The organism is Brevibacillus sp. FSL K6-2834 (assembly GCF_038592925.1).
GTDB classification, from domain to species: Bacteria; Bacillota; Bacilli; order Brevibacillales; family Brevibacillaceae; genus Brevibacillus; species Brevibacillus borstelensis.
Map to the genome: position 1 here is coordinate 848015 of NZ_CP151945.1, position 115343 is coordinate 963357.

The 115343-nt window shown below is 52.9% G+C and carries 98 protein-coding genes and 2 pseudogenes (2 of these 100 running past the window's edge); 71 read left to right on the forward strand and 29 right to left on the reverse strand.

The window, feature by feature from the left end; genetic code table 11:
• Positions 1-103, forward strand: the end of a protein-coding gene (locus NST96_RS04410) for an ABC transporter ATP-binding protein (protein ID WP_342405645.1). It extends 590 nt beyond the left edge of the window; the window shows 103 of its 693 coding nt (coding positions 591-693); the start codon falls outside the window, past its left edge; it ends in the stop codon at positions 101-103.
• Positions 100-4302: an FtsX-like permease family protein gene (locus NST96_RS04415; protein ID WP_342405646.1), complete on the forward strand. Its 4203-nt coding sequence runs from the start codon at positions 100-102 to the stop codon at positions 4300-4302. Before NST96_RS04410 ends, NST96_RS04415 begins: the two co-directional genes overlap by 4 nt.
• A gap of 205 nt (positions 4303-4507) precedes the next feature.
• Here NST96_RS04415 and NST96_RS04420 read toward each other — a convergent pair whose 3' ends face one another.
• Both NST96_RS04420 and NST96_RS04425 read right to left on the reverse strand, forming a co-directional pair.
• Positions 4508-5014: a hypothetical protein gene (locus NST96_RS04420; protein ID WP_024984810.1), complete on the reverse strand. Its 507-nt coding sequence runs from the start codon at positions 5012-5014 to the stop codon at positions 4508-4510.
• Positions 5015-5077: 63 nt separating this feature from the next.
• Positions 5078-6262 (reverse strand): hypothetical protein, encoded by a 1185-nt coding sequence (locus NST96_RS04425; protein ID WP_227278014.1) that lies wholly within the window; start codon positions 6260-6262, stop codon positions 5078-5080.
• 337 nt (positions 6263-6599) lie between these two features.
• Here NST96_RS04425 and NST96_RS04430 point away from each other — a divergent pair, with 337 nt between their 5' ends.
• The 9 genes from NST96_RS04430 to NST96_RS04470 all read left to right on the forward strand — a co-directional run bounded on the left by NST96_RS04430 (position 6600) and on the right by NST96_RS04470 (position 15147).
• Complete coding sequence (locus tag NST96_RS04430; RefSeq protein ID WP_003389478.1) at positions 6600-7112, forward strand: sigma-70 family RNA polymerase sigma factor; 513 nt, start codon at positions 6600-6602, stop codon at positions 7110-7112.
• 103 nt (positions 7113-7215) lie between these two features.
• Entirely contained in the window at positions 7216-7914 is a 699-nt protein-coding gene (locus tag NST96_RS04435; protein ID WP_024984812.1) for a response regulator transcription factor, read from the forward strand.
• On the forward strand, positions 7911-8927 hold the full coding sequence (locus NST96_RS04440; protein WP_342405647.1) for a sensor histidine kinase: 1017 nt from the start codon (positions 7911-7913) through the stop codon (positions 8925-8927). Before NST96_RS04435 ends, NST96_RS04440 begins: the two co-directional genes overlap by 4 nt.
• A gap of 97 nt (positions 8928-9024) precedes the next feature.
• Positions 9025-9795, forward strand: coding sequence for an ABC transporter ATP-binding protein (locus NST96_RS04445; protein WP_003389475.1), 771 nt, complete (start codon positions 9025-9027; stop codon positions 9793-9795).
• Positions 9770-11665 (forward strand): ABC transporter permease, encoded by a 1896-nt coding sequence (locus tag NST96_RS04450; RefSeq protein ID WP_342405648.1) that lies wholly within the window; start codon positions 9770-9772, stop codon positions 11663-11665. Before NST96_RS04445 ends, NST96_RS04450 begins: the two co-directional genes overlap by 26 nt.
• Before the next feature lie 230 nt (positions 11666-11895).
• On the forward strand, positions 11896-12372 hold the full coding sequence (locus NST96_RS04455) for an AsnC family transcriptional regulator (protein WP_122957563.1): 477 nt from the start codon (positions 11896-11898) through the stop codon (positions 12370-12372).
• Positions 12373-12405: 33 nt separating this feature from the next.
• Entirely contained in the window at positions 12406-12987 is a 582-nt protein-coding gene (locus NST96_RS04460; RefSeq protein ID WP_039070062.1) for a chromate transporter, read from the forward strand.
• On the forward strand, positions 12984-13514 hold the full coding sequence (locus NST96_RS04465) for a chromate transporter (RefSeq protein ID WP_024984816.1): 531 nt from the start codon (positions 12984-12986) through the stop codon (positions 13512-13514). Before NST96_RS04460 ends, NST96_RS04465 begins: the two co-directional genes overlap by 4 nt.
• A gap of 22 nt (positions 13515-13536) precedes the next feature.
• Positions 13537-15147 (forward strand): gamma-glutamyltransferase family protein, encoded by a 1611-nt coding sequence (locus tag NST96_RS04470; RefSeq protein WP_039070061.1) that lies wholly within the window; start codon positions 13537-13539, stop codon positions 15145-15147.
• 171 nt (positions 15148-15318) lie between these two features.
• Here the strand turns inward: NST96_RS04470 and NST96_RS04475 are convergent, their stop codons facing one another.
• Positions 15319-15903, reverse strand: a complete 585-nt coding sequence (locus NST96_RS04475; protein WP_031932021.1) for a hypothetical protein — start codon at positions 15901-15903, stop codon at positions 15319-15321.
• 210 nt (positions 15904-16113) lie between these two features.
• Here NST96_RS04475 and NST96_RS04480 point away from each other — a divergent pair, with 210 nt between their 5' ends.
• A complete protein-coding gene (locus NST96_RS04480; protein WP_243014221.1) occupies positions 16114-16959 on the forward strand; it encodes a DUF169 domain-containing protein in 846 nt (281 codons plus the stop codon).
• A 241-nt stretch (positions 16960-17200) separates the two neighbouring features.
• Here the strand turns inward: NST96_RS04480 and NST96_RS04485 are convergent, their stop codons facing one another.
• Positions 17201-18316: an aminopeptidase gene (locus NST96_RS04485; protein WP_171506113.1), complete on the reverse strand. Its 1116-nt coding sequence runs from the start codon at positions 18314-18316 to the stop codon at positions 17201-17203.
• A 171-nt stretch (positions 18317-18487) separates the two neighbouring features.
• Entirely contained in the window at positions 18488-19687 is a 1200-nt protein-coding gene (locus tag NST96_RS04490) for an iron-containing alcohol dehydrogenase (protein ID WP_003389466.1), read from the reverse strand.
• 373 nt (positions 19688-20060) lie between these two features.
• Here NST96_RS04490 and NST96_RS04495 point away from each other — a divergent pair, with 373 nt between their 5' ends.
• Positions 20061-20603, forward strand: a complete 543-nt coding sequence (locus NST96_RS04495; protein WP_311067808.1) for a hypothetical protein — start codon at positions 20061-20063, stop codon at positions 20601-20603.
• Between the two features lie 78 nt (positions 20604-20681).
• On the opposite strand, the gene NST96_RS04500 is transcribed toward NST96_RS04495, so the two are convergent.
• Complete coding sequence (locus NST96_RS04500) at positions 20682-21554, reverse strand: MBL fold metallo-hydrolase (RefSeq protein ID WP_227277838.1); 873 nt, start codon at positions 21552-21554, stop codon at positions 20682-20684.
• A gap of 61 nt (positions 21555-21615) precedes the next feature.
• Positions 21616-23334: a methyl-accepting chemotaxis protein gene (locus NST96_RS04505; protein ID WP_003389463.1), complete on the reverse strand. Its 1719-nt coding sequence runs from the start codon at positions 23332-23334 to the stop codon at positions 21616-21618.
• 258 nt (positions 23335-23592) lie between these two features.
• On the opposite strand from NST96_RS04505, the gene purC reads away from it, so the two are divergent.
• The 11 genes from purC (at position 23593) to purD (ending at position 34821) form a co-directional block, all read left to right on the forward strand.
• Positions 23593-24312: a phosphoribosylaminoimidazolesuccinocarboxamide synthase gene (gene purC, locus NST96_RS04510; RefSeq protein ID WP_031932028.1), complete on the forward strand. Its 720-nt coding sequence runs from the start codon at positions 23593-23595 to the stop codon at positions 24310-24312.
• Complete coding sequence (gene purS / locus NST96_RS04515) at positions 24305-24553, forward strand: phosphoribosylformylglycinamidine synthase subunit PurS (protein WP_003389459.1); 249 nt, start codon at positions 24305-24307, stop codon at positions 24551-24553. Before purC ends, purS begins: the two co-directional genes overlap by 8 nt.
• A 3-nt stretch (positions 24554-24556) precedes the next feature.
• Positions 24557-25249, forward strand: a complete 693-nt coding sequence (purQ, locus tag NST96_RS04520) for a phosphoribosylformylglycinamidine synthase subunit PurQ (protein WP_003389458.1) — start codon at positions 24557-24559, stop codon at positions 25247-25249.
• Positions 25230-27473, forward strand: coding sequence for a phosphoribosylformylglycinamidine synthase subunit PurL (gene purL / locus NST96_RS04525; RefSeq protein WP_003389457.1), 2244 nt, complete (start codon positions 25230-25232; stop codon positions 27471-27473). Before purQ ends, purL begins: the two co-directional genes overlap by 20 nt.
• Positions 27458-28876 carry an amidophosphoribosyltransferase gene (gene purF, locus NST96_RS04530; RefSeq protein WP_024983536.1) on the forward strand — a complete coding sequence of 473 codons (1419 nt, stop codon included), beginning with the start codon at positions 27458-27460 and terminating at the stop codon, positions 28874-28876. The genes purL and purF overlap by 16 nt, the downstream gene beginning before the upstream one ends.
• A 60-nt stretch (positions 28877-28936) precedes the next feature.
• Positions 28937-29977 carry a phosphoribosylformylglycinamidine cyclo-ligase gene (gene purM, locus NST96_RS04535; protein ID WP_024983537.1) on the forward strand — a complete coding sequence of 347 codons (1041 nt, stop codon included), beginning with the start codon at positions 28937-28939 and terminating at the stop codon, positions 29975-29977.
• A complete protein-coding gene (gene purN, locus NST96_RS04540; RefSeq protein WP_172921205.1) occupies positions 29974-30585 on the forward strand; it encodes a phosphoribosylglycinamide formyltransferase in 612 nt (203 codons plus the stop codon). Before purM ends, purN begins: the two co-directional genes overlap by 4 nt.
• Before the next feature lie 227 nt (positions 30586-30812).
• Positions 30813-31280, forward strand: coding sequence for an SRPBCC domain-containing protein (locus NST96_RS04545; protein WP_171505851.1), 468 nt, complete (start codon positions 30813-30815; stop codon positions 31278-31280).
• 137 nt (positions 31281-31417) lie between these two features.
• Positions 31418-31792, forward strand: a complete 375-nt coding sequence (locus tag NST96_RS04550; protein ID WP_024983539.1) for a hypothetical protein — start codon at positions 31418-31420, stop codon at positions 31790-31792.
• Positions 31793-31974: 182 nt separating this feature from the next.
• On the forward strand, positions 31975-33525 hold the full coding sequence (gene purH, locus NST96_RS04555; RefSeq protein WP_327956015.1) for a bifunctional phosphoribosylaminoimidazolecarboxamide formyltransferase/IMP cyclohydrolase: 1551 nt from the start codon (positions 31975-31977) through the stop codon (positions 33523-33525).
• A 27-nt stretch (positions 33526-33552) separates the two neighbouring features.
• Positions 33553-34821 (forward strand): phosphoribosylamine--glycine ligase, encoded by a 1269-nt coding sequence (gene purD, locus NST96_RS04560; protein ID WP_003389445.1) that lies wholly within the window; start codon positions 33553-33555, stop codon positions 34819-34821.
• 248 nt (positions 34822-35069) lie between these two features.
• Here the strand turns inward: purD and NST96_RS04565 are convergent, their stop codons facing one another.
• The 4 genes from NST96_RS04565 to NST96_RS04580 all read right to left on the reverse strand — a co-directional run bounded on the left by NST96_RS04565 (position 35070) and on the right by NST96_RS04580 (position 37600).
• The gene (locus tag NST96_RS04565; RefSeq protein WP_031932032.1) at positions 35070-36356 is read right to left on the reverse strand and encodes an MFS transporter; all 1287 of its coding nucleotides are present in this window, start codon (positions 36354-36356) and stop codon (positions 35070-35072) included.
• An 11-nt stretch (positions 36357-36367) separates the two neighbouring features.
• Entirely contained in the window at positions 36368-36811 is a 444-nt protein-coding gene (locus NST96_RS04570; protein ID WP_003389443.1) for a MarR family transcriptional regulator, read from the reverse strand.
• A gap of 93 nt (positions 36812-36904) precedes the next feature.
• On the reverse strand, positions 36905-37042 hold the full coding sequence (locus NST96_RS04575; protein ID WP_003389442.1) for an EYxxD motif small membrane protein: 138 nt from the start codon (positions 37040-37042) through the stop codon (positions 36905-36907).
• Positions 37043-37057: 15 nt separating this feature from the next.
• On the reverse strand, positions 37058-37600 hold the full coding sequence (locus tag NST96_RS04580; protein ID WP_081924285.1) for a DUF2892 domain-containing protein: 543 nt from the start codon (positions 37598-37600) through the stop codon (positions 37058-37060).
• Positions 37601-37762: 162 nt separating this feature from the next.
• Here NST96_RS04580 and NST96_RS04585 point away from each other — a divergent pair, with 162 nt between their 5' ends.
• The 14 genes from NST96_RS04585 to NST96_RS04650 all read left to right on the forward strand — a co-directional run bounded on the left by NST96_RS04585 (position 37763) and on the right by NST96_RS04650 (position 53767).
• Positions 37763-39526, forward strand: coding sequence for an adenine deaminase C-terminal domain-containing protein (locus NST96_RS04585; protein ID WP_122957570.1), 1764 nt, complete (start codon positions 37763-37765; stop codon positions 39524-39526).
• A gap of 611 nt (positions 39527-40137) precedes the next feature.
• Positions 40138-41088 (forward strand): branched-chain amino acid ABC transporter permease, encoded by a 951-nt coding sequence (locus NST96_RS04590; RefSeq protein WP_024983545.1) that lies wholly within the window; start codon positions 40138-40140, stop codon positions 41086-41088.
• Between the two features lie 9 nt (positions 41089-41097).
• Complete coding sequence (locus tag NST96_RS04595; RefSeq protein ID WP_024983546.1) at positions 41098-42372, forward strand: branched-chain amino acid ABC transporter permease; 1275 nt, start codon at positions 41098-41100, stop codon at positions 42370-42372.
• 19 nt (positions 42373-42391) lie between these two features.
• Complete coding sequence (locus NST96_RS04600) at positions 42392-43168, forward strand: ABC transporter ATP-binding protein (RefSeq protein WP_003389436.1); 777 nt, start codon at positions 42392-42394, stop codon at positions 43166-43168.
• Positions 43169-43185: 17 nt separating this feature from the next.
• The gene (locus NST96_RS04605) at positions 43186-43893 is read left to right on the forward strand and encodes an ABC transporter ATP-binding protein (protein ID WP_024983547.1); all 708 of its coding nucleotides are present in this window, start codon (positions 43186-43188) and stop codon (positions 43891-43893) included.
• 232 nt (positions 43894-44125) lie between these two features.
• Positions 44126-45781: a PLP-dependent aminotransferase family protein gene (locus NST96_RS04610; protein ID WP_339186273.1), complete on the forward strand. Its 1656-nt coding sequence runs from the start codon at positions 44126-44128 to the stop codon at positions 45779-45781.
• A gap of 229 nt (positions 45782-46010) precedes the next feature.
• Positions 46011-46694: an AzlC family ABC transporter permease gene (locus NST96_RS04615; protein ID WP_342405649.1), complete on the forward strand. Its 684-nt coding sequence runs from the start codon at positions 46011-46013 to the stop codon at positions 46692-46694.
• Complete coding sequence (locus tag NST96_RS04620; protein WP_342405650.1) at positions 46687-47004, forward strand: AzlD domain-containing protein; 318 nt, start codon at positions 46687-46689, stop codon at positions 47002-47004. The genes NST96_RS04615 and NST96_RS04620 overlap by 8 nt, the downstream gene beginning before the upstream one ends.
• A 195-nt stretch (positions 47005-47199) precedes the next feature.
• Positions 47200-47973, forward strand: a complete 774-nt coding sequence (locus NST96_RS04625; RefSeq protein ID WP_253725605.1) for an IclR family transcriptional regulator — start codon at positions 47200-47202, stop codon at positions 47971-47973.
• A gap of 66 nt (positions 47974-48039) precedes the next feature.
• On the forward strand, positions 48040-49638 hold the full coding sequence (locus tag NST96_RS04630; RefSeq protein WP_251237511.1) for an OPT/YSL family transporter: 1599 nt from the start codon (positions 48040-48042) through the stop codon (positions 49636-49638).
• Positions 49639-49685: 47 nt separating this feature from the next.
• A complete protein-coding gene (locus tag NST96_RS04635; RefSeq protein ID WP_003389428.1) occupies positions 49686-50774 on the forward strand; it encodes a Xaa-Pro peptidase family protein in 1089 nt (362 codons plus the stop codon).
• A gap of 26 nt (positions 50775-50800) precedes the next feature.
• Positions 50801-52000, forward strand: a complete 1200-nt coding sequence (locus NST96_RS04640) for an aminotransferase class V-fold PLP-dependent enzyme (RefSeq protein WP_171505846.1) — start codon at positions 50801-50803, stop codon at positions 51998-52000.
• Positions 51997-52959, forward strand: coding sequence for a hypothetical protein (locus NST96_RS04645; protein ID WP_172921197.1), 963 nt, complete (start codon positions 51997-51999; stop codon positions 52957-52959). The genes NST96_RS04640 and NST96_RS04645 overlap by 4 nt, the downstream gene beginning before the upstream one ends.
• A 586-nt stretch (positions 52960-53545) precedes the next feature.
• Positions 53546-53767 (forward strand): hypothetical protein, encoded by a 222-nt coding sequence (locus NST96_RS04650; RefSeq protein ID WP_339186279.1) that lies wholly within the window; start codon positions 53546-53548, stop codon positions 53765-53767.
• A 611-nt stretch (positions 53768-54378) separates the two neighbouring features.
• Here NST96_RS04650 and NST96_RS04655 read toward each other — a convergent pair.
• The 3 genes and pseudogenes from NST96_RS04655 to NST96_RS04665 form a co-directional block, all read right to left on the reverse strand.
• Positions 54379-55555 (reverse strand): annotated as a pseudogene (locus tag NST96_RS04655) (MFS transporter).
• Positions 55556-55561: 6 nt separating this feature from the next.
• A complete protein-coding gene (locus NST96_RS04660) occupies positions 55562-56008 on the reverse strand; it encodes a MerR family transcriptional regulator (RefSeq protein ID WP_122957580.1) in 447 nt (148 codons plus the stop codon).
• Between the two features lie 135 nt (positions 56009-56143).
• Positions 56144-56920: an IclR family transcriptional regulator gene (locus tag NST96_RS04665; protein ID WP_003389421.1), complete on the reverse strand. Its 777-nt coding sequence runs from the start codon at positions 56918-56920 to the stop codon at positions 56144-56146.
• A gap of 200 nt (positions 56921-57120) precedes the next feature.
• On the opposite strand from NST96_RS04665, the gene NST96_RS04670 reads away from it, so the two are divergent.
• From NST96_RS04670 to NST96_RS04690, 5 genes are read left to right on the forward strand one after another with little or no spacing between them, the layout of a single operon-like run.
• Entirely contained in the window at positions 57121-58248 is a 1128-nt protein-coding gene (locus tag NST96_RS04670; protein WP_340701572.1) for an ABC transporter substrate-binding protein, read from the forward strand.
• Positions 58249-58256: 8 nt separating this feature from the next.
• Positions 58257-59351 (forward strand): ABC transporter ATP-binding protein, encoded by a 1095-nt coding sequence (locus NST96_RS04675; RefSeq protein WP_024983554.1) that lies wholly within the window; start codon positions 58257-58259, stop codon positions 59349-59351.
• Positions 59352-59353: 2 nt separating this feature from the next.
• Positions 59354-60196 carry an ABC transporter permease gene (locus NST96_RS04680; protein WP_024983555.1) on the forward strand — a complete coding sequence of 281 codons (843 nt, stop codon included), beginning with the start codon at positions 59354-59356 and terminating at the stop codon, positions 60194-60196.
• Positions 60193-60993, forward strand: a complete 801-nt coding sequence (locus NST96_RS04685; RefSeq protein WP_342405651.1) for an ABC transporter permease — start codon at positions 60193-60195, stop codon at positions 60991-60993. Before NST96_RS04680 ends, NST96_RS04685 begins: the two co-directional genes overlap by 4 nt.
• A gap of 12 nt (positions 60994-61005) precedes the next feature.
• Complete coding sequence (locus NST96_RS04690; protein WP_024983556.1) at positions 61006-62142, forward strand: M20 family metallopeptidase; 1137 nt, start codon at positions 61006-61008, stop codon at positions 62140-62142.
• Positions 62143-62320: 178 nt separating this feature from the next.
• On the opposite strand, the gene NST96_RS04695 is transcribed toward NST96_RS04690, so the two are convergent.
• The 3 genes from NST96_RS04695 to NST96_RS04705 form a co-directional block, all read right to left on the reverse strand.
• A complete protein-coding gene (locus tag NST96_RS04695; protein ID WP_243014207.1) occupies positions 62321-63562 on the reverse strand; it encodes a branched-chain amino acid ABC transporter substrate-binding protein in 1242 nt (413 codons plus the stop codon).
• A 234-nt stretch (positions 63563-63796) separates the two neighbouring features.
• On the reverse strand, positions 63797-65197 hold the full coding sequence (locus NST96_RS04700; RefSeq protein ID WP_003389412.1) for a HAMP domain-containing sensor histidine kinase: 1401 nt from the start codon (positions 65195-65197) through the stop codon (positions 63797-63799).
• Complete coding sequence (locus tag NST96_RS04705) at positions 65194-65901, reverse strand: response regulator transcription factor (RefSeq protein ID WP_003389411.1); 708 nt, start codon at positions 65899-65901, stop codon at positions 65194-65196. Before NST96_RS04705 ends, NST96_RS04700 begins: the two co-directional genes overlap by 4 nt.
• Before the next feature lie 169 nt (positions 65902-66070).
• Here NST96_RS04705 and NST96_RS04710 point away from each other — a divergent pair, with 169 nt between their 5' ends.
• From NST96_RS04710 to NST96_RS04720, 3 genes are all read left to right on the forward strand, one after another.
• Positions 66071-67117: a DUF3048 domain-containing protein gene (locus NST96_RS04710; RefSeq protein ID WP_031932046.1), complete on the forward strand. Its 1047-nt coding sequence runs from the start codon at positions 66071-66073 to the stop codon at positions 67115-67117.
• A gap of 114 nt (positions 67118-67231) precedes the next feature.
• Entirely contained in the window at positions 67232-67522 is a 291-nt protein-coding gene (locus NST96_RS04715) for a YerC/YecD family TrpR-related protein (protein ID WP_003389409.1), read from the forward strand.
• A 16-nt stretch (positions 67523-67538) separates the two neighbouring features.
• Positions 67539-68225, forward strand: coding sequence for a heptaprenylglyceryl phosphate synthase (locus NST96_RS04720; protein ID WP_003389408.1), 687 nt, complete (start codon positions 67539-67541; stop codon positions 68223-68225).
• 256 nt (positions 68226-68481) lie between these two features.
• Here the strand turns inward: NST96_RS04720 and NST96_RS04725 are convergent, their stop codons facing one another.
• Positions 68482-69312 carry a glycerophosphodiester phosphodiesterase gene (locus tag NST96_RS04725; RefSeq protein ID WP_003389407.1) on the reverse strand — a complete coding sequence of 277 codons (831 nt, stop codon included), beginning with the start codon at positions 69310-69312 and terminating at the stop codon, positions 68482-68484.
• Positions 69313-69659: 347 nt separating this feature from the next.
• On the opposite strand from NST96_RS04725, the gene NST96_RS04730 reads away from it, so the two are divergent.
• The 7 genes from NST96_RS04730 to NST96_RS04760 all read left to right on the forward strand — a co-directional run bounded on the left by NST96_RS04730 (position 69660) and on the right by NST96_RS04760 (position 80018).
• A complete protein-coding gene (locus tag NST96_RS04730) occupies positions 69660-70472 on the forward strand; it encodes a VanW family protein (protein ID WP_171505826.1) in 813 nt (270 codons plus the stop codon).
• A gap of 138 nt (positions 70473-70610) precedes the next feature.
• Positions 70611-72941 carry a DNA helicase PcrA gene (gene pcrA, locus NST96_RS04735; RefSeq protein ID WP_003389405.1) on the forward strand — a complete coding sequence of 777 codons (2331 nt, stop codon included), beginning with the start codon at positions 70611-70613 and terminating at the stop codon, positions 72939-72941.
• A 102-nt stretch (positions 72942-73043) separates the two neighbouring features.
• Entirely contained in the window at positions 73044-75059 is a 2016-nt protein-coding gene (gene ligA, locus NST96_RS04740) for an NAD-dependent DNA ligase LigA (protein WP_122957583.1), read from the forward strand.
• A gap of 41 nt (positions 75060-75100) precedes the next feature.
• A complete protein-coding gene (locus NST96_RS04745; protein ID WP_003389401.1) occupies positions 75101-75982 on the forward strand; it encodes a hypothetical protein in 882 nt (293 codons plus the stop codon).
• Positions 75983-76033: 51 nt separating this feature from the next.
• Positions 76034-77101 carry a CamS family sex pheromone protein gene (locus NST96_RS04750; protein WP_003389400.1) on the forward strand — a complete coding sequence of 356 codons (1068 nt, stop codon included), beginning with the start codon at positions 76034-76036 and terminating at the stop codon, positions 77099-77101.
• Positions 77102-77365: 264 nt separating this feature from the next.
• A complete protein-coding gene (pruA, locus tag NST96_RS04755) occupies positions 77366-78913 on the forward strand; it encodes an L-glutamate gamma-semialdehyde dehydrogenase (RefSeq protein WP_003389399.1) in 1548 nt (515 codons plus the stop codon).
• Between the two features lie 139 nt (positions 78914-79052).
• Entirely contained in the window at positions 79053-80018 is a 966-nt protein-coding gene (locus NST96_RS04760) for an MraY family glycosyltransferase (protein ID WP_003389398.1), read from the forward strand.
• Here NST96_RS04760 and NST96_RS04765 read toward each other — a convergent pair.
• Positions 80008-80919, reverse strand: a complete 912-nt coding sequence (locus NST96_RS04765) for a sensor domain-containing diguanylate cyclase (RefSeq protein ID WP_003389397.1) — start codon at positions 80917-80919, stop codon at positions 80008-80010. The two genes, NST96_RS04760 and NST96_RS04765, sit on opposite strands and share 11 nt — an antisense overlap.
• A 157-nt stretch (positions 80920-81076) precedes the next feature.
• Here NST96_RS04765 and asd point away from each other — a divergent pair, with 157 nt between their 5' ends.
• Positions 81077-81925, forward strand: coding sequence for an archaetidylserine decarboxylase (asd, locus tag NST96_RS04770; protein WP_340701568.1), 849 nt, complete (start codon positions 81077-81079; stop codon positions 81923-81925).
• A 142-nt stretch (positions 81926-82067) separates the two neighbouring features.
• Here the strand turns inward: asd and NST96_RS04775 are convergent, their stop codons facing one another.
• Complete coding sequence (locus NST96_RS04775) at positions 82068-82499, reverse strand: SRPBCC family protein (protein WP_171505829.1); 432 nt, start codon at positions 82497-82499, stop codon at positions 82068-82070.
• 862 nt (positions 82500-83361) lie between these two features.
• On the opposite strand from NST96_RS04775, the gene gatC reads away from it, so the two are divergent.
• The 3 genes from gatC to gatB are packed head-to-tail and all read left to right on the forward strand — an operon-like array spanning position 83362 to position 86602.
• The gene (gene gatC / locus NST96_RS04780; RefSeq protein ID WP_003389393.1) at positions 83362-83652 is read left to right on the forward strand and encodes an Asp-tRNA(Asn)/Glu-tRNA(Gln) amidotransferase subunit GatC; all 291 of its coding nucleotides are present in this window, start codon (positions 83362-83364) and stop codon (positions 83650-83652) included.
• Positions 83653-83687: 35 nt separating this feature from the next.
• A complete protein-coding gene (gene gatA / locus NST96_RS04785) occupies positions 83688-85160 on the forward strand; it encodes an Asp-tRNA(Asn)/Glu-tRNA(Gln) amidotransferase subunit GatA (protein WP_024983566.1) in 1473 nt (490 codons plus the stop codon).
• 5 nt (positions 85161-85165) lie between these two features.
• Positions 85166-86602 (forward strand): Asp-tRNA(Asn)/Glu-tRNA(Gln) amidotransferase subunit GatB, encoded by a 1437-nt coding sequence (gatB, locus tag NST96_RS04790; protein WP_039070039.1) that lies wholly within the window; start codon positions 85166-85168, stop codon positions 86600-86602.
• A gap of 243 nt (positions 86603-86845) precedes the next feature.
• Here the strand turns inward: gatB and NST96_RS04795 are convergent, their stop codons facing one another.
• A complete protein-coding gene (locus tag NST96_RS04795) occupies positions 86846-88564 on the reverse strand; it encodes an RNA polymerase sigma factor (RefSeq protein WP_342406532.1) in 1719 nt (572 codons plus the stop codon).
• 215 nt (positions 88565-88779) lie between these two features.
• On the opposite strand from NST96_RS04795, the gene NST96_RS04800 reads away from it, so the two are divergent.
• The 5 genes from NST96_RS04800 to NST96_RS04820 all read left to right on the forward strand — a co-directional run bounded on the left by NST96_RS04800 (position 88780) and on the right by NST96_RS04820 (position 92989).
• Positions 88780-89463: an MOSC domain-containing protein gene (locus NST96_RS04800; protein ID WP_003389388.1), complete on the forward strand. Its 684-nt coding sequence runs from the start codon at positions 88780-88782 to the stop codon at positions 89461-89463.
• A 74-nt stretch (positions 89464-89537) separates the two neighbouring features.
• Complete coding sequence (locus NST96_RS04805) at positions 89538-89888, forward strand: hypothetical protein (protein ID WP_003389386.1); 351 nt, start codon at positions 89538-89540, stop codon at positions 89886-89888.
• A 133-nt stretch (positions 89889-90021) separates the two neighbouring features.
• The gene (locus NST96_RS04810) at positions 90022-90750 is read left to right on the forward strand and encodes an ATP-binding cassette domain-containing protein (RefSeq protein ID WP_003389384.1); all 729 of its coding nucleotides are present in this window, start codon (positions 90022-90024) and stop codon (positions 90748-90750) included.
• Entirely contained in the window at positions 90750-91931 is a 1182-nt protein-coding gene (locus NST96_RS04815; RefSeq protein WP_003389382.1) for an ABC transporter permease, read from the forward strand. The genes NST96_RS04810 and NST96_RS04815 overlap by 1 nt, the downstream gene beginning before the upstream one ends.
• A 143-nt stretch (positions 91932-92074) precedes the next feature.
• Positions 92075-92989 carry a DMT family transporter gene (locus NST96_RS04820; protein WP_024983569.1) on the forward strand — a complete coding sequence of 305 codons (915 nt, stop codon included), beginning with the start codon at positions 92075-92077 and terminating at the stop codon, positions 92987-92989.
• 268 nt (positions 92990-93257) lie between these two features.
• On the opposite strand, the gene NST96_RS04825 is transcribed toward NST96_RS04820, so the two are convergent.
• Both NST96_RS04825 and NST96_RS04830 read right to left on the reverse strand, forming a co-directional pair.
• Positions 93258-93725, reverse strand: a complete 468-nt coding sequence (locus NST96_RS04825; protein ID WP_122957587.1) for a helix-hairpin-helix domain-containing protein — start codon at positions 93723-93725, stop codon at positions 93258-93260.
• A gap of 195 nt (positions 93726-93920) precedes the next feature.
• Entirely contained in the window at positions 93921-94886 is a 966-nt protein-coding gene (locus NST96_RS04830; RefSeq protein ID WP_024983571.1) for an ROK family glucokinase, read from the reverse strand.
• A 142-nt stretch (positions 94887-95028) separates the two neighbouring features.
• On the opposite strand from NST96_RS04830, the gene NST96_RS04835 reads away from it, so the two are divergent.
• From NST96_RS04835 to NST96_RS04855, 5 genes are all read left to right on the forward strand, one after another.
• Positions 95029-95919 (forward strand): diacylglycerol kinase, encoded by an 891-nt coding sequence (locus NST96_RS04835; RefSeq protein WP_003389377.1) that lies wholly within the window; start codon positions 95029-95031, stop codon positions 95917-95919.
• Between the two features lie 403 nt (positions 95920-96322).
• Positions 96323-97714 carry a 23S rRNA (uracil(1939)-C(5))-methyltransferase RlmD gene (rlmD, locus tag NST96_RS04840; protein WP_342406533.1) on the forward strand — a complete coding sequence of 464 codons (1392 nt, stop codon included), beginning with the start codon at positions 96323-96325 and terminating at the stop codon, positions 97712-97714.
• 532 nt (positions 97715-98246) lie between these two features.
• On the forward strand, positions 98247-98756 hold the full coding sequence (locus NST96_RS04845) for a tetratricopeptide repeat protein (protein ID WP_003389375.1): 510 nt from the start codon (positions 98247-98249) through the stop codon (positions 98754-98756).
• A 303-nt stretch (positions 98757-99059) separates the two neighbouring features.
• Entirely contained in the window at positions 99060-99488 is a 429-nt protein-coding gene (locus NST96_RS04850) for a VOC family protein (RefSeq protein WP_003389374.1), read from the forward strand.
• A gap of 593 nt (positions 99489-100081) precedes the next feature.
• Entirely contained in the window at positions 100082-100693 is a 612-nt protein-coding gene (locus NST96_RS04855; protein ID WP_003389369.1) for a TetR/AcrR family transcriptional regulator, read from the forward strand.
• 105 nt (positions 100694-100798) lie between these two features.
• Here NST96_RS04855 and istB read toward each other — a convergent pair whose 3' ends face one another.
• Both istB and istA read right to left on the reverse strand, forming a co-directional pair.
• The gene (gene istB, locus NST96_RS04860) at positions 100799-101527 is read right to left on the reverse strand and encodes an IS21-like element helper ATPase IstB (protein ID WP_023555238.1); all 729 of its coding nucleotides are present in this window, start codon (positions 101525-101527) and stop codon (positions 100799-100801) included.
• On the reverse strand, positions 101524-103029 hold the full coding sequence (gene istA / locus NST96_RS04865) for an IS21 family transposase (RefSeq protein ID WP_023555239.1): 1506 nt from the start codon (positions 103027-103029) through the stop codon (positions 101524-101526). Before istA ends, istB begins: the two co-directional genes overlap by 4 nt.
• A gap of 497 nt (positions 103030-103526) precedes the next feature.
• Here istA and NST96_RS04870 point away from each other — a divergent pair, with 497 nt between their 5' ends.
• On the forward strand, positions 103527-104522 hold the full coding sequence (locus NST96_RS04870; RefSeq protein WP_039070029.1) for a hypothetical protein: 996 nt from the start codon (positions 103527-103529) through the stop codon (positions 104520-104522).
• Positions 104523-104707: 185 nt separating this feature from the next.
• Here NST96_RS04870 and NST96_RS04875 read toward each other — a convergent pair whose 3' ends face one another.
• Positions 104708-105589 carry a GNAT family N-acetyltransferase gene (locus tag NST96_RS04875; RefSeq protein WP_327925936.1) on the reverse strand — a complete coding sequence of 294 codons (882 nt, stop codon included), beginning with the start codon at positions 105587-105589 and terminating at the stop codon, positions 104708-104710.
• 295 nt (positions 105590-105884) lie between these two features.
• On the opposite strand from NST96_RS04875, the gene NST96_RS04880 reads away from it, so the two are divergent.
• On the forward strand, positions 105885-106457 hold the full coding sequence (locus NST96_RS04880; protein ID WP_003389366.1) for a GNAT family protein: 573 nt from the start codon (positions 105885-105887) through the stop codon (positions 106455-106457).
• Positions 106458-106513: 56 nt separating this feature from the next.
• Here NST96_RS04880 and NST96_RS04885 read toward each other — a convergent pair.
• The 3 genes and pseudogenes from NST96_RS04885 to NST96_RS04895 all read right to left on the reverse strand — a co-directional run.
• Positions 106514-106773 (reverse strand): annotated as a pseudogene (locus NST96_RS04885) (GNAT family N-acetyltransferase); the annotation flags it as partial.
• A 182-nt stretch (positions 106774-106955) separates the two neighbouring features.
• Positions 106956-108395, reverse strand: a complete 1440-nt coding sequence (locus NST96_RS04890; RefSeq protein WP_051925392.1) for a serine hydrolase — start codon at positions 108393-108395, stop codon at positions 106956-106958.
• A 272-nt stretch (positions 108396-108667) separates the two neighbouring features.
• Positions 108668-109318, reverse strand: a complete 651-nt coding sequence (locus NST96_RS04895; RefSeq protein WP_003389363.1) for a hypothetical protein — start codon at positions 109316-109318, stop codon at positions 108668-108670.
• Positions 109319-109756: 438 nt separating this feature from the next.
• Here NST96_RS04895 and fabF point away from each other — a divergent pair, with 438 nt between their 5' ends.
• Positions 109757-110998 (forward strand): beta-ketoacyl-ACP synthase II, encoded by a 1242-nt coding sequence (gene fabF / locus NST96_RS04900; RefSeq protein WP_024984235.1) that lies wholly within the window; start codon positions 109757-109759, stop codon positions 110996-110998.
• A gap of 18 nt (positions 110999-111016) precedes the next feature.
• Positions 111017-115343, forward strand: partial view of an amino acid adenylation domain-containing protein gene (locus tag NST96_RS04905; RefSeq protein ID WP_342405652.1) — the 5' portion only. It continues 3851 nt past the right edge of the window; the window shows 4327 of its 8178 coding nt (coding positions 1-4327); its start codon is at positions 111017-111019; the stop codon falls past the right edge of the window.

The following is a 115343-nucleotide window of genomic DNA, read 5'->3' on the forward strand; positions in this document are numbered from 1 at the left end:
TGTCTTTGTCACCCATGACGAGCATTTGGCTGGCCGGACCGACCGGAGGATCGAAATGCGGGATGGCAGCATGATAGCCGACACGATGAGGGTGAGCTCATGATTCGTTATATATGGAAAAACTGGTGGCGCCACCCGGAGCGCTTTCTTTTGCTGCTCGTCGGCATGCTCATCATCAGCTCGACGCTCAGCTATTTTGTGGGTGTCACCGAGAGCAGCAACGGGACAACCCAGGAAATTTTGCAAAAGCGCTGGAAGGCCGCGTACCATATCGTGGTTCGGCCGGAAGGAACACGCAGCGTGACGGAACAGGACCAGCTGCTGGAGCCGAATTATTTGAACGGGTTGTACGGGGGGATCAGTCTCGACGACTACGCCTGGATCAAGAGTTTGCCGGATGTGGAGGTTGCCGCTCCGCTTGCGCCGATTGGCTATTCGGGGACCACATTTACGTATGGAAAAGTAATTGAAAAGCCAAAAGAGCCGGGGATTTATCGCCACGTTATGGTAACCTACAGTAACGACGGAGTGCATGTCATTCCTTCAGTTGAACGTACCCGATATTATACAAATGGACTTTGGAGTATGCCCGGTGACGAAGAAGAAACACGCCGACTTTATGGTGTAGAGTCATGGATCCTCGATCTCTGGGGATTTTTCAATCAACTTCTGGTGGGCATTGATCCCGTGGAAGAAGCGCGTTTGGTCGGATTAGACCAGGCTGTCATGCCAATCGGGGAAAGCCGCTATTTCACAGAGAAAGACAAAGCGGAGACGGACGATGCCGGGGAAGGGCAGAAGGTGACCAAGCTCCCTATTTTGATGAGCAACCGGATAGACGCCGATTTCAGTTTTGTGAGCAGATATGAACGATTGAAGCTGCCGTTTTCCACCAGGGAAGAGGCCGACCAGACCATGAAGGAGGTCGCGAGCAAGGGCGGCGCGTCGTATCTGGATCAGTTAGAGACGGAAGGAGAGCCGATCGAATACGCCTTCGGTTCCAAAGAAGCCCATGCACTGCTGTTCGCAAGTCTTTCGGGAGTTGACAGCCAAACGGGAAAACCGTTTCTCCGCTATCAAAATAACAATCGCTGGGCCTACATGAGCAACACGCTAAATGATAAGCCGGGCCCGCTTGCATTTGAAAAGACAGCCAGTCCCTATCCGGAGCGCTGGAACTACGCTTATGGCGTAAAAGCTGTCAAGCCGGAGATTCCCAAGGACATACAAGAGTTTTACGGGTACATGCCGGACGATTTCCGCTATTCCTTTCGCCCTTTCCGGTTCGTGGACAATTGGAACTGGAGCCACCTGATCGAGCCGTATTGGGTAGGCTTTTACGACCCGGAGAAGCTGGCCATTTCCAAAGATCCGATTGACGAGCTGCCGATGGAAACGTATCGGCCTGCGGAGGCTCGCCTGGTCCTGGACAAAGACGGAAGGCCGGTGAATCCGCCTGTTTCCGTTCGTCCTTCGCTCAACCCGTTTGGTTTGCTCACCAATCCGCCCCTGATGCTCACGACCATTGATGCAGCGGCACAGCTGATGGGAGACAAGCCGATCGCATCGATTCGGATCAAGGTAAAGGGAGTGGAGGGTGTCAGCGAAGCCAGCCAGCAAAAGCTGGAGGAAGTGGCCAGGGAGATTGAGCAGCGAACCGGGCTGATCGCCGACATTACGCTTGGTTCCTCGCCGCAGCCTGTCCTTGTGCATGTTCCCGCCAACGGCAGCTATCCGGCAATGGGCTGGATCGAGCAATTTTTTGTGAAGCTGGGCAGCGTGTTTACGCTCTTTCGCGAGGTTTCGCTTGGCTTCTCCGGCATCATGGGCATTGTCATGCTGATGGCTGTCACCTACGTTTTCGCGACCAACCTGGTGACGCTGTACGCCCGTACCAACGAATTCGGACTGTGGCTGGCAGTCGGGTGGCGTCCCGGGCACGTGGCAGGAATCCTGTTTCTGGAGGCTTGCCTCTTGGGAGGCATTGTGACTCTCATCAGTTGGGCCATTGTCGGGACGATTGTTCTGCAGCAGGGAGCAAACGTTCCATTAGAGCGTGTGATCGGCATCGGTTTGTGCGGGATCGTTATTTACGTACTGGCTGCGATTCCGGCTGCTTTTTTCGTTAGCAGGGTATCCCCGTTGGTGCTCATGCGGACGGGAGAGCTAAAGCCGGGTTCACGCCGCCTGATTCGGGTGCAAAGCAGCTTCTCGCTGGCGCTTGGCCAATTGCTGCTTCGCTTTCGCCGCAGCCTCCTTTCCGTGTTTGCCATCGCGGTGCCGACCGGTCTTTTGGTGTTTTTCGGCTTCGTCACTTTCCGCCTGCAAGGGATGATGTATACGTCATGGCTCGGGCAATATGTGGCAGTGGAGATCGGGCAGGAGCATTACGTGGCGATGGTGCTCGCGCTGGTGATCGCCGTGTTGACGACAGCGGAAATCATTTGGCAGAACGTCATGGATCGAAAAGCGGAGCTGCTGCTGCTCAAAGCGATGGGCTGGCGCAATGGAGCAATATTCCGCCTGATTCTATCGGAAGGGCTGCTCTGCGGGCTATTGGCTGCTATCGGCGGGATCGGGCTGGGAGTGCTCGTGATTGCCGTACTGTACCGGCAGTTTCCGGCGGAAGACATGTGGCTCTTGCTCAGTGCCGGGCTGATTCCCGTCCTGGTAGGGGTGCTTGGAGCTATATTCCCAGCCGTCATGGCCGTGCGGTTCCGTCCGGCAGAAGGGCTGCGCGGTTCCCAGAAAAACCGCAGGCGGACAGAGCGTGTGCTGCGCGTCATGATGGCAGTGCTCCTCATCGGCAGTGTGGCCGGGGCGACGGTCAGCGCGGTTCGGCTGTGGCAAGCATCCTCGACTGAGCAAGGGGCCGCACCCGGGCAAGCACCCGGTGAACAGCCAGTGCCATCTGCAAATCCAGACCCGGCACAGGGAGGGTCCAATCAGGGGAAAGAGGGAACGGGGACGCCTCCTAAGCAGGAGAAAGCAGCTGGCGACCTGACCGGCTTTGCTCCCGAGCCCGTACCGGAGGGCAGCAAGGCCAGCTATCAACTGTCTTTCCGCATGGACAAATCAGGAAGGTTTGCGGCGAAAGCGGACATACGGGTGGAGAACCTCTCCAAAGATAACTGGGATCAGCTGGTGTTTTACTTTATCCCCAACGTTTTTACGAAACAAAACAAGCCTGAAGCGGTGAAGGGCACTACCGATGTGAGCATTGACAAGGTCGAGCTGGATCAAAAGCAGGCGGCATACCAGCTTTCCTCCGATACACTGGCGATTCCGCTGGATAAGAAAATGGCTCCGGGCGAAGTCAGGACGGTGCACGTATCGTACTCGTTTACTGTGCCGGAAGAAGGACTGCGCTTCGACAAAATGGGGCAGCGCTATTTTCTGGCCCAGGCTTATCCGATGCTCGCCACGTACCGCAATGGCTGGAACAAGCAAGAGTACCGGATCAACGGGGAGTCTTATCATACAGGCTACTCCGACTTCACCGTTTCCTACGAACTGCCGCCCGGCTATCAGTTCGTCAGCTCCTCGGACGAAGACCCGGCGGAAGCGCGGCAAAGCGGCGAGGTTGCCATTTCACGCGTCCGGGAAGCATTTGCTGCCGTGGTCAAAGATGTCACGTCCATTTCGGAAACGGTGGATGGCGTACAGATACGCGTCATCGGCGAGGAGGCAAATCGGCAGAAAATGGAGGAAGCCCTGCGGACAGCGGCGGAAGCGGTTCCGTTTTTCTCAGAGAAAATCGGCAAGTACCCGCACAAGCAGCTGGACATTCTGCTCGATGGCAGGGTGGATATGGAGTATCCCGGAGTGGTCGCGGTAGCCGCGAACAAGACCGGCTCGTCGCTGGAGCATACAGTCGTCCACGAGATCGGGCACCAGTGGTTCTACGGCATGATCGCCAATGACGCCTATCATGACAGATGGCTGGATGAAGGCTTGACCGAGCTGGCTTCCGCGATGTTTTTCCTCGACTACCGGAAGCAATCGGAGGACGAAGTGTTTGCCGCCATGAAACAGGCCGCCCGAGCTGCCGTTGATAAACCGTCAAACCTGCCGCTGGACCAATACGAGGGCGAAACCTATGCTTATTTCTACTCCGTGCCGCCCCTGCGTCTATGGGAGCTGATCTCCACCTATGGCACTGCAGAGGACGGCTGGCGTTTTCTGAAGGCCTACTGCGAGCGGTATTCCTACCAAGAGGTGGATACAAAGGAGTTTGTCCGGTTCGCCACAGCGTATTTTCCGGTGACGGAGACGTATTTTGCGGAGTGGCTCAAGCTTTGAGAAGGTTGTCTTAAGGCAATGTGAAGGAATAAAAGAAAAATATAAACACCCCCGGCAAATGTCGGGGGTAATGTTGACGTTAATACCAGTATGCTTTGCAATTGTTGGAGGTGTCTTTGGTACCAAGGGACACCTCCTTTGCTTTACATTCTGGCGTTGCTATGACAGCTCAAAAAATTGGTTGCAGGCACTAATCTGTATTGTTCTAAAAGGGTGCCTCTTCTACAACAAACCAGTTATCTTTGCCTAGTATCTGTAAAATCGGCTCAATAGACTCTTCTGTAAATTCCTCCAGATTCAACTCCTTCACTACTTCAAAGGGCTTGACATAGAATCGGCCATTCTCATCTTGAACGTATGCTAGGTATTTTCTATCTACTACCTGTTTGCCAATTTGATATTCGAAGTCATACCATCCAATCTTCTTAATCTTTTGAGTAAGAGTAGTAATTTCTGTGGCTGTTTCCAACCATTGGAGCATACTTTTTTTCTCATTTTCTTCAAACCATATCGCGGCTAATTCCGGCTGGGCTTTTATAGAGTCTGAATTGTAAATATGCTCCTGTATGGCGTGTAAGTTTGTCCCCGGAAATTGACTTGCCAAGGATTGGGCGGGTGTCTCTTGTGGGGCATTATTTGGTGTAGTTTCTTGGGAAGTGCAGCCCGATAGGAACAGTACGAATATGAAAATTAGCAAGAGCTTACTTTTCACAGATATTACCTCCCTCATATTGAAAACACCCCTCGCTTATAGCGAAGGGCATGCCTTATTAACTCAATCCCAGTCTGCTCCCCAATATGATTTGAAGAGACTCTGGAACAAATAGTTTCCTCCTTTAATATTTGGAAGTTGCTTAATATCCAGGGTATGAGGCGTGTATTTATAGAGAGCCCATGTTCCATAATTTTTAACCCAGATGTAGTTTTTATAAGTGACACCATTGGAGGTTTTGGTGCTTCCGTAATTGATGTTTTCAAACAGAACGGGGTAACTACCGCCTGGAGATTGATACCACAAATCCTTAAACAGTTTTGTTCCTTTATCGATCTGAATATCAAAACCGCTGGTTCCCTTCAAATCTCCACCATCCGTGGCACCGTACCCCATCGCGTAGTAAAAACGGCGAGACGAGTATGGTTCGCTTCCGGGCTTTGCGGAAACAAGGCTTTGCTCTTTTTGGAGGGTGACAATAACCACTTTCGGATTCATTCTGTGTGTTTGCGCAGCGTCGTAGATAGCTTTGGATGGAAGGATGGTTTTGTTGGTATTATAAACTTTTCCGTTGGAATCTTTCCTCCAAATTTGCACAGGATCCTTCAAAATGGAACCCTTCTCTTCAAAAAACGACTGAATCTCCCTTTCTGTCATAGAGTTATGGTTGATAAATTTGTCTGATGCACCTGATGAGCAGGGGCAAGAACCAGGAACTAGGTTGTTCATAAGGACTCCATTCACAAAATAATCTTCGTAGGTGGTTTTACTTTCGATATGTAAGGAGTCTTCATCGTTTGGTTTGTTTTCCAGATTGATCTGGTTGTCCAATTTTTCTTTCTCACGGTCTTCGTGATCGAGGGTTGTAAATTCCGGAAAATTATAATCGCTCTGAGAAAGACTATGAGTAAAAAGTTCCTTTCCGTTTTCATACTCGGTTATTTCGACGAAGTTGTCCCGCTTTTTGTATCTTTGTGTTCTCCCTTTGTTATCCACGGATTCAGTCATGATCCCGTTTTGATAATGATAAGTCACTTCAAGCCCATCGGCATGAAACTCTTTTTCGATTTTTCCGTCTTCATCGTAAAGCATAATATTTACGCTTTGTTTCGTTGCGAATTGTGGGAGATCCTCAAATGTTGAGGGGGTATCTTTGGCTAGAATCGGTGTACTGCTAAACAAGGAGCTTGCGGAAAGGCCCACTGCTAGTAAAGAGAGTAACGATGCTTTCAAAAAGTTATTTCTCATTAGTACCATCCTTTCAAATATTTTACAAAAATAAATTAACATATTTGCATCATAAAAGAATGTCGCTTTTTGTCATTCACACAGATTTCACGTTTGCGTTTTTAAGCTTCCTCAGCTTAACAGTGATTTCTTTAAGCCCCATGCAAGCGAGTGTCCAAGGAGAATCCCAGTTTGTGAAGTGGAATAACTCTCCGGCCTTCAACGCAGCTCCCACCTTACAAAACTGTAAGGAAGATGAAATGTAACTCGATGGTTCCAATCTCCCGGGCCTTTTACAATAAAGACAATTCATACGAACCTTCATACAGGAAAAAACGAACATACGGGAGCAAGGACCATGAATACTGTGAGAAAACTTGAGTCAACCGACCACGGGCACATATATGAAGAATATTCGGCGAAAATTTACCGCTATTTCCGCTACCGCGTCCGCAATGTTTGGGACGTGGAGGACTTGACGACGACTGTGTTTGTCAAGGTGTACTCCAAGCTCGACCAGTACGACGGACGCCATCCTTTCGGGGCATGGATTTTCCGGATCGCCCACAATACATTGATCGACTACCTTCGCAAAAAACGGGAATATCCGGCGGACCAAGAGGTGTTCTCCAGCCTGGTCACAAGCGAAAAGCTGCCGGAGGAACGGGTATTGAACCAAGAGTCTCATGAAGACCTGTGGAAAAACGTTAAGACGCTGACAGCCGACCAGCGAAATGTAATTTCACTTCGGTACCTGGCCGATTTGAGGATGAACGAAATTGCCGAGATTCTCGGAAAGACGGAAGCGTCAGTAAAAATTCTGCATTTCCGCGGGATCAAAAAGCTGCAAAAAATGATGTCTCGTGTATGAGAGAACGGGAGGCAGCATAGAAAAAACGGGATGGATCACAGGATCTGTCCCGTTTTTTTGGTATAGTAAAAAATAGAGATGACGGAAGTGAGGCGGATGATCAATGTCGACAATCATGATCGTGGAAGACGATCCGAAGATTAACCAGCTGCTTCAAGGGCAGTTGGAAAAATACGGGTACCAAACGATAAACGTGGACCATTTTGACCGGGTGATGGATGTATTTGCCCAGGGCCAGCCTGATTTGGTCCTGCTGGATGTCAATTTGCCCAAGTTTGACGGGTTTTACTGGTGCCGCCAGATTCGCCAGGTGTCGAACTGTCCGATCCTGTTCATTTCCGCGCGGGAAAGCAAGATGGATCAGGTGATGGCATTGGAGAATGGAGCGGACGACTACATTACCAAGCCGTTTGATTACGATGTCGTACTGGCGAAGATTCGCAGTCAGCTGCGGCGCGCTTACGGGATGTACGCTCCCCAGGAAACGGAGCGAACCGTTGAGGTAGCAGGCTTGCGGCTGTTTTTGGAGCGGATGGAATTGATGATGGGGGACGAAAAAGTAGAGCTGAGCAAAAAGGAAGCACTGCTTCTGGAGGCGCTGCTCAATCAATATCCCCGGGTGGTCAGCCGCGAGCGCCTGTTGGAAAAGCTGTGGGATGAGCAGTTCGTCGATGAAAATACGCTCAACGTCTACATCACGCGTGTGCGCGGCAAGCTGAAGGAGCTGGGGCTGGACGGGGCGATTGAAACTGTCCGCGGCTCCGGGTACCGCCTGAAGGTCACGTGGGAGGATGCGGAATGAAGCTGTTCTTGCGCGACCAATGGGCATTTCTGGCGATGTTTTTCATTCAGCTCTTCCTCTTGATCCTGATTTTCGGCCTGGACGGCTACTGGAATCCTTCTTTGATCAGCTATGCGATTTTCCTGTGCGTTTTTTTCGCCGGGTGCTTTTTAGTGATCCGCTATCTGGCCAACCGGTACGTATACAAGCGGCTGAGCACGCCAATTCGAAACCTCGAGGAACTGACGCTGACGCATGGCAATGCTCCGCTCGGACAGGCGATGGATCAAACGTTCCAAAACCAGTACCGGCTCTTCAAAGAGCAGCTCCATACGTATGAGACCAAGCAGCGGGACCATACGACCTTTATCCAGCAGTGGGTCCATCAGATGAAAACCCCGATTTCTGTCATTCACCTCCTGCTGCAGGACGATGACGATTCGCGGATTGAAAGCGTGCGTGAAGAAGTGGACAGGATCAAAAGGGGGCTGGAGACGGTTCTGTACAGCGCCAGGTTGGACCGTTTTGAGCAGGATTACCTGATCGAGCCGGTGTCTCTCAGAAAGCTGGCGCAAAGCGTTGTGTCGGAGAACAAGCGGCTGTTTATACGCAATCAGGTGTATCCCGAGCTGGCTGTAGCTGAACACTTGGTGGTAGAGTCGGATGAAAAATGGCTCTCCTTTGTGCTAAACCAGCTGTTGACGAATGCAGTGCGCTACTCGGACAAAAAGGGCAGCAAGGTGACGATCCGCTCGTATACCAGGGGACAGCTTGCAGTCCTGGAGGTAGAGGACAGCGGTATCGGCATTCCGCCGGAGGATATCCAGCGCGTGTATCAACCGTACTTCACCGGAGAAAACGGCCGCAAGTACGCGGAGTCGACCGGTATGGGGCTTTACTTGGTGAAGGAGATCTGCGGACGCCTTCATCATTCCGTAGAGCTGGAGTCGGAGGTTGGTGTGGGAACAAAAGTCCGCATCGTCTTTTCGGCTGTTGTGCCAACCTTACAAGAACGTAAGCTGGATGAAAGCTAATTCGATGGATGAACATGCGCGCTTTCCGTATAGTGGTAAGCAGTAAAGGATGCTACCTATCTATAAGATCAGGCATGAAATGAAAGGAGAAGCGCACATGGATATGCTGCATGTAAAGCGCCTCAGCAAAATATACGGCGGCAGGGTCACGTATCGGGCGTTGACCGACATCGACTTTACAATTAAAAAAGGGGAGTTCGTCGGCATCATGGGTCCGTCCGGAAGCGGGAAAACCACGCTTCTGAACATGATTTCGACGATTGACTCCCCGACGTCGGGCGAGGTGCTGCTCAATGGCACCAATCCGCATGAATTGAAACGGAACCAGCTCGCCTTGTTCCGCAGAAGAGAGCTGGGATTTGTCTTTCAGGACTTCAATCTGCTCGATACGCTGACAGTTGGCGAAAACATCGTGCTGCCGCTGACCCTCGACGGCAAAAGCGTCGCTGAAATGGACGAAAAGCTTCAGACCGTCGCGGAAAAGCTCGGGATCGTGGACATTCTGGAAAAGCGGACGTACGAAATATCGGGAGGCCAGCGTCAGCGGACAGCCATCGCCCGGGCGATTATTCATACGCCCTCCCTCCTGCTGGCTGACGAGCCGACCGGCAACCTAGACTCCAAAGCATCCCGCAACGTGATGGAAACATTGGAGACGATCAACAAAAACGACGGCACGACGATGATGATGGTCACGCATGACCCGCTTGCGGCCAGCTATTGCCACCGCGTCATCTTTATCAAGGACGGCCAGCTACACAACGAGATGTATCGCGGAGAAAGCAGACAGGCATTCTTCCAGAAAATCATCGATGCGCTGTCGCTTCTGGGAGGGAATACGCATGACCTTTCGTCAATTCGCGTTTAACAACGTTTCCCGGAACAAGCGAACCTATGCCGCATTTTTTCTGAGCAGTGTGTTTTCGGTGATGATTTTTTTCATCTACGCGATGTTCATCTACCATCCTGGCGTTGAAAACGGCGAGATTCACCGCTTTGTCGCCCAGGGGATGGTGGCGGCGGAGTACATCATTTTTCTGTTTGCCTTCTTCTTTCTCTTCTATTGTGTCGGAGCGTTTTTGAAAAAAAGGGAAAAAGAGTTCGGCATTTTAATGATGCACGGCATGACGCAAGGCCAGAGGAACAAGCTGATCTTCATGGAAAACATGATGATCGGATCGCTGTCCATTGTATTTGGGATCGGGCTCGGGATGGTTCTGGGGAAACTGTTTTTCCAATTTGCCGGGTTCCTGCTTGATGTAGAACCGCTGCCCTTTTATCTTCCGTTGGACGCCATGCTGCTGACCATTGTTTGCTTCTTGTGCCTGTTTGTGGCGATCTCCGTCTTTACGGTGCTGTTTTTGAAACGAAGCAACCTGCTGGAGCTTTTGCAAGGAAGCCAGCGTCCGAAGCAGGAACCAAAAGCATCGGTTTTCTTGTCTCTGCTCGCAGCTGCTCTCCTCGTGATGGCGTATGCGCTGGCGATCTGGGCCAAAGGCGCGTTTGTGATGGTCCTGATGTTTCCAGTCATCGCGCTGACGATCGCCGGGACCTATCTGCTGTTCACGCAGCTCAGTGTATTTTTGATCAGACTGATGAAGCGCAACCGACATTTTTACTGGAACAAGACCAACCTGGTCACCTTGTCTGACCTGGCTTATCGGATGAAAGACAACGCCCGCATGTTTTTCCTCGTCTGCATCGTCTCTACCGTGGCGTTTTGCGCGATCGGGACACTGGCTGCACTGGCGTCCTCGATCACGGAGACAACCGTGAGGACGAATCCGTATGCGTTTGAATATGTGACGAGCGCAGACGCGAACCAGCGGGAAGCGACGGCGGCCAGGATTGAGAACGCGCTCAAGGACGGCGGCTTCCCGTTTGAAAAATGGGAGGTAACAACGAAGTATCTGTCCTTTAACAAAGAAGAGCATCAAGGGATATCCATTGTCGGGGTCACCGAGTACAATCGCGCGGCCCGTGCCGCGGACGCGGATGAGGTGCAGGTAGGCGACGGAGAAGCTGTCTACTATCAACGCTGGCCGGGCGAGGATGTAAGCGGTGCAGAAGACGGCTCGTTGACAGTCGCCGGTCAACAATTGAAGCCCAGAGGTATCGAAGGGTTTTCGGTAATAAGATCCTTGAGCGGCAATCAGTTGGTGATTGTGGCAGACAGCGTTTATGCCCAAGCAAAAGAGAGCAATTTTGAACACAACTATTTCTACCAAGTGGACAGATGGAAAGAGACGAAAGAACTGAGTGAAAAGCTGGAAGCAGAAATTTCCGAGGAGCATGACGGGGCGTATTCCTTCGGAGCCCGCGCTCCGATCTATCAAGAGTTGAAGCAAATGGCCAACACGAGCTTGTTCATCGGATTGTTTGTCGGCGTTCTGTTTTTCGTAGCGGCAGGAAGCTTCTTGTACTTCCGTTTGTACACTGATCTGGAGAGCGACCGCAGACAATACGGCGCGATAACAAAGATTGGCCTTTCCGAGAAGGAGCTTTCCCGCATCGTGACGACGCAGATCGGGCTGCTGTTCTTCGTTCCGATCATCGTGGCCATCGTACACAGTGCCGTCGCGTTTGTCTCGCTAAACAGCCTTCTGAAGCTGATGATGATCGCGTCCGTGGTAAAGCCGACGGCGATCGTGCTGGCGAGCTTTGTTCTCGTACAATTTGTCTATTTCTGGATTATTCGCAACCGCTACTTGTTCAACCTGAAGCGGTCCATGCAGTAACGTCCAAGAGCTACGATATGCAGGCGTCGCAGCGGAGAGAGGCTCCGCATGCGGCGCCTGCTTTCGTCTGTTCAGGCAGGCGGGCTTATCAGAATTTTAGGGAAAATATTGCGCTTGGGCAGGTTCCATATTATGCTAACTAAAAATCTGATTATCGTCCTTGTCCGGCGCATATCTTCGTGTGATAGGCGCTGATCAAGCGAAAACGAGTAGAAAAAGGCAGGGGGAGCATGTCAACGAGTTTGGAAGGTTCACGATATTTTGAGTTGGACGATTTGGATTACGGTATCGCCAAAGCTTTGCAGGGGAATGCGCGGCTGCCGTTTACCCAGATCGCCAAGGAACTGGGGGTGACAGAGAAGACAGTTCGGATGCGGGTACAGCAGATGCAGGAGGAAGAAGTGCTCAGTCTGATCGGCGTACTGAATCCGGCCAAGGCGGGACTGATGCTGTCATCGTTGATCCAGTTGGCAGTCGAGGCAGGCAGGCTCGATGAAGCGGCAGCCGAGCTGCAGGCTATTGACGAGGTCCGGCAGATCGTCCTGACCTCGGGAGAATATCAGATCATGATCCAGGTATTGCACAGGGATTACGAGGAGCTGTCCGGCTTTTTACTGGGCAGGCTGAACAAGATTTCCGGTATTGTCCGCATGAATGTCATTCATGAATTGAAATTATTGAAATCATCTCATACATATCTTCGTTGAAATGGAAGGCAGAAAACAGAAAGGGAGGACAGCATGATTTATTGGAAGTTGTTTCTTGCCTTTTTTCGAATCGGGATTTTTGGCTATGGAGGAGGACCGACGATGGTCCCCTTGTTTTATACCGAATGCGTGAAGAAATACAAATGGGTAAGCGAAGAGGATTTTACCGACAACCTGGCGATGGCAAACGCGCTTCCAGGCCCGATCGCAACCAAGCTGGCCGCATATATCGGCTACCGCGTAAAAGGCTGGATGGGCGCGCTGGTCGCCAACTGTGCGGTGGTGCTGCCCACTGTGCTGGCGATGATTGCGCTGCTGCAGGTGATCTATCAGTGGAAGGATTCCCCGGGCATATACGGCATGATTCAGGCGATCCAGCCAGTCATTGCTGTGATGACGGCCGTACTGACCTGGGAGTTTCTGCAAAAGGGCTGGCAGGGGAGCAAGAACAAGAGCGGAGCCGCTGCCGCTTTGCTTTTATCGGTAGTGGCTTTGCTGTTTCTTGATCTGCATCCAGGGATCGTGGTGGGCATCGCCCTGATCTTTTCCTTCGGCTACGCCACCTGGGCGGTCCGCAAGCAGCGGAGCGGAGGGGAAGGAGAGGGAGAAGCATGATCTACCTGCAGCTGTTTTGGGCGTTCTTCATCTCCAACATCCTCGGGTACGGAGGCGGGCCGCCAAGCATCCCGCTGATTCAGAATGAAGTCGTCGACCACTACGGCTGGATGACGATGCAGGAGTTCGGCGAGGTGCTGGCCGTCGCCAATGCGCTTCCAAGCCCGATCGCGACCAAGCTGGCGGGCTATGTCGGCTACCAGGTGGCAGGCGTCCCCGGAGCGGCGGTCGCCCTTCTCGCTACCGTAGCTCCGACAGCTATCGCCATGATTGCGCTGCTCGGCGCTCTCAACCTGTTTCGCGATGCCCCCCAGGTAAAGGCGATGACGCAATCGGTTCGTCCGATCGTGACGGTGCTGCTGGGGATCATGACCTACGAGTTCCTGCTCGGAGCCGTCGAAGGGATCGGGTGGATGCAGACCGCTATCCTTTCGGTCGCCGCTTTTCTCCTCTTGGAAAAGTGGAAGCTGCATCCCGCCCTGGTTATTCTGCTCGCGATGGCGTACGGGTTTTTCTTTATCAACTGACCAGTTGAAAGGAGCACGTCTTATGACATTCTTTGACCCGATGGAATACCCGTATGCGTCCCGCCGGATGACAGCCTATGCCAGAAACGGGATGGTGGCAACCTCGCAGCCGCTGGCGGCCCAGGCGGGACTTGATATGCTGAAGCGAGGCGGAAATGCCATCGATGCCGCGATTGCCACCGCCGCCTGTCTGACTGTCGTAGAGCCCACCTCCAACGGGATTGGCGGCGACGCGTACGCGCTTGTCTGGACGAAAGGCACGCTTCACGGCTTAAACGCAAGCGGCCCGGCGCCAAACGGCATTTCCATCGAGGCCGTAAAAGCGGAGGGGCATGAGAAAATGCCGACGTACGGATGGCTTCCGGTAACAGTACCAGGTGCGCCGGCAGCATGGGTCGAGCTTTCCAGAAGATTCGGCAGGCTTCCGCTTGCAGTCGTGCTAAAGCCGGCAATCGACTATGCGGAACAAGGCTATCCGCTGTCGCCGACACTCGCTCATTTTTGGGAAGTGGCCTATCACAAATTCAAGCAGCTCTGTACGGGCCCGGAATTCGCCCATTGGTTTTCCACGTTTGCTCCCGCAGGAGGTCCTCCGAAAGCAGGGGAAATCTGGCGCTCGCCCGGACACGCAAAGACGCTTCGGAAGATTGCCGAGACCGAGGGAGAAAGCTTCTACAGCGGGGAATTGGCTGAGCGGATCGACGCCTTTTCCCGCGAATCTGGCGGGTATCTTCGTCTGGCCGACTTGGCTGCGTACCGGCCCGAGTGGGTCAAGCCGATCAGCGTCAACTACAGAGGCTACGATGTGTGGGAAATACCGCCGAACGGTCAGGGGCTGGTCGCGCTTTTGGCGCTGAATATGCTGAAGGGCTTCGATTTTGACGCCAGGGATTCGGCCGAAACCTGCCACAAGCAAATTGAGGCGATCAAGCTGGCTTTTGCCGATGGACTGCGCTACATCACGCAGGAGGACAGGATGAGCGTCAGGGTGGAGGACCTGTTGGCCGAGGAGTATGCAGTGTACCGCCGCAGCCTGATCGGGGAGCATGCCGGAATACCCGAACCCGGCAAACCGGTTGCCAGCGGTACGGTTTACCTGGCGACAGCGGATGGCGAGGGAAATATGGTTTCGTTTATCCAGAGCAACTACATGGGATTCGGATCAGGGATTGTCGTTCCGGGTACGGGAATTGCTCTGCAAAACCGGGGGAACAACTTCTCGCTTGATCCCGCGCACGACAATCGGCTGGAGCCGGGGAAAAAATCGTTCAATACGATCATTCCCGGCTTTTTGACCAAAGACGGGAAACCGGTTGGACCATTCGGGGTCATGGGCGGATACATGCAGCCGCAGGGTCACGTGCAGGTGGTGATGAGCACTGTCGACTTTCATTTGAATCCGCAGGCCGCCCTGGATGCTCCGCGATGGCGCTGGGTGGAAGGAAGAACGGTGGAGGTCGAGCAGCATTTTCCCGAACAGATCGCACAGGAGCTGAAGAAAAAGGGCCATGACATCAAGCGGGTGACGGGCTTCGGCGGATTTGGCCGAGGCCAGATCATCTGGCGGGATGAAAACGGCGTCTTGATCGGCGGGACCGACATGCGGACGGACAGCTGCATCGCGTCGTGGTAAACAAAGTAAAAGGGAGGGGGCGCGAGCAGTCGCGTCCTTTTTTCTGTACAGGATGCGTAGTGCAGAGGAGAGGTGATGAGACTTTGTGGTAAATGCGCTTATCGAGCCGTGGATTTCAAAAAAATAGGATCGCTATTGGAAAGTGAACGACTGACGGCCCTCCGGGAGCCGTCAGTCAAACGTAAAGGTTACGATCTGCCGCGATTCTGTATCAACCCCGACAGCCACGGTATACTGATCGTCTGTAAAATAAAAGTACTGCTTCCGGTCGCCCGTGCTGACGGGAGAAGACTTCACCAATTTCACGGCTTGCGGGCTCAAAAGCGCCCGAGAGCGGACGTAATCAGCCGCGATCCGCTCCAGCTCTTCGGTCGACAGCGATGTTGTCTGTGTTGTCTGTTTGTTCATTCGATCTATGGAAAGGGAAAGGATTTGCTTCGTCTTTGGGTCTATAACCGCATGGAAGGCCGCGATTTCTCCGTCCTGCGGCTTTCGCTTGAGAACGGCATGGACGGGCACTCCTCGGTAGATAGGCTGGTGCGTATCGCTGTCAATCAAGGAGTCGGGATCTTCCAAAGTCACTTCCCGGTCCTCTATATCTACTTCGGCTTGAAAGAATTTCTTCACCGCCGCTTGGGCGATGGCGGCAGCCTCAGCCTTTCCAAGGCCCTGGACCTGCTCAGGGGAGGACTGGCGCCCGCAGCCGGTCAGCAGCAACAATACGATACTTATTACGACAATCCCCAACTTCTTCATTTCTTTCGTTTCCTCCACCAAGTGTCAAACTTTCTCTACTAACAAAGGTACTATACAAACAGCCGACAATAAATCGATTTACCTTTCCCTCACCTTACATTTCTGTAATGTGCATATGTTTTGGCATCATCCCGTAATTTGTGGGGAAGAAACAGGTTTTTTGACTAACATTGCAGAAATATTCAAAAAAAGCGACCGGAGGGAAAAGTTATGAGCATACAGCAATTGCGTGAAGCCATCCAATCGTTTATTCGTCCTGACACTTTTCCGGTGGGGATTAAAATTGTCAAAAGCCAGAGCGAGCTGCCTGCAAAAGCAAAGCGCCCGTCACAGGATCTGGGCTATCTCATCACCATCTGCCAGGCGGTCAGCTTTTCCCGACGCTACGGCTGGACGATTGCCATGAACGGCGACGATCTCTCCTGTCCGATCGCCCAGGTGGCATTCGGCTATGAGGAGCAGCTTCCGTTTTATTCCGAAGGTCATCTCGCCTGTGGCATGTACACGGATTCTCTGGAGGCTGGCGCCAAAAGCGAGCAGGATGTACCCAAGCTTTCGCGGGAAGAGAGCGGGTATTACGTCTCGTTTCCGCTGGAGCGGGCTCCTTTTGACCCGGACGTGGTCGTCATTTACGGAAACTCCGCCCAAGTCATGCGTCTGGTGGCGGGAATGCTGTACAAACGGGGCGGATCGATCCCGTCGACGTTTTCCAGCCGGGCCGACTGCGCCGATATTGCGATCAAGCCGCTGCAGACCGGAGAGCCGCAGGTGATCGTTCCTTGCTATGGCGACAGGCTGTTTGCGCAAACACAGGATCACGAGATGGCTTTCAGCTTTCATTTCCGCGACGCGGCGGAGCTGGTCGAGGGCTTGGAGGGTACGAACCGGGGCGGCATTCGCTACCCGATTCCCACCTACCTTCGCTACCAGGCAGAGTTTCCGCCGACCTATCAGAAGCTGGCAAGCATGTTTCCCGGTGCGGTGTCAGAGGCAAGCGCGGGGGAGGAGCAGGTAAGTCAAGGGAGCAAGCTGGTTCAGACGGAAGGGAAGGAATAAAGCAAAAGTGGCCTTAGCGGGCCTCAAGGGCCAAAAGAGTCAAAAGAGCCAATAAAGCTAAAAGAGCTAAAGAAGCTAAAAAAAGGCAAAGGACCCCCCGAAAAGGAAAAAGACCCCAAAAAAGAAAAAGGCCTCAAAAAAGCAAAAGGCCCGAAAAAAGCCAAAAGAAACGGAGAAGAAAGAGAATAAGAAAGACTGCACGCCACCTCAAGCGAGCAGTCTTCTGCTGTGTAAAAAAGTTTTACACCAAATTCTCCGGATTCAGACCTTCCAGCTCCGGCAAGACAAACCGTCCGTCTTTGCGGATCAGTACATCGTCAAACCAGATTTCACCGCCGCCGTACTCTGGGCGCTGGATTTGCACCAAATCCCAGTGAATCGAGGAGCGGTTGCCGTTGTCTGCCACGGTGTAGGCATTGCCGGGGGTGAAGTGGAAGCTGCCGGCAATCTTCTCGTCGAACAGGATGTCGAGCATCGGGTGCAGAATGTGCGGGTTAAAGCCAATCGCGAATTCGCCGATATAGCGGGCACCGTCATCCGTATCCAGGATTTCGTTCAGGGCCTTCGTGTTGGAGCTGGTGGCCTCGACGATTTTTCCTTTGGAGAACGTAAACTGGACATCGGTAAACGAGATGCCGTGGTAGTTGGAGGCGGCATTGTAGAAGATGGTTCCTTCCACAGAATCGCGGATCGGTGCGGTATATACCTCGCCGTCCGGAATATTGCGCTTTCCGTCGCACTTGATCGCGGGGATGCCTTTGATCGAGAAGGACAGGTCCGTTTTCGGTCCGGCGATCCGGACGCGGTCTGTGCGCTCCATCAGCGCTTTGAGCGGGTCCATCGCCTTGGACATTTTGGAGTAGTCCAGGTTGCACACATCAAAGTAGAAGTCCTCGAAGCCTTCGAGACTCATGTTGGACAGCTGGGCCATCGACTTGTTCGGGTAGCGGAGCACGACCCAGCGCTTGTTCGGTACACGCTCGTTCGTGTGAACCGGCTGATACCAGTGACGGGAATACAGGCCCATCTTTTCTTCGGACACGTCTGCGTATTCATTGATATTGTCGTAAGCGCGAACGGCGATGTAGGCATCGACGTCCTTCATACGGGCGAGCTCATGCTTGGCGATCAGCTCCATGTGCTCTTTGCTTGTCCCTTGCTTCAAGGCACGCAAAATCTCCTGATCCTTCAGCGTTACCAAAGGGAGTGCGCCTACAGCGAACGCTTCCCGCACCAGTGCGCGCACCAGCGGCACCTGGATGCCGGTATTTTCAATGAGGACTTTTTCCCCTTTTTGCAGGTTGAGCGAGTAACGGATGAGGCGACTGGCTAGCTCGTTAATGCGCGGATCTGCCATTGTGTGTAACCTCCATAGTAAAAAAATTTTTATCCATCATATTATCGCATAGCCGAAACAGCCGTGCCAGTCGTTAGGACGAGCATATTTACGATTTACCGGGCCGCTAAAAAACCGATCGTGAGGTATGCATAGCGAAGCGGCCCTGGTCCGAACGCCAGCGTCAGGCGTTTACAAGCATGCTTCGTAGATGGAGATTACATCCTGCTCGGACAGAGGGCGGGAGCTTGGGAGATAGCCGGCTCCTCTGCCGCCAATGACGATCGACTCGCGGGCGAGCTCCTCCAGAGCATGTTTGTCGACGCCGAAATCGGACAGACGCTGTGTGATGCCCATCGCCTCATACCAACGTTGTACGGCCTTGATCGCTGCCCGCGCTGCTGCCAGCTCATCCGTTTCGGATACGCCGAAGCATTCCCGTCCCATTCGCGCCAGCCGTTCCGGACGGTCTTGCAGAATGATCTGCTCAAAATAAGGCAGCGACAGGATCGCCAGCCCGCGTCCATGAGCCATGTCGTAATGGCCGCTCAGGGGATGCTCGATCTGGTGGAGCGGCATGCCTGCCCCGCGTCCGCCGATGGCAAAGGGGCTGATCCCAAGGGTGCTGGCCCATAGCAGCGTCGCACGGGCCTCTTCGTGATCCGGCTGGCGAATCGCTGTCAGCGAGTGCTCGACGACGAGACGGATGAGCGACTCGGTGATCCCATCCTGCACATGTGTGCCCGGAGCGCTAATCAAATACGATTCAAACATGTGCGAAAAAATATCGGCGCACGCTTCAGCCGTCACATGCGCGGGTACGGTGTACGTCAAGGCGGGGTCCAGGATCGCTACCCGCGGGTACAGGGCAGGCCCGTTGATCGACGATTTTTCATGTGTGTCCCAGTGCGTCAGTACGCTGATGTTGTTGGCTTCGGAGCCGGTCGCCGCGACTGTCGGGATCGCCATGAGCGGCAAGGCCTCCTGTACAGGGACCAGATCCTTTGCGGTTCCGCTCGGATTTCCGCGCATGTAATCGTAAATCGGGCGGCCGGATAAAGCGGCAGCCGCGATCGCCTTCGACGCGTCCATCACCGAACCTCCGCCGAGGGCAATGATAAAATCACAACCGTGCTCGCGGGCAAGGGAAGCTCCTTGATCGACGGTCGAAGTACGGGGATTCGGTTCGATTTTGTCAAAGAGCACATGGGAAACGTGCTGTTCGTTCAAGAAGGCCTGCACTCTGTCCAGCAAGCCCGTTCGCTTTGCGGAGCTTCCGCCGGTGACGAGCAGCGCCTTTTGCCCGAGACTCTTTGCTTCCTGTCCAACCTTTGCGATTTCCCCGGTTCCAAACAATATGCGAGTCGGAAACGACAATTCAAACGGCAACATGACAAATCCCATCCTTTCACGCATTCTTTCTATTAGATAGTGTATCACAAAAAGGGAGCGGGCTTGGAGAACGATGGCACTCAATCATTATGAGGGCGATTATGAGTCGGCTCTTTCTCACACGTGAAAGGCAGCAGAGTTGTCGCCGGACGATCCGGAGCTTCTGGAATATCTCCTGCTGTTTCACGAGCTGCCGGGACAATACATCAGTGGCGAGGAAGCCATAGAAATTCGGAAAAAATTCTGGAGCATGATTCTGGTAACGGTACAGCTTTGGATATCGTGGGACGCAATCGAAACAGATAGGTCGCCAGACTTATCGCAGGGGCTCATTTCAATTCGGAATAAATTAATAGAAGGGGAGATGAAAAAAATGAACAGCTTCAAAGGCTTCCTGCTAGTGGCTTTGATCCTGGCAGGAATCAGCGGATGCGGGGATGCCTCTGAGACGAAGGAAGAAAACAGTGCAGTCGTTGAGAATCCAGTCGGGAAAGAGGCAAAAAATATAATGATCGGAGAGGATACTTTTCCCTTGCATGATTTGAAAGGTGTACAAAATTTCAAAGACCAATTCACATTTGCGTTTGATCCAACGGTTCATCCAGAGATTGCATACTACAAAAGCGGCGAGACAGTTACCATTGATTTTGGCGGTACAGAATTCGATCATATAGCGATTTTGGACGTTCTCCTCGATTCAGAGGGGAAACAATTATATACGGATAAAGAGATCAAGGAGGTGCCCTATACCCATGAAGACAATCACTATCAATTCAAATTAGAGAAGCACTTCGCTTCTGCGCTGGATTCGAATCCTAAGAAGAGTAAAACAGTTTACAGAGGTTTTCGAATCAATGCCTATAAGGATGATCAAGAACACCCATTTGGATTTGTAATCAAAACAGATTCATACTAAACCATTGAAAAGCCCCGTTTCATCCGAAAGGGGCTTTTTGAATCTGACGCGGGAAATTCCCCGCGTTTTTTCTGTTTGCTAAAAAAGCGCATGATCCCCCTGGCCCGCAGAGTCGGTCTGAACGGAGCGCTCAGGCACATACCGCCCGTAATCGGGAAGCGCTATGCTGTCAAAGTCGCGCACCAACCGCGCCAGTCCTTCTGCCAGCTCTTCACCCGAGACGGGCAGACCGTGACCCGTGATGGCTATCGACGGACGCAGCGCTTCCAGCTTTGCCACTGACTCCCGGGCGGCCTCCCAGTCAGTCGTAAAGTACCGGGGCGGGCCGGTAATCTCGGTCATTTGCGTCAGCACTTTATAGAGAGAATCCTGTCTCACTGTGACAAAAGCATCCCCGGCGATCAGCACCCGGTCCTGCTCCCGAAACAAAGAGACATGGCCGGGGGAGTGGCCGGGCGTATGAATCCAGCGCCACCCCGGCATAAACGGAACGGTTCCGTCTGCCGGCAAGGTCTGCAACCGGCTGCCCAGATCGATGCCTCCGTTCGGGAACAGCGGCGACAGCTTCGCGACCAGACCTCCTTCTACGCCCGGATCCGGTTCGGGATAATCGGAGGTGCCATCTAGATAAGGCTTTTCCAGCTCGTGGGCATATACAGGGACATCCCACCGATCGGCCAGATCGATCACCGCGCCGACGTGGTCAAAATGGCCGTGGGTCAGGACGATTGCCTTTGGTCGCGCTCCCGAGCCAAAGCGTTTTTCAGCCGCAGCCGCAATGTCGGGAGCCGACTTGGGCATCCCGGCATCGACGAGCACCCACTGCCCGGACTGAGGTTCTCCGACAAAGCAGAGGTTTACGACCTGTATGCAAAGGGCAAACACGTCAGAGGCGATCTTCTGGCCGATGCCGCTTGCCGCCGAAGTAACCGGAATATAGGTATCCCGCAATGATATTCCCTCCCGATCTGTCCATTTTCCCTCTTACTGTTTGCAGTTGGAAGCGAAATTATCATGACGCAACCCGAAACTTGTCGCTCAGCTCATGCAGGCGGCCAGACAGGGCCAACAGTTCGCTTGCCAGTCTGCGCGACTTTTCGATCGAGGCCAGCTGCTCCCTGGACGTGTGCAGCATCTCTTCCGTACTTGTCCTGGTCTCCTGGGAGACAGCGACGAACGTTTCGAGTGTAGCATCGACTTCATCCAAATCATCTGAGATACCGGACAAGCCTTTGCTTGCAGCCTCCAGTTGTACGGCGGTCCGGTCGATCGTCTGCCTGAGCAGAAGAAAGGCTTTCTCCGCTTCGTGCAGCTTTTCCATGCTTTGCTGCAATTGTCCGGCAGCCTCTGTCGTTTCCGCAGAAACGGAGTGCGCTTCACCCCGGATGCTTTGCATCATGTGGGAGATTTCGACCGCTGCTGTTTCCGACTCCCCGGCCAGCTTGGCTACTTCGTCCGCGACGACGGCGAAGCCCCGGCCGTATTGACCTGCCCTTGCCGCTTCGATCGTGGCGTTCAGCGCCAGCAGCTTTGTCTGCTTGGAAATGTTTTGGATCAGCCCGACGACGGCTCCAATCGATTCAGACTGCTCCCGAAGGGCGGACATCCGGTTGTAAAGCTGCTCGTATCTCCCGGAAAAGCGGCGGATCATGGAGGTTAGATCGTCGATCCTTTCCTGGCCGTTGAGCGCCACTTGCTCCATCTCTTTTCCTGATGCAAGGACAGAGGCGATCTCCTTAAACAGTTCATCCATGTCCGTCTTCATCCGTTGAAAAGAGGCGGTGGCAGATTCTGTGGAGCTGGCCGTTTCCTCGACGCCCTTGTTCACCGTATCGAGGCGCAGGGCCAACAGCGAAGAGCGCTCTCCGGCCTCCTCGGCAGCGAGCCGAATTTCATGACCGTCTCTGTTTAATTCGACAATCATCCGCTTGATCTCGGTCACGATATCCGCCATCTGTTCGACCATGTGATTGAAGCTGTCTGCGATGGAGCGGATTTCCGGCCCTTCATGGCTGAGGTCGGTCCGTTGGGTCAGATCTCCGGAGCTAACCCGGCGCATGTTGGCAATCAGAGTCTGAAAGGGTGCCGTGATGCCGCGAACAATGAACCAGCAAAGAATCAAGGAAAGGATCAGGCAAACTGCGATGGTAAACAAGATAAATTTCCCTGTTTGGTCCAGGGGAGCGAGGTACTGCTTTTGCGGAACGGCAATGATGTAGATGAAATTTTCTTCGGGCGAGTGACTGAAAGCCAGTGTATGTACGGCCCCGCCTGCATTTATATGGGTAACGCCAAAGCGCTGGGCCTGTATTTGCGCGGCGAGCTCCCCGGGAAAGTCAATCGCCCTTTTCGTAATGTTTTCAATCGGTTCGAAAAGGCCGTCACGGACCACAAACTGCTGGATGTCCAATCCTTTTTGGGCCAGACCGGCCTGCTGCTGTCGCAGCTCGTACTGCAGCCGTTTTTTGTATGTTTTGTCGTCGGAGGCAAACGTGAACTTCATCAGCGCGATTTTTTCCGTAATCTTTTCGGTTTCAGAGTCCAGTCTTGCTTCCATCTGGGAGATAATCATCTGTTTGGCTTGGGAATAAAACGCGCCGCCGATGATAATGGAGGAAAAAAGCAGCAGGCACAGCAGCGGAACGGTGATCTTTGTCTGTAGCCGTATGTTCCTGTGCAGGCGGGCGAATGGAGCTGCGAGAGGCGTAAAAACGGATTGTCTCTTGATCATGTTTGTCCCCCTGAAAAATTGCGTAGTCAGATAGTCCCGTTTCCATTGTAGTGAAGGAATGTAAAGCTGGTGTGGATGTAATGTAAACGAATATTAAGAGAGAAAATGATGTTTTTATACAATAATTCCCGAACGTTTGTCGAAGGTATATTTGTTAATTTCCGTTGATAATGGCGTATAATTATGTTTAAATGAAATTGAATCGTTCGTGAATTGGTTTGATCAAACCCATATCATCGGGGGAAGGTGGCTCCGGAAGTGGAAAAACGAGAACAACTTTACGAAGGCAAGGCAAAGCGTATCTATCGTACGTCTTTGGACAATCAGTATTGGGTGGAGTACAAGGATGACGCCACTGCTTTTAACGGAGAAAAGAAAGCGACCATCACCGGCAAGGGAGAACTGAACAACCGGATTACCGCAATCTTTTTCACGATGTTGAAACAGCGCGGCATCGACAATCACTTCATACGCCTGTTGTCGCCCACGGAGCAGCTGGTACGGCAGGTGGAGATCATTCCGCTGGAAGTTGTCGTGCGCAACATCGCCGCCGGTTCTCTGGCCAAGCGCCTGGGCATGAAGGAAGGCACTGTGCTTCCTCAGCCGGTCGTCGAGTTTTACTACAAGGACGACGCGCTCGGAGATCCGCTCGTCAATCCTTCTCACATCAAGGTGATGGGTATCGCCAGCGAAGAAGATTTGGCTGCACTGGAGCGTTTGGGATTGATGGTCAACGACGTATTGCAGCCGTATTTGCGGGAGAGGGGCATCCTTCTCGTCGATTTTAAATTGGAGTTTGGTCGTACACCGGAAGGAGAGATTCTCCTCGCCGATGAAATATCGCCGGACACGTGCCGGTTCTGGGATGCCGAGACGGGAGAAAAGCTGGACAAGGACCGTTTTCGCCGCGATCTCGGCAAAGTAGAGGAAGCGTATCAGGAAATGCTCAAACGATTGGGAGGAGAGGCACATGTATAAAGCTGTCGTCTACGTTACATTGCGTCAAAGCGTATTGGACCCGCAAGGCCACGCAGTAAAAGGAGCGCTGCATTCGCTTGGATTCGACGAGGTAAAGGACGTGCGCATCGGAAGGTATCTGGAAGTGGAGCTGGATACTTCCGACCTGAGCAAAGCGGAGGAACGGGTTTCCGAAATGTGCGAGAAGCTGCTTGCCAACACTGTCATCGAAGACTATCGCTTCGAGATTGTGGAGGGCTGAGCGATGCGTGTAGCCGTTATCGTATTTCCCGGTTCCAATGCTGACGTGGATTTGTACAATGCAGTGGAAGACGTGATGGGAGTGCCGGTCGACTACGTATGGCACGCAGAAAACGACTTGTCCCGCTACGATGTCATTTTGCTGCCGGGCGGCTTTTCCTACGGCGATTATCTGCGCTGCGGCGCCGTCGCCCGTTTTTCCCCGGTGATGGAGCAGGTCATCAAGGCGGCCGAGCAAGGCAAGCTGGTCATGGGCATCTGCAACGGCTTCCAGATTCTCACCGAAGCAGGGCTTCTGCCGGGAGCGCTGCTGAGAAACCGTTCGCTCAAATTCCGCTGCAAGCTGTCCGCGCTCCGCGTCGAGAACAATGACACCGCCTTTACCCGCGATTACGCGGCGGGCGAAGTCATCCAGATCCCGATCGCACACGGCGAGGGCAACTACTACTGTGACGAAGAAACACTGGAAAAACTGAAAGCCAACAATCAGATCGTGTTCCGCTATCACGGGGAAAACCCGAATGGCTCACTGGAGGATATCGCTGGCATCTGCAACGAAAAAGGCAACGTGCTGGGCATGATGCCCCATCCGGAGCGCGCTGTTCACGAATGGATGAGTTCTGCTGACGGACGGCGCATGTTTACCTCGATTCTACAGACATGGAGGGAACGAAACAGTGTCCAAGCTCACTCATAAAGAACCGACTGCCGAGCAAATTGCCGAAGAAAAGCTTTATCGCGAAATCGGTCTCACAGACGAAGAATACAAGAGCGTCGTCAACATTCTGGGACGCCAGCCCAACTGGACGGAAACAGGGCTCTACAGCGTGATGTGGTCGGAGCACTGCTCGTATAAAAACTCCCGCCCTGTCCTGCGCCGCTTCCCGACGACCGGCCCGCGCGTCCTGCAAGGACCGGGTGAAGGCGCCGGCATCGTCGACATCGGCGACAATCAGGCTGTCGTTTTCAAGATCGAAAGCCACAACCACCCTTCTGCCATCGAACCGTACCAGGGAGCGGCAACAGGAGTAGGCGGCATCATCCGCGATGTGTTCTCGATGGGAGCGCGTCCGGTCGCTTTGCTCAATTCGCTGCGCTTCGGGGAACTGACAACCCCGCGCGTCAAATACTTGTTTGAAAACGTAGTCGCCGGGATTGCCGGCTACGGCAACTGCATCGGGATTCCGACTGTAGGCGGCGAAGTCAACTTCGACCCTACGTATGAAGGAAACCCGCTCGTCAACGCAATGTGCGTCGGTCTGATCGACCACGACAAGATTCAAAAAGGGGTGGCCAGCGGCATCGGCAACCCGGTCATTTACGTGGGAGCGAGCACCGGCCGTGACGGCATTCACGGGGCTACCTTCGCTTCCGAGGAATTGAATGAAGAATCGGAGAAAAAGCGCCCCGCTGTGCAGGTAGGCGATCCGTTCATGGAAAAGCTGCTGCTCGAGGCATGCCTGGAGCTGATCGACACCGGAATCGTCGTCGGCATTCAGGATATGGGGGCGGCCGGCCTGACCTGCTCCAGCGCGGAGATGGCTTCCAAGGCGGGCAATGGAATCGAGATGAACCTCGATCTGGTGCCGCAGCGGGAGGCGGGCATGTCCGCGTATGAAATGATGCTGTCCGAATCCCAGGAGCGCATGCTCGTCGTCGTGGAAAAGGGCAAAGAAGCAGAGGCAATCGCTCTCTTTGACAAATGGGGATTGGCTTCTGCCGTCGTAGGAAAAGTGACGGATGACGGCCTGCTCAGACTGCTCCATCACGGCGAGGTGGTCGCAGAGGTGCCGGTGAAAACGCTGGCGGATGACGCTCCTGTGTACCATCGCCCTTCCAGGGTTCCCGCCTATTACGAGGCGAATGCCAAGGTGGACCCGGTGGCGGCGATCAGCGAGCCGAAGGATTTGAATGAAACGCTCAAGGCTTTGCTGGCCCAGCCGACGGTCGCGAGCAAAGCATGGGTTTATGAACAATACGATCACATCGTCCGGGCAGGCACAGCCGTCAAGCCAGGCTCCGACGCCGCTGTCGTGATGGTGCGCGGTACCCGCAAGGCGCTGGCGATGAGCACGGATTGCAACGGACGCTACGTGTATCTGGACCCGCAGGTGGGCGGTGCCATCGCCGTGGCGGAAGCGGCGCGCAACGTCGTTTGCTCTGGTGCCGAGCCGCTCGCGGTCACAGACTGCCTGAACTTCGGCAGCCCGGAAAAGCCGGAAGTGTTCTGGCAATTTGAAAAAGCCGTTGACGGCATGAGCGAAGCGTGCCTGGCGCTGAATTCGCCTGTCATCGGAGGAAACGTCTCCTTCTACAACGAGCGGAGCGGCGATGCGATCTACCCGACCCCGACGATCGGGATGGTCGGTCTGATCACGGATGTGGATCATATCACCACGCAGCATTTCAAGGCTGAGGGAGATGTCGTCATCCTGCTCGGCGAAACCTTTGCCGAGCTGGGCGGAAGCGAGTATCAAAAATATGCGACTGGCGCGATTTCCGGCCGTCCGCCTCAGCTGGACTTGAAAAAAGAGGCGGCTGTGCAGAAGCTGGTGCTGGACGCCATCCGCAACGGGCTGGTCAAATCGGCACACGACTTGTCGGAAGGCGGCCTCGGCGTGGCTCTTGCGGAAGCGTGCTTTGGCGAAAACATCGGCGCGACAGTTTCCCTGTCCTCTGATCTGAGAGCGGATGTGCTGTTGTTCAGCGAATCGCAGTCCCGCATCCTGATCAGTGTCGCCACGGAAAAGGCCGATGAGGTGCTGGCTCTGGCCGGCGAAATGGGCGTGCCTGCGCAGGCAATCGGACAGACTGGCGGAGAGCAACTGGTGGTGAACATCAACGGGGTCGAAGCTGTACACGCACCGCTGACAGCTTTGAAGGCCGCATGGAAGGATGCGATTCCATGTTTGATCGGGTAATCTGGGACAAACTGAACGAAGAATGCGGCGTTTTTGGCATCTACAACCACAAGGAAGCGTCCCCGCTGACGTATCTGGGGCTGCACGCCCTGCAGCATCGCGGTCAGGAGAGCGCAGGCATCTGCGCCTCCGACGGCGAGCGCTGGTACAAACACCGGGGGATGGGGCTGGTGGCGGAAGCGTTTGCCGGTGTGGATCTGCAAACCTTTCGCGGCAACATTGCCATCGGTCATACACGCTACACCACTGCGGGTTCGAGCAAGATCGAGAACGCGCAGCCGCTCTTTTTCCGCTACGCTCACGGCAGCATGGCTGTGGCTCACAACGGCAACCTGGTCAACGCTTCGGTTCTCAGAAAGGAGCTGGAGGCAAAAGGCTCGATCTTTCAGACGACCAGCGACACTGAGGTGATCGCGCACTTGATCGCCCGTTCCAAAAGCAGCGATTTGACCGAGGCTGTCCGCGAGGCGCTGCAGCATATCAAGGGAGCCTACGCACTTCTCGTCATGAATGAAAAACAGCTAATCATCGCGCTCGATCCCAACGGCCTGCGTCCGCTTTCGCTGGGGCGTCTCGGCGATGCGATTTGCGTGGCGTCGGAGACGTGCGCGTTTGACATCATCGGCGCAGAGTACTGGCGGGACGTTCAGCCGGGCGAATTGATCGTGGTCGACGAGGACGGCGTCCGCGAGTCCACATTTGCCGAAAACACCAAACGCTCGATCTGCACATTTGAATATATTTACTTTGCCCGTCCGGACAGCGACATCGACAGCATCAACGTCCACATGGCCCGCAAGCGTCTGGGGAAACAGCTCGCTCTCGAAGCGCCTGTGGAAGCCGACGTCGTGACCGGCGTTCCCGATTCGAGCATTTCTGCCGCAATCGGTTTCGCGGAGGCGACGGGAATTCCTTACGAGCTGGGCTTGATCAAAAACCGCTATGTGGGACGCACCTTTATCCAGCCGACCCAGGAGCTGCGCGAGCGCGGCGTGTACATGAAGCTGTCAGCCGTTCGCAAGGTGGTCGAAGGCAAGCGGGTGGTCATGATTGACGATTCGATTGTCCGCGGGACGACGAGCAGCAGGATCGTGCAAATGCTCCGCGACGCGGGGGCAAAGGAAGTCCACGTCCGCATCAGTTCGCCGCCGGTCATGAACTCCTGCTTTTACGGCATCGACACCTCGACGCGCGACGAGCTGATCGCTTCGTCCAAATCGGTGGAAGAAATCCGCCAATTCATTGGCGCCGATTCGCTCAGCTTTTTGACAATCGAAGGCATGATCGACGCGATCGGCCGCGAGGATGGCTCTCCCAACCGCGGTCACTGTCTGGCATGTTTCAACGGAGACTACCCGACAGAAGTGGAATACGAAGCGGCGCTGCCTGCAGATAAGTGCTGACAGGCAAGCTGCGTGTTTTTGCAAAGCGAACAACCAACCTCTACCGATGGAGGAGAAACCATGAGTGATGCATACAAGCAAGCGGGAGTAGATATAGAGGCGGGCAATCAGGCGGTCGAGCGCATGAAAAAGCACGTCAAACGGACATTCCGGCCGGAGGTGCTCACTGATCTGGGCGGGTTCGGCGCTCTGTTTCGTCTCGATACGACCAAATACAAAAAGCCGGTGCTCGTCTCGGGAACGGATGGAGTCGGCACCAAGCTGAAGCTGGCTTTTGCCATGGACAAACACGACACGATCGGGATCGACGCGGTGGCCATGTGCGTCAACGACGTAGTGGTGCAAGGAGCGGAACCGCTCTTTTTCCTCGACTATCTGGCGTGCGACAAGGTCGTTCCGGAGAAAATCGAAGCCATCGTCAAGGGGATTGCCGACGGCTGCGCCCAGGCAGGCTGCTCCCTGATCGGCGGCGAAACGGCGGAAATGCCAGGCATGTACGCGGAAGGCGAGTACGACATCGCCGGGTTTACGGTAGGCGTGGCTGACGAAGACAAGCTGATTACCGGCGCTTCGGTGAAGCCGGGCGACGTGCTGATCGGGCTGGCCGCAAGCGGAGTCCACAGCAACGGCTTTTCGCTTGTCCGCAAGGTTCTGCTGGCTGACCGCGGCCTTTCTCTGAGCGACCATATGGACGTCCTCGGCAAAACATTGGGCGAGGAGCTCTTGACTCCTACACGCATCTACGTAAAACAGATGTTGTCGCTGCTGGATGCGGTCGAGGTGAAAGCGATGGCCCACATCACCGGCGGCGGCTTTACGGAAAACATTCCGCGCGTATTGCCGGAAGGGACGCAGGCGGTCATCGACGTCGGGACGTGGCCGGTGCTGCCGATCTTTTCCCTGGTGCAGGAATCCGGGAATATTTCCTGGAGCGACATGTACCGCACTTTCAATATGGGGATCGGCATGATCGCGGTCGTCAAGCCGGAGGATGCCGAGCGGGCGATGGAGACGCTGAAGCAGTCGGGCGAGCAGCCGTACCGGATCGGCCATATCGCTGCCGGGGAACGAAAGGTCGTATACAACGGGGTGGCGTGGTGAAGCGGATAGCCGTCTTTGCATCTGGCAGCGGCTCCAATTTTGAAGCGGTCGTGCAAGCGGCAAAAAGCGGCCGTCTGGCGGGAGCCGAGATTGCCCTGCTCGTATGCGACAAACCGGGCGCCGGCGTTTTGGAACGGGCTGCTCGGCTTGGCGTAGATGCGTTTGTGTTCGATCCGAAAGCATATCCGGACAAGGCCGCTTTCGAGCGGGAAATCGTCGCCGAGCTGCAGAAGAGAGAAGTAGAGCTTGTCGTATTGGCCGGATATATGAGGCTGGTCGGAGATACGCTGCTTCAGGCATACGAGGGGCGCATGATCAACCTTCACCCGTCGCTGCTCCCCGCGTTTCCGGGCAAGGATGCCGTCGGCCAGGCACTCTCCTACGGGGTAAAGATAACGGGGGTAACGGTGCATATGGTCGATGCCGGACTGGATACCGGTCCGATCATCGCGCAGACACCTGTAGAGGTGCTGGAGGATGACACAGCCGAGAGCCTGAGCGCCCGGATTCATCAGGTGGAGCATGGATTGCTCGTTGACGTCATCGACAAATTGCTCACAGGCCGGGTAAAAGTGGAAGGGCGTCATGTACGACAAGGAACGAAATAGTGTTTCACTGTACAGTACAATCTGAATAAAATGGGTGTCCCACAAGTCAGATCTGACAATGGGCACCCATTTTTGCGTTGCAGAAGGGGGAAGATGAAAGGGCAGGCTCTTATTCTATCACCATTTGCCACGGGCCCTTCAAGAGGTAAAAAGAGCAAACAAGAAGAAGCGGAATGTTCAGTCTTTCCGGTATAATCAAACAAAGTACCTGGAAGGAGAGGAATAACATGGATAAGGTCATACATAAAAGCGTAAAGCTATCTTGCGGCCCTGCGCAAGCCTTTCAATTCTTTACCGGGAGCGAGCATCTGGCCAGCTGGCTGACCAATGCGGCGGAGGTGGAGCCTGTGGCGGGAGGCAAATACGAGCTGTTCTGGGCACCGGACGATCGCGAAAACGACAGCACTATCGGCTGCAAGGTGCTGGCCATCGAGGAGAACAAACTGCTGGTCTTTGAATGGAAGGGGAAAAGGCAGTTTGCCTCACTGATGAACGAAGCGCGTCCGCTCACCCATGTCGTCGTATCCTTCATTCCGGACGGAGAAGGAACCAACGTGCAGCTTGTGCATAACGGATGGGGCAGCACAGAAGAATGGGACGCTGCACGCGGCTGGTTTGAGCAGGCATGGAACATGGCGTTGGCCGGGCTTGAAAAGTACGCGAGTGCGCAGCCGGTCGCAAAGTGCTGTGAATAAAAAACGGCGATCCTCTCAGAACGGTTGGACCTATAAGCTGTCCCCCAAAAAAACCGAGCGTATAGACGCTCGTCAACAAAAACTTTTCGCATGCCCCGACATACAGTAAAGGGAAGGTGGAAATAAGGAGGGGCCAAATGAACGGGGACTTCGTAGCCGATCTGTTGGGGAAGCTGAGTAAACGAACGGGTCGGGAGTGGACGCTGACCGACATTATGAAGCTTGCGGAGAAACTCCCTAAAAACGGGAACGGAAATATTGAATCCGTCTTGAGTGAGCTGTCGGATATGGGACTTGATCTTTCGGACGAAACGAAAGACAAAGTCAGGCAGCAGGTAAAAGACGGCAAATCCCTTTCCGCGGATACAATCGGGGAGCTCATGACGACCAGTCAGAAGAAGGAATCGGGAGAAAAGAAAAAATCGTCCCCGAAGGGCAGCGGAAAAGTGAAAAACCTCTCTTTGGCGGAACGGATCAAAAAGATGCAAAGCCGCAAAAAGAAGCGGACATGACAGGATAAACGCTGTATCGATAACGAGAACAAAAAAGATACGCAGCCGACTGTGCCCCGGCACCGAAGGCTGCGTTTTGTTTTGTCCGAACAATCTTGATAAAAACGTACAATTATGTTTTAATGTATATGTAATGTTCGTGTTTTTACAACCTTTTTGAAAAAAGTCAGGAGGTTCTATTCGTGAGTGTGAAAAAAGCACTGATCAGCGTTTCGGACAAAACTGGGTTGGTACCTTTTGCGCGCCGCTTGGCTGCCGCTGGGGTCGAGATCATTTCTACCGGCGGGACAGCTTCTCTGCTCAAGGAAGCAGGCATCCCCGTCATTGGCATTTCAGATGTGACCGGTTTTCCAGAAATCATGGACGGACGCGTCAAGACGCTGCACCCGAATATTCATGGAGGTCTCTTGGCTGTTCGCGACAACGAGTCGCATCTTCAGCAGATGAAAGAACTGAACATCGACACGATTGATCTGGTCGTAGTCAATTTGTATCCATTTAAAGAAACGATTGCGAAACCCGGCGTTACTTATGCCGACGCAATTGAAAATATTGATATCGGCGGTCCGACGATGCTTCGCTCTGCCGCCAAAAACCACCAATTCGTCACAGTGGTTGTGGACGCAGCGGATTACGAGAAAGTGGCCGGAGAAATTGAAGCAGCCGGCGATACTACATTGGAAACACGCCGTCTATTGGCTGCCAAGGTATTCGGGCATACGGCCGCGTATGATGCCCTGATCGCGCGCTACCTAAACAATCAGGTGGGAGAAGCATTTCCGGAAAGCCTGACCGTGACGTATGAAAAGGTACAGGATTTGCGCTACGGCGAAAATCCGCATCAGCGTGCAGCTTTCTATCAGGAACCGCTTGCGGGGCTGACTTCTGTCGCTGGCGCTGAGCAATTACATGGAAAAGAGCTTTCCTACAATAATATTAATGATGCGGATGCGGCTCTCGCTATCGTCCGTGAATTTACAGAGCCGGCAGTCGTCGCGATCAAGCACTCCAATCCGTGCGGTGTCGGCATTGGCGGCGATGTCCGCGAGGCGTATCAAAAAGCGTTTGAAGCCGACCCGGTTTCGATTTTCGGCGGGATCGTCGCTGCCAATCGGCCGATCGATAAAGAGACGGCCCTGTTGATGAAAGAAACCTTTTTGGAAATTATCCTCGCTCCCGATTTTACCGAGGAGGCATTGAATGTCCTGACTGAAAAGAAAAACCTGCGCCTCTTGCGCCTGCCGGATCTGGCGCCTGTCCAAAAAGATGCCGCAGCTGTTCTCCGGGTAGCGCCGGTAGCGGGCGGAGCGCTGGTTCAGGATTACGATCTCAAGCAGCTCGCCGATGAGGAGATTCGCGTCGCTACCGACAGAGAGCCTACAGCCGAGGAGCTGGCGCAGTTGAAATTCGCCTGGAAGGTGGTCAAGCACGTCAAATCCAACGCGATCGTACTGGCCGCAGATAACATGACCATCGGGGTAGGAGCCGGTCAAATGAATCGTGTCGGTTCTGCCAAGATTGCCATCGAGCAGGCTGGTGAAAAAGCCCGCGGTTCCGTAATGGCTTCCGATGCTTTTTTCCCGATGCCCGATACCGTCGAGGCAGCGGCAAAAGCGGGAATTACGGCGATTATCCAACCAGGCGGCTCTGTACGGGACCAAGAATCGATTGATGCCTGCAACCGTTTTGGGATTGCCATGGTCTTTACTGGTGTGCGACACTTTAAGCATTAGAAGAGAGAGAATACAGGAGGGAATACGATGAACGTACTGGTAATCGGCAGCGGCGGCCGTGAACACGCCATTGTCTGGAAGCTGGCGCAAAGCTCCAAGGTGAAAAAGATTTTCTGTGCCCCCGGCAATGGAGGAACAGCCCTGCTGGCGAAGAACGTGCCGATTCCCGTTCATGATTTTGCCGCACTGGCACAGTTTGCCAAGGACGAAGGCATCGATTTGACGATTGTAGGCCCGGAGGACCCGCTGCTGGGAGGCATTGTCGACTTTTTCCTGGAGCGCAGCCTGCCGATCTACGGACCGACTGCCCAAGCTGCGAAAATCGAGGGAAGCAAATCGTTTGCCAAATATCTGATGAAGCGTTACAACATACCGACAGCGAAGTATGAATCCTTTATCGACTATGAGTCTGCACTTGCTTATGTGCGTGAGCAGGGAGCGCCGATTGTGGTAAAAGCGGATGGACTTGCCGCAGGCAAAGGGGTCGTGGTGGCGGAGACGCTGGAAGAAGCGGAGCGGGCGTTGTACAGCATCATGGAAGAGAACGCATTCGGCCAGGCAGGAGCCCGTGTGGTCATCGAAGAGTGCATGCGCGGAGAAGAACTGTCCCTCCTCTCCTTTGTCGATGGAGAGACGGTCAAGCCGATGATCACCTCCCAGGACCACAAGCGGGTGTTTGACAACGATCAAGGACCGAATACCGGGGGAATGGGCACCTATGCGCCGGTACCGCACATGTCAGCCAAGCTGGTAGATGAAATCGTGGCAAAAATCGTCCAGCCGATGGCATCCGGCATGGTGCGGGACGGCATTCCGTTTCGCGGCGTGCTGTACACCGGTTTGATGATCACTTCGGAGGGGCCGAAGGTTGTGGAATTCAACGCCCGCTTCGGCGATCCGGAGACGCAGGTCATTCTGCCGCTCCTCAAGACCGATCTGGTGGATATTTGCACGGCGACGGTCAACGGCGAACTGGCTTCCCTGGATGTTGAGTGGAAGCAGGAGAGTGCGGTTTGCGTCGTCATGGCTGCTCCCGGCTACCCCGGTGAGTACCCGAAGGGCTCGCTCATCACCGGACTGGAGCAGCAAGCAGAAGGCGTAGCCGTCTTTCATGCCGGCACCAAGCAAACGCCAGAGGGCACAGTCACGAGCGGCGGCCGCGTACTCGGCGTGACCAGCATCGGCAAAGACCTGGAGGAAGCGAGAGCGTCTGCCTACGAGGCGGTACGTTCCATCTCCTTCGAAGGCGCCCACTACCGCACCGACATCGCTGCCAAGGCGCTGGGAAACCGGTAAGGTAAGGGGGTACGAGAAGCGAGAACGGGTCTGTTCGAATGGGCTTGACCTGCTTCCAAAAAGCTGCTGCAAAAGCAAACAAGCCTCCAATCCCGAGAAGCGGATTGAAGGCTTGTCTTGTTTTGTGATAGTCCGGCAAAAGCCAAAAGCCGTAGAGATGAAAATGGAGAAAACGCGAAAGGTCTTTGGGACACAACCCAGGCGGAATGGAAAAAGGGGAACACGCTTTCCCGACCCAACCAACGCTATTAAACGCCAATCTCCTCCCGGGAAGCCGCTGCCTTTGCCCGTCTCTCCAAAAGCTGAGACAGTAAATAAACGACGAGAAACAGCACCATGCACCCTGCAGACAGGCGGTACATCACTCCATAGCTGGATGCCGAAGCGACGGCTCCCAGCAGCATGGCCCCCAGCGCAATTCCCAAATCAATCGAATTGAGAAAAAGCCCGTTGGCCATCCCGCGCTTTGCCGGAGAGACCTGCTTGATCATCCAGGCCTGAATCGACGGCTGAATAATTCCGTAGCCGAGACCGTAAAATAAGGCGGCTGTCAGCAGCGTCGGGACAGAGGATGCTTGGGAGACCAGTACAAGCCCGATCACGGCCAGCAGGGCTCCGGGAGGAAGAACGGCCCAGTGCCCCTTTTTGTCAAATATTTTCCCTGAGACAGGCCGGATCAATACCATGGCAAAGGCGTTGCAAAGAAAAAACCAGCCGACGTTGTCGATATGAACCTCTTTTCCGAACAGCGCCAAAAAGCTGATCAGGCCTCCGTACGTGATGGAGAGCAAAAGATTTAAAAAGGCTGGAAGCCAAATGCCCCGGCCGGAAGCTCCACTGGTACCGCTGCCGGTTGGAAATGGCTGCTTGCTGATCTGTTGCTTGCTACTCGGAATCTGTGGCGTGCCGGTTTGATTCGCCTGCCCCTCTTTGTTTTCACGCATGGCATGGACCGGTGCCGCCGGCTGTATGATCCGCAGCATAGGGATGATGGCGATTACGAGCACAACAGCCGAAGCGGAAAGGGCGACAAACCCGAATTGTCCCAATATCCAAAGTCCGATCACGGGCGCAATCGACATCGCCAGACTGGACGAGAGGCCAAAGTACCCCATGCCTTCCCCCATCCGTTTGGGCGGGATGACATTGGACGCAAGAGTAGGAAAGGTCGTGCTCGTCATCCCGAATCCGACGCCGAATACAATACGCATGACAAGCAGAAAGGCGATTGTCCCTGCCCAAACGTAACCGGCTGTCGCAAGAATAACGATAGACAGTCCGAGCAGCAAAATCGTTTTGCTGTTTTTCGGTTGCAAAACCTTGCCAGTAAAAATCCGGGCGACCACAGCCGCAAAGGCAAACAGGCTAATCACCAGGCTCACCGTGAAATCACTTGCGCCGAATTGTTCCTTTACATACGCCGGGAATGATGGCGTCATCATTTGCAAATTCAAAAACAACAGCAGGTTGCAAAGTGTCAGGAGGACAAACTTGCCCGTCCATAGCTTTTCATTTGTCTCTGGTTTCTCTTCCACCTATTCCACTCCTACTCCATGATGACTTGGTTGACATTGTTTTGAATGGTCAAAAGAGTGTCCTTCAACAGCTCAAGCCGTTCCGGGTCTATGCCTGCAAGCATTTCATCAATCGCTTGTTTCTCCAGAGGTATGGCCTGCTCGACAAACGATTTTCCTTTTTCGGTCAGATAGATTAAAAAAGCGCGCCGATCAGCAGGACTCACCTTTTTCTCGATCAATTCCTTCCGCAAAAGAACATCGAGTATCCGGGCAGTCGTCGGTTGATCCTTGGCTGTGCGGATGGCGATCTCCTTCTGGTTGATGCCGTCCTGCTCGCACAGCCTGAGCAACACAGCCAGCTGTTCCGGTGTAATATCCAGCTCCTTGAGGCGGATGGTGACAAGATGGCTCACCCGCCGATAAGTGATACCGAGAAGAAATCCGATTGATTGATAGTGAGGCGTAGAAACCATGAGGGACAGCTCCTATCCAAAATGATTGTCATAACAATTATATGTATAACATATTTTCTTGTAAACCAAAATTAACAAAAGGAGATACGCCTGTTATTGGCGGTATCTCCCTTTGTTTTTGCGCGTGTTGTAAAAAAAGTATCCCATCGCCGCCACGCAGGCTATGATGATGGCGATGACAAACACATTGTGGGAAAACCATTCGTACAGGGGAGGGCCGACAATCGTCATAAAGCAGTCCTCCTCTTATGAATAGGTAGGGTACAGATGCTCGTCCCGACTGTACCGTTCCGAAGGTTTTTTCTCCAGATCGCTGTCTTCGTCTTCCATGAACTGATCGGCTGTCGGATAGGTGACGTGTTCTCGCAGGGCTGCTTCCAGTTGTTTATCCTCCTGGGACAGCTCCCTTGTGGCAGTGGCTGCCCCTTTCTCAGGCGACATCCCGGCTGCCATCGCTTGAGACATCTCGGAAGTCATGGCCGCATTCTCGCCTTGCTTGCCGCCTCCCTTTGACCCCGTCATTTGCCGCATGGCTGCGCGGACGCCGGCTTCGGTCATTTTTCCGACAATCTTGTTCATTCCCTTTTTGGTAACTGTATCGGTATTCATCGCATACAGCATCGGACAAAATCGGGTCGCACCCTCCGCTACCTTCATGGCCGACATGGTCATGAGCAGCCAGGGGGTACGATAGGGGCGACGGCTCATTTTGCCGACCCCGTATGCAAGTCCAACAAGTCCGGCAGTGATGCGAATCATGGCATCTACAGTTCCGACGTTCCTTCGCATGTGGATTCCTCCTGTCCAACTTGTATCTACCGGTTAGTGTGTGCGGGTCTTGGGAAAACAGCCAAGGAAAATGTTTCTAAGATGGCGAAGCTTTAAGGTAACAAGAAGGGCATCAGAAGAAATGACTGAAATCGTTTTTAAAGGGAAACAGGAGGGATATTCATGCGAGTTCGTTCGATAGATGAGGCTGCTCATCGAAAGCTTCTGCGGGTGGCAAGAAGGGAAGAGCCGGCAGATATGTGGATCAGGGGAGCAAAAGTATTGCATGTCTATACAAAGGAATGGCGGGAGGTCCACATAGCCGTTTCCGGCGAGAGGATTGCGTATGTCGGGGAAAAAGAGCCGGTGACTTGCGAGGGGACGACGATTGTGGAGGCCGATGGCAAGTGCGCTGTTCCCGGATACATTGAACCTCATGCGCATCCCTTTCAATGGTACAATCCGTTCACGATGGCGGATTTTGCTTTGGCGCGCGGGACGACGACGTTGATATCGGACTCTTTGATGCTTATGACGCTGCCTTTTGCGCAAGTGGCTGACATCATGGAAAAACTGGCGGAGCATCCCGTAAAGCAATTTTTCTGGGCAAGGCTTGATCCCCAGATGAGACGCACAATGGCATCGCCGCCGTTCGACAGAGAAGGCATCGACCGGATGCTGGAGCACCCCCGTGTCATTCAGGGCGGAGAGTTGACCGACTGGCAAGGCGTATTGGCCGAGGATGAAACCTTGCTGTACGGCATCAAGCGAGCACTGGATGTGGGCAAGCGAATGGAGGGGCATCACCCCGGCGCCTCTGTGCAAACGCTGAATGCGGCAGCGGCTCTGGGCATCACTGCCTGCCATGAAAGCATTACGGCCGAGGATGTGCTGGAGCGGCTGCGAGTGGGGATGTACGCGACCCTCCGCCATTCATCGATTCGCCCCGACCTGCCGACTTTGGTGCAAGGGTTGCTGGAAGCAGGGATTCCCTGGTCATCCCGGATGATGCTGACCTCAGACGGCAGCACGCCGCCGATGTACCGCCATGGCCTGATGGATTATACGATCCGCGTGGCGATTGAAGCAGGCATGCCGCCAGTCGAAGCGTATGCGATGGCCTCGCTCAATCCGGCCGTCTACTACGGGATCGACAGCGAAGTGGGCGGCATAGCTCCCGGACGGCTGGCCGATATTCTGCTTCTGACGCAACCCGGGGAGCCGACGCCGGAAGCGGTCATCGCAAACGGACAGCTCTCGGGGAAAGATGGAAAGCTGCTCGTCCCGACGGTCCAGCCAGTATGGACAGACTACGATTTTCCGTCCGTCTCCCGGGAAATGAAGGAAATGCAGGTGAAAACAGAATGGTTCCGCATGAAGGACAAAGGAGTGCCGGTCCCTGTCATTTGCATGCTGAACGCAGTCATCACCAAAATGGAGCAAGCGAGCTTACCCGTGGATACGCAGGGATATGTTTCGCTGGAAAACGACCCGGAGCTCGCGCTGCTCTGTCTGATTAACCCTGTGCAAAAACGTTTGACCCGGGCAGTCGTCAGGGGATATGGCAGGGATCTAAAGGGGCTGGCCAGCACCTATACGGCATCGAGCGATTGGCTGGTGATAGGACGTTGTGCCCAGTCTATGGCGCAGGCGCTGCAGAGGGTCATGGAAATGGACGGCGGGGTAGCCATGTACGAAAAAGGAAAGGCAGTCTTGGAATGCCCGCTTCCGCTGGGAGGCAAGTTCTCCCCCGCACCGATGGAGGAAGTGATTGACATGGCTGAGAGGTTTACGGGATTGATCCGGGAAAAAGGCCACGAGCATCTGGACCCGCTCTATTCCCTGCTGTTCTTTACGGCTACTCATCTGCCGTATGTGCGGATAACAGCAGAAGGAATCGTGGAGGTAAAGTCGGGGAAGATCCTCGTTCCTTCTGAGTTCTTGTAATGGAAAATACTTACATTCTTTAATGTGACATAGCATTGATATATTCTTTCCTCGCTTGCTTTTTACGATTATGTATTGGAATTATATGTAGCGTAAAAAAATAATTTTTTCTCTTGTAAATTTTCTAATTTCTTTTAAAATGAAAAAGAATCAAGCTGCGTCAATGATATAGGCTGATTGATCCGGTGTTTACATAGGTTCAAACTGGCAGATCAGACAGCTTGATTGATGATGAAGAAAACATAAAGAGAAATAAAAGGGGGATTCAATTGGCATGAAGGGAGATACCGGTAATTCCAGGTAGCGAGCTTACTGAATCTTTTGATATGATAGTGGTAGCTGATTTTTCAGTCAAATCACACTATTTTGCGGATAGAAGCAGGCCATTCGTAATAGGCGAAAAGAAAGGCGACTGTTGCGCAAATGGACAAGATTCGCTTTCGGACTGTATTGGTTCATAGGGCGCGAGGAAACAGCATCATAGACGCATCTGACGAGCCTCATTCAGCAAAAGGGGCGGCACATTCCGTGCGGTCCCTCTTTATTGGCGTTGTCGCATGCAAAAAATTGAAATTCACCACAAGTTTACGAAGGAATGAGGGATGGGAAGCATGCTGCTCAACATTTTGCCTCAGGTGTTGGTTGACGGGTTGACACTGGGATTCATGTACGCCGTCGTCGCTCTCGGCTACACCATGGTTTACGGTATTCTGGAATTTATCAACTTTGCCCACGGGGAAATTTTCATGGTGGGTGCCTTCGTAGGGACAGAGGTTTTGTTGATCTCCGACTCCTTGGGCGCTCTTGAAGGAATGAACCCGTACGTGGCTTTCTTCCTGACGCTCGTCATCGCGATGGCGCTGACAGGGGGACTCGGTGTGCTCATAGAACGGGTCGCTTACAGGCCGCTTCGGGGTGCGCCGCGTCTGGTTCCTCTGATTTCGGCGATTGGCGTTTCCTTTTTGCTGCAAGACCTGGTTCGCTTTACCGAGGCGATTGCCCGCAACGAATTTTATCTGAATACTCCCGCACTTTTCTCGGGCAGCATTTCTCTCGGGATCGCTTCGATTCCGACAAAAGGCTTTATCGTTATCGTTCTTGCCATTGTTATGATGATTGCTTTGACGCTGTTCATCAACAAGACGAAGTGGGGCATCGCAATGCGGGCGGTCGCTCAGGATCAGTCGACGGCATCGCTGATGACAATCAACGTGGACAAAGTCATCATGCTTACCTTCCTGATCGGTTCGAGCCTTGGCGGAGCAACGGGTGTTCTGTTTTCGCAAAACTACGGTACGATTGACCCATACATCGGCTTTATCCTCGGCCTGAAAGCCTTTACCGCTGCGGTTCTCGGGGGTATCGGAAACCTCCGCGGAGCGATGGTGGGCGGCGTGCTGCTGGGCCTTCTGGAATCACTGTCCGGCGCGTATATGGGACCGTTGACCAACGGAGCCTTCGGTGCCGAATACAAGGATGTATTTGCGTTCAGCATTTTAATTCTCGTGCTTCTGTTCAAGCCGGAAGGTCTGTTTGGCGAAGCAGTGAAAGAGAAAGTGTAGGTGAGAATCATGGCAAACATCGGATGGAAGTCGATGAAAGGAATCCCGCTGGTCGTTACACTGATCTGGATCGCTGTCTCTGCAGCAGCCCTGCACTTCATGGAAAAGTCCGTCATCGCGTTTCTGGGAATTTTGTTCTCGATTATTCTGATCTACTATACAAACACGGACAAGCGGGTTCGCCTGATCCTGGGTGCCGCCGTTTTGCTTCTGATCATTCCGCTGGTGGCGGGGGACAACCGCTACTATATGGAAGTGGCTTCGCAGGTGGGCATCTATGTGGCGATGGCGCTCGGCCTCAACATCGTAGTCGGTTTTGCCGGTCTGCTTGACCTGGGGTATGTCGCCTTTTTTGCAGCGGGTGCTTACGCGTATGCAATTTTCTCCACCTCTCAGGCAAACGAGTTTATTCCTGGCGGATTGTTTCCGTTGTCAGGAGACTGGTTCTGGCCATTTCTCATCGTCGGCCTGATCGTGGCGGCTATATTCGGGATTTTGCTCGGTTTGCCGGTACTGCGGGTAAAAGGCGATTACCTCGCCATCGTTACACTGGGCTTTGGTGAAATTATTCGGATTATTTTTAACAACCTGGATAAGCCGATCAATATTACGAACGGTCCCCAAGGGATTACGCCGATTCCGTCTCCGGAGCTGTTCGGGGTCAAGATGGGGACGCCGTTTTACTTCTACTTTATCGTCCTGTTCGTGATCATTTTCATCGTTATCGCCAACATCCGCTTTGAGCACTCCCGTCTGGGCCGCGCGTGGGTGGCGGTGCGGGAGGACGAGCTGGCCGCGCAGTCGATGGGTATTTCCCTGTTGAACACCAAGCTGGCTGCGTTTGCGACAGGCGCCTCTTTTGCCGGTGTCGTGGGAGTCATCTTTGCTGCCAAACAGACGTTTATCGATCCGACGTCCTTTACCCTGATGGAGTCGATCGGGATTCTCGTGATGGTCATTCTCGGGGGCAGCGGCAGCATCCCTGGGGTTATTCTCGGGGCCGCCTTTGTCACAGTGCTTCAGGTACAGCTCTTGAAAGAGTTCTCCAACTTCCTGCATTCGCTGCAGCAATCGGGAGTCATCAATCTGCCCAACCAGCTTGACCCGTCCAAATTCCAGCGTTTGATTTTCGGGATTATGCTGATCCTGGTGGCGCTTTACAGGCCAAACGGGTTGATCCCGGCCAGGCGCAAGAAGAACGATCTGGAGGCCATCAAAGGAAGCAAATACGCTGGAGGCAAGCTTGGCATCTTGAGCAAGCTTACCCAGGGGAAACAGTCGTAGCGAAGAAGGAGGGAGCACGATGGCATTATTGGAAGCCAATGGGTTGACCAAGCGTTTCGGCGGTCTGGTTGCCAATCAGGATGTGACCGTAAAAATCGAACAAGGAACGATTACCGCCGTCATTGGCCCTAACGGTGCGGGCAAGACGACCTTCTTCAATATGGTGACGGGTTTTTACGAGCCGGACGAGGGAGATGTTTTGCTGAACGGAAAAAGCATCAAGGGGCTGCGCCCCGATCAAATCGCGGAGCGCGGGATTACGCGGACCTTTCAAAATATTCGCCTGTTCAAGGAGATGACAGCCCTGGAGAACGTCATGGTGGGCACGCACAGCCGCCTGTCGGCAGGGATCCTGGGCATTATGTTCAATACAAAACGCGTTCGCGAGGAAGAAGAGCGGGCCAAGGTTGAAGCCTACCAGCTGATGGAATACGTCGGCATTGCCCATGTGGCGAACGAAGCGGCAGGCAGCCTGCCGTACGGACTGCAGCGCCGTCTGGAGATCGCCCGGGCGCTTGCGACCAATCCGCAAATCATTTTGCTCGACGAGCCGGCAGCCGGGATGAACCCGCGCGAGACGGTAGAAATGACTGAATTTATCCGCAAGCTGAAGCATGAGCTGGGCCTGACGATTATTTTGATCGAGCACGATATGAAGCTCGTCATGGGATTGAGCGAGTATATTCACGTCCTGGACTACGGACGCAAGATTGCCGAGGGTACGCCGGAACAGATTCGAAACAATCCGAACGTCATCGAGGCTTACCTGGGCAAAAGCGCGACGGAAGTGTCGTAAGAGGGGGAGGAGAAACAATGCCGTTGCTTGAATTGCAAAACGTTCACACCTATTACGGCGGTATCCACGCGTTGAAAGGATTAAGTATTGAAGTAAACGAGGGGGAGGTCGTGACGCTGATCGGCTCCAATGGCGCCGGGAAGTCGACCACCCTGAAAACGATCTGCGGACAGACCCGTGCCCGGGAAGGCCGGATCGTGTTTGACGGCAAGGACATTACGCAGATGAGGACGCACGATGTCGCAGCGATGGGGATCGCCCATGTGCCGGAGGGACGGCGGATTTTTCCCAAGCTGACGGTTCGGGAAAACCTGGAGATGGGTGCATTTTCCGTAAAGGACAAACAGATCATTGAAGAAGGCATCGAGCGTGCATTTCGCTATTTTCCCCGTTTGAAGGAACGGATCGATCAAAAGGGCGGAACGATGTCCGGCGGTGAGCAGCAGATGCTCGCGATTGCTCGCGGTCTGATGATGAAGCCGAAAATCCTGATGCTGGATGAACCGTCTATGGGTCTTGCCCCGATTCTGGTGGAACAAATTTTTGACATCGTGACAGAGCTGAACCGCGAAGGCATGACGATCCTGTTGGTTGAGCAAAACGCCAACCAGGCCCTTTCTGTAGCGAATCGCGGCTACGTCATTCAGACAGGCGAAATCATTCTGCAGGATGAAGCGCAAAATCTGCTGACCAATCCTCAGGTGCGGGAAGCGTATCTTGCTTGATGGAAACGAAGAAAACCCGATGGAGTGTATGGACTTCCGTCGGGTCTTGTTTTTTCTAAAGGGAGTCGCTTCCGGCATACTGACCGACGGCTTTTGGAGGAAAACGAATGTGCAACAAGAATGCGCTCTCCCCATATCTTTATGTTTTTGCTACTATCATCATAAGAAGTAGCTGACCTTCTACGAATGGTCAGATTCCAAAATAGAAAGCGGGTCAGCCTGGAGGTTATTGATGGAGATTCACCCGAATTGGACGAAGGCCGGATCAGGAAAGCTCTACCTGCAGCTCTACGCATACTTTCGCGAGGAAATCCAGACTAGACGGATATTGCCGGGAACCCGGCTGCCCTCGGTTCGATCGATCAGCCGCAATCTTCAACTGAGCAAAACAACGGTAGAAACGGCCTACCATCAGTTGCTGGCGGAAGGATACATCGAGAGCAGGGAAAGAAGCGGTTTTTACGTGGTGGAGTGGGAAGAGGACGAGGTAGCCGTTCCATCCGGGAAGCACGGAGGAAAAGCGGCCGCGAACGGCGCTATGAACGAGATTGGGAATACGGCCGGACAAGCAGCCGAAGCGGAGCCAGCAGGAGTCGGATATAGAGTTGGGGCTGAGGATACAGCCGGAGCCGGATATACGGCTGGAGTCGGGCATACAGCCGGGGCCAAGCATGCGGCTGCACATACGTTACCTGGTACAGGCACGACTCCACTTCCCGAAAAAGCGATCGCCAAAAGTGATACGGCCGGTCTGCCAGCGGGGAAGAACCCGAATATTCTCTACGACTTTCATCAGGCCCGGGTCGATGCCGAGCATTTTCCGTACGGATTGTGGCGCAAGTACAGCAATCAGTGCATGCGGCCGGAAAACAGGAATATTCTCAATTACGGGAACCGCCAAGGGGAGCGCGCCTTGCGGGAGGAGATTGCCCGTTATTTGCAGCGGGCCCGCGGGGTTGCTTGCACGCCAGATCAGATTGTCATCGGGGCAGGAACGCAGGTGCTGGTCCAGGTGCTTTGCTTTTTGCTCACCCTGGAGGAACGCGTGGTCGCAATGGAGGAGCCGGGATACGACGGGGTGCGGACTGTTTTCCAGCATCTCGGATATAAAATAGCCCCGATTCCATTGGACGAAGACGGCATCGATGTAGAGGTGCTGGAGGCAAGCGGAGCGACGCTGATTTACATCACGCCCTCCCATCAGGAGCCTACCGGAGCCGTTATGCCTTACGCAAGGCGAATCAGACTGCTGCAGTGGGCGGCCAGATCGGGCGCGTACATCATTGAGGACGATTACGACGGAGAATTTCGCTATCAGACGAAACCGATTCCCTCGCTTCAGGGACTGGACACGCATGAACGAGTCATTTATCTCGGCACGTTTTCCAAATCACTGTTGCCGTCGATTCGCATGAGCTATATGGTTTTGCCCCCGGCGCTGCTGCAGATCTACGGAAGTCAGCTGTATGAATACGATCAAACCGCATCCCGCATCCATCAGGAGACGCTGGCTCTCTTCATGAAAAGCGGGGAATGGGAGCGGCATATACGCAAAATGCGGACTTTATACAGCAAAAAACATGAGGCCATGCTCAAAAGCTTGCATACGTATTTCGGGGAGCGGATTCATGTGACCGGACAGAATGCCGGATTATCCGTGACGGTGGAAGCAGTATCAGACCTCTCGGCAGAGGAGCTGGCGCAGCACGCGTTATCAGTGGGAATCCGCGTCTATCCTACGACCCGAAAATGGCTGCATCAGCCAAAGGACAGCTTGCCTGCCTTTCAATTTGGCTTTGGCGGCATGTCCGCCGAAGCTATCGAGCAGGGGATATGCCTGCTTGAAGAAGTGTGGAAGCCGTATTTGACCAGCCATGAAAGAGATTGACGCACTTACGCTGATTGAGTCTGCCCGGTATCCCGGACGAAGGTGACAAATGAGCTACTCGTACTCATGGACGATTCCGTACTTGTGGACGATTCGGTACGAAGCCGAGATCCATCCGACCCGAACCCGATCGGCATACAGGTACAGGAACAAGCAGAAGCGCCTTTGCACAGTAATTGACAGAATGTACAGACAATAATAGAGTGGGTGTGTCAGGAGGGTGGACTGCTTGCATTCATCGAAAAATTTGTTCGTACAAGGGATGAAACAAATCCTGCCCGTTGCGTCTGCAGGTATCATTGACGGGTTGGTATTCGGGATCTTGGCCAGACAAGCAGGGCTGGGAATTACAGAGGCCATGCTTTTTTCGTTGCTCGTGAATGCGGGCTCGTCCCAGTTTGCGGCAGTAGGCCTGATCTCTCAGGGAATCGTAGGGTGGCCGATTTTGGTTTCAACCGCACTATTAAATGCAAGGCATCTGTTATACGGTTTGTCTCTCGGTCCCTATTTTCGCGAAACCCCTCCGTGGAAGCTTTCCTTGATGGCAAGTACATTAAATGACGAGACCTATGCCTTGAAAATTACGTACCTGACAGCGGGAAACAAGCCGAGCCTTCCGTATTTTGCCGGAGCGAGCATCGCGGATTACGTCATCTGGAATGCCAGTACCCTTGCTGGTGCCTGGTTCGGGACAGTATTTACAGAGACCGAGGCGTTTGGTCTCGACTTTGCCTTTATCGCGACGTTTTTAGGGTTTCTTGCCGTAAACCTGATCTCATCCTTTCACGTGAAGGTAGCCGTATCCGCTTCATTGGTTGCTTGTCTGGCCTACTGGCTGGGAGGAGGGGTGGCCGCGGTGATCGGGGGTACGCTGACGGCTGTAGCTATAGGGGCGGTGAAGCGGGATGGATAATGTCGTTCTTTACATTTTGCTGATGGCTCTCGTTACGTATTTGACGCGTTTCCCGATGCTGCTGATCAGTACCCGCTGGTCTGTGCCCGATTGGTTGAAAAGAGGGCTCGCGATGGTGCCGGTCGGGGTGTTCAGCTCGCTGACGGTACCGCCGATCCTGTTTCATTTGAGAGACGGGCAGTGGAGTCCCGAGTATCTGGCAGCCGGAGTCATTGCCTTGGCGGTGGGATTGTGGAGGAAACACATCGTCTGGGCGCTGCTCGCGGGAGTAGCGGCGCTGATTGGCTGGCGGCTTTTTTTGGGATTGTAGAGGGAAAGTAGCATAAGCAGGTGTTGCAGAGGAAAAACCTTTGCGATTCCTGCTTTTTTCGTTGCCTTTTGCAAAAGGGGATCGTTTCCAGCCTGAATGTTGAGAATAATGATTGAAATCGGCAAAGTCATTCAATATAATAAATTTATAAAAAGGTACAATGGTTCGATTATCGGTACAGTGTGCGAAGGGGGTATGAAGTCGTTGTCTCTGAAAACGTTGGAAAAATCTTTGGAACTGCTCAGATGCTTTTCTGAGGAAAAACCAGCCTGGGGAGTCAGGGAAATCGCAAAAGAGCTCGACATGAGCCATACGATTGTCCACCGCATTTTGGCGACCTTTGAACAGTTTGGCTACCTGAGGCAAAATCCGGAGAACAAGAAGTACGAGCTGGGACTGGAGTTTTTGCAGATCGCCCAGAAAGTCAAGGCACGCATTCAGCCCGGGGATGTTTTGGTTCCGGTTATGAAAGGGCTTTCAGAACAGACGGGGGAATCCGTCTTCCTGAGCTGGCTGGATGGCCTCGAAGGGGTCTATGTAGAAATCGTGGAAAGCTCTCATGTTTTGAAGTATTCCGTAACCGTGGGCAGAAGATTTCCGCTGTACGCCGGTTCGATTGGCCGGGTTATGATGGCGCATCTGCCCGAAGACAAGCGGGAAGAGATTATCTCCAGAGGATTAAATCCGCTTACATCCAGGACGATCGTAAATCCCGAAGTCTTGCGGCAACAGTTGCAGATGATTCGCAAAAACGGCTGGGCCTATTCGGCAGGGGAGTACAACGAAGGGGTTGCGGGGCTGCATATGCCTCTGTTTGACAAAAATGGCAAAATCCTCGGCTCCCTGGGAATCGCCGGCCCGGATCACCGGCTGGCTGAAGAAAAAGTGCCCGAGTTATTGGACCATCTGATGAAAGCACGAGACGAGATTCAACAACTGCTGAATGATTACTCTTTCCGTTACTTGTAAGCAGCTGCATCAACCCAGATAAAAATGGTTCCGTACAACACTTAATCAATTTTGGGGGTAAAAAATATGGAAAAGCAGCCGGAAAACAAAAAGCATCCAAGAGCTCTGGAACCGTTTACGCTTCTCCTTACCATCGGTTTGTCCGTAATCGGGGCCATTATCGGCATGCAGCTGATCGTGACACTCGGCATATCAGCGAACACGGCCATTATCGGGGCACTGATCGCCATGGTCATCTCTCGCATCCCGGTAACTCTCTTTCGCAAATACCGCTCTGTCCATCGACAAAACCTGATCCAGACGGCGATCTCCTCGGCGACTTTCGGGGCCGGGAACAGCCTGATGATTCCGATCGGCATCCCGTTTATGATGGGCCATCACGAGCTGATCATCCCGATGCTGATCGGCGCGGTCCTGGCGATGTTTGCAGACGCCGCCATTTTGTATCGCCTCTTTGACTCCAAAGTATTTCCCGCCAGCGGAGCATGGCCTCCGGGCATTGCCACGGCTGAATCGATCAAAGCAGGCGATCAGGGAGGCAAGCGCGCTGGCTGGCTCGGGCTGGGCGCCCTCGGGGGAATCGCCGGTTCGGCAATGGGCATCCCGATGTCAGCGTTTGGCGTAGCCTTCATCGGAAACATCTGGGCTCTGCTCATGTTTGGGGTCGGTCTTCTGCTTCGCGGCTACTCCGTTCCGCTGTTCGGCGTAGACGTAAACAAACTCTACATTCCCCACGGCTTTATGATTGGTGCCGGTGTTGTTGCACTGATTCAAGTAACGACGATCATTTTAAAGAAAAAGAAAACAGACGCAGCTTCTGCAGTGGAAAAAGAAGAGCCGTATACGCGTACAGAGAAAGATACCTCGCGAGCGCTCGGATTTGGATTTATCGCTTATCTGGTGATCGCCCTCATCATCGCGATCATCGGCGGCGTGATTACAAAAATGTCCTTTGGCATGCTTCTTTTGTTTCTCTTGTTTGCCGCCTTTGCCGCATTTGTCCATGAAGTCATCGTCGGCATTGCCGCCATGCACTCCGGCTGGTTTCCGGCTTTCGCAGTCGCGCTGATCACCTTGATCATCGGGATTTTGATCGGCTTCCCGCCGCTTGCTTTGGGCCTTCTGGTCGGCTTTAGCGCCGCTACGGGTCCGGCATTTGCCGACATGGGCTACGACCTGAAGACAGGCTACATTCTTCGCGGCAACGGAGAGGATATGGCGTATGAGCTGGATGGACGCAAACAGCAATTTATCGCCGGGATGATCGCATTTGGCGTAGCGGCGATCGCTGTACTGATCGCATACAAAGGCTACTTTGCCCAAAACCTTGTGCCGCCGGTCGACAAGGTATATGCGGCGACGATTGAGGCAGGCGTCTCCGGCGACATTGCCCGTCAATTGTTCCTGTGGGCGATTCCTGGCGCGATCCTGCAAATCGTCGGCGGTTCCAAGCGTCAGATGGGCGTCCTGTTCGCGACCGGATTGCTGCTGCTCAACGTGCCGGCAGGCTGGGCCGTGCTGGCGGGCATCGTCATCCGCGCTGTCGTGCTGAAGGTGAGAGGCAAGCAGGCTGAGACGACCATGAGCATTCTCGCGGCAGGGTTTATCGCCGGAGATGCGCTGTACAGCTTCTTTAGCTCCGTATTTAAACTGAAAAAACTGTAGGCGGGGGCGGCAAGTCCCTGCAACAACGAACAGGAGGATGAGGAAAGATGTTCGATAAAAGACAGCAAGCTCTGGCAGGAAAGATTCGGGAAGCAGGGGTGGACGCAGCCGTACTGGTTCCCGGTCCCAACCTCTACTACTTTACCGGCCTGCAGCTGAAGCAGAGCGAGCGGCTTACACTCGCCATTGTGACGGCGGAGGGAAAATGGCTGTTCGTGACTCCGCAGGTGGAGCTGAGCAAGGTCCAGTCCACGGTAAAAGGAGATATTTTCTGGTACACCGATGAACAAGGCTCCGCCAAGGCGCTGCAGGAGCTGGTCGATGCCAAGGGCAAGCTGGGCAAGGTCGGCGTCGAGTTCGGTACGATGCGGGTTGCCGAGCTGAAAGCGGTAGAGCAACTGGGCAGCACGGACACTCAGGATGTCAGCAAGCTGTTCGATTCCTTCCGCATGTGCAAGGACGAAGCGGAAATCGAGTATTTGCGAAAAGCGGTAGCAATCGTGGAAGAAAGTCTGGAAGCGACACTGCCGTACATCAAGCCTGGGGCAATCGAGCTGGAGATCGCTGCGCGGCTGGAATACGAAATGCGCAAACGCGGCTCCGAGGGCACGCCGTTCGGAACGATTGTCGCCTCCGGCTATCGCGGAGCACTGCCGCACGGACGCGCTGCCTCCAAGAAAATCGAAGCAGGCGAGCTGGTCGTTCTTGATTTCGGCGCCATCTACGGAGGATATGTGGCGGATATTACACGCACGGTCGCCGTAGGAGAGATCTCGGACGAACTGAAGCTGATCTACGAGACGGTCCGGGAAGCACAGCAGGCTGCCATTGACATTATCAAGCCGGGCATTACCGCTCACGAGGTAGACGACAAGGCGCGGAGCATCATCAAGAGCAAGGGCTTCGGCACCTACTTTACTCATCGTACCGGCCACGGAATCGGACTGGGAGCGCATGAGGCGCCGTACATGATGCAGAACAACCAGCTCGTGCTTGAGCCGGGCATGGCGTTTACGGTCGAACCGGGAATCTATTTGCCTGACAAAGGCGGCGTACGGATCGAAGACAACATCATCGTCACCAAGGATGGTTATCTCAATCTCATGACCTCCTCCAAGGAACTGATCACACTGTAAACGCCCAATAAAGAGGGAGTGGAATCATGAATATCCAACAGATCAGACAGGATACGCCTCTGCATGAACGCTATGCATACCTGGACACTGCGGCAGCATCTGCACCTCCACGCCAAGTGATTGAAGCCATGACCGACTATTTGCGCAAAACAACAGAGCTGGGCCCCTATCTGCCCTCTTTTCGCAAGGAGACCTATGACCGGGTGGATGCCATCCGCGAGGAGGCGGCCCGCTACATCGGAGCGGGGGCCAATGAAATTGCCTTTGTCAAAAACGGAACGGAAGCGATCAATTTCGTCGCCAGCGGCCTGACTTGGTCGGAAGGAGATGAAGTGATCATCGCCGATCTGGAATTCCACAGCAATTTTGTACCGTGGCTGCGGCTGGAGCGCGAGGGCAAGATCAAGCTGAAGGTTCTCAAGACGGACAGAAGCGGGGTTATCTCCCCAGCCGCCCTGGAAGAGCTGATCACTCCCCGGACGAAATTGATTTCTGTTTCTCACCTGCCCAATGCTTCAGGCGCCCTCCAGCCGATCGAAGCGATCTGCGAAATGGCCAAGAGGCACGGCGTGCTGACGCTCGTAAACGCCTCGCAAAGCCTGGGGATGGTCCCCATCGATGTGAAAAAGGTGAAATGCGATTTCCTCGCCGCATGTGGCCGCAAAGGACTGCGCGGCCCGGAAGGCTCAGGGATTCTCTTTATCAGAAGCGAATGGATCGAGTCCATCACGCCCGCCTTGATCGGATGGGGCGGAACGAGCTGGGATTTTGACACCAACGAGTACAGCTTCCTGCCCATCGCCAAGCGGGTCGAAGCCGGCTGCCCGATCGTTCCTTCCATTCTCGGTCTGGGAGCGGCTCTGGAATACGCTTCAGCGATCGGCGTCGAAGCGATTTACGAGCGGGTTCGCAAGCTGACGGCGTACGCGGTGGGACAAATGGAAAAGATTCCGGGCATGGTCATCTACGGACCCGAGCGGCTGGAAGACAGACTGGCGCTGATCCCGTTCAACGTAAAGGGCTTGTCGCCCGACCGGATTACACAGTATCTGGAAGAGAACGGCATCATCATCGAATCCGGCACCTTTATGGCCAACACGATGCTGCAGCAGTACGGCATCAATAAAATGGCCCGCGTATCGCTCCATTATTTCAACACCGAAGAAGAGATTGACAAAACGGTGCAGTTGATTCTGGACCTTTTGCAGAAGGAGGGGCAGCAATGAATAAATTCATCATTCAATCTGCTTTCAATGTGATGAAAAACGGGCTGAAGGTGAAGCGGGGCGAAGAGGTCGTCATTGTCGCGGATGACAAGCAAAACGAGCAGCTCGTCGACGCATTCACCACAGCGGGAGCGCTATTGGGAGCGAAAACGGGCAAGGTGATCTATCCGGTTGTCTCCACGCAAAACGAGGAACCGATGGGAATCGTAGCAGAGAGTCTGAAAAGCGCCGATGCGGCCGTGGTGCTGCCCGTTGTCTCGATTACGCACGTCGAAGCCATTCGCCAGGCGCGCAAGCAAGGGACACGCGTGCTCGTCTGCAGCGGTCTGGATGAACGGATGATGACGGGAGCCGTCAACGCCGATTACAAAAAAATGAGCGAATTGACCAGCCAATTCGTCGCTATGCTCGAATCCGCCGAGACCGTTCGCGTGACCTGCCCCAACGGGACGGACATCACCTTCCCGATCAAAGGACGCTCCACGATGGCGGTAGACGGCATCTGCGAGGAAGCAGGCCAATGGAATTTTGCCCCGGCCGGAACGACTGCGACTGCGCCGCTTGAAGGAGCCACCAACGGAACCATGGTGTTTGACGGCAGTCTGGCGCCGTTCGGCATTGTCGACAAGCCGGTCGTGCTGAAAGTGGCAGACGGCATGATCACGGAAATTGAGGGCGGCAACACAGCGGTGGAATTCGAGGCTCTCTTGCGTTCCTTCAACAACCCGAATGTTTACAACATTGCCGAGATCGGTATCGGTACCAATGACAAGGCTGTACTGAGCGGAAAGCTGATCGAGGACGAGCGGATTCTCGGGGCCTTCCATGTCGGGATTGGCAAAAGCTTGAACATCGGTGGGAATGTCGATGCGCCTTTCCATACTGACGGGATGATTCTGAAGCCGACTATGTGGATTGACAATCGGTTGGTTGTGGAGAACGGGACGATTCTGGTTTAGCGAGCCAAGCGGCAGAGACGGCTTGGGAGCTTGAGTGTTTCCCTATGATTCAGATTGTTTGGAAAGCCCTGCGTGCTAGCGGGGTTTTTCGTTTTTCAGGGAATAGGCTTCTTTCTTTCGCAGCCACTTTTTTTGGTTTTTGTGTTGTTGGACAGGCTTTGGGGGAGGAGATGAAAAAGGAGAAAACCGCTCCAGGTTCGGTGGGACACTGCGCGGCGGATTGACTGTCCGGCTCCATTCCAAAAGCAAAACCGCGTCCAAAAGCAGCCTGCTCTAAGGAAGCATCTCAGAGTTGGACGCTAAAGGCGTGTTTTGCTTTTTCCATTTCGCCTGGGAGGTGTCCCAAAGACCTTCGCGGTTTTCTCCTTTTTCATCTCTACAGCTGTTGGTTTAAATCAAAAAACCGTTCGGCCCGAACGGTTTGGGAGAGGCTGCCATGAACCTTGGCCAGCCTTGAAATATCCCACATGCTTTTTAAAGCTGGAAGAAGCAATTCCGCTCGACAGAGAAGCCTGTTTCCAGTCGAAGCGACTAGCGAAGTCCAGCCCAGCGGAGCAGTGATCCCGAGGAAACAGAATCGCAACCCATGAATCCACTGCGTAGCTGCGCGCCGTTTTGCGATTCCCTCGGGATCATTGCGGAGCGGACAGTTTCCGCATCCTTGTGGGACGTAGACCGGAGCAGAGAATGGAAACAGGCTTCTCTTCACCGCAGCAGCTTTTTTTTGGCGGTTGGACAGGCTTTGGGGGAGGAGATGAAAAAGGAGAAAACCGCTCCAGGTTCGGTGGGACACTGCGAGGGGGATTGACTGTCCGGCTCCATTCCAAAAGCAAAACCGCGTCCAAAAGCAGCCTGCTCAGGGTAGCGTCTCAGAGTTGGACGCTAAAGGCGTGTTTTGCTTTTGGAATGGAGCCTGGGAGGTGTCCCAAAGACCTTCGCGGTTTTCTCCTTTTTCATCTCAACAGCTGCTGGTTTCCATCAAAAAACCGTTCGGACATGAGCCCGAACGGTTTGGGAGAGGCTGCCATGAACCTTGGCCAGCCTTGAAATATCCCACATGCTTTTTAAAGCTGGAAGAAGCAATTCCGCTCGACAGAGAAGCCTGTTTCCAGTCGAAGCGACTAGCGAAGTCCAGCCCAGCGGAGCAGTGATCCCGAGGAAACAGAATCGCAACCCATGAATCCACTGCGTAGCTGCGCGCCGTTTTGCGATTCCCTCGGGATCATTGCGGAGCGGACAGTTTCCGCATCCTTGTGGGACGTAGACCGGAGCAGAGAATGGAAACAGGCTTCTCTTCACCGCAGCAGCTTTCGGAGTGGAAGTGAGAAAAATGCCCCAGTGTTTGTTCAAATGCAGCTGCCCGGTTAATATCTTATTTCATGGGCGTAAGCAACACTCGCAAATCCTCAGCAAAAGGGATCAATTGACATGCGCCAAAACCTTTTTCCCCACGGCGAGCACCAGAATGCTGACAATCACCGCAACCGCCCCCGCATAGAAAGGCACATGCGGCGAATACCATTCGGCCAGCTTCCCTGCCAGCCACGGTGCGATCGCTCCGCCGGAAAAGCGGACGAAGCTGTACGCTGAGGAAGCGACTGCCCGTTCGACCGGGGCTACATCCATCACCGCGGTAGTCAAAACCGTATTGATGATGCCGAGTATGGCGCCGGCGATGACGATGGCGACGACCAGAGTCGTTTGCGATTCTACGCCGAATCCCATAACAGCAAGGACGATGGCCAGCAAGAACAGCATCATGTTCAGCGTCGGGATCGATCCGTATTTCCTTTGCAGCAGCGGCGCTATGATCACCGAGGTAATCGCGAGCATTACGCCCCAGAAGAAAAAGACGAAGCCGAGGCTGTGTTCATCCATGTGCAGGACAAACGGAGAGAAGGCCAGCAGAGTAAAAAATCCGTAATTGTACAAAAGGGCAGTGGCGGCCAGGGTAAACAGTCCCCGGTGAGTCAGGGCCCGCAACGGATCGGCAATCGAGCTGCGCCGTTTGGGAGCTGGGACTTCGTTCAACAGGACAAAAACAGCGAGAAAAGCGATGGCCATCAGTACGGAAACGCCAAAGAACGGTCCCCGCCAGCTAATGCCGCCAAGCAATCCTCCGAGCAGCGGCCCGACGGACATGCCCAGTCCGATCGCCGCTTCGTACAGAACGATCGCTCCGGCCGTACCGCCGCTGGCTACACTGACGATCACGGCGAGTGCGGTGGAAATGAAAAAGGCATTTCCCAATCCCCACCCGGCGCGGTACCAAACGATTTCCGTAACGGAATTCGACATTCCGCCCATAAAGGCAAAGACGATAATCGCCAAAAGACCGAACAACAGCGTAGGCTTTTGGACCGATCCGGCTGGATACCCACCCGGTTACGAGCATCGTAATCCCGGTCATCACCATGTAGCTGGTAAACAGCAGGGATACCTGGCTGGGGGTGGCGTTCAGCTTTTCGGCAATCGCCGGCAGGATCGGGTCGACCAGACCGATGCCCATAAAGGCGACGATACAAGCAAAAGCGACAGCCCAGGCCGATTTGGGCTGTTTAAACAAGGTTTGGAAAGAAGCTCCATGACTGCTCACTGATGTTCACTCCTTGCTCTCTTTTTCCAATTCCCGCTTCTTATTCGTAATGCGAGTCAGCTTTTCATCGTATCCCTGCAGCATCTCCGTCAGCTTGTTCAGCTTTTCCTGCAGAACGTCCCGCTGTGCTCTCAGCGTTACCTCCAGCTCTGTCAGCAAGCGCAGCTTTTCGCCCACATGCTGGTCATTCGCATGCTTATCGGAAAAGTAGTCCTGCTTCAAAAGCTCGTAGCGTTTGCCAAGATCCATGATTTCCTTTATTTCCTGCAGGGAAGCGCCGAGGAGATCACGGGTGTTTTTGACGTGCAGAATATGGGTGACGTCTTCGTCCGTGTACAGGCGGTACCCGCTTTCCGTTCGGCCGGACGGACTGACCAGGCCCAATTCTTCATAGTAGCGGAGGGCCCGTTTGGTGAGATTGGTTTTTTTGGCGACCTCCTCGATTTGATACATGAAAGGTTCCTCCAATCACAAATAAAAAATGACATCTCCTATCTTAACAGACATTAACGTTGACGTAAACGTAAAACTATGGGAAAGGTTATGAAACGTGTACTTTTCCTAGTTTTCCTAAAAAAAGAAGACCAATCATAAGACTGGTCTTGTCAGTTGATACCTGTATCCCAACTCGGCAGACATCTCCTGTACGGTTGTAAGCAACTCATTGCGAATCACATCTTGCTGAGGAAGCACGCGATCTGAAGGTCCAATTACGCTGATCGAGGCAACCACCTCGCCAGTCGAATCGAAGATCGGCGCGGCCATGCCGGTTACTCCGACGTTTCGCCGGTTAGAGCTGAATTCATAGCCGCGCTCCCGGATGTCCTGCAAATTTTGTTTGATTTCTTCGACGGAGGTAAAAGAATGCGGCGTGTAGCCCTTGATCTCCTCCCGCAAAATTTCATCCTGAAATTCTGGCGTCCGGTATGCCAAAAGCACGCGGGAGGCGGAAGTCGAATACATGGGAAAGCGCCGGTAGGTCTCGAGCGTAAACCGGATCGGATGGGGCGAATCCGCTTTGCTCACATAGATGGCGTCTTTTCCATCCTGTATGCAAAGGACAACGAGCTCCTGGGTGCGGGCCAGCAACCGTTGAATATACGGCGTTGAAAATGCGACGATGTCATGGTTTTTGATCACTTTGTCCCCTAATTCCAGCAATGTATAGCCAAGCGTGTACTGCTTGGTTTTTTCGTTTTTCCGGATAAATCCCTCCGACTCCAATGTGGTGAGCAGCTTGTGCACAGCCCCCTTGGAAAGCTGCAGCCTTTTGCTGAGCTCTGTCACTCCCATCTCCGGGGGACCGTCCAGGAACATTTTCAATAGCTTGCAGCCATTTCGTACTGAAGACAAAACCTGATCCATAGGTCATTCCTCCGTAACAGGCATTGATAGTAGTCAAGCATAATCGAAAAGCTTTCAAAAGGAAAGGGGAGAATCCTCCCTCTACTCAGACTATCTTGAATTGTCAGTATACTTATGGTAGTATAACACTAATGTTCTTGAATAGCAAACATCGTTCTCTATTCGTGAACAACAATTAGAGATACGGGGGATGAAGACAAGTGAAGAAAAAGACATTATCGCTGCTCTCTGTTCTTGCATTGACAGGTTCACTACTCGCAGGCTGTGGTTCGTCCACTTCTGCACCGCAATCATCTGCGCCACAGGGCCAACCGGCAGACAACAAGAGTGCCGGACAAGCCGAGGCTCAATTGGAGGACACGCTGGTCATCGCGGGCAACGGGGCCACTGTCGAAAAGCTGATGAAAGACGTGATCTTCAAAAAGTTCAACGAGAAATATCCGAATGTCAAGCTGACGTACGTGTCTGGCGTTTCCACGGAAATTGTCGCCAAGGTGAAGGCGCAGAAAAACTCGCCTCAAATTGACATGACCGTCATCGAGGGCGGCGAGCAGGAAAAAGGCCGCCAGGAGGGGCTTTGGGAAGCGATCTCCGAAGCGGACATTCCGAATATGAAAAATGTCCCGGATGACTTGAAGATCGCGGAAAACAGCGGCGTAACCGTCAACTTTACCCCGATGGGCATTTCCTACAACAGCGAATTGGTCAAAGAAAAAAATCTGCCGGTACCGGCTTCCTGGAATGACCTCGCCAAGCCGGAAGTAAAAGGCTATATTACGATGACTGATGTAGCAAGCAACTTCGGCCGCTCCGCGATGATCATGATGGCCTATGCAGACGGAGGCTCCGAGAAAAACATCGAGCCCGGCTTTGAAAAAATGAAAACGATTGCGGGATATATGCCTACCTTTGCGAAGAGCGCGGCCCAGCTGCAGCAAAACCTGCAAAACAAGAGCGCGGCGTACACTACCTGGACGATGGCTCGCAGCCTGACCCAAAAAGACGCCGGACTTCCGCTGGAATTCGTCTTCCCGCAAGAGGGCGGAAACATCGTTCCGAACGTAGCGACATTGGTAAAAGGGGCCAAGCATCCGAATGCGGCAAAGGCATTTATCGACTTTTTGCTGAGTGACGAGGTACAGACCATGTACGCGACGGAGCTGTACTACAATCCTGCCACTGCTGTGAAGCTTCCGGAGGATGTGGCGAAGCAATTGGAGTTTGACCGCAGCAAGGTCGTAAACTTCGACTACGATGTCATCGGGAAGGAAACGGCCAGTTGGCTGGACCGCTTCAATAAAGAAATCGCACCCATTACAGGAAAGTAGGTGTCTGTTTGAGCAAGGTGATTGATGTCGAACTGCGCAGCCTCATGAAGAAGTTTCAGAACAATATCGTGGTTCAGGACTTCAACCTGCAAGTGGAGCAGGGAGAGTTCGTCTCGTTTTTAGGGCCGTCGGGTTGCGGCAAAACGACCACGCTGAATATGATCGCCGGTTTCCTTGACCCGGATGGCGGCGATCTGCTGATCAAGGGACAGCGGATGAACGGTGTCCCTCCCTACAAGCGTGAGCTGGGAATGGTGTTCCAGACCTACTCGCTCTTTCCGCACATGACCGTAGCGGAGAATATCGCCTACGGGCTGAAGCTGCGAAAAATCAGCAAATCGCAGATCCAGGAGCGGGTGGGACGCGTGCTTGATCTGGTCAAGCTGCCGCATGTCGCAGACCGCTACCCGAAGCAGTTGTCCGGAGGGCAGCGGCAGCGCATCGCCATCGCCCGTGCGCTGGTCATCGAGCCGTCTCTGCTCTTGCTGGACGAGCCGCTCAGCAATCTCGACGCGAAGCTGAGAGAAGAGCTGCGCGATGAGTTGAAACGGCTGCACCAGGAAATCGGCGTTACGACCATTTTTGTGACACATGATCAGGAAGAGGCGCTCTCCCTGTCAGACCGGATCGTCGTGATGAACCACGGCTTCATCGAGCAGATCGGCACACCGAAGGATATTTACAACCGGCCTGCTTCCGAATTTGTCCATACGTTTATCGGCAAGACCAACCGTCTCGAGGGAGAAGTCGCCGGGCATGAAGGCGACTCCTTGATCATCCAGACAATCGGCGGTCTTCTCGTAGAGGCAAAGTCTGCAAACCTGATGCTTCTCCCCGGGCAAAAAGCAACCGTTTTTATCCGTCCGGAAAAAATCAGACTGTCTGCCGATACGGCGCCGGAAGGAAGAAATCGGGTCAACGGTCAGTTGAAGCTCAGCTCGTTCCTCGGTTCCTATACGGAATGCGAGGTGCAGGCAAACGGGCACAGCATATCTGTCAAGCTGCAAACGGTCGATAAAGGCGTGGAGCTCGTCCCCGGCAAGGCTGTCTCTTGCAGCTGGGATGCGGAAGATGTGCTGGTCATGCCGGCGGAGAGGGGATGACGATGAACAAAAGGCTGTCGATTCTTCTTTTGACGGCACCGAGCATGGTCGTTCTGCTCGGCGTCTTTCTTCTCCCGATGCTGCTCATGCTGCTGCTCAGCTTTCAAAATGACGAGCAAGCCTTCAGCGTGGAAAACTACTTGTTGTTTGCAAAGGACCCGTATTATGCGGAGATCATGTGGAGGACGATACGGGTCAGCCTTTGGACCGTACTCTGTTCGCTGGTCCTCGGCTTTCCGGTGGCGATGTTTATGGCTCAGGCGACGGGAAAGATGCGGGGCATCGTGACCATGCTGATCCTCGCTCCCCACCTGATCAGTGTCGTCATCCGCAATTTCGGCTGGGTGGTCGTGCTCGGGGAAAAGGGCTGGATCAACGAGGTTTTGCTTGCGCTCGGACTGATCAAAGAGCCGCTCCGGTTGCTGTACAACGAGCTAGGCGTCGTAATCGGTCTGACGGACTCCTTTATCGCCTATATGGTACTGGCGATTGCGACCAGCCTGTATGCGATTGATCCGTCCTTGTCCAAGGCCGCCTCGATCCTCGGGGCATCCCGGGTGCGGACCTTTTTTACCGTGACACTGCCGCTCAGTCTGCCGGGGCTTGTCGCCGGGACGACACTCGTTTTCAGCCTGTCCATGAGCGCATTCGTCACACCTGCACTGATGGGGGGAACGTCGGTGAAAGTCATGCCGGTAATTGCTTATGAACAGATAATGGCTACGCTGAACTGGCCGCTGGGAGCGGCGCTGGCATTTCTGCTTTTGGGCAGTACGATTTTGCTTGTGACTCTCTACACCAGGCTGATTGAGACCAAGCGATACAAAGAGGTGTTTTCGTCATGACAAAACTGAAACCGCTTGGCCTTATCACCTTTTTGGTACTCATCCTGGTAAACCTGCCGTTTCTGGTTATCATACCGAGTTCATTTACCGCGGCGGGATATCTCTCTTTTCCTCCCGAAGGCTTTTCCTGGCAGTGGTACACGATGATTCTCGAACGGCCGGAATTTATCGAATCGTTCTGGTTCAGCATCAAGCTCGCGGCCATCACCGCTGTGCTGGCAACCCTGATCGGCACGCTGGCAGCGATGGCCCTGCACAGATACAAGTTTCGCGGAAAAGGAATCATCAACGGCCTGCTGCTGTCTCCTTTGACCGTTCCATCGCTCATTATCGGGATTGCCGCGCTGCTGTTCTTTACGCGTATCGGGATAGCCGGTACGTTTACCGGGCTGCTGCTTGCGCACATACTGATTTCCATTCCGTATGTCGTTCGTCTCGTGTTGACCGGATTAAGCACGTTTGACTATACGCTGGAGAAGGCGGGCTACATGCTGGGAGCGCGTCCGCTGCGGGTGTTCTGGGACATTACCCTGCCTCTGCTGCGTCCGGCTATTGTGTCAGGGATGATTTTTTCCTTTTTGACTTCTTTTGACAACGTGACGGTATCCCTGTTCTTAGTGGCGCCTGACACGACAACGCTGCCGCTGGCTATTTTCACCTACATGCAGGAGACGCTCGATCCTTTGGTTGCGTCCATCTCTTCAGTGGTCATCCTGCTCAGTCTTTTGTTTATCGTCATCCTGGAAAAGGTGTACGGACTGGAACGGCTGTTTGGACTCAATTCTCAATCCCACTAAGGAAGAGGCACAATGGACATCCACTTATTATTGCAACAGTATCAACAGCAATTGATCGAGGATCTCAGGCAGTGTGTCAACATGGATTCGCCTTCGCGCAGCAAAGCGCTGGGGGACCGGATGGCAGACTGGTTTGGCAAAAGGTTTGTCGAGCTGACAGGCGGGCAAGCGGAGCGTATCGCCAATGAACAGTATGGAGATCAGCTGCGCTGTGTGCTCGGAAACGGCGAGAAGCGGGTGCTCGTCATTGGACATTACGATACCGTTTGGCCGGAGGGAGAGGCGGACCGCAGGCCATTTGCGATAAAAAATGGCAGAGCGTACGGCCCCGGCGTGTACGACATGAAGGCAGGCGTACTGCAGGCGTTCTACGCTTTGCGGGCCCTGCAGGAGCTGGGGCAATTCCCCGCTGACAAGCAGGTCGTTCTCCTTCTGAACAGCGACGAAGAAATCGGCAGTCCGACCTCGCGACGGTTGGTAGAACGGGAGGCGGAAGGGGCGGTAGCCAGCTTTGTTCTGGAGCCGCCAACAGAACCGCACGGCGCTCTCAAAACATGGCGGAAGGGGAGCGCCCACTTCCAGCTTCGCGTGCACGGGGTCTCCTCGCATGCCGGTGTCGATCACGCCAAAGGGGTATCGGCTATCGAGGAGATGTCCCGGATCATTCAATACTTGCACACCTTTACCGATTACGAGGTGGGCACGACGGTGAATGTCGGGCTTGTCAAAGGAGGAATCGGCTCGAATGTCGTGGCGGACTTTGCCGAGGCAGAGGTGGATGTACGGGTGATGACGCTGGAGGCTGCAAGGCAGATGGAACAGCTTTTCCACTCCTTGCAGCCGAGTCTTCCCGGTACCCGCCTGACCGTGACCGGAGGCATGCGACGACCGCCGATGGAGAGGACAGACGAGATCGGCAGGCTGTTCGCTTTGGCAAAAAGCATTGCCGAGCAAGAAATCGGGATCGAGCTGGAGGAGTCCGGTACGGGCGGTGTCAGCGACGGCAACTTTGCTGCCGCATGCGGTGTCCCAACGCTTGACGGGCTGGGGGCCAAAGGGGGCTATGCCCATTCCCCGGACGAGTTCATCGAGATCGACCAGATCCCAGTCCGGTCGGCTCTCTTGGCGAGATTGATCGAAAGATGCTGATAACAGTCCGGTCGGCGCTTCTGGTAAGATTGGCTGAAAGATGAGGGACAGACGAACCCCTCATCCTGGCGACAAGGATGAGGGGTTTAGTTTTGGCGGCAGAGGGCCGTTTCGTTCCATAAAAAAAGAAAAGCACCATGTCTTTTTTTTCAAGACAGGTGCTTTTTCGTGTGTCCCCTTAATTTCCTGCTTCGCCCAAAAATTCGGCTTTTTCTTTTCCGTATTGATAGATGTAAACCTGGGAGTGCTTGTTGTCGCCTTTTTCGTCAAAGGTGACCTTTGTAAACAGACCGCTGAACTCGTTCGTGGCGCGGATTGCATTCATGACCTGCTCGCGGGTAGGCTTTTTGCCCCCGTTTTCTTGAATCGCCTTTTCCATTCCGTTCAAGGCGACCAGTGTAGCGTCATAAGCAAAAGGAGAGAACGCGCCTGGCTCTTTGTTGAAGGCTGCCTTGAATTTTTCTACCCATTGCTTGCCTTGCTCCTGCGAACGGATGTCGCTTACGACAGTCGCATAAACGATCCCTTCCGCAGCGGGTCCGGCGATTTTATACATATCCGCCGACTCCAATCCCTCGCCGCCCATGAATTTGCCGGTGAAGCCCTTTTCGCGGGCTTGCTTGGCGATGATGCCCATCTCCGCGTACATGCCGCCGTAGAAGACAAGATCGGGCTTTTTCGCCACCAATTGGTTGACGATTGCGCTGTAATCCTTTTCGCCTGCGGTGACCCCTTCGTAGCCGACTTCGGTTACACCCAGGTCCTTGAATGCTTTGCGGACCTCGTCGGTCAAGCCTTGGCCATAGGCCGTTTTGTCGTGAGCGAGGTAGACCGTTGCGGCTCCCAACTTGTCTTTTGCGTATTTGGCTGCGGCAGGAGCGATCTGGTCGTTGCGAGCGACGATCCGGTTTACGCTCTTTCTGTTCGCTTCCGTCAGCTCGACCCCGGTATTTGCAGGGGAGATCATTGCGAGCTTGCCTTCTTCATACTTGACAGAGGACGGGATGGCGACGCCTGTATTGTAGTGGCCGACCACCGCGTACACGTCCGGGTCGGAAATCAGCATTTCCGCGTTGGATACGCCGATTTTCGGGTCTGCCTGGTCGTCCTGCGGGAAGAGCTGGATCTCAAAACCAAGCTTTTTAAACGCTTCGGCACGCTCTTGCACGGCCATTTGCGCCCCGAGCTTGATGCCGTCGCCTTCGAGCGACTGGGCTCCGGACAGCGGACTTTGGGTGGCAATCTTGATCACGTTCGAGCTTCCGCCTCCGGCCCCTCCTTCGGAAGACGGAGCTGATGGAGCAGAAGATGGAGCGGTGGAAGGTGACGAAGCGGTATTCCCGCCGCCGCCCGTACCACATCCGGCAACGAGCGAACTGGTCAGTAGAGCGGAGAGTAAGAGCATCGTTTTCTTTTTCACAATGAGACCCCCAAGTAATTTGTGAATAATATATATATTTTATAAACATATCAACTGATAGTGGCCGCGTCAACGAATATTCTTTCTAGTTGAAATAATAAAAAAATACAAAACGATAAAATAGAATTATTCCATGCAAAAACAACTCGGCCGCCCCCGGTTACATAAATGTAAGACCCAAAATAAATGAAAGGCCAAAAAGCTCCGGAGGTCCGGAGCTTTTCTGCTGGTTTGCTATCTCTTTACGGGTAGCGTAATCGTAAAGCAGGGGCCTTCCGCTTCATTGCGGACAGCGATGCTGCCTTTGTGGGCTTCAAAGACAGCGCGGGCGATGGCCAGACCGAGTCCGTGCTTGCCCGATTTCCCCTTGCGGAACCGCTGGAACAGTTGCGGGAGCAGAGCTTCTTCGATCGGCGGACCGTCATTTGCGATGGTGATGACGACCCTGTCGTCCGCTTGCCGGCCGGTCACGACCAACCGGCTTTTTGCGTAGCGCAGCTGGTTTTCCAGGATATTGACAAAGGCAGTGCTCAACTGCTCGCCATCGCCTTCGAGGATGAGGGCGGGCGGCAGATCAAGCTGCCAGGAAATGTCCGGGTTCAGCACGGAGAGCCGCTGCTCCAGCAATTGAAACATCTCCGTCACATCGACTCTGCCCATCTGCATCATTTGCGAGACGGATTCGATTTTGGTCAAGTACAAGAGCTGTCCCACGACCTTTTCCAGTCGCTTGCTTTCCTGCATGATCGTTTGCAATCCTTTTTCCGCCTGCGGGCCCTGGAAGACTCCCTCCAGCAAGCCCTGCGTGTAGCCTTGTATCGCCATGATCGGTGTCTTCAGCTCGTGGGAAATATTTTGCACAAAATGGCGCTGAGATTCGTCGTGTTCCTTCAACTGATCCTTCATCGTTTCAAAGGAGCGCGCCAATTGGCCGATCTCGTCCCCGCGATCCAGCGTGAGCGGCGTATCAAACTGTCGCCGGGCGATTTTCTGGCAGGATTCGTCCAGCGATCGGAGCGGTTTGCTCAGGTAGCGGCTGAACCAGACGGCCAGCAGCCAGCTGATCAGGAGCAGCACGACAAAGATCATGAGAAACTGCCTGGTCAGCAGCGAGTTGATTTGATTCAGCTCGCGTTCTTTGGAGAACAGCACCATATAGTAGGGAAAGCCGTGGTAGTCCATCAGCCTGCTGACGAACAGATAGTCTTCTCCCCCGCGCTCCAGGGTCCCGTGCTGGAGCTTGTTGCCGGGATAGGAGGCCGCTTTCTTGTAGAGTGCGGCCGCGTCGTTATAGGAAAACCGTTCCCTCTCCGTAATGCGGCTGCCCAGCTCTACGCCGTCGGTCGAAAAGACGATCATGTCAAACGAGTATTCATAACGAGACAGCAGCACCTGCAAAAAGTAAGGGGCGGCTGCCGGTACCGGTAACAGCTCGTTGTGCTCGTTAAAGGAGATGTGGTCGGACAGGGTGTAAAACTCCTGCTCCAGAAGCGAATACGTATTGTTGACCAGGTACTGCTTGACGGCAAAAGGAAAAACAATCCCGACTCCGATCCCCAGCACGCTGGTCAAGAGCATGAACAGGATGAGGATTTGCCGGGAGAGCGGCAGGTTTTTCAGTCGGAATTTGCTCATGTGCGGGTCATCCGGTAGCCGAAGCCATAGACAGTCTCCAGCGGAAACTTGGGCATTTTCTTGCGGATGCGCTTGACCAGATCGTCCACAGCCCGATCGGAACCGATGTAGTCCTCTCCCCAGATTGCTGTCAGGATTTGCTCGCGATTGAGCGCCAGGCCCTGATTGTGGAGGAGGTAGACGATCAGCTCAAATTCTTTAGTCGTCAGCTCGATCTGGTTCCCGTTTTCTTTTACCTGCCGTCCCTTTTCGGAGATCTGGTACGGCCCGATCGTCACCCAGTCCTCGTAGGAAGCCTGAATGGGAGCAGGGACTGCGGCCCCTCCTTTTTCATAGGTGCGCTGCAGCAGCTTTTGCACGCGAATGACGAGTTCACGCGGCAGAAACGGCTTGGCGAGATAATCGTCGCTGCCCAGCTCAAGCCCGATGATTTTGTCCATGTCCTGATCACGGGCGGAAATAAAGACGATGGGCACGTCGGATTTGCCCCGGATCAGGCGCAGCAGCTCATAGCCATCGATGTCCGGGAGCATGATGTCGAGAATCCATATATGGGGCTGCTCCGGTTCTTCCAGGACGGGGAGAACCTCGGCGCCGCTTTGAAACGCGCGAACCTGAAAACCGGCGTTTTGCAGATACGATTGCAATAGCTCCAAGAGGCTGGTTTCGTCATCTACCAGATAGACGAGGTAGGGAGTTTGCATGGCTTACTTCCTCGCTTTTCATCTGAGTTTGCATAAATTGTAGCACAGTCGCGGGCCGGATGTGTGGGAGCGGCGTATGAGAATCGTGGAAAACGTGTGGAAGCAGGATTCTGTTTTCCTTTCAGAGAAAAAAAGAGGGTGCGAGAGAAAACCGGAAAGGAGCGCTTTCATGCAAAGACGCATCACACGAACTCTCATGTTGCTTTCTCTGGCGCTGCTTGCAGCGTGTTCGAACAAACCGGCTGACACGACGCCGCAGCCCGAGCAGCCGCCCGCTCCGATTGTGCAGCCGCCCTCGGCGGAACCGCCAAAGCTTCCTTACACTGCGCCGTTTACCGGCCTGGGCAGCCAGACAAGGCTGGACCAGCGGCCGATTATGGTCATGATCAACAATGCACCGCAGGCCCGCCCGCAATCAGGGATTAACAAGGCGGATCTGGTATACGAAGTGCTGGCAGAAGGGGAAATGACCCGCCTTCTCGCCGTTTTCCACAGTCAAAGGCCGGAAGTGATCGGACCGGTCCGCAGCATCCGTCCCTATTTTATTCAGCTTGGAGTTGGGATCGATGCCATGCTGGTTCATGCCGGCGGCAGTCCGGATGCGCTCAACACGCTGGCTCGTTCCGATTACAGCCACCTCGACGAAATTCCCAACGGCCGCTATTTTTGGCGGGAGAAGTTTCGCCACGCCCCGCATAATCTGTATACCAAACCGGAGCTGATTGAGCAGGCGATGCTGGACAAAGGCATTCGCATGACAGGCGAGCTGCCGTACTTTCCGTTTTTGCCGGAAGATGCCGAGATCACGGAAGGGGAGCCGGCGACAAAGGTCGATCTCGTCTTTCATTCGCTCAACAAAGCAGGCTTTGTTTACGATGCAGAAAAGAAAAAGTACATGCGGCTTACAGAGGGCAAACCGCATCTTGATCTGACGACAGACGAGCAGCTCTCGACGACCAATCTGCTGGTCATTGCCGCAAAGCATCGCGTGCTGGATAGTGAAGGCCGCCGTCAGGTGGACGTCGTCGGTCCGGGAGATGGATATCTGTTCCAGCAGGGCAAGGCGAAAAAAATCAAATGGAAGCGGGCTGGCGGCGTCATCCGGGCTTACGAGGACGCTTCCATGACCAAGGAAGTGCCGCTTTTGCGCGGCAATACATGGGTTTCGATCGTGCCGAATGCCCCGGCGATGACGAGCTACCTCAAGTTTGAATAGGTTTCGGAGAATAGGGGCTTGCAGGGTGGCCCTGTTTCTTCTAAGATAATCTTGTAAGCTTTAACGCTTAAAAATTTTACAGTGAAAAAACTTCCCTATGACGGGGTGATCCTGATGCAATTGGAAAAACTAAAAGGAAAAGGGATCGAGCAGCTGTTTGAGGCCGTTCTTTCCTTGGAGACGATGGAAGAGTGCTATCAGTTTTTTGATGATCTCTGCACCATCAATGAAATGCAGTCGCTCGCACAGCGTCTGGAAGTGGCACGCATGCTGCGCAAGGGCTACACCTACAATCAGATCGAAGCGGAGACGGGAGCGAGCACGGCGACCATCTCACGCGTCAAGCGCTGCTTGAACTACGGCAACGACGGTTATCAGCTGGCGCTTGAGCGGATCGGAAAATAGGCAGGAGGCAGCACCGTTGATTGATTATCGCAGTTGGCGCCATACCTTTAAACTGGACCCGGATAAAACCATCGGAGACGATGAGCTGGAGGCTTTATGCGAATCCGGTACGGATGCCATTATTGTCGGCGGCACCTATGGCGTGACATATGACAACACGCTTGAGCTGATGTCTCGGATCCGGCGTTATGCGGTACCTGCAGTCCTGGAAATCTCTTCGCTGGATGCGGTTGTACCCGGCTTCGATTCGTATTTTATTCCGCTGGTGATCAACGCGGGGGATGCAGATTGGCTGTTTGCCCCGCACGTCAGCGGCCTCAAGGCTTTCGGCCAGTACATACATTGGGACGAGATCATTGCCGAAGGCTATCTGGTAGCCAACCCTGATTCGGGTGTTGCCAGACTGACAAAAGCCCGCCCGATAGAAGGCGCTGCGGAAGCCAAGGCGTATGCGCAGACAGCCGCAAAAATTTGCCGCCTGCCAATTGTCTATCTGGAGTACAGCGGGGCCTATGGAGATCCGGCTGTAGTCCGGGCATGCAAAAGCGGCGCCGGGGAAGCGCATCTGTTTTACGGCGGCGGCATCCGGACGGCGGAGCAGGCAGCGGAAATGGCGGCCTTGGCTGATACGATTGTCGTGGGCAATGTGATTTACGAAGACTTGCAGGCGGCTTTGTCTACCGTTCGCGCTGTGAAAAGGTAGGCGGAAGGGCTGTAGTTGGAAACAGGCATAGTGTGTTCAGCAGGAGAGACTCAGAAACGGGTCTCTCCTGTTTTGTTGGGGAGCATGTGTTTGAAATTGGAAGCGTACATGTTTCGCTCCCATGCAAAAAACGGCCTTGCGTCCATGTGTACAAGGACGAAGGCCGCCAACTATAATCGGCTGACGCGCTCGGTTCAATCTGCCTTCCGTGACAAACAGGCGCGTTCAGACAAATGAACGATCTTTTGAACAGGTTTTACTTGTGCTTGTTGCGCGGCACGTAATCCGGGTAATCCGTGATAATGCCGTCAACGCCGGCGTCCAGCAGCGGTTCCGCTTCTTCCGGCTTCCGCACGGTCCAGACCGACATTTTCATTCCGCGTTCGCGCACGCGTTCCAGCAATTCCGGGGAAAACATTTTCAGGCTGGGATTCACATAATCTGCATAAGTGGCAAATTCGTCGAGCATCTCATCGGTCAACTGCTCTGGCTTGTTGGTCAAAACGCCGACAGGAATGTCCGGCAAAAGCTCGTGGAATGTTTTCATCGAGTCGAAGTTAAACGATTGCACGATGATCTTGTTATTTGCGGGCTTGTCCATGTTTCGCTCGCGCAAGGCATCCGCTACCATCTCTTCTACGCCCGGATACAGCTCAGGAGATTTTAATTCGATCAAGATGCCGGTTTTGCCGCGGAATTCATCGAGCACCTCTTCAAAAGTGGGGATTTGTTCGCCCGCAAATTCCGGATCGAAGTAACTGCCAGCATCCAGCTCGCGGATTTCTTCAAAGGTCAAATCCTTCACTTTTCCGGTGCCGTCGGTAGTGCGGTCCACGGTATTGTCGTGTATGACGACCATTTGCCCGTCCTTTGTCACTTGCACGTCGATTTCGATGTAGTCAGCCTTCATTTTCACTGCCTTGCGAAACGCCGCCATGGTGTTCTCGGGTGCATAGCCGGAAGCGCCACGGTGGGCGACGGTGTCTACGCGGTGGGCATGTTCATTGGGTGCTGCCATAGCTGCCAGCGGCTGGAGCAATCCGGCAACAAGTACTGCGGCCATCAACGTTTTTCCCAAGCGAATCATGTAAATCTCCTCCTCGACGTTTTTTGGCTCCCACAGGCGATGACAAAGAAAAGAGGGAGCATGGTCTGCAGGCTGGAATATGCGATGGTGTTTTCGGGGCCCCAAAAACAAAAAATCACAGATTCCCCCCAGCGTGTAAGCTGAATGGAATACTGTGAATCTCCTGTTCTCCATCACAATATTCAAAATATTCTGCTGAGTTCCAGTTTACACGAAGTCTTCCCTCAAATCTACACGGTTTGGAAAAATCATCCTTATAGCCTAAACTCTCATGCTGCTGGCATGACGGAAGATAGGGGGGATGCAGGTCTTTTGAACCTGTTCATCAACAAAAAAGGAGGGGCTCCATGAGACCGATCAAGCGCAGCCGCTGGAGATTGGCAGCGGGTATCTGCTATTACCGCATCAAACGTTATAGAGAATGGCTCTTTGGCCGAAAAAAGTATGCCAGACTGAGAAAACCGGAGAGACTTCCTTGCCTGCATAAACATCATCAGACCCCTTTGCTAAGGCAACTGCAAAACGTCGAGATGTGGATGCAGCACAACAAAGTAACGAACCTCCGCATTGCGTCGGAGCGATTGGATGGAATCGTCGTCCGTCCGGGAGAGACGTTCTCGTACTGGAAGCTGATCGGAAAGCCGACGCGGCGCAAAGGGTATCTGGAAGGGATGCTGCTGTCGCATGGGCAGGTGCTGGCTGGTGTGGGGGGAGGCTTGTGCCAGCTGTCCAACCTGATCTACTGGATGACGCTGTTTACACCCCTTACCGTGACAGAGCGCCACCGGCACAGCTACGACGTCTTTCCTGACGCGAGCCGCACGCAGCCATTTGGCAGCGGAGCGACGTGTTTTTGCAACTACCTCGATCTTCAAATTGCCAATCAGACGAACCAGGCCTTTCAGTTGCGTCTTTCGCTTGGGGGTGGCTGCCTCGTCGGAGAGTGGCTGGGCGAGTACCCGCCGACGCGGCGATACGAAGTATATGAAAAGAAACACGCGATCACTCCAGGGCTCTGGGGCGGCTACGAACGCCGCAACCTTCTGTACCGGCGCGTGTATGACCTGGAGGGCGAACTGATTGGAGACGAGTTTATTGCGGAAAACCGCGCGTATATGATGTATGAGCCGCTTTTGCCCGGCCGCGAGCCTGCAGGGTAAGACTTCAAATGTTTACTCTGTTTGCCAGCAATCCCTCCTCTGGTTTGACTGGAACTCTCCCTCGATCTGTGAGAAAATAGGAACATATGCTTTCGTTCGGGAGCGTTTTGAGAGGCAGGAAAGGTGGAAGTTATACATATGTCTACAGTTGACCGAATTATCGCCGGACTAAATCCGCAGCAGCGGGAAGCGGTCCTCACAACAGAAGGGCCGGTTCTTATACTCGCAGGTGCAGGCAGCGGCAAGACCAAGGTGCTGACCCAACGGATTGCCTATCTGATCCAGGAAAAGCGCGTGGCCCCCTGGAGCATTCTGGCGATTACCTTTACCAACAAGGCGGCCAGGGAGATGCAGAACCGCGTGGCCGCCATCATCGGCCGCGAAGCGGAGGACACCTGGATTTCTACATTCCACTCGCTCTGCGTCCGCATCCTGCGAAAAGATATTGACCGTCTGGGCATAAACCGGAGCTTCTCGATCCTCGACTCCGGCGATCAACTGTCCGTTATCAAGCAATGTCTGAAAGAATTGAACATAGATCCGAAGCAGTACGAGCCGCGCGGCCTCCTGGCGGCGATCAGCGGGGCCAAAAACGAGCTGACAGATCCAATCCGTTACTCGAATCTTGCCGGCGATGCCTACTCGATGGTCGTCGCGAAGGTATACGAGCTGTACCAAAAGAAACTGAAAAACAACCAGTCCCTGGACTTTGACGACCTCATCATGACAACTGTCCGGCTGTTTAAGGAAGTGCCGGAGGTTCTCGAATACTACCAAAAGAAATTCCGCTACATCCATGTCGATGAGTATCAGGATACGAACCGGGCCCAGTACATGCTCATCTCCATGCTCGCGGACAAATTCCGCAACGTCTGCTGCGTCGGGGATGCCGACCAGAGCATTTACAAGTGGCGCGGGGCGGATATATCCATCATTTTGAACTTTGAAAAGGATTATCCGGAAGCGAAATTGATCAAACTGGAGCAAAACTACCGCTCGACCAAAACGATTTTGCAGGCAGCCAACCAGGTGATCGCAAACAACGTCATGCGCAAGGAGAAAAAGCTCTGGACGGAAAACGAAGCAGGGGAAAAAATCACTTGCTTCCAGGGGGATTCCGAGCACGACGAAGCGTATTTCATCGTAGATACGATCCGCAAGCAGATGCCCATTTACAAGCGGTACGACAAATTCGCCGTCCTTTACCGGACCAACGCCCAGTCCCGCGTGGTCGAGGAAGTGTTCATCAAATCGAATATCCCTTACACGATCGTTGGCGGCACGAAGTTCTACGACCGCAAAGAGATTAAAGACATTTTGGCTTATTTGCGGGTGATCTCCAATCCGGATGACGACATCAGCCTGACGCGGATTATCAACGTGCCGAAGCGAAATATCGGCGATACGACGGTGGAAAAGCTGCAGGCTTACGCGAATGCCCATGGCCAATCCCTGTACGGCGCGATCCAGGAGGCGGGCTATATGGGACTGCCGGCACGTACGACCAATGCGATCCTTTCATTTAACGACCTGATCACCAACCTGATGCAGATGACCGACTATCTGTCCGTGACCGAGCTGGTGGAGGAAGTGCTGAAGCGAACCGGATACCGCGAGATGCTGAAGGAAGAAAAAACGCTGGAGTCCGCGGCGCGGCTGGAGAACATCGAGGAGCTTTTGTCCGTTACCCAGGAGTTTGAGCGGAAGAACGAGGACAAGAGCCTGCTTGCCTTCCTGACCGACCTCGCTTTGGTAGCCGACATTGACACTTTGTCGGATGACGGCCAGACCGAGGAGGAGGTATCCGCTGAAGGCCAGGTCGTCCTGATGACGCTGCACAGCGCCAAGGGTCTGGAGTTTCCGGTCGTCTTTCTGGCGGGAATGGAGGAAGGCGTATTCCCTCATAGCCGTTCGCTGTTCGACGACGCGGAGATGGAGGAAGAAAGACGCCTCGCCTATGTAGGGATTACCCGGGCCGAGGAGCGGCTGTATTTGACATCGGCGCGGATGCGGACCTTGTTTGGCCGTACCAATGTGAATGCGCCCTCGCGCTTTTTCAAGGAGATTCCTGCCGAGCTGTTGGAAGGAAGCCCTGTTCAAGAATCAGGCGGGATGCAGGGAGGGTCCTTTGGACAGCGCGGTTACGGCCAGCGAGACGGGTTTGGCCGCTATGGAGCGGGTCAGGCGGATGCGGGGACAAAGTCCGCTTTTGGACAGCGCACCGGCACTACAGGCACCTCTGCCTTTTCCCGTCCGGCCATGGCCGCTCCGACCAAATTGCAAGGCCATGGCGGCGGCTCCGGCATCGATTGGAAGGTAGGCGACAAGGTAAAGCACGGCAAGTGGGGCACCGGTACGGTCGTCAAGGTGAAAGGAAGCGGAGACGATACGGAGCTGGATATTGCTTTCCCGAGTCCGACCGGAATCAAAAAGCTGCTGGCAAAATTTGCTCCGATCGAGCGGGGATAGTATTCTATACGGTACAGAATCTTTTGCAAGCAAGCTGAATCACGAAAGCGATTTGCCCGGGAAGCGCTCGGGCTTGATACGGAATAGCAAAGGATGAACGAAATGGATCGATTGACGGCGGAAGCACGAATTCTTGAATTGCGGAAACAAATTGAGCATCACAACCGTCTGTATCATACAGAAGACCGCCCGGAAATTACCGACCAGGAATACGATAATCTGGTAAGGGAACTGCAAGGCTTGGAAGACCTTTTTCCCGACATGGTCACGCCCGATTCTCCGACGCAGCGGGTGGGCAGCGCACCGCTGGCCGCTTTTGAAAAAGTGGTTCACAAAACGCCGATGCTCAGCCTGGGCAATGCCTTTGGCGAGGAGGATTTGCGCGATTTCGACCGCCGTGTGCGCCAGGCGGTAGGCAATCAAAACGTCCGCTATGTCTGCGAATTAAAGATTGACGGCTTGGCGATTTCCTTGCACTATGAGGACGGAGTATTTGTCAAGGGAGCGACTCGCGGCGATGGGACGACAGGCGAGGATATTACGCAAAATCTGCGGACGATCCGTTCGATTCCGCTCCGGCTGACCCGCCCAGTGACTATCGAGGTGCGCGGTGAAGCGTTTATGCCGCGTGCAGCCTTTGAGAAGCTGAACAAGGAACGGGAGGAACGCGGAGAAGCCCTGTTTGCCAACCCGCGCAACTCCGCAGCCGGATCGCTTCGTCAGCTCGATCCGAGGATTGCGGCTTCCCGCCAGTTGGACACCTTCATCTATGCCATCGGCGATTTGCAGGGAGTCGATGTCGAGTCCCACAGCGAAGGGCTGGATCTGTTGGAGTCGCTCGGCTTCAAAGTAAATAAAGAACGGCGCACATTTGACAACATTGATGACGTGATTGATTTTGTGAACAGTTGGGTGGAAAAACGACCGCAGCTCGCATACGATATCGACGGTATGGTCATTAAAGTAGACAGCTACGTTCAGCAGCAGGAGCTTGGCTTTACGGCGAAAAGCCCGCGCTGGGCGGTGGCGTACAAATTCCCGGCAGAGGAAGCGATTACCGTATTGAAAGGGATCGAAGTATCTGTCGGACGCACTGGCACGGTTACTCCTACCGCGATTTTGGAGCCGGTCAGTCTGGCTGGCACCACGGTAAAGCGGGCCTCGCTGCACAACGAGGACATCATCCGGGAAAAGGGACTGTTGATCGGCGACCATGTCATGGTCAAAAAAGCAGGCGACATCATCCCGGAAATTATCGCTGTCCTGCCAGAGAGACGCGACGGAAGCGAGACGCCTTTTGCAATGCCCACGCACTGCCCTGAGTGCGGCAGCGAGCTGGTGCGCCTGGAAGAAGAGGTGGCGCTCCGCTGCATCAATCCGATGTGTCCGGCGCAAATCCGCGAAGGCATCATTCATTTTGTCTCCCGTCAGGCGATGAACATCGAGGGCTTGGGAGAAAAGGTCGTCGCTTCCCTTTTTGAAAAGGACATCATCCGCAGCGTAGCCGACCTGTACTATCTGCACCAGCAGCGCGACGTTTTGCTCGGGCTGGAGCGGATGGGGGAAAAGTCGGTTGACAACCTGCTTACCGCCATCGAGACCAGCAAGGAAAATTCCCTGGAGCGGCTGCTCTTCGGACTGGGCATTCGCCTCGTGGGTGCCAAGGCGGCGCGCGTACTTGCCGAGCACTTTGGCGAGATGGACGGCATCATGGCCGCAAACGAAGAAGATTTGACCGTGATTGATGAGATCGGACCGAAAATGGCGTCCAGCATCGTAGGCTACTTCCGCCAGCCGCAGGCCCAGGCGGTAATCGAGCGGCTGAAGGCTGCCGGTGTCAATATGAGCTACAAAGGCATTCGTGTCGAGGCTGGAGCGGATTTGCCGCTTTCCGGCAAGACTGTCGTATTGACTGGTACGCTTGCGACGATGACGCGGCAGGAAGCCGAAGAAGCGATTGCCCGTTTGGGCGGAAAGGTGACGGGCAGCGTGAGCAAGAAAACGGACCTGGTCATCGCCGGTGAAAAGGCAGGCTCCAAGCTGGAGAAAGCGGAAAAGCTGGGAGTGTCTGTCATGGATGAAGCAGGCTTTAGAGAATTGCTGGAGAGTCAAGGATAAGACCTGGCTAGTGGGAGAGAACGGGAAGGGGTGTAGTCGGCATGAAAGGCTTGCTGCGATGGGGAATGATCTTGATGGCAGGGGCACTTTTGGCAGGTTGCGGCGAAAGCGGGCGGAGCAAGCCGATACAGCCGCCCGTAACTGCCGCGGCTCTGCCCGGAGATTTGACCTATCAGGATGTTCTGCAAAAGGGCGAGGTCGTACACAACTTATCCATGACTCCGGATGCCCAGCACATCTGGGTAGGAACACATGCCGGACTTTATCATTCGGCAGGCGGAGGAGTCTGGGGACTATTGTCTCCCGAGCTTGAGCAGAAGGACGTGACAGGCTGGTTTGTCGATCCGAATAATCCCCAGCACATTTTTGCCGCTGGAAACAACGGTGTGCTGCGCTCGACTGACGGCGGGAAGAAGTGGGCCAAATTGGGGAAAGGCTTGCCTGAGCCTGCCGAAATCCGCAGCTTTGCAGGCATTCGGGAAGGCGATCAGATCCGCCTGTTCGCATTTGTAACGGGTGAGGGGATTTACCAGTCGTCGAACGGGGGCAACGAGTGGAGCCTATGGCTGCCGCTTGATCAGGAAGTGTATGCGATGGATTACGATCCGATGGAAAACCGCCTGTATGTGGCTGCCCAATTCAACCTTCTCTATCATGAAGATGGGCAGTGGAAAACAGAAGTCGTCCCGAATGCCCAGCAGGTATATTCGCTCACGGTGGACAGAACGAGCGGAATCCTCGCTGTCGCAACAGATCAGGGGATTATGGAAAAAATAGATGGCAGCTGGCAGCAGCTGGATGCCAAGTCTCCTGAGACGCTGATCGTGATCTCTCCCGGCGCCGGTGATTACAGGTGGGTCGGGATCGGTGAGTCGGCCTTTGTCTATACATTGTCGAACGGCAAATGGAAGAAATGGAATTGATAAAACATGAAGAGGCTTCGGCCTCTTTCGTTGTGTAAGGAGTTTGGATGGATGAAAGCAAAACGATGGATGTACATGTTGCCGCTGACGTTGATTTTGGCCATGACGGCTGCAGGCTGCTCGCTTCTGCCAGGAGGAAAAGGTCAAGAGGAATCGCAGCCCGCAAGCCCTTCGCTTTCCCCTGTTGTGGAAGTTTCGGAGGATTATTACGGCAGCATTCCGCCCTACCAACCAAACCAAACGCGCGGAATACTGGCCAGCACGATTTATCGGATCGACTTCAGCCACCTGGAGCTCGGACTGATGGAGATTGCGCGCGATACCTTCCCTACGTCCGATTATTTGTTCCAGGAAGGCCAGTTCATCACAAAAGATCAGGTAAGGGACTGGATCGCGCAAGAAAAGGCCGGGGGTCCCAACGGCAAGGGGAAAACCAGCAGCCTTGTTCACGTGCTTGAGCACGATTATCTGAGCAAGGACAAGCAGCAACTGGCCGGAATGGTACTCGGACTCTCCCTGTCCCCGGTTTACCAGGATGCGACGGGGCAGGAGAAAACCTATACGACGGACGAACTGCGGGCAAAGGGACAGCAGTTGGCGTCAAAAATCGTACAGAGTGTTCGAGCCAACTCTACAGAAGTCCCGATTGTAATCGCTTTGTTCCAGGTGCCAGAGCCAAATTCCACGCTGATTCCGGGCAAGTTCATCATGTCCGGTACGGTGAATGCAGGTGAGTCTTCAATCGGAAAATGGCAGCCCATTGACGAAGAATTCTACCTGTTCCCGAGCAGCGACGCCGAAAAAGCATATCCCCAGCAAGCCCTGCAGTACGACAAGCTGAAGCGTCAAACGCAGTCTTACTTCAAAGAGTATATCGGAATGACCGGAATCGGCCGTTTTATGGGCGGCAGACTCACCGAGTTGACGATTACGGCTACGGCTGAGTACGATTCCCGGACGCAAGTCCTGCAATTTACGCAATTTGCAGCTTCCGCAATTGAACAGACCTTTGACAAGAACGTCCACGTCAATCTGTATGTTCAGACGATTAATCAGCCGCTGGCCTTGTATGTTCGGCCAACCAGCGGGGAACCATACATGCATATTTACAGAAAATAACAAAGAGCAAAAACGCCCTTTCCTTTTCATTCGGAACGGAGAGGGCGTTTTTTCGCGTAGAATGACAGATGATATGAACACATTTGTTTAGAAGTGTTCAGTGATTTGGACACGAATGTTCATAACCCGATACATAAGAAACCCTGTTGTTTTTCGAGAAAAATGCAAACACTAACACGGCGAAAAGAATCCAGCCAAATTGGTATGATCCTTGCATATAAATTTGGATGACAAGAATGGAAGAATGATAAGGAGGTTTTCCAGATGCAAGTCGAATTCAAAAATGAACCGTTTACCAATTTTAGCTTGCCGGAAAATAAAAAGGCATTTCAAGAGGCGCTCGCAAAGGTAGAGAGCGAGCTGGGCCGTGAATACGACATCATCATCGGCGGAGAGCGCATCAAAACCGAAAAGAAATCCCGCTCCATCAACCCTTCCAATAAAGAGCAAGTAATCGGCGTAGTATCCCAGGCTGACCAAGCCCTGGCTGAAAAAGCAATCCAGACTGCCGCTCAGACATTTGAAACCTGGAAGGCTGTACCGCCGCAAGCGCGTTCCCGCTATCTGTACAAAGCGGCTGCCATCCTTCGTCGCCGCAAGCATGAATTCTCTGCTTGGCTGGTAAAAGAGGCAGGCAAAAGCTGGGCGGAAGCAGATGCCGACACGGCTGAAGCAATCGACTTTATGGAGTACTACGGCCGTCAAATGGATAAGCTCGCCGAGCGCCATCCGCTGACCCGCATCCCGGATGAAGACAACGAGCTGTATTACGTGCCGCTTGGCGTAGGGATTGTCATTCCGCCTTGGAACTTCCCGCTCGCGATCATGGTAGGGATGACGACTGCAGCTCTGGTAGCGGGAAATACTGTCGTGCTGAAGCCGGCGTCCACCACTCCGGTAATTGCTGCGAAATTCATGGAGATCCTGGAAGACGCAGGCGTACCTGCAGGGGTTGTCAACTTCGTACCAGGCTCCGGCGGCGAAATCGGCGACTATTTGGTTGAACATACGCAAACCCGCTTTATCAGCTTCACAGGCTCCCGTGACGTCGGTCTGCGCATCAATGAACTGGCTGCGAAACACCGTCCGGGTCAAAAATGGATGAAGCGTCTCGTAGCGGAAATGGGCGGAAAAGACTCCATCATCGTAGACAATGACTGCGATCTGGAAGCGGCTGCTCAAGCAATCGTTGCTTCCGCATTCGGTTTCTCCGGCCAAAAATGCTCTGCTTGCTCCCGTGCCATCGTTCACCAGGACGTGTACGACAAGGTCCTGAACCGGGTGGTTGAGCTGACCAAGCAGCTGACTGTCGGCGATGTGGTAAACCCTGATTTCTACACCGGTCCGGTTGTGGATGAAAAGGCGTACAACAAAATTCTCGAGTACATCGAGATCGGGAAAAAAGAAGGCAAGCTGATGGCAGGCGGAGAGAAAGGGCCAGAAAACGGCTACTATATCATGCCGACCGTATTTGCTGATGTAGAGCCGCAAGCCCGCATCATGCAAGAAGAGATCTTCGGACCAGTCGTGGCCTTCTGCAAAGCAAAAGACTTTGATCATGCGCTGGAAATCGGCAACAACACCGAATACGGCCTGACCGGCTCCGTGTTCAGCCGCAACCGTGCACATCTGGAGAAGGCACGCAGCGAATTCCACGTAGGGAACCTGTACTTCAACCGCAAATGTACAGGCGCACTGGTGGGCGTGCATCCGTTCGGCGGTTTCAACATGTCCGGTACGGATTCCAAAGCTGGCGGCCCGGATTACCTGCTGCTGTTCACGCAAGCAAAGCTTGTTTCCGAAAAACTGTAGTTCGTTCTGCTTTACAAAAAGCTGCCTGTTTTACGGGCAGCTTTTTTATGTTGCGCCTGTGACCCAATCGCGATTTGCATCGCTATTTCATCCCGTTTTTGTTCACACTAAGCAAAAATGGTCTAGGTGGGTGAAAGGCATGCTATCTTATTTGGTCCCGGGGGTAGCGGTGTTTTTTCTGGTTTGGCTGCTGATGCCTGCAGCCAGAGCCATAGCATGGAAGACAAAGCTGCTCGATATTCCCCAGGGACGGAAAGGTCATACCCGGCCAATGCCGTTGTCCGGGGGACTGGCGATGTTCGTCGGAGTCGCAGTGGTGACCATTTTTTTTGCAGGACTGCAAAAATTGGTGGCAGTTTTGATCATTGGCAGCTTGCTCCTGATGGCGGTCGGCTGGGCGGATGACGCGTATAAGGCGCGTAGAAAGGAATTCCCTGCTCTGCCCAAGCTGTTGGTACAGGTATTGGTAGGTTTGCTGGCTTTCGTCTGCGATATCCGTTTTCGCGGCATATCCTTTCCGTGGCTGGGCGGTGACACGGGTGACTATTATCTGTTTCCCGTCTGGCTCTCCTGTCTGGCAACAGTGATCTGGATTACGGGCTTGATCAACATGGTCAACTTCCTGGATGGCGTTGACGGTCTGGCTTCCGGAGCGACGGTCTTTTCCGCGATCACGCTGTTTTTTCTCGCATATGTTAAAGGACAGGGCCTTACAGCTTTGATTGCCGTCGTTCTGGCAGGTGCCGCGCTTGCCTTTTTGCGATTCAACTTTTTTCCTGCACAAATGTTCATGGGGGATATGGGCTCGATGTTTCTCGGATATGCCCTGGCTCTGATTTCTCTGGAGGGTGCGATGAAGGGAGCGACTCTGATCACACTGGTCGTGACGGTCCTCGCATTGGGACTGCCGGTCGTTGATACCGTCCAAGTGATGATCAGCCGAGCATTGGCAGGGTCGCCGATGTACCAGGCCGACCGTAGGCATGTGCACCATCGTTTGATGTCGCTTGGCTTGTCCGCCAAACAAACGGTTGTCGTCCTGTATGTGGTGAGCTTTATCTTTTCTGCGCTTTCGCTGCTGTTGTTCTTCTGGATTATTCCGTAGGAGCAGAGTAAAAACAAAATTGGTTGCGTCCGGCTTCCTTGGCTCGGTAAAGGGCTTTGTCTGCGTGGCGGAGGAGCTGGGAGGAATCTGGGCCGTCATTTGGAAAAAGGGCAATGCCGATGCTCATCGTCAAGTGAAAACGATGCTGCTGAATCAGAAAAGGCTTTTTCAACGCCTCCAGTACGCGGCTGGCCACTTTGGCTGCCTCCTCGGCCGTATCCAAAGAGGTGAGCAAAAGGACGAATTCATCCCCGCCCAGCCTGGCAACAGTATCCACATCCCGTACACACGAGGTGAGCCGTTTGGCGAGTACGCGAAGAAACTCATCTCCCACGTCATGTCCCCAGGTATCGTTGATTTCTTTAAAGTAGTCGCAGTCCAGGTAGAGGACGGCGAGCTGATTGCCTTTTCGGGTCGCCTGAGACATCGCCTGCTGCATCCGATCCAGCAAAAGGCGGCGATTGGGAAGGCCAGTCAAAACATCATGGTACGCCATGAATTCAAGCTGGGTCTCCAACTGCTTGCGCTCTGTAATATCCCGGGTCACAGCAAACACATGGGTACAGACACCCTCACTGTTATAGATCGGGGTGAGAACGGACTCGCCAATGATTTCGTCGTAAGTCGTATAATGTGTCGGTTTGCCGCTTGCCACTGCCTCCCGATACATGCTGTTCAAATTGGCTGCTTTTTCGTCGGAATACACTTCTTCGATCAGCCTGCCGTAGGCTTCTTCTGTCAGCCGGGCGGCCTGCATGGCAGGAGGGTTCATCAGGACGTAGCGAAAACGGGTTCCCTCTTCTACCGACATAAGAAAAACCATATCGGACATATATTGAAAAAAGCAGGATAATACATCGCCGTATTGATGGATGAGGTTCTCAATATCGCGCTTTGTCATGATTGTCTCTCCTGTAAGTCATGCTGTATTTCCATCTTAGTATAGCAAATGAAGGACAAGAAAATGATGAGGCCATAGTCGGAGTGGGCTTTACTGGCGGTACCCCGAGATGGTACAGTATGGATAGATTTTGAACGGAAAGAACAAGGGGATGCTTATGAACAAGAAAATCCTTCCCGGACTCATTCATCGGCTGCCGCAGAACGTCATGTCGCGGACCATGGGCAAAATTACCGCTTCGCGTTTCAGCCGGTTGGCGATCCGCCACTATATACGACATTACAATATCGACCCCTCGATCGTTGAAAAGCCGATACGTGAATACAGATCGTTAAAAGAATTTTTTGCGCGCAGGCTGAAGCCCGGAGTCCGGACGATTGCTCTTGGCGACGACGTAGTAGCCAGTCCCGTCGACGGTACGGTTTCACAGATGGGAGATATTCACGAAGGTACCTTGATCCAGGCAAAAGGAAAACAGTACAGTCTGGCTGATCTGCTCGGAGATACGCCGGAGGCGGCCAAGCGCTTTTACGGCGGCAAGTTTATTACCATTTATTTAAGCCCGCGCGATTACCATCGGATTCACATGCCGGTGGAAGGAGACCTCATCCGTTACACGTACGTGCCGGGCCGACTCTACCCGGTCAATCAGCTCGGCATTGAGCACGTCGACAAGCTGTTCGCCCGCAATGAGCGCCTCGTCACTCACGTCCAAACAAGCGAGCTGGGGCGAGTAGCCGTCGTCAAGGTCGGCGCCCTTTTTGTCGGCAGCGTCAAGGTCATGTACAACAAAGCGACGACCAACGTCAAACGCGGCTGCAAAACCAGCGAGGACATCCCCGGAACCCCACACTACCAAAAGGGAGACGAGCTCGGCTGGTTTGAATTCGGCTCCACCGTCATCCTGCTGTTTGAATCCAGACAACTGGAATGGGCCGACGACGTAAAGATCGGCAGCCCGGTTCTCATGGGCCAAAAGCTGGCACAACTGAAACCAAGCGAATAACCAGGCGTAAACGTTAACCGACAACCAGAGGGCCCAAGCAAGCAATTTGCGCTTGCAAAGGCCTTTTTGGTTCCACAAAATATGCAATGCAAAGCGCATGCCAATGATGGCATGCGCGCTTCTATGACTAAAACGTCCCTATTTACTTTTCGACCGACTCCGCATACTTTTTGAAATTGTCTAAAATCGCTTGCCAGCCGGCTTGCTGCATCTCGATTGTGTGGGTTTCTTCCGCATCGAACGATTCGATGATTAACGTGTCGTTACCTTGGCGAACAAAAGAGATCTGCACTTTTCTGCCGTCGGGCATCGTATAGGCTATACGCTCGTTTACGCTCACTTCGTCGTATACCCCGCTGAAATCAAATCCAACACTGCCGTCTTTCGCTTCCATTCTCGAAACAAACTTGCCGCCGGCCTTTAGATCATTCTCGGCATATGGCGTGTGCCAGTCATCCGAAGCCGCATTCCATTGCGTGATATGCTTCGGGTCTGTCCAATACTCCCACACCAATTCCACGGGGGAATGAACGACCGCTTCTACTGTTATCGTTGCCGGATTCACATTTGCCATGAAAAAAGCCTCCTTTATATGGAAAGTGTAATAATGCCTTCCGTAATAGATGAAGAACAATCTGCCTACACCTATCATAACCGAAAGCCGCAAACGAGATTTCTTTTCGATTGCTATTCTGAAAATCAGCCCGTAAGAAGGCAGGGACACTGAACGATCCGCAGGCAGCTTTGCTTGGGTTGTCTGAATGAATATCAGCGTACTGCGAAGCGGCAAACGGGTTGTAAGCAAACTGTTTTCCTTTACATTCCGCACGAGCCTCAACTATCCTGCAGTCACGTGTCAAAAATTTTAATATCTTCGGCTACTGGCCAGGCCGGTGATCCTTAACAAGGAGTATCGGCACGCAAATCATAATGTAACGTTGTTCGGCTACTAAAGGCTTTAGAGATTGTATCCGCTTTGACTATGCTTTCTTTCATCGAGATCGAATAAAACCAACCAGTGTAGAGATGAAACAGGGAGAAAAACAGCGAAGGTCTTTGGGACACTCCCCAGGCGTAATGGAAAAAGCGGAACACGTTTTCAGCGTCCAACTCTGAGACGCCTCCTGAAAGATCTGCTTTTGGACGCGGTTCCGCTTTTGGAATGAAGCCGGCCAGTCCAGCTCCCAGCAGTGTCCCACCGAACCTTGAGCGTTTTCTCCCTGTTTCATCTCCTGCACTATAGCTCGACCAACGTCACAACCGAAGCCCGATAACATCACGCAAAGAACCGGTCTACGCAAAACGTAAAACCCGACCAGCGTTATACGAAAAGCCCGACCCACATATCACCAAAGGAAGAAATCCCCCCGAAAATTGACTGCACCCGCTCTTTTCAAGTAAGATCAAAATTATGTGATAGATTCGGAGGTGGAACCATGAGTGCGATCAGCCGCAAGGAAGTAGAGCACGTAGCCAATCTCGCCCGCCTGAACCTTACAGAAGAAGAAGCGGAGCGGTATACCAAGGATTTGAACTCGATTCTGCAATTCGCAGCCAAGCTGAATGAGCTGGACACGTCAAACGTCGTCCCGACCAGTCATGCAACAGACGTGAAAAACGTCATGCGCGAAGATGTCAATCGTCCAAGCATTTCCAATGAAGAAGCGTTGAAAAACGCCCCAGAGCATGAGGAAGGCCAGTTTAAAGTACCGGCTGTGTTTGAATAGACGAAACGGTTATCACCTGAAGGGAGGACACCCACGTGTCGCTGTTTGACAAGCGATTGTCGGAAATACATAGCGCACTGCGCTCAAAGGAGCTGTCCGTTGCTGAACTGGTGCAAGCGTCCATCGCCAGCATCAAGGAGCACGACGGCGAAATCAAATCGGTCCTGCATGTGGACGAGGAAGGCGCTCTTTCCCAAGCAAAGGCATTGGACGAGCGTCTGGCAGGATCAGGCGAAGAGATGGGGCTGCTGTACGGTTTGCCTGTCGGTTTGAAAGACAACATCGTAACCCGCGGTCTGCGTACGACCTGCGCCAGCAAATTTTTGAGCAATTACGATCCGATCTACGATGCGACCGTCTCCAAGAAGCTGAAGGACGCCGATGCGCTGATCGTCGCCAAGCTGAACATGGACGAGTTTGCCATGGGCGGCTCCAATGAAAACTCCGGGTTTTACCCGACCAAAAACCCGTGGAATACCGAATACGTGCCAGGCGGCTCCAGCGGCGGCTCTGCAGCTGCGATGGCTTCCCGCCACTTCTTCTTTACGCTCGGCTCCGACACGGGCGGCTCGATCCGCCAGCCGGCAGCTTTTTGCGGAGTCGTTGGATTGAAGCCGACATACGGCCGCGTCTCCCGTTTTGGTCTGGTGGCGTTTGCCTCGTCGCTTGACCAGATCGGTCCGATCACGAAAAACGTGGAGGATTCCGCTTACGTATTGCAGGCGATTGCCGGACACGACGAGTACGACTCCACGTCCGCCAAGGTAGACGTTCCCGACTACCTGTCTGCTTTGACCGGCGATGTCAAAGGGCTGCGGATCGGCGTTCCGAAAGAGCTGATCGGCGAAGGAATCGACAGCGAGGTGCGCGATGCCGTGCTGGCCGCTTTGAAGCAGCTGGAGAGCATGGGCGCCACCTGGAGCGAGGTGTCGATGCCGCATACGGAATACGCGGTACCGGCTTACTACCTGCTCTCGTCCTCGGAGGCATCCTCCAACCTGGCCCGTTTTGACGGGGTGCGCTACGGCGTACGTGCGGACAACGCCGAGAACCTGATTGAAATGTACAAGGAATCCCGCAGCCAAGGCTTCGGACCGGAAGTAAAACGCCGCATCATGCTTGGCACGTACGCGCTGTCGTCCGGCTACTACGATGCGTACTACAAAAAGGCACAGCAGGTACGTACGCTGATCATCCAGGATTTCAACGATGTCTTTGCCCATTACGACGTCATTTTGCATCCGACCACGCCGACCACGGCTTTCAAGATCGGCCAAAACGTCGACGATCCGGTGAAGATGTACCTGGAGGATATTTGCACCGTTCCGGTCAACCTGGCGGGCTTGCCAGCCATCAGCGTTCCGTGCGGATTTGCGCAAAACGGAATGCCGATCGGCATGCAGATCGTCGGGAAGGCGTTTGACGAATCCACGGTATTGCGCGTCGCTCATGCCTATGAGCAAACGGCTGGATTTTACCAGCGCAAGCCGGAATGGGTGAGGGGGTAAGAGTCATGAGCCAGTTTGAAACCGTCATCGGCCTTGAGGTTCACGCCGAGCTTTCGACGAATAGCAAAATCTTTTGCGGCTGCCCGACCGAGTTCGGCGCGCCGCCAAATACACATGTATGCCCGATCTGCCTCGGACATCCGGGCGTTTTGCCTGTGACCAACAGGCAGGCGGTGGAGTTCGCGATGAAGGCGGCGCTTGCGCTCAACTGCGAAATCTCCAGAGAGACAAAATTTGACCGGAAAAACTACTTTTATCCGGACTCGCCAAAAGCGTACCAGATCTCGCAGTACGACCAGCCGATCGGCTATAACGGCTGGATTGATATTGAGGTCAACGGGGTGACAAAGCGGATCGGCATTACCCGCCTCCATCTTGAGGAAGATGCGGGCAAGCTGACGCACAGCGATTTCGGCGGCGAATCCCTGGTCGATTTCAACCGTGTGGGCGTGCCGCTGATCGAGATCGTTTCCGAGCCGGACCTCCGCTCGCCTGAAGAGGCTCGCGCGTACCTGGAAAAGCTGAAAGCGATCATCCAGTACACCGAGGTATCCGATGTCCGAATGGAGCAAGGCTCGCTGCGCTGCGATGCCAACGTATCGATCCGTCCGGCAGGCCAAGCGGAGTTCGGTACCAAAACCGAGCTGAAGAACATGAACTCGTTCCGCAACGTACAGGTGGCATTGGAATATGAAGTCGAGCGGCAAAAAGAGGTGGTGACCTCCGGCGGAAAAATCGTGCAGGAGACACGCCGCTGGGACGAGGCCAACAAAAAAACGATAAGCATGCGGTCCAAGGAAGAAGCGCACGACTACCGCTATTTTCCGGACCCGGATCTGGTGCGGATGCAAATCTCCGAGGAGTGGGTCGAGGCGGTCCGGGCTACGATTCCCGAGCTTCCTGACGCCCGCCAGGCCCGCTATGTCAACGAGTACGGCTTGCCGCAAAGCGATGCCGGCGTGATTACGATGTCCAAGGATACGGCCGACTTCTTCGACGAAACCGTCAAGACAGGGGCTGATCCAAAAGCGGCAGCCAACTGGCTGATGGTCGAGCTGCTCGGTTATTTGAATGCTGGCAACCTGACGTTGGCTGATGTAAAAATCACGCCGCACGGCTTGGGCGAAATGATCAAGCTGATCGAAAACGGCACGATCTCCTCCAAGATTGCCAAAACCGTTTTCAAGGAAATGGTCGAGACAGGCAAAGAGCCAAAGCAAATCGTCGAGGAAAAGGGGCTCGTCCAGATCAGCGACGAGGGCGCTCTGCTCGCCATCGTACAAGAAGTGGTGAACAACAACCCGCAAGCCGTGGCCGACTACAAGGCAGGAAACGACAAAGCAGTCGCTTTCTTCGTCGGACAGGTGATGAAGCAAACCCGCGGAAAAGCCAATCCGCCCATGGTGAACAAGCTGCTTGTAGAAGCACTGAAAAATATGTAGCAGAAGCAAAAAATCGCAACACGAAAGCCCGCTTTGCCAAAGATACGGCAATGCGGGCCTTCTTTCATTTGGGCCAACGGCCAAAGCTTTTGACTTGCGGCTAAAGCCTTTAACTTACGGCTAAATCCTTTAACTTGCAGCTAGAGCCTTTAACTTGCGGCTAAAGCCATTTCGTATTTGATCTGCTGTGCAAATTTTTTTGCATATGCGTATGACTTGCTGCGTGGCTATCTGGCGTTCGCCTTACACCGAAAGCTTCTCTTGCATTTGCTCCAGCACAGCGACAGCCTGTTCCTCCAGCTTTTTGATCCTATCCAGCACCTGTACGGCTTCCCGGGACTCATCGGGATCATTGGGGTTGCCTCCAGTTGGAAACGGGAACCTATGGGCAAGAGTGGCGTATTCATCCGCGATTTGGGTGTAAAGCTCACCGGCGTCCTTTACTAGCGGGCGAATCTTGTCAAACTGGGCGTCGGTCCAGGTTTCCGCGATTTCCTTCCAGAAAAGCGAAGCGTGACGGCGAGCGTCTCCGACCACAGCGGTCGTGTAGGCGTTGCCGTTTGGCTCGATGCCTTTTTGCAGGTACGCTTCCCGCCAAGCATCGTAGGCGGCCAATCCGTGAGCGCAGGCAGGCCCGCTCGTCTCTTGACGATAGTGATGCAGGATCGTTCTGAGTGCGTTTGCCAGCATCGTCTTTTGGTCGATGTCCAGCTGCTTGTCGATGGCCAGCACAAACAGTTCTTCAACCAGACCGCGTCCGAGATGGTCGTAGGCAATGGGCTTATCATGCCCGCAGTTGTCTCCCGCCTGAAATTGGCGGGTCTCGGTGTCATAGCCGTAGATCAGGCCGAATTCGGGTATGAACAAATCCCAGGAAAGCACGGCATGTCCCCGGTCGATGGCGTCGTGGATGAGCGAAAGAGCTTCAGGCAATACCTCGGGAAGCTTTCTTTTTTCACGCGCCGCCGCCGTCAACAAGGATGGGTCCGCCTGATTGGCATTAGGACCGGGGGCCATTTGCGTATGCTGTTGAACGACTTTTACCTCAAAGCCGAGATTCCGCATTCCTTCCGACAGCACATTGTCAAAGTCGAACATGGTTGGTCCGGCAATGTGAATCTCGCCGGGAACGACATTGATCCGAAAAGCGTGCCCGGTAAGTCCCATCACCATGGGCAGGGAAAAGCGTTTTTCCGTGTATTCCGTCAGTCCATACATCGCTGCTGCAGCAGTCGTCCATACGCGCTGCGAGAATGCTTCGGGCTTTTTCAACGTGACCTTATTCATGAGTCCCTCATCCTTTCGATTGAGTACGTATTGGTCAACAGCGAGACGAATTTTTTCCCGCAAGAGCTTTTTCCGTGAGCGGGACAGAATCTGGTAGACATTGGCCTGCGACATGCCAAATACTCCGGCAATCTCCTGTGGGGAGAGATGGTCGAAGAAATGGGACTCGAAGATTCGCCGCTCCTTTGGATTCAAGCACCGGAGCATGTGCATGATCGTCTCCAGCAGCTCCCGACGCATCAAGGTCTCCTCTGGAGCAGCCGTTTGCCCGCGGAGCGACTGGGCATGCTGCCGGCCCAACCGGTAAAGGATGCTGTCGAGGCTTTGCCAGTCCGTTTCTCCCTCCTCCTCAGCAGGTGAATGCCAGGAAGAAAATACCTGCTCCTTGGCTTGAGGCGCCGCCTTCAGACGGGTGTATGCCTGATTGCGGACGATCCGGTGCAGCCAGGGCAAAAACCGGCGGCTGTCGACCAGTGTGCCGAGATGGAGGAACGCCCGGATGAGCGCATCCTGGACGATGTCCTCCGCCAAAAACGGCTCCTTTGTAAACGAGCGGGCATACCCGTACACCTTGGCCCGATGCCTTCTGACAAGCTCACCGAAGGCTTCCCTGTCCCCATTGCGGGCTTTTTCGACCAAAGCCGAATCTTCCTGTTCCTCCCGCGCCTCAATCATTTCGGATTGGAAAAGCTCCTTTTGCAAAACAAACACCTCGCAAGTAAGTTGACCTACGACATAGACTCCTCGAAAGAAGAGTTTCTGACAAAATGACTGCGTTCTATCAAAAATAATGAACAAAATCGTGCGTGTTTTGTCATTTACAGAAACTTTCAGTTCTGACATGATTGTATAGGAATTCATCACAGGATGAAACAGGGAGGTATGGCTCGATGAGTCATGGTCCAATCAAGCTTGTTTCGCTCAATGTAGGAAAGCCGGAGCGCTTTTTTTACCAAGGCAAAGAGGTTTTGACGGGAATGTTTAAACAGCCGGCAGCGGAGACACTCTTCCTCTCGGCTGTAAACCTGACGGGAGACGGACAGGCTGATCTCGTCCACCACGGCGGACCGGAAAAGGCGGTCTGTGTATACGCTCATGAGCATTATGCGTACTGGGAGGAACGCTTGAACCGCAAGCTGCCATACGCCGCTTTCGGAGAAAATTTGACGGTTGCAGGCATGCTGGAAACGAACGTGTGCATCGGAGATACCTACCAGCTTGGCGAAGCGATTGTGCAAGTAACCCAGCCGCGACAGCCCTGTCACAAGCTGGCAAAGCGCTACGATTTGCCACAGCTGGCCTTGTGGGTCCAGGAGACGGGATATACCGGCTTTTATTTTCGTGTACTGCAAGAAGGAAACGTATCTCCGGCCAGCGAGATCACGTTGATCGAACGCCATCCGGCGGGCATCACCGTGGCGGAGGCAAACCATATCATGCATCGGGACAAGAATAACCGGGAAGCGGCCGAACGAATCCTGGCAGTGGCGGAGCTGTCCGAAAACTGGCGCAAGACCTTTCAAAAGCGCCTGAACGGCGACGAAACAGACCCGGCCAAGAGACTGTACGGGTGAGATTGTTTCGTTTGTAAGAATGGAAGTGCTCCCCTATAATGGAAAGTAGATTGCGTGGAGGAGGTTTCTAAAGCATGAAAATCCTGTCTGTGGCGGGAGAAAGCGTGCCGCCGAGCAAGGGCGGATCGCCTGCCGATACCTTTGAGCGTTCGATGGCCAGCTATGAAAAAGACGGCCAGCAAAAAAGCATAACAGTCACGTATGTGCGTTACTTTGAAAAAGTGTTGGCGGAAAAAGGCATCTACGACCAGGAAGCCGAAGGGGTGCCGGTCAACCGACTGGTGGCCATCCTCTATCTGGAGCACCACGGCGAGGCCAGGGAAAACCGCCATTACATCAATGATACAGAAGCGTTTTTGAAGCTGTTCTCCGGCTTCTCGCTAAGCAAATGGAAGGAGAAATACCCGGTTCTCTCCCTCGCTTAGGGAGGAGAAATGAAAGTGTTTGCAAGATTCTGATTTTGTTTGGATATGGGTAGACTATAAGAGCAGGATCTCCTCTTTCGGGAGCGAGATCTTTCTTTTTGAACCTTGACCAAAAAGGGCGGGAGGAATACAGGTGATCGAAGTAGACCGGGTAAGCAAGCGGTTTGGACACCTGACAGCGGTCGATGACGTCTCCTTTTTCGTGGAAAAGGGAGAAGTGTACGGGCTGCTCGGAGAAAACGGAGCGGGCAAAACGACGACGATGAGGATGATGGCTACCATCCTCCGACCGACGTCAGGTGATATCCGGATTCGCGGTTACTCAGTTCTGAGCGAGCCGGTGGAGGTCCGCCGCCGCATCGGGATATTGTTTGGCGGAGATGTGGGCCTTTACAGCAGGCTTACGGCTCGGGAAAACATTGCTTATTTTGGCAAGCTGTACGGCTTGGCCGACGATGCCCTCGAAAAGCGGGTCGAACAGCTGGGCGAAATGCTGCATATGAGCGAGTTTATGGATCGCCGGGTGGGCGGCTTTTCACGCGGGATGAGGCAAAAGGTAGCCATTGCCCGCACGCTGGTGCACGATCCGGATGTCATTTTGCTGGATGAGCCGACGACCGGCCTTGATGTGACTGCCGCCAACATGTTTCGCCGGATGGTGGCCCATTTGCAGGAGGAGGGCAAGACCATTCTGTTTTCCAGTCACAACATGGGGGAAATCGAGAGGCTGTGCAATCGGATCGCCATTATGCACAAGGGCAGGCTGAGCTATGCGGGGACGATTGACGCCCTCCGTGACCAGGTGAAGATGAATGATCTGGACGATATCTTCATGACCATGGTAGAAGGAGGGGGGCGGTAGTGGGAACGAACATCGTCTGGACCGTTTTCCGCAAAGAGCTGACCGATCTTCTTCGCGACCGCAAAACCTTGATTGGCACATTTGTCATACCCATGGTAGTTATTCCTTTTGTCTTTTTTTTATTGGGCACGTCTTACAACAACGTTGAAAAGGAAGCACGCTCCTACGTACCGATTTCGATCAGCGGTCAGTCTGTGCTTGTCGACTACCTGAAACAGACTCCTGGTGTGAAACTGTTGAACTCGCCGAATCCGGAAGCGGACTTGCAGCAGGGCAAGCTGCGGGCCATCATCTCCATCCCGGACGGCTTCGATCAGCAGGTAAAAGCGGGGAAGCCCGTAAAGCTGGCGGTCGCTTACGATTCCACCAACCAAAAATCAGTGTACGCCCGTTCCATCATTGAAGAAGCGGTAAAAAAATACAGCTCCGAGATTGTGGCCAAGCGGTTGCGCCAGGCGGGCTTGTCCGAGCAGGCGATCAAGCCGATCGAGACCGTATATGACAATACGGCGTCCAAGGACCGTCAGGCGGGCGGCATGCTGGCCGGGATCATCCCCTTGATGCTGGTGCTGTCGCTGGCCTCTGGCGGAATCGCTGCTGCTACAGACCTGGTGGCGGGAGAAAAGGAACGCGGGACACTCGAGGCGCTGTTGACTGCTCCCATCGCGGCGAATCAACTGCTGACAGCGAAGCTTCTCGCGGTCATGGTCATGAGCTGTATCAGCGCGACAGCATCGCTGCTTTCCCTCTCGTTTGTGTTTCGGATGGGCCCGCTGACCAAAGCGGAAGCGGCGTTTTCCTTCAGCTTTTTGGAGCCTGGCTCGCTCGTGGTTTTGGCGGGAACCATTCTCTTGCTGGCGGCGATGTTTGCCGGTCTGGAGCTGACTTTGAGCACGATAGCCAAATCGTTTAAAGAAGGACAGACCTATATGACTGGTGTGGTCGTTCTGGCCATGATCCCCTCCTACATGATGATGCCGCTCAATCCCGTGGACATCCCCGAGTGGTATTACGTACTTCCCGTTTTCAGCGGTGTTGCGTTGTGCAAAGAGGTCTTTTACGGAGCGATTGACCCTTGGCACGTGATCGTCGGATTAGGGACCTCGCTGTTGTATGTGGCTGGCATTCTGGCCTTGTCCGCCCGCCTCTTCCGCCGGGAGGGTGCAGTGATTAAAGGATAGGCAGGCTGTTCGGCCTACGCCGCTATGCAGTGCCCCAGCGTAGGCCGGGAGAGGTGAAACGCTCAGAAAGGCCAAATGACGGGCGACATCGCTCGGATATTTTTCACAAGCTGGATCAATACGCAGAAAGCTGGTGACAGAAAATGAACGCGCTCTATGCAGGAGTGCTCTACGTATTTGCGTCCGCAGCAGGATTTGGCGTCATGTCCATCTTTGCGATCTACGCCTACGAGGCAGGGGCGTCGGTGTCTACCCTGTTGTTCCTGCGCTTTTTGCTGGCGGCGCTGCTGTTTTTTGTCTGGATGGCGGTAAAGCGGGAGCCGCTCAGGATTAGCAGGCAGCAGGGATTGGCCCTGTTTTGCCTGGGAGGAGTCTTGTACACGCTGCAGTCACTGAGTTTTTTCTCGTCAGTGCAGTACATTCCGGCCTCTATGGCGGCCCTGCTTTTGTACACCTTTCCCGTCTATGTGGCGGTCTTGAACTATTTCGTCAATAAAGAAGCGCTGCGAAAGCAGACGATCGGTGCCATGGCTTTATCGCTTGCGGGACTTGTTCTGGTTCTCGGCCTTTCATTTGACGGCATTCAGCCGCTCGGAGTCGGACTGGCTCTGGCTGCGGCAGTACTGTACTCCGTCTACTTCATCGTCGGCAACCGCGTCGTGACAGGTCTTTCTCCATATGTAACGAGCGCCTATGTGTCGTTGTTTGCGGCCATCTCTACCTTTGGGCTGGCGCTCAAGGACGGGGAGCCGGCATTGGATTTCAGCGGTCAGGGGTGGCTCGCATTGGGGGGCATCGTTCTCTTTTCCACGATCCTCGCGATGGGCTGCCTGTTTCGCGGAATTCAGCTCATCGGCTCTACGCGGGCGTCCGTGCTCAGCACGCTTGAGCCCGTGGTGACAATCGGTTTTTCGGCACTGCTGTTCGGGGAGAGACTGGGGTGGCTGCAGATGCTGGGCGGGTTTGCGGTTCTCCTCGGAGCCGTTCTGATCGTGCGCAGCCAAAACAGGCAGGCAGGCCAGCAGACGGAGGAAGCAGATGCAAAACAGATTACGTGATTGGCTGGGGGATATTGGTTAGCTGGAGAAAAGGCCTTGTACGAATTTTGTTTAACAGATTTCCCCTGCTCCCTAGGAGTGGTATGGTCCGTTTATCGGTGTTTGCGAGGGGCTAGAGGTGGGCCAGAGGCAGTTTAAAGGTGTTTGCCGGGGCTAGGGGCTGGCCAGTTCGGTTTATCGGTGTTTGCCGAGGCTAGTGACGGGCCAGTTCGGTCTATCGGCGTTTGCCGGGGTTAGGGGCTGGCCGGGGCATTCAGTGTATCGGCATCTACCGGGGCTTGGGACGGGTCGGCGAATAGCCGTGCTGCTCCCGGTATGCTTTTCGCTCCCCGGTAAAATCCCACCACTGTTTATCGCTTCCCGGATTTTCCGCATGGTGGATGACACAGCGGAGCTGGTCCTCGACGCACGGATCGATCTGGCAGCCGTATTTGCCCTCCAAGGCGTCGATGAGGTCGGCGCCTTTTAGACCGTGCAGTTCGCTTAGGCTGTAGTAGCCGAGCAGCACCAAATCCTCGGCCAGTTTCGGGCCAATGGAGGGAACGGACTGGAAGGCGGCGAGAGCGATCAGCTCCCTTGCTCGTTCAAAAGAAGTGCCGAGCTGAGCCGACAAGTGTTCGGGATGCTGTGAACCGACCTCTGTCAGCAGCAGCTTGGCGCGGCGCAGTTGGGTTCGTTCTGCCTCGGTCAGCGGCAATTTTGGCGTTTTTGTTTTTGCTTGTGAACGGATCGGCATGGGAGAACTCTCCTTTTTTTCTATTCATCATTTATTGTTCATTATTCATTGTTAAGTGCCAAGTATCGCGGGCCAAACAAAGACGGAGGCAAGAAAGAAGACAGTCGTAAAGGGAAGGACTAGCTTCCTATGTATGCAAAGGACGCCGGGAGAACAGAAGCCCTCGAAGCGTCCTTTTTTCGTTCCCGGGAACAGTTACGTACGGGAACGGATCAGCCAAGCCGCGCCAATCACACCGGCGTCATTGCCCAAGGTCGCGGGAAGAATCTCCGTCGCCTCCACGACATATGGGAACGGCACAAAGCGGCAGAACGACTCGCGAACGCGGGCAAAGAGAAAGTCGCCCGCAGCCGCAACCCCTCCGCCAATAATCAGCTTGGCCGGGTTCAGCAGAATCGCCAAATGGGACAATGCCAGCCCGAGATAAAGTCCCGCCCGGTCAACGATGGCAAGCGCCCCTTTGTCTCCTGCCCTGGCGGCATCCAGAACGTCTTTAGCCTTGACCTCTCCGTTGCGGGAAAGCAGCTCGGCCAGATAAGGGCTTGTTCCGTTTTCAGCCGCTTCTCGTCCAGCGCGTATGAAAGCAGTAGCTGACGTGTAGGTCTCCAGACAGCCCGTTTTTCCGCAGTTGCAGAGCGGACCGCCCTCCGGTGCCATCGAGATGTGGCCGATCTCTCCGGCAATGCCGTTGATGCCTTCGACGATCTGGCCATTGCAAATGACGCCGCCGCCCACACCTGTTCCGAGCGTAATCATCACCAGGTCTTGAGCGCCTTGGCCGGAGCCTTGCCACATTTCGCCCAAAGTGGCGGTGTTGGCATCGTTTTCTACAGCTACCAGCAGTCCTGTACAGGCGGCCAATTTGTCGCGCAGTCGAACAGGGCTGCGCCAGTTCAGGTTGACCGCTTCCCGGACGATTCCGTTTTTTCCGTCTACAGTGCCAGGCACCCCGACGCCAATTCCTGCCACGTGCTCTCTATGCAACCCTTGGCCTTGCAGCAAATGATCCATCATATCGGCTACTTTTTGGACGATTCCGTCTTCGCCTTCTGCTACCGGCGTAGGCTCCTGTGTTTTGACCAGCATAATCCCGTCCATGTTCAGCAAAGCCATTTTGATTGCAGTGCCACCGATGTCGACGCCTACGATGACCGTATTCACATCAAGCTCCTCCATTCATACCCGAAGGTTATCTTTTCCTATCTTATCATGCCGCCAGCAGCATAGCGATTCCCAAAAATGGCTATACAGGATATGATGAGTAGAGAGAATACCAAGAGCGTGACAGGAAGAAGGGAATGCGTTGAAACGAGCCAGATTGATATACAATCCCAGCTCCGGGCGGGAAATCATTCGCCGCCGTCTTCCGGAGATACTGGATCTGCTGGAATCGGCTGGATATGAGACGTCGTGCCACGCGACAAAAGGAGAAGGCGATGCCACCGAGGAAGCTGCTCGTGCCGTTTCCCGCGGTTTTGACGTCATCATCGCTGCAGGCGGAGACGGTACCATTTACGAGGTCGTCAACGGCATGGCCGAGAAAAAGACTCGCCCTGCCCTCGGGATCATCCCGTGCGGCACCAGCAACGATCTCGCCCGAGCCCTCGGCATCCCCCGCTCTGTTGGCAGAGCATGCCGCATCATCGCTTCTGGAAAAAAGAAAAAAGTCGACATCGGACGGATCAATAACCGTTATTTTATCAATATTGCCGGCGGGGGATCATTGACCAACCTGACGTATGAAGTGCCGAGCAAGCTGAAAACCGTCATGGGCCAGCTCGCCTATTACGTCAAAGGGCTGGAAAAACTGCCTTTTCTGCACCCGATTCACGTGCGGCTGGAGACGAAAAATGAAGTCCTCATCGACGAAGAGATCATGGTCTTTTTGATCGCCAACAGCCATTCGTTCGGCGGCTTCGACCGCCTGGCGCCAAACGCCAATCTCAGCGACGGCAAGCTCGACCTCATCGTCGTGAAGAAAACGAACATCGCCGAGTTTATCCGTCTGGCGACGCAGGCTATGCGAGGGGAACACCTGAAAGACCCGTCCATCCTGTATTTTCAGACCGACTACCTGAAAGCGACCACGCCGGGAGGACAAACGGTGCAGCTCAACATGGACGGCGAGCTCGGAGGACAGCTTCCTTGCGAGATCAAGGCGCTGCCGGGGCATTTGGAGTTGTTTGTGCCGTAGCGGAAATGTCAGGGAAGAAGAGAATATGAACAGTGAACAAGGAAAAGTGAATAGTGAACAGAGAAAAATGAACAGTGAACTAGCAATAATGAAGCAGTAACAGGCATGTGGGTCAAACGTGCAAAAATGACGGGGCGTCATGCAGCGAAATGGCGCCGCTTCCGTTTTCTAAAAGGAGAAAAGATTTGTGGCTAAGACAGCAAAGGATCAGCGTGGAAAACAGGCGGCAGCCAAGGCGAAACAGCCGAAGCAGCCAAGGCAAATAGAGCAGGGGAGACTAAAGCAGCCGAAACAGCAAAGCGATGCGAAGCAGCAAAACCAGAGGAACCAGCACAATCCTGCAGAGCAACGAAATCAGGCAAAACAGCCAGCGCGGCCAAAGCACCCCAAGCAGCTAGCGGGATTGCCCGTGCAATTGGGGCAAATCGTAGACGTGGACATTACCGGATTGAGCCACGAAGGAGCCGGTGTCGGACGGGTGGAAGGGTACACCTTGTTTGTGCCGGGAGCACTGGCGGGAGAACGGGCTCGCGTCCAGGTCAATCACGTCAAAAAGAATTTCGGTTTTGCCGAGCTGCTGGAAGTGGTGGAGAAGAGTCCGAACCGGGCTCTCCCGCCCTGTCCGGTGTACGACCGCTGCGGGGGGTGCTCGCTGCAGCATCTCGCCTACGAGGAGCAGCTCGTCCACAAGCAGCAGATCGTCAAGGACAACCTGCGCCGTATCGGCGGCTTCTCCGTAGAAGGGGAGGGTGCTGTGACGGTTCATCCGACACTGGGGATGAGCGATCCGTGGAGATACCGCAACAAGGCACAGGTCCCGATCGGCGAGCAGAACGGGGCTTTGGTCGGCGGCTTTTACGCAGAGCGCTCCCATGAGATCATCGATATGGACGAGTGCATGATCCAGCATCCCGCCAACGACGAAGCGGTAGCGGCCGTCAAGAAGCTCGCAGCAAGGCTGCAGATCAAGCCATACGACGAAGTGAACCATACCGGACTTTTGCGACACGTGGTCGTCAAGGTCGGCGCTCGCACAGGCGAGGTCATGGTCGTCCTGGTGACGACGGAGGAATTTATCCCGCAAAAGGAAAAGCTGGTCGCGTCCATCCGTGAGCAGCTTTCCGATGTGAAAAGCATCGTGCAAAACATCAACCCGGCCAGGACCAATGTCATTTTCGGGGACAAGACGGTTACCCTGTGGGGAAGCGAGGTCATCTACGACTATATCGGTCCGATCAAGTTCGCTATCTCTGCCCGCTCGTTTTATCAGGTGAATCCGGTGCAGACCGAGGTTTTGTACAACAAGACGCTGGAGTATGCCGGGGCTACGGGAACAGAGACCGTGATCGACGCCTACTGCGGGATCGGGACGATATCGCTCTTTCTGGCGCAGAAGTCCCGCCATGTGTACGGGGTGGAGATCGTGCCAGAGGCGATTGCCGACGCGAATCGCAATGCCGAGCTGAACGGGATTGAAAATGTGACGTTTGAGACCGGACCAGCCGAGGCTGTCATCCCGGCCTGGAAGGAGCAGGGCATCCGCCCGGATGTGATCGTGGTCGACCCGCCGCGCAAGGGCTGTGACGAGGCGCTGCTGACGACGATCCTGGAGATGAAGCCGGAGCGTGTAGTGTATGTGTCCTGCAATCCGTCGACGCTGGCGAGGGATTTGAAGGTGCTGGCGGAGTTGTATGAGGTGAAGGAAGTGCAGCCGGTGGATATGTTTCCGCATACGGGGCATGTGGAGTGTTGCTCGCTGTTAGTGCGGAGGGATTGTAACAAGCAATTTCAGTGATCTCAAAGCATAAACAGTCGTACGAAAGCTTAAATAGTCGTGCCACCAGCCGAGCGAGATGCGGGTATCCACTCCTGTTTTTCCTCGGCTTTTTTCGTAAATCAGGGGAGAGGATTTATTATGAGGGGAGAAGAAGGAAAGCCTTGTGGGGCAAGGACTTCGAACATTTTTCTCCTGTTTTTTCTCGATCATTTTCTCCGATAATCTTTGGTCCTATCCCCAGGCTCTTCCTGTTTTTTCCCCTGCTCTTCGTTCGACTTTAATTGCTTTTTTGCCCCCGATTTTGCTCGTCCTGAACTCGATTTTTACCCGTTTCTCATCACGACTATAATTGCAGGGAGGATTTGGGGATAGGGGGTAGGGAGAGAGGGAAAAGCCTTGGGGCTGTAAGGCGGAGCGGCGTTGGGGGAAAGGTGACATGGGTAAGATGACTTTAAGTGAAATGCACAGGGATATTGCTGTAAACTAAAAAATATATATTCCCCACTATAAAAAAGAGGCATTATGGGCTGAGCAGAACAGGAGGTAAACGATGACAAGAGATCGTTTAGCAGAAGCCATTCGCCTGCGGGAAGAAGGGCGGGCCAAGCAAGACCAGGTGATTCTGCAGGAAGCCAGAACACTTCTTTTAGAGTTGGCGGCAGCATACCCCGATGACGCGGAGATACTCTTTCAGACCGGAGTGGCGCATGACAACTCCGGGTTGGGGGCACAGGCCGTTCCGTACTATATACGTGCCCTTGAATTGGGACTCTCGGGACCGGACCTGGAGAGATGCTTGCTCGGTCTGGGCAGCACCTGCCGCTATTTGGGAAACTACGAGCAAGCGGAGGAGGTACTGCGACGAGGTGTGAAAGAGTTTCCGCATAACCGGGCGATCCAGGTTTTGTACGCGATGGTTCTGTACAATACGGAACGTTACAAGGAAGCAATGGAAATCGTTTTGACTAATTTGCTGGAGACCACAAATGATGAGAAACTTCAGTATTTCAAACGAGGACTATTATACTACTCAACGCATCTTGACGAAAGATCATCATGAATGAGCAACCAAGTTTAAACGTACTGTTAAGTTTGACGAGATACATTTCTAAACTCCACCATACGTATACATAACGCAGCCAATTCGGCTGTGTTTTTTTTCGCAGTTCGTGGAGTTGATGAAGGGGCAGATCGGATGCTTCGTTCCACACGTAGTTTGCCTGGCAGGACGAGCAAGACAACGAAATTGTCGATGAAATTGCTGGGTGCAACAATACGAGACGATCCAGAAGTCAGAATTACTCATTTACATACATTCTGTATGTATGTATAATGAGCTTACCATACCGAAAGGGGTTTTATCATGAAAGTATCCAGCTTTTATCCCGTCGTTCTAACAGAGCAAGTTGCAACCACGGCCGCATTTTACATAGAACACTTCGGATTTGAGAAGGTCTTCGAGGCGGATTGGTATGTAAGCTTGAAAATGTCCGGCAATGACATCCCATTCGAGTTGGCAATTCTCGACGCAGCTCATCCGACCATTCCCGACGAGTATAGGAAGAAAGTAAAAGGGTTAATCCTTAACTTTGAAGTTGACGACGTTGATGCCGAATACGAACGTCTGATACGGGGAGCCAAGCTTCCCCTCGAGCTTGAGATCCGAAGCGAGGATTTTGGACAGCGGCATTTCATTACTTCCGACCCCAACGGAGTCTTGATCGATGTCATAACCGTCATTCCTCCGACAGGTGATTTCAACAGCCAATATGTCGAAGAAATCTGGAAATAAGGGGCCGCCAACATTGGGAGTGAGCAGGGAATGTTCACTGAAGGTTACTTCCTGATGCCTGTCGCCAATTTCGTGGAACAATATGGGGTGAGCATTTCCAGATTTCAATGGACGCCTTGTATGAAATTACAAAACGCCATACCGCGGAATATGCAATCCGCCCTTATCTCTACTGCTATCCGGAGAAATGTATGGAGACACTTAAAACCTGGTCGTACGATCCCAATTTTCATGTGCGTCGTTTGGTCAGTGAAGAAACTCGACCTCGTCTTCCTTGGGCGAAGCGGATGAACGCACTCGGCGGAGATCCCTTGCGAAATCTTGACTTGCTTGAGCCTTTGTTGAATGACGGTTTGGGCTATGTCAGACGGTCTGTGGCCAATCATGTGAATGATTTGACGAAGGATTACAAACGGGTCACTATAACATGGATAGCCGATAAGCTGTGCAGGGGGTGGGAACATGGTCCGAGCGTGGTCCGCCTTGCATTAAGGTCGCAAGTGAAGTCCGGAGATCCGGATGCGTTGGCAATAATAAAGGAACTGTAGTAATCTTGGGAGCATATGTGCTGATGAATGGAGAAGTTGTTTAACATGAGGAGAAGCAAAGCGGAGACAACGGAAACGATACGTAAATTGATTGAAATCGCCAGAACCCATTTTACCGAGTATGGTTATGCGAATACGGTATTGGAATCGATTGTCCATGAAGCGAAACTAACGCGAGGCGCGGTTTATCATCATTTTCGCAGCAAGAAGGAATTGTTTCGAGCCGTATTGGAAGATGTCCAACGAGAAGTTGCCAAGAGAGTGGAAGCGGAAGCCTCGACGAGCGAAGATCCATGGCAGCAGCTCTACTTAGGTTGCCGGGCATTCATTATGGCTGCTGTTGAAGAGAGCAATAGGCGAATCATGTTGGTAGACGGTCCGGCGGTTCTCGGTTGGGAAACCTGGAGGGAAATGGACCAGAACCACTCCATGCGTTTATTGAGAGAGCAGCTTGCTATCATGCAGAAACAAGGACATTTTCGAATGATTCCCCTCGATGTCCTGACCCATTTTATTTCGGGCGGTTTGAATGAAGCGGCCCTCTGGCTTGCCAATGAATCCGCGCAGCCGAAAGCTTTGGATGAAACAATGGAGGTTCTTTCTGTTTTCTTGGAAGGATTCAAGCAAAATACAATTCACTCCCCCGGTGCGACGTGAACCAGCTTATGGTAGTGAAATTGGTGAGCTGTATTTTGCAACTCAAAAATGCAGAGTTTGGCGGCCAATTTATGCAGAACACTGCCAACATCAATACAAAAGAATTTAGGAAGACTTCATGCTGGATAGAGCATGGCGCAGTCGGTAGCTTTCTCCGGTAAACGCCAGAATATGGGCGTGGTGGACGAGGCGATCCACAAGGGCTGCCGTCAATCGCGTATCTCCAAACACCGTATTCCACTGCCCAAACTCCAAATTCGACGTCACAATCACACTGTTTCTCTCATAGCAGGCCGAGATAACATGAAACAACAGCTCAGCCCCCGTTTGGTGAAAGGGAACAAACCCAACCTCGTCCAAAATCAACAACTCACAGTCTGCCAGTTCTTTTTGAAACCGCATCAGTGCCCCATTCGCGTGTTTTTCCTGCAAGAGCGCAACCAGATCGGGAACACGGAAGAATCGAACGGCATATCCCCTTCGGCACGCCTCTACGCCAAGCGCTGTTGCCAGATGGGTCTTCCCCGTGCCCACTTTTCCCAGCATCAGCACATTTTCCTTGCGCTCCAAAAAACGTAGGTCGATCAATCCCTCCTTTGTACATGTTTCCGGTAAGGTGACTGCCTCAAAAGCGTAATCTTCCAGTGTCTTCAGTTGGGGAAACGCGGCTTTCTTTATCAGTCGCTTCAGCTTTGTCTCCTCCCGCCGTTGAATCTCCATCCGCAAGACTCCCAGCAAGAAGCTCTCCCGATCTTCAAACGGCACCTGTTCATAGGTTTCCATCACATGCGCCAAATGCAAAGTTTTGCACACCTTTGCCAGCTCTTCTCTCATTCCACCCTCACCCCCAGGATCCGGTCGTACTCATCCAGTATGGGTATCTGCCCGTGAAGGGCAGGGGGTGTATGCGACTCTGAAAACGGTTCCGGGCGGAAAACAGGGTGTTTTATCGCGTAAAGGGCATGCTCCAAGGCAACAGCCAGATGCTCTTGCTGATGCGACAATTCTCCCAGTACTTGCCCGATTTCCTTCAACGTATAGGTGTCGAGCAATCGATGGAGCAGGCGAATTCGTGCTTTTCGTGCATTCATGTCTTCCACCGTCAAAAACGTTTGGAGCGCCTGAGGCATCATATTGGTAAAGGAAGAATACATCACCGCCCGCGGGCGTTTTTCATATCTCTTCAATACCGCCTTCCAATCTACTGGAATGACTTTCTCCGTATAGGGACGAGGCAATGTCACAATCGGGGTGTATGTCCCGTCTGCCGTTAACACCTCCAGCACATCCCACTTGACTTTCACCAAAACCGGCTGCATGGCCCGACACTGCGGCAACGGGAAGAGAGCCGCGTCAAACGACAGCTCAGCGTATTTGTTCAGGTGGCACGTCTCCAGCCGGAAAATCTCCAGCGGTGTCGTCGGCAGCGTCAGCAGCTTGCATTTTTCTTGCTTCCACAACTCGGCAATGGTTTGCTTTTTCACATAGTGAGGGCGCTGCATATCCGCACGGGCAGCTTCCGCCAAATACGTCTCCAGTTGTTCCGGCGTATCGATAACCGGTGGCGGAACACACCAGTTCCGGCGTCCATACCCCACTTTGTTTTCCACATGGCCTTTCTCATGGCCGCTGTATGGATTGCAAAACAGGGGCTCAAAGCGGTAATGGGCGCAGAAACGCCGAAACGCTTCCGTACACTCTCGTTTTCCGCCTTGCTGGATGGACACAACAGCAGCGGACAAGTTGTCAAACCAAATCTTGCGAGGAACCCCTCCCATTTGCTGAAATAGCCGCCCTAAGGCCTCCAGAAAGCATTCCGTGTTTTCTTTCGGAACCGGGAACACAAAGGCGGCATTGCTGTACGGAAACGACAGGGTCAATACTTTCCGCTCCACCAGTTCTCCCGACTTGACCACGTACACCGTCCCAAAGTCAGCCTGGGCTTCCCCGCCTGGATGCTCCAAACGCTCAAAATGTTCGGCTCGTTCGGCTGCCATGGCTTTCTTCCGTTTGGAGACATATTCGGATACCGTTCGCTGCCCGCCAGGGAAGCCGTACTCATCCCGTAACCGCTGAAACATGCGGACGGCTGTATGGCGTTGCTTGCGTGGAAGACGCTCATCATCCTCCAGCCATGTGTCAATAATCTCTAAGTACGGTCCCAACACCGGATGGCGGCCTTTTCGCTTGCATACCGGTTCATTCCAATCGTCGCGATCCGCATATTTCTTGGCGGTTCGCCAATTCACCTGGACACGTTCCGCAATTTCCTGAATCGAACACCCTTCGACTTCCCGCAAAAATCGGATATACTGTTGTTGTGGCACTTTCAACATTCCTCTCACTCCCTCAGATTCTAGCCAAATCCAAGGGTAGATTTTGTAGGGGGATGTTGGCAAGTGCCTTTTTCATGGCCTCAGAATTGCGGTGGAACTCTGCAGTTTTCCGCCGCAATTCTCTGCACTTTTATCCTGCCATAAACAGTGAGCGGGAGATCGCATCGCTGGCAACGATACGGTTTAGGGTTAGATTCTCCCTTGTCTCACCACACAGACCAAAGATATAGGTAATTTCCCAATATTTACGTACACAAGTCATGTGGGGAGTGTGGCGCTACTATTTTGATGTTCTATTGCCCAAACCTAAACGAAAACATCTTTACTAGAATCAGGCTATTTTATTGGACAGGACGCTTCAATTGTGTTGTTTACTATGCGTCAGGAATGATTCATAACAAGTTCTACCGGTGCGAGCCCCTTCCAACCATTGGAAGGGTTTTTGTCTTTAAAATGGAATAATAGTCCAAGTCAAGCCGATTGAACGGAGGAGTACAATGGGACACCGAGCGAATCTGATCATTGTGAGAAATCATTCATACGAGTTGTATTACAGCCACTGGTGTGCAAACACCTTGCCAAAAAATATATTTTGGGGAGAACAATACGCTATCAAATTTATCGAAATGCAGACGAAGGTAGATGAGTCTGGATGGTTGAATGATGCTTGGGCTGAAGGCGGAGCCATTCTTGATGCAGATAAAAAAAAGGTAATGTTCTATGGGGGCGAAGATATACGCTACAACATTCCGCTAAGAGATCTCTATGTAAAACTTATGGGATACATTTGGGAGGGGTGGGAAATCAAATGGGCTTACGAAGGTATTGTAGACCTGGCAGCCTACGTAGGTTACCCAAAGGAAAAAGTGCTAACGGGTCGTAAAAACGATTGCGCTCATACGAGCTTAGCTCCTCCGGAGGAGAAAGACTGGGTTGATACAGTGGCAAGCGTAAAGTTTTCTCCAAACGAAATGCTACTGTTTCCATTATGGGGAGGGATCGATAATTATTTGCCATATGGACCTGATTTGGTAAATCGAATAGATAAAGCCTATGGGTATCCACGTATATCTTTAAGTGAATGGTCCCATGATTTTCCGATCGGAGGCTTCCATATTGATATGGAACGGAGAAGATTGGAATTTTGGCATGCAAATGTAATCCCAAACATCTCCCAACAACTTCAAGAGAAATGGTCTGATTGGGAGGTTGTCAATCATTATGGAGATTACGAATCGCAATGCAGGTGTACAGACGGGCTGTTGCAGTTCCAGGATATGAGCCACCATCACTTGCTGGAGACCTTGAAGACTCAACTGCTGAAAGAATCATCGAATCCAGTGGATTCATTAGCTCTCTTCGTTCAAAAAGAGGCAGAGGCAGGAAAAAAGGTAGAAGTAAACCCTTACGCTTTGAAGCATGACACATATGAGCTGTCCAGGAATGTGAAAGAACAAATACTAGACGAAGCTATGGAGAAGCTACAATTCTAGTACACGGAGCCCTCCCAACAGAGTGTATTGCTGAATGATCGGGTCGACAAATGGGATAACTGAGAGGTTTACACTACAGCAGGGGAGAAAGCGGGGGAACTGCTGGTCTGAAAGGCAGCCGAAAGTCCCTCGAAAGAAATTATGTTTCAAAAAAACTGCCCGACCAAAAGCGGGCAGTTTCGACATCAAGCAATGGATGTGATCGGATGTTTAACGTATGGGGGGTAGATGTTACCCTCATTTGCTCTTACAAATAAACCGCCATCATAGATCTCGCTTTTTACTTCGATCCCCTCATAGTCAGGAGTGAAATGGAACGTTACTTTTTCCGTATCGCTGCCTGCAATCTTGGTCAAAATATCGTGAATGTTGACTTCCTTCGTGCTAATGACATCGAAAAGATCGAGGTAATTGTTTTCCTTTTTATAGATCGCAAGAACGTCCTCGTTTTCCAAGTAATACAGATCGTCGCCAAATACGTTCAGGCAATAAAACATGAAGATTCCTTGAGCGCCATCCGTTCCAAAACGCTGAGAAACAGGCAGCCTTTCTGAAGCAAGCCTGTAAATGAAACGAAGATCAGCTTCATCCTTTACAGTAAGCTTTCGAATGCCTGTATCCGCACTAGGGCTCGGACTTGGCGTAAAATCCATCGAAAAGAGATGCTCTTCTGCCGGTTTGAATCCAAACCGGGGATAAAAATCGAGAACCGTTTTGTTCGCAAAAAGGTACATGAAATCATACTGATTTTCATATTCCTCTAAAACCTTGTTCATCAACCTTGCAGACAGTCCCTGTTTTCGATATTCCGGATGAGTCATGACCGTTCCGATTTGTATCGCTTTTTTCTTCTCGCCATCCATAATGAGCGAAAGCAGGTTAACAGAAACATTTGCGACAACGGTTTCTCCCTCAACAAATGAAAAGGGTATGTACCGTTCATTCCAAAACCCTTTTTGATACCACGTTTCAAATTGGATGCCAAAAGTGCTGGCAGCAAGTTCGGATAAACTCCTTCGAAGTGCCTCGTTGGTTTTATAATCCTTCATAAATGCAAGTTCACGCATTTCAGTTGCCCCCTGAATTAAAAAGTTGAGGATAAACAGGCAGTTCGAGCAAGCTTCTCTCCTAGCTTACCACTGTCACACCTCGCCGGCTTATGAAGATTGACGATTACTTGCGTGGAATATAGCGTGTTGCAGCAAAAAGGAAAAGGGTAAAAGTGGAGAGTGAGCGAAAGTAACATTATCCCAATCAGCCATTTCACCGTAATTCTCGGGATGATCTTAGGCAATTGCGAAAAGCCTGCTGTTTCAATACTTGTAGCACGATACCAACGACGCCGAAAGGGAAGGATCACGTATGGATACGAATGCCGTTTTCGATGAGTTTCCGATCATAAAATCCGACCGTTTCATCCTGAAAAAGATTGATGCCAATCATCTGGAGGATGTATTTGAGATTTACAGCAATGACAAGGTGTTTGAATATTGCGGAATCATCCCGAAGCACAATAAAGAGACGGTGAAGTCGATGATCGGGCATTTTGAGAGGGACTTCAATAAAAAGTCTCGCGTAAAATGGGGCATATTCACTCATGTTGAAAGCGACAAACTGGTTGGCATCATCGAAGCATTCGATTTTAACCAGAAGGTGAATATGGTGACGATCGGGTACTTTTTGGCGGAAGCGCACTGGGGGAAAGGGATTGCTACAGAGGCTGTGAAAGCATTGGTACGATTTCTGTTTCATGAAGTGAACGTAAACCGAATACAGGCCGAAGTCATGCCTCCAAACGAAATTTCAAAGAAGGTATTGATAAAGAATGGGTTTGTCAAAGAAGGCACACTGCGACAAGCAACCGTATGGTCGGGGAAGGGCGTAGTTGACCTGGAGATCTACAGCATTCTAAAAAATGAGTATAAAAATGAATAAAACAAAAGGGTTTGATATGTATTTGACACAAAAAAACGGAAAGCGGGGAAAAAAGGGCGCGTACCAATTCCCTTCCCGTGCTGATCAGGGTCGACGAACAGCATCTCGAATTTCGGCCCATTCAGTCCAATAAATCCGGTTGGTTCTTGAAGCTCGTTTACTGCCACCCAGACCTCAAGTTCTTTCATTGCTTCGTTTTGAACGATGTTTTTGTAAAACTGAATATCTTCTTCTGTCAGGAAAGTGTGGGTGGAACTACAGCCCGATACCAAATATCTACCAATCTTTCATGATCCTTTTCTTGGCAGCCGGCAATTTCACCCTCCCATAATATGCTGACAAACAAATCAGCCTCTTCAAACGAGAAGAGGCTGAATCCTTTTTTCCTGCCATCGTATTTCCTTCACATTGCACATCTTGCGAGTAGCGAAGCGGCATAAATCCAACGTTCAGATTGTTTGTCTCAAAATGCTTGAACTGTTATACGAAAAGATAATCCTACTCGTCTTTGAACAATTCAACAATCTCCCGGAAGACCGTAATCTCTTCTCCCAAATCCTCTTCAGAAGAATTCACGCTAGTCTTCACGATAATCATATTTTCATTCTGGTTGACGTAAATATTTTGTCCATAAATGCCATTGGCCAAAATTTCCTTATTGTCCGGGTCGGGGCTTGGCGGAATCCACCATTGATACTTGTAGAATGGGAAGCCTTCACTGCCGATATACGTTTCTTTTACCCAATCCTCGGAGATGATCTGTTTTCCGTTCCAGTTGCCGTTATTCAAGTACAGCCGGCCAAACTTGGCGTAATCCCGCAGGGAGGCATTCAGATAGGCAAACGTCATGTCATCGCCGTGCAGGTCGGTGTTCCAGTATGCGGAGTGTTCCATGCCGAGCGGCTTCCAGATTTTTTCCTCCAGATATTTGGATGGCTGCTTGCCTGTTGTTTTCTTGATGAGCATGCCAAGCACTTGCGTATCGGACCCTTTGTAGGTAAAGGTGCCGGGGGATGCGTCCGAAGGCAGGGTCGTCATCATCTCATTGAAGGATTCCTTCTCCACAAATAGTCGATTGTACCATTCGGTGATAAAAGGCTCTTCATAGACCGGATATTTGACGCCGGAAGCCATGTTGAGAATATCCTTGATCGATACGCCGTCATAACCGGAATCCTTCAGCTCCGGAAGATAATCCGTGATGGGATCATCGACGCTGTTTATGTAGCCTTCGTCAATGGCGATGCCGACCAGCGCAGAGGTAAACGACTTGGACATGGACCAGGATGTATTCAATGTTTTCTGGCTATTTCCGTGGTAATATCGCTCGGTAACGATTTTATCGTCTTTGATGACAAGCAGGCCGGTTGTTACCGTTCGCTTCAGCAGATCTTCAAATTTGTGCTGCTGCTTGTTGTAGGTATAGGTGAAATTGGGCAAATCGCGGAGCTTCTTTTTGAACGTAAAGGTGTTCTTCTTATCGTTTTTGATCTTGTGGCTGGGAAAAATTTTATTCATGGATCGGAAGTTTTTAATGATTTTATCTTTGTCAAAAAGTGTTAAAAATTTGGTGTGATCATACTTGGAACGAACGGAAGACTCGTTATCCTCTTCGATAACAGAATCTTCGAGATTGCCCTCTTCGGTAACAGAATCGTCGAGGCTGCCGTCCTCGATAACGGAATCTCCGACGCCATCTTCTTCGGTAACGGAATCTTCCAGGCTGTCTTCTTCAGTAATGGAATCTCCGAGACTATCTTCTGCGGTATCAGAATCTCCGACACGATCATCCTCTTGGTCGAGGTCTTGTCCGATCTGAGAATCAGGATTAGGTGTTTGTGCAGATGCATGCGATGGCAAAAGAAAAGAGTGAGTGGTGAGTACACCTACCAACAAGGCGCTGACTGCCAGTGGCAACAACTTCTTTTTCTTTGACATGAATAGAAAACACTCCTTTTTATTTTGTAACAACATCACAAATATGTATATATATTACATTGCAATTCCGGTAAGAACAACAATTTATTTGAAAATATAAAAACTTTTAAAAAATTCTTTAAAAAACCGTTAGACTTCTGGCCACTGGAGTGTTCTTGAAATAGAGTGGAAACTCTTGCTTCTTGAGATAGTTGCATGAAAAAAAGCGACCGCCAAGAAGCATAGAGGACATTTCTTGGCGGTTGTTTCTGTTTGGAGTATGGAATGTGTGTTCATAACAGGCCACGAGACTTCTCGCTTTTCGGAAATACGGTATACGACAGAGCGAATATGCTGTCGATGACAAAAATCAAGGTCCAAATCCTGCTGAGGTTATTGACTGTCGGATTGGCAAAAGGCAGGAGGCCTTCCTTGGCTGAGAAAAATTCACGGAAAAAATCGCCCATACTTGTTATTTCGTAGAACCGTGAGGACAGCCCGAACAAAAAATAGAAAACCAGGTGGGCTATTGCATAGACAGAGAAGTGAATGTAAAAATGTTTCCGTTCTTTTTGGGCGTGTTCCCTTCCCACCAGCTTCTTCGGCGGTTCGATATTGGGAGCAGGCAGTCCCTTCCACTTGGCAACATAGATTTGGATATAGTAATCAAGCTTTTTGAAGTCGCTTTTTCCATACGTGATGGCATATACAAAAACAACCAGCACAACGATTTGATAACTGGAAAACTGCCCTGTATGCAAGTAGTCAAAAAAACCTAAAGAAGCGATCCATAGGTCATTGACGATAAACAGCAGAAAAAAAACAAAGCTGAGAGTTTTTTTGCCGAACCAATATCTGGCGATCAAGAACGTGATGATGGAAACCCAAAAGATGACTTCCGCGACAATAAGGAAAGCCCATTTATGCGTTAAAATATAATCCATTTGCTGCCTCCTTTTAAAAAAAGTGTGCGAGTACATGCTGTGTTTATTCAACATGCTGATATAACCAGGTAAACAATCCCTCCCATCCTTTTTTCCCTGAACATAGATGAACTTGCCAGGAAGGCACTGTTCCTTTTTTCAAGGAATGGAGCAATCCTTTCGCCATTCCCTACTGAATTGTATGTGGCCGGGCTTTTTGCAGTAATCATTGGCTGTTGCTCACGATTTATATACTGAGAGTATACACCACATGGTGCTTTTATCAAGAAAATAATGTAAAAATAGGGATTTAGATACTTTGTATGCTCCCAGCTATGGGATGAATGAATTACTTCCCTTGCAATCGTTGGGTTGTGAATTGTTGCGGGATTTACGGATGTCTGAGAAAACCTCCCTTTGTATGATAGGTGTAAATTGTTGGAATAAAGGGGACTCATCATGAAAAAACGTGTAGTTGTTACCGGGATGGGTGTCGTTACGCCAATAGGAGTAGGTGTCAAAACTTTTTGGGAAAACGTTGTACGGGGCGTGAGCGGGGTTGACTACATTCAAGCTTTTGATGCCGAAGGGTTTCCGACGACTATCGGTGCAGAAGTAAAAGGCCTTGACCTCGATGAATGGTTTACCCCAAAAGAAAAAAACCGGATGGAAACTTTTACACAGTATGCGATCGTGGCTGCCAGGCAAGCTATCTCCCAGGCAAAATTGGACATGCGTCAACTAGACCCCTACCGCGTGGGAGTGATTGTCGGAACAGGCATGGGTGGAACGAGGCTCATTCTGGAAAACTATCAGGACCTGCTTCAGCACGGGTATCGAAAAGTCAGCTCTTACTTGGCATTTGCCTCGCTGGTGGATGCCCCGACAAGCGAAGTTTCGATCATGGTAGGGGCAAAAGGCAAAAGCGGGGCCTGGGGTTCCGCATGTGCAACAGGAAACAACTGTATTGGCGAAGGCTGCCGAGCGATTCAATACGGAGAAGCAGATGTTATGATTGCCGGCGGAACGGAAGGCCAATTCACGCCTATTGACTTGGCCTCTTTTTGTAAAATAAAGGCTTTATCCACTCGGAACGACAATCCGCAAGCGGCCAGCCGCCCTTTTGACAAGGACCGGGACGGCTTCGTGATTGGTGCGGGATCGGGAATTGTTGTGCTGGAGTCGGAGGAGTCTGCCAAGAAAAGAGGAGCCACGATCCTCGCGGAAGTAGCCGGATACGGCTCCACTACAGATGCCTATCACGTCACGGCACCTGATCCGGAAGCGAAAAGCGCGATTATGGCGATGAAAAATGCAATTGCGGATGCCAATCTTGCACCTGCTGACATCGACTACATCAATGCCCACGGTTCCAGTACGCGATTGAACGACCAAATCGAAACGCTGGCGATAAAGAAGCTGTTTGGTGAAAAGGCCAGGTCCATTCCCGTCAGCTCCATAAAGTCGATGACAGGGCATTTGCTGGCAGGGGCCAGTGCAGTCGAGCTGATTGCCTGCATCCTGACTCTGCAGCATCAAATCGTGCCGCCAACGATTAACCTCCACGAGCCCGATGAAGGATTCGATCTCAACTATGTGCCAAATGAGGCGCAGGCGCATCGAGTACGGGCCGTTTTGAACAACTCGTTTGGTTTTGGCGGGTACAATGCTTGTATCGTTGTTAAGGAATGGCAAGGGTAAGTTGTGGGAGGGAGAGCTATGAGCGTGATTCATATACAAGAAAATCGCATGAAGCTAGAGCAGTTTTCCAACATGGACGCATGCATTCATCATTTGATCGAACAGCAGGCGGCGATGACACCCAATCAGACAGCAGTCATTTATGAAGCAAGTGAGCTCAGTTATCAGCAGTTGAATGAAAAAGCCAATCAGTTTGCTCATTACCTGGTACAATGCGGGCTGCAAATTGAAGAGCCTGTCGCTGTTTGCATGGACCGCTCTCTGGAGATGGTCATTGTATTGCTGGGAGTGCTAAAGGCCGGAGGCGCCTACGTTCCCATTGACCCGAACTATCCGAAAAAACGTTTGGAATATATGTTGACGGATGCGAAGGCCCCCATCATTGTTACGACGCAGAGCAGAGAAATGATCTTTGCGGATCAGCAATTGGGAGATGCAAAGCTTGTTGTTGTCGACAAAGGGGAGGAATGGAGCAAGCAGCCCTCCCGTAATCTTGACATACCAATGACAGGCGACAACCTCATCTACATGATTTATACGTCGGGCTCCACTGGAAATCCCAAAGGGGTCATGAATACACACCGGGCTTTAAACAACCGTCTGCAGTGGATGCAAAAAGAGTTTCAATTAAACAGTTCTGATCGCATCCTGCAAAAAACGCCGTTCAGCTTCGATGTGTCAGTCTGGGAATTTTTTTGGCCGTTGCTTGCCGGGGCAACCCTTGTCATGGCCAGACCAGAAGCGCATAAAGATCCCGAATATCTGATCCAAACCGTTCAAGCGATGAACATTACGACCATGCACTTCGTACCGTCCATGCTGCAAATTTTTCTCGATACGTATCAAACAGAAACGCCGCTCCCGTCTCTCAAGCGGATTATTTGCAGTGGGGAAGCACTGACGAAGTCGATGGAGCTCGCCTTTTTCTCAAAATTTGACAAGGTTGAGCTGTACAACTTATACGGTCCCACAGAAGCGGCTATCGATGTCACCTACTGGAAGTGCACAGGCGATAAACGTGAAAAGGCAGTGCCCATCGGGTTTCCGATCAGCAATATTCGCTTGCATATTATCGATGGGGAAAACCTGATAACGGAGCCAGGGGTCGCAGGCGAACTGCATATTGGCGGAATCGGACTTGCAAGAGGCTACCATAACAAACCGGAGCTGACCGAGGAAAAATTTATTGCTGATCCCTTCCACGAAGGCGAGCGTCTGTACAAAACGGGCGATTTGTGCAGATACCGCGAAGACGGTGCCATCGAATATATCGGCAGGATCGATTTCCAAGTAAAAATACGCGGATACCGGATTGAACTGGGTGAAATTGAAGCAGCCATGGAGCGCTTGCCCAATATCAAGCAGTGTGTCGTTACTGCCGTTCGCGAAGGCGACCACACCTTCCTTGTTGCTTATGTGACCGTCCTGGACGACGAGAAATGGGAAGAAAATAGCGTTCGTAAACAAATGGAGGAGCAGCTGCCTGATTATATGATTCCTTCATTTTTTGTCCGCTTGGATGGGTTCCCCTTATCGTCCAATGGAAAGGTTGATCGAAAAAGTCTGCCTGCTCCCCAGAAAAACAGGATTGTTCCTGCAGAGCGTCAACCACAAACGGAGACCGAAAAAATAGTGGCTTCATTTTGGAAAGAGCTTCTGTTTTTAGACGATGTAGGTATTGATACACCGTTTCTCCATGTGGGGGGCAACTCGCTTTTTGCTGCCCGTTTTGTGACTCGCTTAAAGCAGCGGCTGCCAATCCATCTTACGTTGAAAGATGTTTTTCAGCATCCTACCATTCGTCAATTGAGTGCATTTATCGATTCACAATCTTTTATCTCGGAAGAGCAGACTTTGCTGCCGGCGAAGAACGACGAGAAGAAAAGAGAGTTGTCGTTTGCGCAAAAGCGGCTCTGGTTTATTAATGAATGGCAGGGAACCAGCTCCTTGTACAACTTGCCTACCTATTTCGAAATAACAGGACCCTTGCAGTACGATGCTTTTCTTGCCAGTCTGGAGCATTTGCTTGCGCGGCATGAAGTATTAAGGGTCAACTTTATCGAAGAGGACGGTCGTCCTTTCCAAGTGATTGATGATTCGAAGAAAAGCAATTTGGAACGGATCTCTTTATCTGATCAGCCGTATGAGTTAGCGAAACAAACAGCGCTGCAAGCGATGGAAGAAGACGCGAAGATTCCATTCGAACTGACATCCGACCCGCTGTATCGGTTTAAGCTGTATAAGCTGTCTGATAACCAGCATCTCTTTTATTACAATGTTCATCATATCGTCTGGGATGGCTGGTCGAACTATGTTTTCCAATCAGACCTTCTCAAGAAATACAACGAAATAGTAGGCGGCACAGACTGTGAAGTACAGGAAGCTATGGAAGGGCAGGTCCAATATAGTGACTACGTGACCTGGCAGAATGCTTTTATTGATTCCCCGGTTTACCGGGAGCAGATGGACTTTTGGAAAACACAACTGGGCACCGAGGCTCCTTCTATCAAGTTGATGGCGAATCAGAAGAAGACGCATCCGGATGGTCATAATGGGGCCGTCAGCACGTTCCAGATTCCGAACCAGGTGTTAGAGCAACTGAAAGCGTTTTGCAAACAGAACAATACGACCCTTTTCATGGCGATGCTTTCGCTCTTTAAATTGTTGATTTATCGCTTGTCACAGGAAAAGGACATTGCGATTGGGACAACGGCTGCAGGGCGAAATCACGCCAAACTGGAAGGGTTGCTCGGATTTTTTGTAAACACATTGGTGATTCGAAATGAAATTCGCGAAGGCACCAGCTTTGTTGAACTTGTCCAGCAAGTAAGCGATACGGCGGTAAAAGCGTTCTCCCATGGAGACGTTCCTTTTGACAAAGTGGTGGAGGAGCTTCAACCGCATCGTTCAGTCAACCAGCAGCCTCTGTTTCAATATATGTTCACCTTCCAGGATTTCGCGTTTGACCCGGCGCAGGGAAATCAACTGGCGGTCAGCGAACCGATTTCGCTCCATAACGACACCGCCAAGTTTGATCTAACGCTGTTCATGGAACGGAGTGGCGAAGAATATATCGGAAAATGGGAATATCGGACAGACCTGTTTGAGGAAGAGACGATCAAACGATTTAGTTCGCATTTCCTGCAGCTATGTGAGCGAGTATTGGCACAGCCATTTACTGCTGTTGAACAGCTTCCCGTGCTGAGCGAGAGAGAAAAGGCGTTCATGATTCACACGTTAAATGAGACAGCATGCGAATTTCCGGATGTTGCCTTGCATGAATGGTTTGAAGCCCAGGCGATGAAAACGCCGGACAACATCGCCGCCGAGTATGAAGGGGAGTGCCTGACCTACAGGGAGCTTGATGAGAAGGCGAATCAACTGGCTCACTTGCTCCGTGAAAAGGGCGTAGCTCCCGACACGCCGGTAGGCTTATGCATGGAACGGTCTTTGGAACTGGTCGTGTCCATGATGGGAATCCTGAAAGCGGGCGGTGCTTTTCTGCCGATTGATACGGAAGTCCCTTGGGAACGGGCTTACGCCATTTTGCGGGATGCGGGGGCTTCGATTTGCATAACGCAGCCAGGGACAAGGCTGCAGGAAACAAAAGATATCGAGCTGCTTTCCTATCTGATGCAGGAGAGCCTTTTGGAAGGATATCCAGTCACGAAACCGGATGTTCAAGTCACCCCTGACCATCTCGTTTCGATCTATTACACATCAGGCTCAACGGGAAAACCCAAAGGCGTCAGCAACACGCATAAAGGCTGGGTTAACCGGATGAACTGGATGCAGAACAAGCATCGTCTACAGGCACACGAAGTCGCATTGCAGAAAACAATCCTGACGTTTGATGATTCCGCCGTCGAGATTTTCTGGCCGTTGACAGTCGGAGCGAAGATCGCGTTTCTGCCCAAAGGAGCGCACCGGGACCCGGTCAGTATTATCGAATATGCAATCAAGCACAACGTTTCCTTGCTTCAGTTTGTTCCGAGCATGCTGAAAATGGTGCTGGAGCAAATCACACCGGTTCAAAGACAGCAGTTGACGAACCTGCGCATTGTCGTATCCAGCGGGGAAGCATTGCATGCCGACGTGGTCCGCTCGTTCTATGAAAAGATGCCAGGCAAGCTGTTCAACACATGGGGAGCTACGGAGGTCTCGATTGATTCCACATGTTTTGATTGCGAGCCGGATGTGGAGAACAGCTCTGAAATTGTTTCCGTCGGACGTCCGATCGACAATAACCGCATTTATGTACTGGACAAGTTTTTAGAACCGGTTCCGCCTGGCGTCCCTGGTGATTTATACATTGCCGGCATCGGCCTGGCCAGAGGCTATATCA

Bases quoted from the DNA above. Each gene is read 5' to 3' on its own strand.
- pcrA (WP_003389405.1), top strand. From the start codon at position 70,611: ATGTCTACAGTTGACCGAATTATCGCCGGACTAAATCCGCAGCAGCGG.
- NST96_RS04760 (WP_003389398.1), top strand. From the start codon at position 79,053: ATGCTATCTTATTTGGTCCCGGGGGTAGCGGTGTTTTTTCTGGTTTGG.
- NST96_RS04650 (WP_339186279.1), top strand. From the start codon at position 53,546: ATGAATCCACTGCGTAGCTGCGCGCCGTTTTGCGATTCCCTCGGGATC.
- NST96_RS04710 (WP_031932046.1), top strand. From the start codon at position 66,071: ATGCAAAGACGCATCACACGAACTCTCATGTTGCTTTCTCTGGCGCTG.
- NST96_RS04480 (WP_243014221.1), top strand. From the start codon at position 16,114: ATGAGCATACAGCAATTGCGTGAAGCCATCCAATCGTTTATTCGTCCT.
- NST96_RS04585 (WP_122957570.1), top strand. From the start codon at position 37,763: ATGCGAGTTCGTTCGATAGATGAGGCTGCTCATCGAAAGCTTCTGCGG.
- asd (WP_340701568.1), top strand. From the start codon at position 81,077: ATGAACAAGAAAATCCTTCCCGGACTCATTCATCGGCTGCCGCAGAAC.
- NST96_RS04845 (WP_003389375.1), top strand. From the start codon at position 98,247: ATGACAAGAGATCGTTTAGCAGAAGCCATTCGCCTGCGGGAAGAAGGG.
- NST96_RS04460 (WP_039070062.1), top strand. From the start codon at position 12,406: ATGATTTATTGGAAGTTGTTTCTTGCCTTTTTTCGAATCGGGATTTTT.
- NST96_RS04470 (WP_039070061.1), top strand. From the start codon at position 13,537: ATGACATTCTTTGACCCGATGGAATACCCGTATGCGTCCCGCCGGATG.
- NST96_RS04705 (WP_003389411.1), bottom strand. From the start codon at position 65,901: ATGCAAACTCCCTACCTCGTCTATCTGGTAGATGACGAAACCAGCCTC.
- NST96_RS04870 (WP_039070029.1), top strand. From the start codon at position 103,527: ATGGGACACCGAGCGAATCTGATCATTGTGAGAAATCATTCATACGAG.
- NST96_RS04880 (WP_003389366.1), top strand. From the start codon at position 105,885: ATGGATACGAATGCCGTTTTCGATGAGTTTCCGATCATAAAATCCGAC.
- gatC (WP_003389393.1), top strand. From the start codon at position 83,362: ATGAGTGCGATCAGCCGCAAGGAAGTAGAGCACGTAGCCAATCTCGCC.
- NST96_RS04600 (WP_003389436.1), top strand. From the start codon at position 42,392: ATGGCATTATTGGAAGCCAATGGGTTGACCAAGCGTTTCGGCGGTCTG.
- NST96_RS04660 (WP_122957580.1), bottom strand. From the start codon at position 56,008: ATGTATCAAATCGAGGAGGTCGCCAAAAAAACCAATCTCACCAAACGG.
- pruA (WP_003389399.1), top strand. From the start codon at position 77,366: ATGCAAGTCGAATTCAAAAATGAACCGTTTACCAATTTTAGCTTGCCG.
- NST96_RS04450 (WP_342405648.1), top strand. From the start codon at position 9,770: ATGACCTTTCGTCAATTCGCGTTTAACAACGTTTCCCGGAACAAGCGA.
- NST96_RS04685 (WP_342405651.1), top strand. From the start codon at position 60,193: ATGACAAAACTGAAACCGCTTGGCCTTATCACCTTTTTGGTACTCATC.
- NST96_RS04745 (WP_003389401.1), top strand. From the start codon at position 75,101: ATGAAAGGCTTGCTGCGATGGGGAATGATCTTGATGGCAGGGGCACTT.
- istB (WP_023555238.1), bottom strand. From the start codon at position 101,527: ATGAGAGAAGAGCTGGCAAAGGTGTGCAAAACTTTGCATTTGGCGCAT.
- NST96_RS04680 (WP_024983555.1), top strand. From the start codon at position 59,354: ATGAACAAAAGGCTGTCGATTCTTCTTTTGACGGCACCGAGCATGGTC.
- NST96_RS04850 (WP_003389374.1), top strand. From the start codon at position 99,060: ATGAAAGTATCCAGCTTTTATCCCGTCGTTCTAACAGAGCAAGTTGCA.
- NST96_RS04725 (WP_003389407.1), bottom strand. From the start codon at position 69,312: ATGATTCGCTTGGGAAAAACGTTGATGGCCGCAGTACTTGTTGCCGGA.
- NST96_RS04575 (WP_003389442.1), bottom strand. From the start codon at position 37,042: ATGACGATTGTCGGCCCTCCCCTGTACGAATGGTTTTCCCACAATGTG.
- NST96_RS04485 (WP_171506113.1), bottom strand. From the start codon at position 18,316: ATGGCAGATCCGCGCATTAACGAGCTAGCCAGTCGCCTCATCCGTTAC.
- NST96_RS04595 (WP_024983546.1), top strand. From the start codon at position 41,098: ATGGCAAACATCGGATGGAAGTCGATGAAAGGAATCCCGCTGGTCGTT.
- NST96_RS04545 (WP_171505851.1), top strand. From the start codon at position 30,813: ATGGATAAGGTCATACATAAAAGCGTAAAGCTATCTTGCGGCCCTGCG.
- NST96_RS04640 (WP_171505846.1), top strand. From the start codon at position 50,801: ATGAATATCCAACAGATCAGACAGGATACGCCTCTGCATGAACGCTAT.
- NST96_RS04605 (WP_024983547.1), top strand. From the start codon at position 43,186: ATGCCGTTGCTTGAATTGCAAAACGTTCACACCTATTACGGCGGTATC.
- NST96_RS04690 (WP_024983556.1), top strand. From the start codon at position 61,006: ATGGACATCCACTTATTATTGCAACAGTATCAACAGCAATTGATCGAG.
- purM (WP_024983537.1), top strand. From the start codon at position 28,937: ATGAGTGATGCATACAAGCAAGCGGGAGTAGATATAGAGGCGGGCAAT.
- NST96_RS04415 (WP_342405646.1), top strand. From the start codon at position 100: ATGATTCGTTATATATGGAAAAACTGGTGGCGCCACCCGGAGCGCTTT.
- NST96_RS04425 (WP_227278014.1), bottom strand. From the start codon at position 6,262: ATGAGAAATAACTTTTTGAAAGCATCGTTACTCTCTTTACTAGCAGTG.
- ligA (WP_122957583.1), top strand. From the start codon at position 73,044: ATGGATCGATTGACGGCGGAAGCACGAATTCTTGAATTGCGGAAACAA.
- NST96_RS04805 (WP_003389386.1), top strand. From the start codon at position 89,538: ATGAAAATCCTGTCTGTGGCGGGAGAAAGCGTGCCGCCGAGCAAGGGC.
- purS (WP_003389459.1), top strand. From the start codon at position 24,305: ATGTATAAAGCTGTCGTCTACGTTACATTGCGTCAAAGCGTATTGGAC.
- gatB (WP_039070039.1), top strand. From the start codon at position 85,166: ATGAGCCAGTTTGAAACCGTCATCGGCCTTGAGGTTCACGCCGAGCTT.
- NST96_RS04505 (WP_003389463.1), bottom strand. From the start codon at position 23,334: ATGATCAAGAGACAATCCGTTTTTACGCCTCTCGCAGCTCCATTCGCC.
- NST96_RS04610 (WP_339186273.1), top strand. From the start codon at position 44,126: ATGGAGATTCACCCGAATTGGACGAAGGCCGGATCAGGAAAGCTCTAC.
- NST96_RS04800 (WP_003389388.1), top strand. From the start codon at position 88,780: ATGAGTCATGGTCCAATCAAGCTTGTTTCGCTCAATGTAGGAAAGCCG.
- fabF (WP_024984235.1), top strand. From the start codon at position 109,757: ATGAAAAAACGTGTAGTTGTTACCGGGATGGGTGTCGTTACGCCAATA.
- NST96_RS04665 (WP_003389421.1), bottom strand. From the start codon at position 56,920: ATGGATCAGGTTTTGTCTTCAGTACGAAATGGCTGCAAGCTATTGAAA.
- NST96_RS04825 (WP_122957587.1), bottom strand. From the start codon at position 93,725: ATGCCGATCCGTTCACAAGCAAAAACAAAAACGCCAAAATTGCCGCTG.
- NST96_RS04465 (WP_024984816.1), top strand. From the start codon at position 12,984: ATGATCTACCTGCAGCTGTTTTGGGCGTTCTTCATCTCCAACATCCTC.
- NST96_RS04445 (WP_003389475.1), top strand. From the start codon at position 9,025: ATGGATATGCTGCATGTAAAGCGCCTCAGCAAAATATACGGCGGCAGG.
- NST96_RS04495 (WP_311067808.1), top strand. From the start codon at position 20,061: ATGAACAGCTTCAAAGGCTTCCTGCTAGTGGCTTTGATCCTGGCAGGA.
- NST96_RS04630 (WP_251237511.1), top strand. From the start codon at position 48,040: ATGGAAAAGCAGCCGGAAAACAAAAAGCATCCAAGAGCTCTGGAACCG.
- NST96_RS04435 (WP_024984812.1), top strand. From the start codon at position 7,216: ATGTCGACAATCATGATCGTGGAAGACGATCCGAAGATTAACCAGCTG.
- NST96_RS04765 (WP_003389397.1), bottom strand. From the start codon at position 80,919: ATGACAAAGCGCGATATTGAGAACCTCATCCATCAATACGGCGATGTA.
- purD (WP_003389445.1), top strand. From the start codon at position 33,553: ATGAACGTACTGGTAATCGGCAGCGGCGGCCGTGAACACGCCATTGTC.
- NST96_RS04430 (WP_003389478.1), top strand. From the start codon at position 6,600: ATGAATACTGTGAGAAAACTTGAGTCAACCGACCACGGGCACATATAT.
- purQ (WP_003389458.1), top strand. From the start codon at position 24,557: ATGCGTGTAGCCGTTATCGTATTTCCCGGTTCCAATGCTGACGTGGAT.
- NST96_RS04645 (WP_172921197.1), top strand. From the start codon at position 51,997: ATGAATAAATTCATCATTCAATCTGCTTTCAATGTGATGAAAAACGGG.
- NST96_RS04440 (WP_342405647.1), top strand. From the start codon at position 7,911: ATGAAGCTGTTCTTGCGCGACCAATGGGCATTTCTGGCGATGTTTTTC.
- NST96_RS04855 (WP_003389369.1), top strand. From the start codon at position 100,082: ATGAGGAGAAGCAAAGCGGAGACAACGGAAACGATACGTAAATTGATT.
- NST96_RS04795 (WP_342406532.1), bottom strand. From the start codon at position 88,564: ATGATTGAGGCGCGGGAGGAACAGGAAGATTCGGCTTTGGTCGAAAAA.
- purF (WP_024983536.1), top strand. From the start codon at position 27,458: ATGTTTGATCGGGTAATCTGGGACAAACTGAACGAAGAATGCGGCGTT.
- NST96_RS04570 (WP_003389443.1), bottom strand. From the start codon at position 36,811: ATGGTTTCTACGCCTCACTATCAATCAATCGGATTTCTTCTCGGTATC.
- NST96_RS04820 (WP_024983569.1), top strand. From the start codon at position 92,075: ATGAACGCGCTCTATGCAGGAGTGCTCTACGTATTTGCGTCCGCAGCA.
- NST96_RS04455 (WP_122957563.1), top strand. From the start codon at position 11,896: ATGTCAACGAGTTTGGAAGGTTCACGATATTTTGAGTTGGACGATTTG.
- NST96_RS04580 (WP_081924285.1), bottom strand. From the start codon at position 37,600: ATGCGAAGGAACGTCGGAACTGTAGATGCCATGATTCGCATCACTGCC.
- NST96_RS04875 (WP_327925936.1), bottom strand. From the start codon at position 105,589: ATGCGTGAACTTGCATTTATGAAGGATTATAAAACCAACGAGGCACTT.
- NST96_RS04550 (WP_024983539.1), top strand. From the start codon at position 31,418: ATGAACGGGGACTTCGTAGCCGATCTGTTGGGGAAGCTGAGTAAACGA.
- NST96_RS04775 (WP_171505829.1), bottom strand. From the start codon at position 82,499: ATGGCAAATGTGAATCCGGCAACGATAACAGTAGAAGCGGTCGTTCAT.
- NST96_RS04715 (WP_003389409.1), top strand. From the start codon at position 67,232: ATGCAATTGGAAAAACTAAAAGGAAAAGGGATCGAGCAGCTGTTTGAG.
- NST96_RS04490 (WP_003389466.1), bottom strand. From the start codon at position 19,687: ATGTTGCCGTTTGAATTGTCGTTTCCGACTCGCATATTGTTTGGAACC.
- istA (WP_023555239.1), bottom strand. From the start codon at position 103,029: ATGTTGAAAGTGCCACAACAACAGTATATCCGATTTTTGCGGGAAGTC.
- NST96_RS04625 (WP_253725605.1), top strand. From the start codon at position 47,200: ATGAAGTCGTTGTCTCTGAAAACGTTGGAAAAATCTTTGGAACTGCTC.
- NST96_RS04620 (WP_342405650.1), top strand. From the start codon at position 46,687: ATGGATAATGTCGTTCTTTACATTTTGCTGATGGCTCTCGTTACGTAT.
- NST96_RS04895 (WP_003389363.1), bottom strand. From the start codon at position 109,318: ATGGATTATATTTTAACGCATAAATGGGCTTTCCTTATTGTCGCGGAA.
- NST96_RS04890 (WP_051925392.1), bottom strand. From the start codon at position 108,395: ATGTCAAAGAAAAAGAAGTTGTTGCCACTGGCAGTCAGCGCCTTGTTG.
- NST96_RS04635 (WP_003389428.1), top strand. From the start codon at position 49,686: ATGTTCGATAAAAGACAGCAAGCTCTGGCAGGAAAGATTCGGGAAGCA.
- NST96_RS04750 (WP_003389400.1), top strand. From the start codon at position 76,034: ATGAAAGCAAAACGATGGATGTACATGTTGCCGCTGACGTTGATTTTG.
- NST96_RS04590 (WP_024983545.1), top strand. From the start codon at position 40,138: ATGCTGCTCAACATTTTGCCTCAGGTGTTGGTTGACGGGTTGACACTG.
- NST96_RS04700 (WP_003389412.1), bottom strand. From the start codon at position 65,197: ATGAGCAAATTCCGACTGAAAAACCTGCCGCTCTCCCGGCAAATCCTC.
- NST96_RS04475 (WP_031932021.1), bottom strand. From the start codon at position 15,903: ATGAAGAAGTTGGGGATTGTCGTAATAAGTATCGTATTGTTGCTGCTG.
- NST96_RS04730 (WP_171505826.1), top strand. From the start codon at position 69,660: ATGAGACCGATCAAGCGCAGCCGCTGGAGATTGGCAGCGGGTATCTGC.